The organism is Sphingopyxis sp. LARHCG72, from assembly GCF_052871675.1.
Genome location: NZ_JBIXJU010000008.1, coordinates 1 through 108997 on the forward strand (window position 1 = coordinate 1; position 108997 = coordinate 108997).

The 108997-nt window shown below is 65.9% G+C and carries 116 protein-coding genes and 1 tRNA gene (1 of these 117 cut by a window edge); 54 read left to right on the plus strand and 63 right to left on the minus strand.

Annotated features, from left to right (window positions below; translation table 11 throughout):
* Positions 1-59: 59 nt before the first annotated feature.
* From ACIPPQ_RS16985 to ACIPPQ_RS17015, 7 genes are all read right to left on the minus strand, one after another.
* Complete coding sequence (locus ACIPPQ_RS16985; RefSeq protein WP_446545251.1) at positions 60-800, minus strand: IS110 family transposase; 741 nt, start codon at positions 798-800, stop codon at positions 60-62.
* A 353-nt stretch (positions 801-1153) separates the two neighbouring features.
* The gene (locus tag ACIPPQ_RS16990; RefSeq protein WP_446545252.1) at positions 1154-1780 is read right to left on the minus strand and encodes a hypothetical protein; all 627 of its coding nucleotides are present in this window, start codon (positions 1778-1780) and stop codon (positions 1154-1156) included.
* 166 nt (positions 1781-1946) lie between these two features.
* On the minus strand, positions 1947-3770 hold the full coding sequence (lepA, locus tag ACIPPQ_RS16995) for a translation elongation factor 4 (RefSeq protein ID WP_446545253.1): 1824 nt from the start codon (positions 3768-3770) through the stop codon (positions 1947-1949).
* Positions 3771-3815: 45 nt separating this feature from the next.
* Positions 3816-4700 (minus strand): transposase, encoded by an 885-nt coding sequence (locus tag ACIPPQ_RS17000; RefSeq protein WP_446545254.1) that lies wholly within the window; start codon positions 4698-4700, stop codon positions 3816-3818.
* Complete coding sequence (locus ACIPPQ_RS17005) at positions 4688-5851, minus strand: HEAT repeat domain-containing protein (protein ID WP_446545255.1); 1164 nt, start codon at positions 5849-5851, stop codon at positions 4688-4690. Before ACIPPQ_RS17005 ends, ACIPPQ_RS17000 begins: the two co-directional genes overlap by 13 nt.
* Before the next feature lie 52 nt (positions 5852-5903).
* Entirely contained in the window at positions 5904-6287 is a 384-nt protein-coding gene (locus tag ACIPPQ_RS17010) for a hypothetical protein (RefSeq protein ID WP_446545256.1), read from the minus strand.
* Between the two features lie 278 nt (positions 6288-6565).
* Positions 6566-7336, minus strand: coding sequence for a phosphoadenosine phosphosulfate reductase domain-containing protein (locus ACIPPQ_RS17015; protein ID WP_446545257.1), 771 nt, complete (start codon positions 7334-7336; stop codon positions 6566-6568).
* Positions 7337-7591: 255 nt separating this feature from the next.
* Between ACIPPQ_RS17015 and ACIPPQ_RS17020 the strand changes: the two genes are divergently transcribed.
* On the plus strand, positions 7592-8542 hold the full coding sequence (locus ACIPPQ_RS17020; protein WP_446545258.1) for a YVTN family beta-propeller repeat protein: 951 nt from the start codon (positions 7592-7594) through the stop codon (positions 8540-8542).
* Here ACIPPQ_RS17020 and ACIPPQ_RS17025 read toward each other — a convergent pair.
* Genes ACIPPQ_RS17025 through argH form a run of 5 tightly spaced genes read right to left on the minus strand, consistent with a single transcriptional unit; the run spans position 8539 to position 12628 of the window.
* The gene (locus ACIPPQ_RS17025) at positions 8539-8907 is read right to left on the minus strand and encodes a hypothetical protein (RefSeq protein ID WP_446545259.1); all 369 of its coding nucleotides are present in this window, start codon (positions 8905-8907) and stop codon (positions 8539-8541) included. The genes ACIPPQ_RS17020 and ACIPPQ_RS17025 overlap by 4 nt on opposite strands.
* 39 nt (positions 8908-8946) lie before the next feature.
* Entirely contained in the window at positions 8947-9714 is a 768-nt protein-coding gene (locus ACIPPQ_RS17030) for an NAD(P)-dependent oxidoreductase (protein ID WP_446545260.1), read from the minus strand.
* A gap of 2 nt (positions 9715-9716) precedes the next feature.
* Positions 9717-10982 carry a diaminopimelate decarboxylase gene (lysA, locus tag ACIPPQ_RS17035; RefSeq protein WP_446545261.1) on the minus strand — a complete coding sequence of 422 codons (1266 nt, stop codon included), beginning with the start codon at positions 10980-10982 and terminating at the stop codon, positions 9717-9719.
* 18 nt (positions 10983-11000) lie between these two features.
* On the minus strand, positions 11001-11252 hold the full coding sequence (locus ACIPPQ_RS17040) for a hypothetical protein (protein WP_446545262.1): 252 nt from the start codon (positions 11250-11252) through the stop codon (positions 11001-11003).
* Positions 11252-12628, minus strand: a complete 1377-nt coding sequence (argH, locus tag ACIPPQ_RS17045; protein WP_446545448.1) for an argininosuccinate lyase — start codon at positions 12626-12628, stop codon at positions 11252-11254. The genes ACIPPQ_RS17040 and argH overlap by 1 nt, the downstream gene beginning before the upstream one ends.
* Between argH and ACIPPQ_RS17050 the strand changes: the two genes are divergently transcribed.
* Complete coding sequence (locus tag ACIPPQ_RS17050; protein ID WP_446545263.1) at positions 12627-13250, plus strand: TlpA family protein disulfide reductase; 624 nt, start codon at positions 12627-12629, stop codon at positions 13248-13250. The two genes, argH and ACIPPQ_RS17050, sit on opposite strands and share 2 nt — an antisense overlap.
* Before the next feature lie 78 nt (positions 13251-13328).
* On the opposite strand, the gene ACIPPQ_RS17055 is transcribed toward ACIPPQ_RS17050, so the two are convergent.
* From ACIPPQ_RS17055 to zwf, 11 genes are all read right to left on the minus strand, one after another.
* Positions 13329-13667 carry a hypothetical protein gene (locus ACIPPQ_RS17055; RefSeq protein ID WP_446545264.1) on the minus strand — a complete coding sequence of 113 codons (339 nt, stop codon included), beginning with the start codon at positions 13665-13667 and terminating at the stop codon, positions 13329-13331.
* 112 nt (positions 13668-13779) lie between these two features.
* Entirely contained in the window at positions 13780-14781 is a 1002-nt protein-coding gene (locus tag ACIPPQ_RS17060; RefSeq protein WP_446545265.1) for an NAD(P)H-dependent glycerol-3-phosphate dehydrogenase, read from the minus strand.
* Positions 14782-14821: 40 nt separating this feature from the next.
* The gene (locus tag ACIPPQ_RS17065; protein WP_446545266.1) at positions 14822-15754 is read right to left on the minus strand and encodes an alpha/beta fold hydrolase; all 933 of its coding nucleotides are present in this window, start codon (positions 15752-15754) and stop codon (positions 14822-14824) included.
* Positions 15751-16611 carry an alpha/beta hydrolase gene (locus ACIPPQ_RS17070; protein WP_446545267.1) on the minus strand — a complete coding sequence of 287 codons (861 nt, stop codon included), beginning with the start codon at positions 16609-16611 and terminating at the stop codon, positions 15751-15753. The genes ACIPPQ_RS17065 and ACIPPQ_RS17070 overlap by 4 nt, the downstream gene beginning before the upstream one ends.
* A 2-nt stretch (positions 16612-16613) precedes the next feature.
* The gene (locus ACIPPQ_RS17075) at positions 16614-18062 is read right to left on the minus strand and encodes a DUF3336 domain-containing protein (protein WP_446545268.1); all 1449 of its coding nucleotides are present in this window, start codon (positions 18060-18062) and stop codon (positions 16614-16616) included.
* Positions 18063-18086: 24 nt separating this feature from the next.
* Positions 18087-19643: a wax ester/triacylglycerol synthase family O-acyltransferase gene (locus tag ACIPPQ_RS17080; RefSeq protein ID WP_446545269.1), complete on the minus strand. Its 1557-nt coding sequence runs from the start codon at positions 19641-19643 to the stop codon at positions 18087-18089.
* Positions 19644-21983, minus strand: coding sequence for a glycerol-3-phosphate 1-O-acyltransferase (locus ACIPPQ_RS17085; protein WP_446545270.1), 2340 nt, complete (start codon positions 21981-21983; stop codon positions 19644-19646). It lies immediately after the preceding gene.
* 3 nt (positions 21984-21986) lie between these two features.
* Complete coding sequence (locus tag ACIPPQ_RS17090) at positions 21987-23585, minus strand: HAD-IB family hydrolase (protein ID WP_446545271.1); 1599 nt, start codon at positions 23583-23585, stop codon at positions 21987-21989.
* A gap of 87 nt (positions 23586-23672) precedes the next feature.
* Positions 23673-24293: a bifunctional 4-hydroxy-2-oxoglutarate aldolase/2-dehydro-3-deoxy-phosphogluconate aldolase gene (eda, locus tag ACIPPQ_RS17095; protein ID WP_446545272.1), complete on the minus strand. Its 621-nt coding sequence runs from the start codon at positions 24291-24293 to the stop codon at positions 23673-23675.
* 54 nt (positions 24294-24347) lie between these two features.
* Positions 24348-26189 carry a phosphogluconate dehydratase gene (edd, locus tag ACIPPQ_RS17100; protein ID WP_446545273.1) on the minus strand — a complete coding sequence of 614 codons (1842 nt, stop codon included), beginning with the start codon at positions 26187-26189 and terminating at the stop codon, positions 24348-24350.
* Complete coding sequence (gene zwf / locus ACIPPQ_RS17105) at positions 26182-27585, minus strand: glucose-6-phosphate dehydrogenase (protein ID WP_446545449.1); 1404 nt, start codon at positions 27583-27585, stop codon at positions 26182-26184. The genes edd and zwf overlap by 8 nt, the downstream gene beginning before the upstream one ends.
* Before the next feature lie 188 nt (positions 27586-27773).
* Here zwf and glpD point away from each other — a divergent pair, with 188 nt between their 5' ends.
* A complete protein-coding gene (glpD, locus tag ACIPPQ_RS17110; RefSeq protein ID WP_446545274.1) occupies positions 27774-29324 on the plus strand; it encodes a glycerol-3-phosphate dehydrogenase in 1551 nt (516 codons plus the stop codon).
* A 56-nt stretch (positions 29325-29380) separates the two neighbouring features.
* Positions 29381-29947, plus strand: coding sequence for a DUF1579 domain-containing protein (locus ACIPPQ_RS17115; RefSeq protein WP_446545275.1), 567 nt, complete (start codon positions 29381-29383; stop codon positions 29945-29947).
* Between the two features lie 5 nt (positions 29948-29952).
* Here ACIPPQ_RS17115 and ACIPPQ_RS17120 read toward each other — a convergent pair whose 3' ends face one another.
* Positions 29953-30690, minus strand: coding sequence for an SDR family oxidoreductase (locus ACIPPQ_RS17120; protein WP_446545276.1), 738 nt, complete (start codon positions 30688-30690; stop codon positions 29953-29955).
* A 93-nt stretch (positions 30691-30783) separates the two neighbouring features.
* Here ACIPPQ_RS17120 and ACIPPQ_RS17125 point away from each other — a divergent pair, with 93 nt between their 5' ends.
* Positions 30784-31680, plus strand: a complete 897-nt coding sequence (locus ACIPPQ_RS17125) for an AraC family transcriptional regulator (protein ID WP_446545277.1) — start codon at positions 30784-30786, stop codon at positions 31678-31680.
* Here ACIPPQ_RS17125 and ACIPPQ_RS17130 read toward each other — a convergent pair.
* Genes ACIPPQ_RS17130 through ACIPPQ_RS17140 form a run of 3 tightly spaced genes read right to left on the minus strand, consistent with a single transcriptional unit; the run spans position 31677 to position 34592 of the window.
* Complete coding sequence (locus ACIPPQ_RS17130) at positions 31677-32339, minus strand: MOSC domain-containing protein (RefSeq protein ID WP_446545278.1); 663 nt, start codon at positions 32337-32339, stop codon at positions 31677-31679. The two genes, ACIPPQ_RS17125 and ACIPPQ_RS17130, sit on opposite strands and share 4 nt — an antisense overlap.
* Before the next feature lie 40 nt (positions 32340-32379).
* Positions 32380-33543 carry an MFS transporter gene (locus ACIPPQ_RS17135; protein WP_446545279.1) on the minus strand — a complete coding sequence of 388 codons (1164 nt, stop codon included), beginning with the start codon at positions 33541-33543 and terminating at the stop codon, positions 32380-32382.
* Positions 33544-33557: 14 nt separating this feature from the next.
* On the minus strand, positions 33558-34592 hold the full coding sequence (locus tag ACIPPQ_RS17140; protein ID WP_446545280.1) for an aldo/keto reductase: 1035 nt from the start codon (positions 34590-34592) through the stop codon (positions 33558-33560).
* Positions 34593-34678: 86 nt separating this feature from the next.
* On the opposite strand from ACIPPQ_RS17140, the gene ACIPPQ_RS17145 reads away from it, so the two are divergent.
* From ACIPPQ_RS17145 to mobA, 3 genes are read left to right on the plus strand one after another with little or no spacing between them, the layout of a single operon-like run.
* Positions 34679-35593 (plus strand): LysR family transcriptional regulator, encoded by a 915-nt coding sequence (locus ACIPPQ_RS17145; RefSeq protein ID WP_446545281.1) that lies wholly within the window; start codon positions 34679-34681, stop codon positions 35591-35593.
* A 33-nt stretch (positions 35594-35626) separates the two neighbouring features.
* Positions 35627-36430, plus strand: coding sequence for a formate dehydrogenase accessory sulfurtransferase FdhD (gene fdhD / locus ACIPPQ_RS17150; protein ID WP_446545282.1), 804 nt, complete (start codon positions 35627-35629; stop codon positions 36428-36430).
* Positions 36427-36936 (plus strand): molybdenum cofactor guanylyltransferase, encoded by a 510-nt coding sequence (gene mobA, locus ACIPPQ_RS17155; RefSeq protein ID WP_446545283.1) that lies wholly within the window; start codon positions 36427-36429, stop codon positions 36934-36936. Before fdhD ends, mobA begins: the two co-directional genes overlap by 4 nt.
* On the opposite strand, the gene ACIPPQ_RS17160 is transcribed toward mobA, so the two are convergent.
* From ACIPPQ_RS17160 to ACIPPQ_RS17240, 17 genes are all read right to left on the minus strand, one after another.
* Entirely contained in the window at positions 36931-37563 is a 633-nt protein-coding gene (locus ACIPPQ_RS17160) for a DUF1345 domain-containing protein (protein WP_446545284.1), read from the minus strand. The genes mobA and ACIPPQ_RS17160 overlap by 6 nt on opposite strands.
* An 8-nt stretch (positions 37564-37571) precedes the next feature.
* Entirely contained in the window at positions 37572-39845 is a 2274-nt protein-coding gene (locus tag ACIPPQ_RS17165) for an FdhF/YdeP family oxidoreductase (protein ID WP_446545285.1), read from the minus strand.
* A 10-nt stretch (positions 39846-39855) separates the two neighbouring features.
* The gene (locus tag ACIPPQ_RS17170) at positions 39856-40611 is read right to left on the minus strand and encodes an AIM24 family protein (protein WP_446545286.1); all 756 of its coding nucleotides are present in this window, start codon (positions 40609-40611) and stop codon (positions 39856-39858) included.
* 18 nt (positions 40612-40629) lie between these two features.
* Positions 40630-41115, minus strand: coding sequence for a hypothetical protein (locus ACIPPQ_RS17175; protein WP_446545287.1), 486 nt, complete (start codon positions 41113-41115; stop codon positions 40630-40632).
* Positions 41116-41195: 80 nt separating this feature from the next.
* Entirely contained in the window at positions 41196-42242 is a 1047-nt protein-coding gene (locus ACIPPQ_RS17180) for a toxic anion resistance protein (protein WP_446545288.1), read from the minus strand.
* Positions 42243-42258: 16 nt separating this feature from the next.
* Positions 42259-43161 carry an HpcH/HpaI aldolase/citrate lyase family protein gene (locus tag ACIPPQ_RS17185; protein ID WP_446545289.1) on the minus strand — a complete coding sequence of 301 codons (903 nt, stop codon included), beginning with the start codon at positions 43159-43161 and terminating at the stop codon, positions 42259-42261.
* Positions 43158-44285, minus strand: a complete 1128-nt coding sequence (locus ACIPPQ_RS17190) for a cysteine protease StiP family protein (protein WP_446545290.1) — start codon at positions 44283-44285, stop codon at positions 43158-43160. Before ACIPPQ_RS17190 ends, ACIPPQ_RS17185 begins: the two co-directional genes overlap by 4 nt.
* Positions 44286-45026, minus strand: coding sequence for a sucrose-6-phosphate hydrolase (locus tag ACIPPQ_RS17195; protein WP_446545291.1), 741 nt, complete (start codon positions 45024-45026; stop codon positions 44286-44288). It abuts the gene before it with no gap.
* Positions 45023-46150 carry a phosphoribosyltransferase domain-containing protein gene (locus ACIPPQ_RS17200; protein WP_446545292.1) on the minus strand — a complete coding sequence of 376 codons (1128 nt, stop codon included), beginning with the start codon at positions 46148-46150 and terminating at the stop codon, positions 45023-45025. Before ACIPPQ_RS17200 ends, ACIPPQ_RS17195 begins: the two co-directional genes overlap by 4 nt.
* Before the next feature lie 110 nt (positions 46151-46260).
* Positions 46261-47394 carry a S1C family serine protease gene (locus ACIPPQ_RS17205; protein ID WP_446545293.1) on the minus strand — a complete coding sequence of 378 codons (1134 nt, stop codon included), beginning with the start codon at positions 47392-47394 and terminating at the stop codon, positions 46261-46263.
* A gap of 19 nt (positions 47395-47413) precedes the next feature.
* Positions 47414-48445, minus strand: coding sequence for an ATP-grasp domain-containing protein (locus tag ACIPPQ_RS17210; protein ID WP_446545294.1), 1032 nt, complete (start codon positions 48443-48445; stop codon positions 47414-47416).
* Positions 48446-48475: 30 nt separating this feature from the next.
* The gene (locus ACIPPQ_RS17215) at positions 48476-49057 is read right to left on the minus strand and encodes a TerD family protein (RefSeq protein ID WP_446545295.1); all 582 of its coding nucleotides are present in this window, start codon (positions 49055-49057) and stop codon (positions 48476-48478) included.
* Positions 49058-49128: 71 nt separating this feature from the next.
* A complete protein-coding gene (locus tag ACIPPQ_RS17220; RefSeq protein WP_327451531.1) occupies positions 49129-49704 on the minus strand; it encodes a TerD family protein in 576 nt (191 codons plus the stop codon).
* 69 nt (positions 49705-49773) lie between these two features.
* On the minus strand, positions 49774-50826 hold the full coding sequence (locus tag ACIPPQ_RS17225) for a DUF475 domain-containing protein (RefSeq protein ID WP_446545296.1): 1053 nt from the start codon (positions 50824-50826) through the stop codon (positions 49774-49776).
* A 41-nt stretch (positions 50827-50867) separates the two neighbouring features.
* On the minus strand, positions 50868-52064 hold the full coding sequence (locus tag ACIPPQ_RS17230; protein WP_446545297.1) for a TerD family protein: 1197 nt from the start codon (positions 52062-52064) through the stop codon (positions 50868-50870).
* Positions 52065-52130: 66 nt separating this feature from the next.
* Positions 52131-52718: a TerD family protein gene (locus ACIPPQ_RS17235; protein ID WP_327451534.1), complete on the minus strand. Its 588-nt coding sequence runs from the start codon at positions 52716-52718 to the stop codon at positions 52131-52133.
* Positions 52719-52997: 279 nt separating this feature from the next.
* Positions 52998-53074: transfer RNA gene (locus ACIPPQ_RS17240), tRNA-Arg, on the minus strand.
* Positions 53075-53144: 70 nt separating this feature from the next.
* On the opposite strand from ACIPPQ_RS17240, the gene ACIPPQ_RS17245 reads away from it, so the two are divergent.
* Positions 53145-53933, plus strand: coding sequence for a queuosine precursor transporter (locus ACIPPQ_RS17245; protein WP_446545298.1), 789 nt, complete (start codon positions 53145-53147; stop codon positions 53931-53933).
* 35 nt (positions 53934-53968) lie between these two features.
* Positions 53969-54364, plus strand: a complete 396-nt coding sequence (locus ACIPPQ_RS17250) for a hypothetical protein (RefSeq protein WP_446545299.1) — start codon at positions 53969-53971, stop codon at positions 54362-54364.
* Here ACIPPQ_RS17250 and purQ read toward each other — a convergent pair.
* Together purQ and purS are read right to left on the minus strand one after the other, a co-directional pair.
* Positions 54326-54991: a phosphoribosylformylglycinamidine synthase subunit PurQ gene (purQ, locus tag ACIPPQ_RS17255; RefSeq protein ID WP_446545300.1), complete on the minus strand. Its 666-nt coding sequence runs from the start codon at positions 54989-54991 to the stop codon at positions 54326-54328. The genes ACIPPQ_RS17250 and purQ overlap by 39 nt on opposite strands.
* 14 nt (positions 54992-55005) lie before the next feature.
* Positions 55006-55236, minus strand: a complete 231-nt coding sequence (purS, locus tag ACIPPQ_RS17260; protein WP_037513977.1) for a phosphoribosylformylglycinamidine synthase subunit PurS — start codon at positions 55234-55236, stop codon at positions 55006-55008.
* A 181-nt stretch (positions 55237-55417) separates the two neighbouring features.
* On the opposite strand from purS, the gene ACIPPQ_RS17265 reads away from it, so the two are divergent.
* The 3 genes from ACIPPQ_RS17265 to ACIPPQ_RS17275 all read left to right on the plus strand — a co-directional run bounded on the left by ACIPPQ_RS17265 (position 55418) and on the right by ACIPPQ_RS17275 (position 56819).
* The gene (locus tag ACIPPQ_RS17265) at positions 55418-55591 is read left to right on the plus strand and encodes a (2Fe-2S)-binding protein (RefSeq protein ID WP_446545450.1); all 174 of its coding nucleotides are present in this window, start codon (positions 55418-55420) and stop codon (positions 55589-55591) included.
* A 101-nt stretch (positions 55592-55692) separates the two neighbouring features.
* Positions 55693-56175, plus strand: a complete 483-nt coding sequence (bfr, locus tag ACIPPQ_RS17270; RefSeq protein WP_446545301.1) for a bacterioferritin — start codon at positions 55693-55695, stop codon at positions 56173-56175.
* A 224-nt stretch (positions 56176-56399) separates the two neighbouring features.
* Positions 56400-56819 (plus strand): addiction module antidote protein, encoded by a 420-nt coding sequence (locus ACIPPQ_RS17275; RefSeq protein ID WP_446545302.1) that lies wholly within the window; start codon positions 56400-56402, stop codon positions 56817-56819.
* A 162-nt stretch (positions 56820-56981) separates the two neighbouring features.
* On the opposite strand, the gene ACIPPQ_RS17280 is transcribed toward ACIPPQ_RS17275, so the two are convergent.
* Positions 56982-59876 (minus strand): M16 family metallopeptidase, encoded by a 2895-nt coding sequence (locus ACIPPQ_RS17280; RefSeq protein WP_446545303.1) that lies wholly within the window; start codon positions 59874-59876, stop codon positions 56982-56984.
* Positions 59877-59918: 42 nt separating this feature from the next.
* A complete protein-coding gene (locus ACIPPQ_RS17285) occupies positions 59919-61064 on the minus strand; it encodes a diguanylate cyclase domain-containing protein (RefSeq protein ID WP_446545304.1) in 1146 nt (381 codons plus the stop codon).
* A 161-nt stretch (positions 61065-61225) separates the two neighbouring features.
* Between ACIPPQ_RS17285 and ACIPPQ_RS17290 the strand changes: the two genes are divergently transcribed.
* On the plus strand, positions 61226-63220 hold the full coding sequence (locus tag ACIPPQ_RS17290; protein ID WP_446545305.1) for a lipoxygenase family protein: 1995 nt from the start codon (positions 61226-61228) through the stop codon (positions 63218-63220).
* Positions 63221-63290: 70 nt separating this feature from the next.
* Here ACIPPQ_RS17290 and purC read toward each other — a convergent pair whose 3' ends face one another.
* Positions 63291-64070, minus strand: coding sequence for a phosphoribosylaminoimidazolesuccinocarboxamide synthase (gene purC, locus ACIPPQ_RS17295; RefSeq protein ID WP_093510565.1), 780 nt, complete (start codon positions 64068-64070; stop codon positions 63291-63293).
* Positions 64071-64278: 208 nt separating this feature from the next.
* Here purC and ACIPPQ_RS17300 point away from each other — a divergent pair, with 208 nt between their 5' ends.
* The gene (locus ACIPPQ_RS17300; protein WP_446545306.1) at positions 64279-65202 is read left to right on the plus strand and encodes a crotonase/enoyl-CoA hydratase family protein; all 924 of its coding nucleotides are present in this window, start codon (positions 64279-64281) and stop codon (positions 65200-65202) included.
* A 4-nt stretch (positions 65203-65206) separates the two neighbouring features.
* Here ACIPPQ_RS17300 and ACIPPQ_RS17305 read toward each other — a convergent pair whose 3' ends face one another.
* From ACIPPQ_RS17305 to ACIPPQ_RS17315, 3 genes are read right to left on the minus strand one after another with little or no spacing between them, the layout of a single operon-like run.
* Complete coding sequence (locus ACIPPQ_RS17305; RefSeq protein WP_446545307.1) at positions 65207-65422, minus strand: hypothetical protein; 216 nt, start codon at positions 65420-65422, stop codon at positions 65207-65209.
* Between the two features lie 18 nt (positions 65423-65440).
* The gene (locus ACIPPQ_RS17310; protein ID WP_446545308.1) at positions 65441-65863 is read right to left on the minus strand and encodes an SRPBCC family protein; all 423 of its coding nucleotides are present in this window, start codon (positions 65861-65863) and stop codon (positions 65441-65443) included.
* Positions 65860-66186 (minus strand): ArsR/SmtB family transcription factor, encoded by a 327-nt coding sequence (locus ACIPPQ_RS17315; protein WP_446545309.1) that lies wholly within the window; start codon positions 66184-66186, stop codon positions 65860-65862. The genes ACIPPQ_RS17310 and ACIPPQ_RS17315 overlap by 4 nt, the downstream gene beginning before the upstream one ends.
* A 128-nt stretch (positions 66187-66314) precedes the next feature.
* Between ACIPPQ_RS17315 and ACIPPQ_RS17320 the strand changes: the two genes are divergently transcribed.
* A complete protein-coding gene (locus ACIPPQ_RS17320; protein WP_446545310.1) occupies positions 66315-66788 on the plus strand; it encodes a RidA family protein in 474 nt (157 codons plus the stop codon).
* On the opposite strand, the gene ACIPPQ_RS17325 is transcribed toward ACIPPQ_RS17320, so the two are convergent.
* Positions 66785-67219, minus strand: a complete 435-nt coding sequence (locus tag ACIPPQ_RS17325; protein ID WP_446545311.1) for an Lrp/AsnC family transcriptional regulator — start codon at positions 67217-67219, stop codon at positions 66785-66787. The two genes, ACIPPQ_RS17320 and ACIPPQ_RS17325, sit on opposite strands and share 4 nt — an antisense overlap.
* A gap of 99 nt (positions 67220-67318) precedes the next feature.
* Between ACIPPQ_RS17325 and ACIPPQ_RS17330 the strand changes: the two genes are divergently transcribed.
* Complete coding sequence (locus ACIPPQ_RS17330) at positions 67319-68215, plus strand: hypothetical protein (RefSeq protein WP_446545312.1); 897 nt, start codon at positions 67319-67321, stop codon at positions 68213-68215.
* On the opposite strand, the gene ACIPPQ_RS17335 is transcribed toward ACIPPQ_RS17330, so the two are convergent.
* Both ACIPPQ_RS17335 and ACIPPQ_RS17340 read right to left on the minus strand, forming a co-directional pair.
* The gene (locus ACIPPQ_RS17335) at positions 68200-69831 is read right to left on the minus strand and encodes an alkaline phosphatase D family protein (protein ID WP_446545313.1); all 1632 of its coding nucleotides are present in this window, start codon (positions 69829-69831) and stop codon (positions 68200-68202) included. The two genes, ACIPPQ_RS17330 and ACIPPQ_RS17335, sit on opposite strands and share 16 nt — an antisense overlap.
* A gap of 55 nt (positions 69832-69886) precedes the next feature.
* The gene (locus tag ACIPPQ_RS17340) at positions 69887-71038 is read right to left on the minus strand and encodes a DUF3667 domain-containing protein (protein ID WP_446545314.1); all 1152 of its coding nucleotides are present in this window, start codon (positions 71036-71038) and stop codon (positions 69887-69889) included.
* A gap of 78 nt (positions 71039-71116) precedes the next feature.
* Here ACIPPQ_RS17340 and ACIPPQ_RS17345 point away from each other — a divergent pair, with 78 nt between their 5' ends.
* The 9 genes from ACIPPQ_RS17345 to ACIPPQ_RS17385 all read left to right on the plus strand — a co-directional run bounded on the left by ACIPPQ_RS17345 (position 71117) and on the right by ACIPPQ_RS17385 (position 78350).
* Positions 71117-72403, plus strand: a complete 1287-nt coding sequence (locus tag ACIPPQ_RS17345) for a glutamate-5-semialdehyde dehydrogenase (RefSeq protein WP_446545315.1) — start codon at positions 71117-71119, stop codon at positions 72401-72403.
* Positions 72367-73062: a nicotinate-nucleotide adenylyltransferase gene (locus ACIPPQ_RS17350; protein ID WP_446545316.1), complete on the plus strand. Its 696-nt coding sequence runs from the start codon at positions 72367-72369 to the stop codon at positions 73060-73062. The genes ACIPPQ_RS17345 and ACIPPQ_RS17350 overlap by 37 nt, the downstream gene beginning before the upstream one ends.
* Complete coding sequence (gene rsfS, locus ACIPPQ_RS17355) at positions 73026-73457, plus strand: ribosome silencing factor (protein ID WP_446545317.1); 432 nt, start codon at positions 73026-73028, stop codon at positions 73455-73457. The genes ACIPPQ_RS17350 and rsfS overlap by 37 nt, the downstream gene beginning before the upstream one ends.
* Before the next feature lie 33 nt (positions 73458-73490).
* On the plus strand, positions 73491-73919 hold the full coding sequence (locus tag ACIPPQ_RS17360) for a 23S rRNA (pseudouridine(1915)-N(3))-methyltransferase RlmH (RefSeq protein WP_446545318.1): 429 nt from the start codon (positions 73491-73493) through the stop codon (positions 73917-73919).
* Entirely contained in the window at positions 73916-75133 is a 1218-nt protein-coding gene (locus tag ACIPPQ_RS17365; RefSeq protein ID WP_446545319.1) for a murein hydrolase activator EnvC family protein, read from the plus strand. The genes ACIPPQ_RS17360 and ACIPPQ_RS17365 overlap by 4 nt, the downstream gene beginning before the upstream one ends.
* A 133-nt stretch (positions 75134-75266) precedes the next feature.
* Entirely contained in the window at positions 75267-76664 is a 1398-nt protein-coding gene (locus ACIPPQ_RS17370; RefSeq protein ID WP_446545320.1) for a S41 family peptidase, read from the plus strand.
* A gap of 12 nt (positions 76665-76676) precedes the next feature.
* Positions 76677-77159 (plus strand): disulfide bond formation protein B, encoded by a 483-nt coding sequence (locus ACIPPQ_RS17375; protein WP_446545321.1) that lies wholly within the window; start codon positions 76677-76679, stop codon positions 77157-77159.
* Positions 77156-77671: a demethoxyubiquinone hydroxylase family protein gene (locus ACIPPQ_RS17380; protein WP_446545322.1), complete on the plus strand. Its 516-nt coding sequence runs from the start codon at positions 77156-77158 to the stop codon at positions 77669-77671. The genes ACIPPQ_RS17375 and ACIPPQ_RS17380 overlap by 4 nt, the downstream gene beginning before the upstream one ends.
* Positions 77672-77747: 76 nt before the next feature.
* Positions 77748-78350, plus strand: a complete 603-nt coding sequence (locus ACIPPQ_RS17385) for a hypothetical protein (RefSeq protein ID WP_446545323.1) — start codon at positions 77748-77750, stop codon at positions 78348-78350.
* Between the two features lie 70 nt (positions 78351-78420).
* Here the strand turns inward: ACIPPQ_RS17385 and ACIPPQ_RS17390 are convergent, their stop codons facing one another.
* The gene (locus ACIPPQ_RS17390) at positions 78421-80358 is read right to left on the minus strand and encodes a prolyl oligopeptidase family serine peptidase (RefSeq protein ID WP_446545324.1); all 1938 of its coding nucleotides are present in this window, start codon (positions 80356-80358) and stop codon (positions 78421-78423) included.
* Positions 80359-80733: 375 nt separating this feature from the next.
* On the opposite strand from ACIPPQ_RS17390, the gene ACIPPQ_RS17395 reads away from it, so the two are divergent.
* From ACIPPQ_RS17395 to rplQ, 7 genes are all read left to right on the plus strand, one after another.
* On the plus strand, positions 80734-81054 hold the full coding sequence (locus tag ACIPPQ_RS17395) for a hypothetical protein (protein WP_446545325.1): 321 nt from the start codon (positions 80734-80736) through the stop codon (positions 81052-81054).
* 48 nt (positions 81055-81102) lie between these two features.
* The gene (locus ACIPPQ_RS17400) at positions 81103-82446 is read left to right on the plus strand and encodes a TldD/PmbA family protein (protein WP_446545326.1); all 1344 of its coding nucleotides are present in this window, start codon (positions 81103-81105) and stop codon (positions 82444-82446) included.
* A gap of 4 nt (positions 82447-82450) precedes the next feature.
* Entirely contained in the window at positions 82451-83242 is a 792-nt protein-coding gene (locus tag ACIPPQ_RS17405; RefSeq protein WP_446545327.1) for an inositol monophosphatase family protein, read from the plus strand.
* A 304-nt stretch (positions 83243-83546) separates the two neighbouring features.
* Positions 83547-83915, plus strand: a complete 369-nt coding sequence (gene rpsM, locus ACIPPQ_RS17410) for a 30S ribosomal protein S13 (protein ID WP_077031818.1) — start codon at positions 83547-83549, stop codon at positions 83913-83915.
* 104 nt (positions 83916-84019) lie between these two features.
* Positions 84020-84409: a 30S ribosomal protein S11 gene (rpsK, locus tag ACIPPQ_RS17415; RefSeq protein WP_003040416.1), complete on the plus strand. Its 390-nt coding sequence runs from the start codon at positions 84020-84022 to the stop codon at positions 84407-84409.
* A 101-nt stretch (positions 84410-84510) separates the two neighbouring features.
* Complete coding sequence (locus ACIPPQ_RS17420) at positions 84511-85569, plus strand: DNA-directed RNA polymerase subunit alpha (RefSeq protein WP_058803170.1); 1059 nt, start codon at positions 84511-84513, stop codon at positions 85567-85569.
* Positions 85570-85678: 109 nt separating this feature from the next.
* Positions 85679-86101, plus strand: coding sequence for a 50S ribosomal protein L17 (gene rplQ, locus ACIPPQ_RS17425; RefSeq protein ID WP_446545328.1), 423 nt, complete (start codon positions 85679-85681; stop codon positions 86099-86101).
* A gap of 631 nt (positions 86102-86732) precedes the next feature.
* Here rplQ and ctrA read toward each other — a convergent pair.
* Positions 86733-87440 (minus strand): response regulator transcription factor CtrA, encoded by a 708-nt coding sequence (ctrA, locus tag ACIPPQ_RS17430; RefSeq protein WP_058804653.1) that lies wholly within the window; start codon positions 87438-87440, stop codon positions 86733-86735.
* Positions 87441-87636: 196 nt separating this feature from the next.
* A complete protein-coding gene (locus tag ACIPPQ_RS17435; RefSeq protein ID WP_446545329.1) occupies positions 87637-88572 on the minus strand; it encodes a LysR family transcriptional regulator in 936 nt (311 codons plus the stop codon).
* A gap of 136 nt (positions 88573-88708) precedes the next feature.
* On the opposite strand from ACIPPQ_RS17435, the gene ACIPPQ_RS17440 reads away from it, so the two are divergent.
* The 9 genes from ACIPPQ_RS17440 (at position 88709) to ACIPPQ_RS17480 (ending at position 94024) form a co-directional block, all read left to right on the plus strand.
* Positions 88709-89404, plus strand: a complete 696-nt coding sequence (locus ACIPPQ_RS17440; RefSeq protein ID WP_446545330.1) for a pirin family protein — start codon at positions 88709-88711, stop codon at positions 89402-89404.
* Between the two features lie 76 nt (positions 89405-89480).
* On the plus strand, positions 89481-90077 hold the full coding sequence (locus ACIPPQ_RS17445) for an FMN-dependent NADH-azoreductase (RefSeq protein WP_446545331.1): 597 nt from the start codon (positions 89481-89483) through the stop codon (positions 90075-90077).
* An 84-nt stretch (positions 90078-90161) separates the two neighbouring features.
* Complete coding sequence (gene wrbA / locus ACIPPQ_RS17450; RefSeq protein WP_446545332.1) at positions 90162-90764, plus strand: NAD(P)H:quinone oxidoreductase; 603 nt, start codon at positions 90162-90164, stop codon at positions 90762-90764.
* Positions 90765-90810: 46 nt separating this feature from the next.
* Entirely contained in the window at positions 90811-91563 is a 753-nt protein-coding gene (locus tag ACIPPQ_RS17455; RefSeq protein ID WP_446545333.1) for a DODA-type extradiol aromatic ring-opening family dioxygenase, read from the plus strand.
* A gap of 96 nt (positions 91564-91659) precedes the next feature.
* Positions 91660-92343 (plus strand): RluA family pseudouridine synthase, encoded by a 684-nt coding sequence (locus tag ACIPPQ_RS17460; RefSeq protein WP_446545334.1) that lies wholly within the window; start codon positions 91660-91662, stop codon positions 92341-92343.
* Positions 92336-92737, plus strand: coding sequence for an alternative ribosome rescue aminoacyl-tRNA hydrolase ArfB (gene arfB / locus ACIPPQ_RS17465; protein ID WP_446545335.1), 402 nt, complete (start codon positions 92336-92338; stop codon positions 92735-92737). The genes ACIPPQ_RS17460 and arfB overlap by 8 nt, the downstream gene beginning before the upstream one ends.
* A gap of 57 nt (positions 92738-92794) precedes the next feature.
* Entirely contained in the window at positions 92795-92968 is a 174-nt protein-coding gene (locus ACIPPQ_RS17470; RefSeq protein WP_446545336.1) for a hypothetical protein, read from the plus strand.
* 54 nt (positions 92969-93022) lie between these two features.
* Complete coding sequence (locus ACIPPQ_RS17475) at positions 93023-93613, plus strand: SOS response-associated peptidase family protein (RefSeq protein WP_446545337.1); 591 nt, start codon at positions 93023-93025, stop codon at positions 93611-93613.
* Positions 93614-93700: 87 nt separating this feature from the next.
* Positions 93701-94024 carry a PilZ domain-containing protein gene (locus ACIPPQ_RS17480; RefSeq protein ID WP_446545338.1) on the plus strand — a complete coding sequence of 108 codons (324 nt, stop codon included), beginning with the start codon at positions 93701-93703 and terminating at the stop codon, positions 94022-94024.
* 13 nt (positions 94025-94037) lie between these two features.
* On the opposite strand, the gene ACIPPQ_RS17485 is transcribed toward ACIPPQ_RS17480, so the two are convergent.
* Positions 94038-94463 carry an EVE domain-containing protein gene (locus ACIPPQ_RS17485; protein ID WP_446545339.1) on the minus strand — a complete coding sequence of 142 codons (426 nt, stop codon included), beginning with the start codon at positions 94461-94463 and terminating at the stop codon, positions 94038-94040.
* 135 nt (positions 94464-94598) lie between these two features.
* Between ACIPPQ_RS17485 and ACIPPQ_RS17490 the strand changes: the two genes are divergently transcribed.
* The 12 genes from ACIPPQ_RS17490 (at position 94599) to ACIPPQ_RS17545 (ending at position 106239) form a co-directional block, all read left to right on the plus strand.
* Positions 94599-95528, plus strand: a complete 930-nt coding sequence (locus ACIPPQ_RS17490) for an isopenicillin N synthase family dioxygenase (RefSeq protein WP_446545340.1) — start codon at positions 94599-94601, stop codon at positions 95526-95528.
* Positions 95529-95735: 207 nt separating this feature from the next.
* Positions 95736-96308, plus strand: a complete 573-nt coding sequence (locus ACIPPQ_RS17495; RefSeq protein WP_446545341.1) for a GbsR/MarR family transcriptional regulator — start codon at positions 95736-95738, stop codon at positions 96306-96308.
* Between the two features lie 12 nt (positions 96309-96320).
* On the plus strand, positions 96321-96992 hold the full coding sequence (locus ACIPPQ_RS17500; RefSeq protein WP_446545342.1) for a DUF4166 domain-containing protein: 672 nt from the start codon (positions 96321-96323) through the stop codon (positions 96990-96992).
* On the plus strand, positions 96985-97389 hold the full coding sequence (locus tag ACIPPQ_RS17505; RefSeq protein WP_446545343.1) for a thiol-disulfide oxidoreductase DCC family protein: 405 nt from the start codon (positions 96985-96987) through the stop codon (positions 97387-97389). The genes ACIPPQ_RS17500 and ACIPPQ_RS17505 overlap by 8 nt, the downstream gene beginning before the upstream one ends.
* Before the next feature lie 25 nt (positions 97390-97414).
* Entirely contained in the window at positions 97415-99070 is a 1656-nt protein-coding gene (locus ACIPPQ_RS17510; protein WP_446545344.1) for a DUF4166 domain-containing protein, read from the plus strand.
* Between the two features lie 109 nt (positions 99071-99179).
* Positions 99180-101333, plus strand: a complete 2154-nt coding sequence (locus ACIPPQ_RS17515; protein ID WP_446545345.1) for a prolyl oligopeptidase family serine peptidase — start codon at positions 99180-99182, stop codon at positions 101331-101333.
* On the plus strand, positions 101333-101830 hold the full coding sequence (locus ACIPPQ_RS17520) for a GAF domain-containing protein (protein ID WP_446545346.1): 498 nt from the start codon (positions 101333-101335) through the stop codon (positions 101828-101830). The genes ACIPPQ_RS17515 and ACIPPQ_RS17520 overlap by 1 nt, the downstream gene beginning before the upstream one ends.
* Before the next feature lie 108 nt (positions 101831-101938).
* Entirely contained in the window at positions 101939-102769 is an 831-nt protein-coding gene (locus ACIPPQ_RS17525) for a glycine zipper 2TM domain-containing protein (RefSeq protein ID WP_446545347.1), read from the plus strand.
* Positions 102770-102966: 197 nt separating this feature from the next.
* The gene (locus ACIPPQ_RS17530; RefSeq protein ID WP_446545348.1) at positions 102967-103500 is read left to right on the plus strand and encodes a hypothetical protein; all 534 of its coding nucleotides are present in this window, start codon (positions 102967-102969) and stop codon (positions 103498-103500) included.
* A 187-nt stretch (positions 103501-103687) separates the two neighbouring features.
* Positions 103688-104224 carry a hypothetical protein gene (locus ACIPPQ_RS17535; RefSeq protein WP_446545349.1) on the plus strand — a complete coding sequence of 179 codons (537 nt, stop codon included), beginning with the start codon at positions 103688-103690 and terminating at the stop codon, positions 104222-104224.
* Positions 104225-104356: 132 nt separating this feature from the next.
* Positions 104357-105679 carry a M20/M25/M40 family metallo-hydrolase gene (locus tag ACIPPQ_RS17540; RefSeq protein WP_446545451.1) on the plus strand — a complete coding sequence of 441 codons (1323 nt, stop codon included), beginning with the start codon at positions 104357-104359 and terminating at the stop codon, positions 105677-105679.
* 104 nt (positions 105680-105783) lie between these two features.
* Positions 105784-106239: a PilZ domain-containing protein gene (locus tag ACIPPQ_RS17545; RefSeq protein ID WP_327451592.1), complete on the plus strand. Its 456-nt coding sequence runs from the start codon at positions 105784-105786 to the stop codon at positions 106237-106239.
* A 16-nt stretch (positions 106240-106255) separates the two neighbouring features.
* Here ACIPPQ_RS17545 and ACIPPQ_RS17550 read toward each other — a convergent pair whose 3' ends face one another.
* From ACIPPQ_RS17550 to ACIPPQ_RS17565, 4 genes are all read right to left on the minus strand, one after another.
* Positions 106256-107089, minus strand: coding sequence for an EamA family transporter (locus tag ACIPPQ_RS17550; RefSeq protein WP_446545350.1), 834 nt, complete (start codon positions 107087-107089; stop codon positions 106256-106258).
* 105 nt (positions 107090-107194) lie between these two features.
* On the minus strand, positions 107195-107599 hold the full coding sequence (locus ACIPPQ_RS17555; RefSeq protein ID WP_446545351.1) for a ribose-phosphate pyrophosphokinase: 405 nt from the start codon (positions 107597-107599) through the stop codon (positions 107195-107197).
* Positions 107575-108393: a DUF1295 domain-containing protein gene (locus ACIPPQ_RS17560; RefSeq protein ID WP_446545352.1), complete on the minus strand. Its 819-nt coding sequence runs from the start codon at positions 108391-108393 to the stop codon at positions 107575-107577. Before ACIPPQ_RS17560 ends, ACIPPQ_RS17555 begins: the two co-directional genes overlap by 25 nt.
* A protein-coding gene (locus tag ACIPPQ_RS17565; protein WP_446545452.1) for a lysophospholipid acyltransferase family protein crosses the window boundary here: on the minus strand, positions 108390-108997 show its 3' portion. The gene runs 16 nt beyond the window's last position; the window shows 608 of its 624 coding nt (coding positions 17-624); its start codon lies off the right edge, out of view; its stop codon occupies positions 108390-108392. The genes ACIPPQ_RS17560 and ACIPPQ_RS17565 overlap by 4 nt, the downstream gene beginning before the upstream one ends.

The following is a 108997-nucleotide window of genomic DNA, read 5'->3' on the forward strand; positions in this document are numbered from 1 at the left end:
CCGGTCGGGCTACGCCCGCCCTCCGCCGCACGCAGCGCAAGGCCATCCTCAACAAACCCTCAGCATATCCTCAAAGGGGGTCCCTCTTCGACGCCGATCGGGGGTCCCTTTTGAACGCCGTTTGACAGATTGTCAATCACTGCGAGGCGCTTCCTCAGATGCTCTGCTATAACGAGCACAGGCTCGACAGTGTCAAAAAGGTCAAGACCTGCGTTGACTTTCAAGCGCTCAAGCTCTGCAATGACATTCTCGCGAAGGCGCTTCAGCGAAGTAGCCGTCCTTACATCGCCACCGTTAAGCCGAATAATGGCTTTTATGGCTGATTCGGTCGCAATGCGATTTTTCACCAGATGTTGGCGCATCACCAACTGAGAGCGTAGCATCTGGCATTGAATGCTTTTGACGCGCACCTCGGAAACAACATTTCTTCCGTGCAGCGCGATCTGAGCCAAACCACGTGCATCGTTCCGGTCAGTCTTGTTCTGCGAAATTCGAAGGAATTTGCGAGCTTGCCGAGAGTCAAACATCGCGACGGGATAGCCTTTGTCACGCAACCCTCTCACCAAGTGCGGAGAATAGGGTGAGGCTTCCAGCCCAATCAGTTGTACCGAAGACCCGGACCCGGTTCGATGGAGAAATTCTCCGATCCCGTCTGCCGAGGTGAGCACCTCCTCTTCGAGCACGGTCTGTCCAGAATCGTCTATCACACACACCGCAGAGACATCGAAGCCTATGTCGATGCCCAACCAACGCCTTTCATCGTTACGCTGCCCGATGCCCATAGTTTCGAGCTCCGCCACCATTATCTTGGCAAGGTCGCGAGCGCCTTAATAAAGGTCCGGCGTACGAAGCCCGATCCCTTGCGGGAACACTTTGACCAAGAGGCCGGGTGCAATATTCTGGACAGGATCAAGCCCTAAGATATTCCCGCACTCCGACTTCCGGTCGCCATGCGACTCGAAATCGATGCCGAGTTTACCTCAGCCGATAGCCTTGGTCATTTGAGAATTGCCGGCTGACGCTTTGACCAATCTCGAATACGTCGCCCCTCGGCCCCCGCGTTCTCACGCACAGGGTGTCAGCCGGCCGGACTCCTGTTAGCAAATTTCTGGCTTATCGTCACGCATGAATGCATCCACTTCGGATGCGAGAGCTAGGTGGCGATACCGTTCTCATTCAACGAGTTAAGCACAATGGCGTCGAAAAATATTCGCGCCTGCACCTCGCCAATCAAGCGCCCAGAAATAAAACTGCACATCATTCGCAGCATTCTAACTCTTTGCCGGTCATCCGTTATTGTAAAATTGTCATAATCGTCAGAGTTGATTCGCAGCATTTCATCAATTTGTTTGCGATCGATCTCGAACGTATGAGCAACCTGATTTCGAACGACGTTCAGGCGCTCTATAGTCGGCAAAAGCACAGGGTCATTCGCCCCCATACCCAAGAGATAAGCGAATTCGATTTTCTGCGAGAAATTGAACTTTCTCAGGCCCTTCAGCTCTACGAGGACGTTGGACAAACAGCGAATATATTGTTCAATCGATCTCTCTACTATGAGGTGAGCTTTTAAGATCGCGTATTCCAAATTTGGCGACCGTGGAAAATGTTTCTTCACTATCTCATCTAGCTCAGACGTCACGGCATCAACAATTTTGTGCCGCTCATCCACATCAACCCAAACGTCTGGCCCGCCTTTCAAGTATACACCTTCTCGGTGGTATTGATGCGCCGTATCGAAGGTCGGGCGCGCCCGCCGAGTCTGTCGAACCACAACCATCCGCGATCTCCCGAGCCGAGACTCTTAACTACCCTGCTGTCCGGTTAGCGTACTTAAGCCAGATGTCCCCATTCCTATATTCGTGTATCCGGGCGGGCAGGTCGAAGCTGCCCCGCAGCTTCGACCTGCCCACCTGCCTTCTTTCTGCTTTGATGAAAAAAGCGGATTAGGCGTCGTCGCCCATGCGGAGCGCTGCAATGAACGCTTCCTGCGGGATGTTGACGTTGCCATATTCGCGCATCCGCTTTTTGCCTTCTTTTTGTTTCTCCAGCAGCTTCTTCTTGCGGGTCGCGTCGCCGCCATAGCATTTGGCGGTCACGTCCTTGCGCAGCGCGGCGATGGTTTCGCGGGCGATCACCTTGCCGCCGATCGCGGCCTGGATCGGGATCTTGAACATGTGGCGCGGGATCAGGTCCTTGAGGCGCTCGCACATGCCGCGGCCGCGGCTTTCCGCCGAACCCCGATGCACGATCATGCTCAGCGCGTCGACCGGCTCGTTGTTGACGAGGATGCTCATCTTGACGAGGTCGCCGGCGCGGTGGCCGATCTGGTGATAATCGAAGCTCGCGTAACCGCGGCTGATGCTCTTCAGCCGGTCGTAGAAATCGAACACCACCTCGTTGAGCGGCAGTTCATAGGTGATCTGCGCGCGGCCGCCGACATAGGTGAGGTTCTTCTGCACCCCGCGGCGGTCCTGGCACAGCTTCAGGATCGGGCCGAGATAATCGTCGGGAACATAGATCACCGCCTCGATCCACGGCTCCTCGATCTCGTCGATGCGGTTGGGGTCGGGCATGTCGGCGGGGTTGTGGAGCTCGATCTCCTTCGCCGCCTCATTCTTCGTATGGCCGAGCTTGAGCTTGTAGACCACCGACGGCGCGGTGGTGATCAGGTCGAGGTCGTACTCGCGCGTCAGCCGCTCCTGGATGATTTCGAGGTGGAGCAGGCCGAGGAAGCCGCAGCGGAAGCCGAAGCCGAGCGCGGCCGAGCTTTCCATCTCGAACGAGAAGCTCGCATCGTTGAGGCGGAGCTTCTGGATGCTTTCACGGAGCTTCTCGAAGTCGTTCGCGTCGGTCGGGAACAGGCCGCAGAAGACGACCGGCTGGACTTCCTTGAACCCCGGCAGCGGCTTCGCGGCGGGCTTCTTCGCGTCGGTCACCGTGTCGCCGACACGCGCCTGTGCGACGTCCTTGATCTGCGCGGTGATGAAGCCAATCTCGCCGGGGCCGATCTCGGTCAGTTCCTCGCGCTTCGGCGTGAAGCAGCCGACGCGGTCGATCAGGTGGGTGGTGCCCGCCTGCATGAACTTGATCTGCTGGCCTTTTTTCAAGATCCCGTCGACGACGCGGACAAGGATGACGACGCCCAAATAGGGGTCGTACCAGCTGTCGACGAGCATCGCGAGCAGCGGCGCCGCGGCGTCGCCCTTCGGCGGCGGGATCTTGGTGACGATCGCCTCGAGGCATTCCTCGATCCCGATCCCCGACTTGGCGCTCGCGAGCACCGCGTCGTCGGCGGGCAGCCCGATGATATCCTCGATCTCGGCCTTCACCTTGTCGACGTCGGCCGCGGGCAGGTCGATCTTGTTGATCACCGGCACGATCTCGTGATCATGCTCGATCGACTGGTATACGTTCGCGAGCGTCTGCGCCTCGACCCCCTGCGCGGCATCGACGACGAGCAGCGCGCCCTCGCACGCGGCAAGGCTACGCGAGACCTCATAGGCGAAGTCGACGTGGCCCGGCGTATCCATCAGGTTCAGCTCATAGGTCTCGCCGTCGTGCGCCTTATATTTCAGGCGCACCGTCTGCGCCTTGATCGTGATCCCGCGCTCCTTCTCGATGTCCATATTATCAAGGACTTGCGCCGACATCTCGCGCGCGGTCAGCCCCCCGGTGAACTGGATCAGCCGGTCGGCGAGCGTGGATTTCCCGTGATCAATGTGCGCGATGATCGAAAAATTGCGGATATGGGACAAAGGCGTGGTCATGCGCGGCGCACTAGCAGGGGAATGCGCCGCTGTCAGCAGGGGAAGCTAGTGCGCCAGCCAGCGCCGGCAATCGGCACGCACCCGCGCGTCGGCGTCCGTCATGCCACGCTCAAACACGATATGGCGTTCATCACCCTCAGCCGCTGCAGCCAGCGATGCAATCGCATTCGCACGCACCCTTGGCAACGGATGCGCCTTGGCGAATTGCTCGGCGATGTCCCTCCCATTCTCCGTCAGATGCACCGCGCAGCGGAGCAGCATTTCTCCGCTGGTCAACGTCGGGCGCCTTGCGATCGTGCCGGCTTCGAGGTCGACGATATATTGGTCGCGCCAGGGGATATGGTCGCCCTCGTCCATGATTTTGAGGCTGACCGAGAGGGTTTCGGGCGGGAGCTGGCTGTGGATGTCGCGGTGGGCGCGGTAGAGCATGATCTTGCCTTCGCTGAGGCTGCTGCGCTCGATGAATTGGAGGTCGAGCGGCTCGCCGAGACGGCCGTCGACCGCTTCGGCGTCGTACTCATAATAGTCGCTGACATAGCCGGGACCGAAATAGCCCGCGGTGAGGAAGCTGAAATTATGGTCGTGCGGGACGCCGTAGGAAAAGGCGGCGGGGCCGCTCGCGGAATAGACGGCGTCGCGCGCCGAGGGCCACAGGTTCGCGCGAAGGTAAAAGCCGCGCGCGCTGCGGTGGAGGAGGAAGACTTGCGCCGAATAGCGATTGAGTTCGAGCTGGTCCGTATAGCTCGCCTTGAGCGCGGCGAGGACGCTGTCGGCGAGGAAGTCGCGGTTGCGCGCGAGCCCGGCGAGGAGCGCGGTGCACTGTGCGATGCTGCCCTCGTCGGTCAGGTCGACGCCGCTTTCGTCGAGGCGCGCGGCGACCTCGGCGAGGTCGAGCGCGGCGCTGGCGGGCGGGTCGATCAGCCGCGGCACGGACGCGGATCGCGGTTGCGGGGCGCCGATATGGGGGTGGAGGGCACCGGGCTTTTGCAAGGCCCCGGCCCTCCACCCCCCGTCCGCCCCGTCTCACCGGAAGGCAGGGAGAAGAGCGCGTGCGTCGCGGCGGCGGCGCGGCGCACCTCGGGATGCGGATCGGACGCCGCCATCGCGGCGAGCAGCGGACGCGCGGTGGCGGGATCGAGCGCGACGAGTTCGCGCATCGCGTTCCAGCGCGCGGCAAAATCCTCGGCCTTCGTCTCGGCGACAAAGAAGGGCGCGGCGTCGATGCGGCCGAACTGGCGCAGCACCGCGAGCGCCATCGCGCGAAAGCTGCTGTCGCGGCGCGACGCGCTGACATGCGTCAGGCGGCCGCTCGCGATGTCATAGGCGCGGATCGGGAGGCACGACGGCGGCTGGACGGCGAGTTCGAGGAGCAGCACGTCGCCGCAGGCGCGCGCGCAACCCTTTTCGAGCGTGAAGCTCTGGCGCGCGGTGTCGAGCAGCAATGTCTCCCCCTGCCGCAGCGCACGCGGTGCGGCGCTGCGGCAGGATGCGGCCGCGCCCGCGGTGAAGCCGCCGCCTTCTTCCGCAGCACTGACCGCGACCTCGTGCAGGCGGATCGACGCACCGCCGTCGGCGAGGATGTGGAACGCGGCGCGACCGGGGACGAAAACGGCGGCGGGAGCGGGTGCCCCTGCCGCGAGCGGGCGGAGTTGGAGCGTCAGGCGGACCGCGCCGCGGTCGGCGAGGACGAGCCCGCCCGCGCCCCCATCACCGCCCCCGACGAGCCGCAGCGGCGGACGGGCGAAGGGATCGGCCCTCAGCAGAGCGAGCGCCGCATCGATCCGGCCGTCCAGCCATTGCCTGTCCGACAGCCAGGGCAAGAGGCGCGCGATCGCGACATCCGGCGGCGCGTCGGCCAGCGCATCGATCGCGGCAAGCAGCCCGTCGGGGGCGGTATCGGCGGCCCTCCACGCGGCATCGAGGTCGCCCGCCGCCTTGAATTTGCGGTTCGCTTCGTTCGCCTCACCTTGCCAGTGAATGCGCTTTTGCTCGCTATCGAACAGCCGCTCGCGAAGGGGGCGACAAGCCGCCTCATGCTCTGCCCTCGTAATCAATCCGAGGACGTTCAACAACTTCGACATTTTGAATTCCCCGGGCGGCCTTATTAGGTGCCGCCCGTCCTCTGTTGAAAAGCTAGGCGGCAAGCGACATTGCTTCCGCGATCAAATCGTCAGGCGCAGTCCCGACCATGAACCGACCGACAAGCGGCGGAATGGCGGTCTGCACAAAATCCTTGAATGCTGATTGGTCCATCGCGGCGAATGAGATGGACCCAGGTACGAACACTTCCCTGCCCCGGCTGTCGGTCACGAACTCGCCTGTCCCGGTGGCCATCTTTGCGAAGTGCAGAGCTGCGGCTTCCGAGATATGCGGGTTGCTGTTCTCACTGACCAAGCGGAGAATGGCGAAGAACAGGCGGTGATAGCTTAATCCGCGCGCACGCTTCGGGGTGAGCGTGACGAGCTGACCCAGCTTCGTTTTCGCAAAGAAGTCCTGCGATCCGTCGTCAGCAGGCACAAACCTGTATCTCGGTCCCATCGCGCGGCGCTGTCGAAATCGGCTGCCACCCATCCAGTCGGGTATCTGAGTTAGAGGAGGTCATGAGGCACCTCGGGGGTCTTCATCGGACCACCTTTCCCCAAGAAAGGTGAGGCCCAAGGAGGCAACCATCTTGGCAGTCAGGTGGCAGCCTGTGCCACGGTCAAATGCGCGCTTCATCCTGTTGAGCGCATCATGGGCAGCGGACAGCGCGCCACCCCCTTGCAGGTCAGAGTCCGAGCGTGCAGTAGAGTTAGTCATGCTGCGATTCCTGTGATTTCGGTCAGGGGCTTGCGGCTCATCGAGAGCGTGAAGCCAAGGCGCTGCTCGGTTTCGACGTAGCGGCGGTAAAGGGTCGGGTTGAGGTGCGCGGCGGTCGTCAGGTCCGCTTGGCTCGCCATGATGCAGAAGCAGCACGACAAGCGTGTCATGCCAGCGCCATAGGCCCAGTGCGGTTGCTCGCCAGCCAGATGGATCGCGTTGAAGACCTCGCCTTCGGTCATGTCGTGGATCGGCAGCCAGTCGTACCATTCGCGACCCGCCTTGCTGTTGCCAGCGTTCAGCTTGAATGGTTCCAGTTTGGCGCGACCCGTCGATTCCTCGGCCCGCATTCCCATGCAGTTTACGACGAGACCGCCGAACTCGGGATGCGCCTTGAGATACCGGCGAATTTCGCGCTCGATGGGACCGCGCTTGAGGTCAGACGTGCATTGCCGGTTGGCAGGACTGGGGAACATGCCCCGATGCTCGACCATCTCGAACAGCGTCTTGACGGACTGGGCGAAGATCATCGGCGTTTCGCCAATGGTGTCCTCTATATGCTCGGTGACGCCCTCCCATTCGACCTCGGGCAGCACGGCATGAATGACCAGCAACTGGCGCGCCGGGATGATGGCGCGCAGCATGATGAACATTGCTTGGCTATCTTTGCCGCTGCTGTGGTTGACGACGAACAGCGCGCCGCGAGCAATGAGGTCGTGAATACCTTGCGGCACGGAATCCGAGCGCGTATTTGAATCAGTACCCATGGCGAATGTAGCCCTTCGTCGTGGTCAGGCCCGCGCTGGATTGCCGTCCAGTTGCGGGCCGATTTGGTTTTCCCGTCTCAATCCAACTGGTTGACTCTACGGGAGTCGGTTTTCCGGCTTCGCAGCCGGTTCCGCTATCGATTCCAGTAACATGATGAGAACTTATCGTAATGGACGGTGCGGTCGTTGGTCGAAGCGCGGTTGCCGCGCCGCGCGGCGCGGATAGGATGCGCATCGAAACCGGGAGACCTGTCCATGCGCCAAGCCCTTGCCGCCACCCTTTTCGCCCTGTCGTTCGCGGCTCCCGCCGCGGCCGAAACCCTGCTCGTCGGCAACAAGGGCGAGGATACGCTGAGCGTCATCTCGCTGACGTCGGGCGAGGAACTGGCGCGGCTGCCGACCGGCAAGATGCCGCACGAAATCGCGATTTCACCCGACGGCAAGCAGGCGGCGGTCGTCGCCTATGGCAGCACGACGATCGATGTGTTCGACGTCGCGCGCCGGACGAAGCTGCGCACGATCGACCTCAGCCCGAACCAGCGGCCGCACGGGCTGATATGGCTGTCCGACGGGCGGCTCGTCGCGACGACCGAAGGCAGCGAGTCGGTCGCGGTGGTTGCGCCCGATGGCAAGCTGACCTCGATCTCGACGGGGCAGAAGGGCACGCACATGATCGTCGTCGCGCCCGACAATCGCACCGCCTATACCGCCAATATCGGATCGGGGACGGTGAGCGTGCTCGACCTGAAGACGGCGAAGAAGCTGCGCGACCTGGCCGTCGGCGGCAAGCCCGAAGGGATCGCGCTGACCAAGCGCGGGCGCGAGCTGTGGGTCGGCGACCTCGACGCACCGCGCGTGTCGGTCTGGGATACGAAGACGGGCACGAAGGTCGCCGAACAGCCGGTCGACCCGGTCGCGATCCGCGTGCTTGCGAGCCCCGACGGCAAGCTGGTCGCAACGAGCAATATCGCAGCGGGGACGATCAGCCTGTTCGACGCTGCGACGCGCGCGCGGGTGAAGACCATCAAGGTGTCGGGCGAGCAGGCGAAGGGGCAGGTAACCTTGCTGTTCAGCGCCGATTCGAAGCGGCTCTATGCCGCCGAGACGGGGCATGACAAGGTTGCGGAAATCGACGTCGCGAGCGGCGCTGTGCTGCGCCGGATCACGGCGGGGAAGAATGGCGACGGGCTGGCGATCGCGCCCTAGCGGGGCACTTTACCGGTTTTGATATAGCTTTCCTGGTCGGCAGCGAACGCGCGCCGGCCGTTCGCAATATTGCCGTCAATTTCTGCGGCGGCGGCGGCTTCCGAACGGCCGCTTGCCATGGCGACCTTGATCGCCACGCGGCGGAAACGCGCTTCCTGCTCCTTGCAGCTTTTCGCAAACCCTTCCTTGAACTTGACCGGGTCCATCTTCGTCGTCATGCCCATCTGGACGCTCACGCGCAGGCATCCGGTAAAGGCGTTCGTGGCGGCTTCGAACTCGACGCGATCGCCCTCTGGAAGCTGCGCCGCGGCGGCGGTGCTCGCAGCAGCCGCGATCAGGCACCCCAATGAAATGGCACGTAACATTTTGACCTCCCGCGGCACTGTCCTCGTCTTATGCCGCTCTCAGGAGGCAAGCCATACCGAAAGCCCGGGCGGCGGGGCGGAGGGTGGCGCATCCGCGACGTGCCGAACCGCATCGGCGCGGGCGCGGTCGAGGATCGCGGCGGGGATAGCGGCCGGGTGGTAGATATGGTCAGCCTCCCCCAGCAGGCGCGCGGCGCGCAAGGTAAGCTCGTCGGGGTCAGGACTGGTCAGGTGGATCGTTTCGAGACGCGAGGGCCGGGTTGGAGCGTCGCCCGCGAGCCATATTTCGAGCTTGTCCGCAGCGTCATTGTCGAGCGGGTCGAGCACCGCGCCGCTCGCCAGCGCAGCGTCGATGACGCGGCGGCGATCGGCGGCGGCGGGCCAGCGCGCCTTCATCGCATCGCGCGCCGCATGGAGCGCCGACGCGAGCGCTCCGAGGCGCGGGGGAAGCAGCGCCTCGATCCGCTGGCGCACCGCCTTCGCAAGGCCGGCCGACGCGCCGCCGGTTCCGATGGCGATCGTGACGGGCGCGCGGTCGACGATTGCGGGGGTCGTGAAATCACACAGGTCGGGGCGATCGACGACGTTGACGAGCAGGCCGTGCGCGCGGAGCGCTTGTGCGGCAGCGCGCGCTTCAGCGTCGTCATCGAGCGCGACGAAGGCAATCGCCGCGCCCTCCTCCCACGCCGGAACGATGCGCCCGCCCGCGCGCGCGATCAGCCGCGCCTTGGCATCGGCCGCCTCCCCCTCCCCGACCAGCACGACCGTGCGGCCGCGCAGGTTGAGGAAGAGGGGCAGCTGTTCCATCGTTAGTCGATCCAGTCGGGCACGCGTTCGGCGGCCATGATCGTGCCCGCGGCGATGCGGTCGGCGACAACGGCATAGCGGTCGCCATCGACGAGCACCTCGGGAACGAGGCTGCGGCTGTTATAGGTCGACGCCATCGTCGCGCCATAGGCGCCCGCGCTGCAGAAGACCGCAAGATCACCCGGCTCGACCTTGTCGATCAGCCGGTCGCGCGCAAAGGTGTCGCCGGTTTCGCAGACCGGGCCGACGATCGACGCGGTCATCGTCTCGCCCGACGGCTTTACCGCGACGAAATCGTGCCAGGCGTCATAGAGCGCGGGCCTTGCAAGGTCGTTCATCGCCGCGTCGACGATGACGAAGGGATGCGTTGCGCCGGGCTTCACCCACAATGTTTCGGTCAGCAAAACCCCCGAATTGCCCGCGATGACGCGGCCGGGCTCGAACATCAGCGTGACGTCCCAGTCCTTGGTCACGCGCGCGACCATCGCGCCATAATCGGCTGGCGACGGCGGAATGATATTGTCGCCCGCGCGGTACGGGACGCCAAGCCCGCCGCCGAGGTCGACATGGGTGATGCTGTGCCCCGCGGCACGCAGGTCGGCGACGAGTTCGCCCACGCGCTTGAACGCCGCCTCGAACGGGGCGAGGCTGGTGAGCTGGCTGCCGATATGGACCGCGATGCCGCGCATGTTGAGCCCCGGCAGCGCCGACAGCCGGGCGAAGATTTCGGGGGCGACGTCGATGCCGACGCCGAACTTGTTCTCGGCCTTACCGGTCGAGATTTTGGCATGCGTGCCCGCGTCGACGTCGGGATTGACGCGCAGCACCGCGGGCGCGGTCATTTCCTTGGCGAGCGCGATCTCGGCCAGCGCGACGCCCTCAGGCTCATGCTCGATATTGAACTGCCCGATGCCGCGGTCGAGCCCCAGCGCGAGTTCGGCGCGTGTCTTGCCGACACCCGAAAAGACGATGTCCTCGGCCGCCATGCCCGCCGCGAGCGCACGTTCGAGCTCGCCGCCCGATACGACGTCGGCACCATAGCCCTGCCGCGCGAGCACGCGCAGCACGCCGAGGTTCGGGTTGCTCTTGATCGCAAAGGCGAGATGCTTCTTCGGCACGTCCTTCAGCCCGTCGCGAAACGCCTGCGCATGGCGTTCGAGCGTCGCGCGCGAATAGACATAGACGGGAGTGCCGATTTCCTCGGCAATGCGCGGCAAGGGAATGTCTTCGGCGTGCATCACGCCGTCACGAAGTTCAAAATGATTCATTGGTAAGAGTCCTGAAGCTCAGCCCGGAGGCGGCAAGTCGAAATCGTCGGGTTCGCGTTGTTCGGACCGTTTGAGAAGTTCGTCGCTGCGCGCTGGCCGGGCCTGCGCGTCAGGCGTCGTAAGCTCCTCCGTCGTCGGGGCGCGTGTGGCGCCAACGGGAATCACCGCAGCAGGCTGGCCTGCCACGGGCTTCAGATCTTCCTTGCTGCCGCATGCGCCGAGCAGCGCGGTTGCAGCTATACCAGTCAGGATGAGGCGCTTCGTCGCCATCAAATCGTTCCTTCGAGCGCCGCGCGGGCCGCGGCGATGGCCTGCCTTACCCGTTCCGGGGCAGTGCCGCCATAGCTGAGGCGGCTGGCGACCGATGCCTCGACCGTCAGCGCCGCGAGCACCTCGGGGGTGACCGCGGCATGGATCGCGGCAGCGTCGCCCGCGGGCAGCGCCGACAGCTCGACGCCCAGTTCCTCGGCGCGCTTGACGCACGAACCGACGACATGATGCGCTTCGCGGAACGGCAACCCCGCCTCGCGCACCAGCCAGTCGGCAAGGTCGGTCGCGGTCGAATAGCCCGACGCGGCCAGCGCGCGCATGCGGTCGGTACGGAAGGTCAGCGTTTCGATCATGCCGGTCATCGCCGCGAGCGACAGCGCGAGCGCGTCGAAGGCGCCGAAGACGGTTTCCTTGTCGTCCTGCAGATCCTTCGAATAGGTGAGCGGCAGGCCCTTCACGATCACGGCGAGCCGCTGGAAGGCGCCGAGCAGCAGCCCCGCGCGCCCGCGCACCAGCTCGGCGGCGTCGGGGTTGCGCTTTTGCGGCATGATCGAGCTGCCCGTCGACCAGGCGTCGGGCAGGCTGATGAAGCCGAAAGGCTGGCTGGCCCAGATCACGATTTCTTCGGCAAGACGCGACAGGTGGATCGCGGCGATCGACGCGGAGGCGCAGAACTCGAGCGCGAAGTCGCGGTCGGAGACGGCGTCGATGCTGTTCGCCATCGGGCGATCGAAGCCAAGCGCGGCGGCGGTCGCATGGCGATCGACCGGGAAACCCGTCCCCGCAAGCGCCGCGGCGCCGAGCGGCGATTCGTTGAGGCGGCGGCGGGCGTCGGCAAAGCGCGACCGGTCGCGGCCGAACATCTCGACATAGGCGAGCAGATGATGGCCGAGCGTCACCGGCTGCGCGACCTGCAGGTGCGTGAAGCCGGGCATGATGCTGTCCGCATGCTCGTCGGCGCGCGCGAGCAGCGCGGTCTGGATCGCCTGCAATCCCTCGTCGATCCGCTCGCAGGCGGTGCGCGTCCACAGGCGGAAATCGGTTGCGACCTGATCGTTGCGCGAGCGTGCGGTGTGGAGCCGCCCGGCGGCTTCGCCGACCAGTTCCTTCAGCCGCGATTCGACCGTCATGTGGATGTCTTCGAGGCTCAGGTCGACGGGGACGCCGTTCGCCGCGAATTCCTCGGCGATCTGGGCCAGCCCGCGATCGATCACCACGGCGTCGTCGGCGCCGATGATTCCCGCGGCGCCGAGCATCGCGGCGTGCGCGCGGCTCGCCGCGATATCTTCTTCCCACAGACGCTTGTCGATCGGGATCGAGGCGTTAATCTCTTGCATGATCGCCGCGGGTCCGCCACCGAAGCGGCCGCCCCACATGCTGTTGCTATCCGGAGTATTCGCCATCCGCCGCGTTCCAAGCCCGTATCTTGCGATCCTCGCCGTGCTTCTGGCCGGATCAATCGCGGGCTGCGATAGGGAAAAGCAGGCGGGCGGGCAAGCGGGGCAAGGCCAAGCAAATGTTTCGGCGGGCCAAGCGAAGGGCGTCGGCCATTTCCAGCACCAGGTCGACCGCAGCCAGAAGGGCAAGATGGCGCCCGCGGCCAGCTTTCGCGGTCCCGACGATGCGCCGGTTACGCTGGCGGCATTCCGGGGGCGACCGCTGCTCGTCAACCTGTGGGCGACATGGTGCGCGCCGTGCGTCGCCGAAATGCCGACGCTCGATGCGCTCGCGGCGAAAAGCGGCGATCGCATGGCGGTGATCGCGGTCGCGCAGGACCTGCAGGGCGCGGAGATTGTCGACCCGTGGTTCCAGAAGGCGGGGCTGAAGGCGCTGCAACCCTATGTCGATCCCGAAAACGGGCTGCTCGATGCCGCGAACAGCGCGCTGCCGACGAGCATATATTATGACGCCGAGGGCCGCGAAATCTGGCGCGTCGTCGGGGCGATCGACTGGCAGGGCGCAGAAGCGACGGCATTGCTCGCCGAGGCCAAGTCCTGAAAACAAGAAAGGGCGGACGCCCCATGACGCCCGCCCTTCCCTGCGACCCGGAGAGGGCTCCGGGGAACTCGGGAGAGCTTATCCGCCGACCGTCACACGGCCGCTGCGATAGCCCTTCTTGCGCATTTCCTTCACATAATCCTTGTCGGCATCGACCACCTCGGTCTCCCATTCATCCCACGCGTCCCAGCGGTCCTCGCGGTCGGTCGAATGGCGAAGGTCGCTGGTGAGCTCCTTCTCCGCCTCCAGAATGTCGGCCTTGTAATTATACCATTGCTGGTTGACGACGCCCGCGATCGGCGACGTGCGGATGTGCGGCGCCTCGAATCCCGGCGGCATCGAGCCATAGGGAACGGCGGCCACAGCGGCGGTGGCGGGGAGCGCCATGATTGCGGCTAGGGTGGTCCATTTTTTCATCGTCCATCTCCTGATTGTCCGCCCGTTCGGGGCGGTCAGGGGAGTCAACGAAGCAAGCGGCGCTTTTCTTCCCGGCTGATCGCCGAAATGGCACAGGTCGCGGCGGAATCGCTCAGCCGGGGTGCGCTTCGTCGCCAACGGCAGAGCGAAGCAGGCCGCGAAACACCTCCTGCGCGCTGCGTTTTCCCTGCGTCACGTCGTACACATCGCGCGCGATCGGCATGTCGAGACCGTGCTTTTCGGCAAGCGCAATCACCGTCGGCGCGCTCTTCACCCCCTCGGCGACCATGTTCATCCCAGCGATGATCTCGTCGATCGGGCGCCCCTTGCCGAGTTCGACCCCGACATGGCGGTTACGCGACAAGGGGCTGGTGCACGTCGCGATCAGGTCGCCCATGCCGGTGAGCCCCGCGAAAGTTTCCGCGCGCCCGCCCATCGCTACGCCGAGCCGGGTGATTTCCGAAAGCCCGCGCGTCATCAGCGCCGAGCGCGTGTTGTCGCCGGCGCCGAGCCCGTCGCCCATGCCGACCGCGATCGCGATGATATTCTTGAGCACGCCGCCCAGCTCGCAGCCAAGGAGATCGGTGTTGGTGTAGACGCGGAACAGCCCCGAATGGAACACCGGCTGGAGCGCGCGGACCACAATCTCGTCCTCCATCGACAGGACGCTTGCGGCCGCCTGTCCGGTCATGATCTCGCGCGCGAGGTTCGGCCCGGTGAGAACGCCGACGGGGTGACCCGGCAGCACCTCCTCGATCAATTCGGTCATGCGCTTGCCCGACGCCAGTTCGAGTCCCTTGGTCAGGCTGATCACCGGCACCCACGGACGAAGATGGACCTTCGCCTCCTCCAGCACCGCGCGGAAACTGTGCGACGGCACGCCCATCACGAGCACGTCGGCACCCGCGACGACTTCGGCCATGTCGTTCGTGGCGCGGAGGATCGGCGGCAGCGCGATGCCGGGCAGATATTTGCGGTTCTCGTGGTGCGTGTTGATGTCGTCCACGGTCTCGGCGTCGCGCGCCCACAATGTGATCGGCGCGTTGCGCGACACCACCGAGGCGACCGTCGTCCCCCAACTGCCCCCACCGAGCAGCCCCACTTTCAACCGCATTGGCCTCTCCCGCTATTTTCGGAAGAGACTGACGGCAGTTTCAGTGCTTGGCAAGGAAGCCCTTCATCACCGCGGCGGTTGCCTTTGGATCCTCGATCATCGGGACGTGCCCGACATGTTCGAAGATATGCGAGACGCTTCCCGCTATACCGGCTTCGAGCACCGGAACGCAGCTCACGTCGAGCAGCTGGTCATGGCGGCCCCAGATGATCAGCGTCGGCACCTTCACCTCGCCGAGCCGGTCATTGAGCGGATGGTCGCGCCCTTCGGTGGCGATCACCCAGAAAATCCTGTCGAGCTGGTCGCGATATTTGAGCGCGTCGGCATAAAAGACCGGCTTCAACCGCGCGGGGACATAGGGCGGCTTGTGAACGACCATCGCCACCAGCCGGTCGGCATCCTCGAGGTTCGCGAGGACGAGCGGATTATAGTCCTCGTTCGCCGCCTGTTTCTGGAGCTCGCTTTCGTTCGCGCCGTTGACCCCGGCATTGTCGAGCAGGGTCAGGCTGGCGAGCGCGTCGGGATAGTCGATCGCGTAGCGCAGCGCGATCCAGCCACCCATGCTGTTGCCCGCAACATGTGGGCGCGACAGACCAAGCGTATCGGCGAACGCCTTGAGCCGCGCGGTCTGCGCCTGAAGATCATAGGCAAGGTCGGGATTGCGCTCATTCTCGCCGAAGCCCGGCAGGTCGGGGGCAATGACATGATAGTCGCGCGTCAGATAGGGCGCGATCATCGACCAGTTATCCTTGTCGCCCGCAAAACCATGGACGAGCAGCAGCAGCGGTTTCGATGCGTCGCCGCCTTCGAGATAGGGCCAGATACGGCCGTCGACGGTGATTTTCTTCTGCACCATCCGGCCGCGGCGGCGGAGCAAGGCGCGTCCGAGCGCCACGAGACGGCCGGGAAAGAGGAAATACATCAGCGCGAGCGCGATCAGCGGCGCGAAAAGGAGGACGAGGAGGATTCTCATGCCGCAGCCTCGCCCTTCACATGCGCGTCGAACCAGCCGACGAGGTCATCGAGCACCGCATCGCGTTCGGGCTCGTTATAGATTTCGTGGAACAGGCCGGGATAGATTTCGAGGCGCTTGTCGGTCGACGCGACATTGGCAAACAGATAGCGCGATCCGGCGGGCGCGGTAAGGCGGTCGGCCCCGCCATGCTGGATCAGGATCGGGAGATGAATCTTTGGTGCGTCGGCCTGCGCGACCGCCATCGCATCCATGAACTCCTTGCCGAGCCGCGCGCCGATCTTGCCTTCATAGACGAGCGGGTCGGCCTGATAGGCGGCGACCACCTGCGGATCGCGGCTGACGCCGGTGGAATCGAGCGCCAACACGCCGAGGCGCGGAAAGAAGCGCGAGAGGAAGCGGCTGATCCACACGGTGAAGCGCGACGGCGGTTCGGCGGGCAGGATCGCGGGGCCCGAGAGCGCGGCCGCGACAAATGCCTGCTGGCGTTCGACAAGGAACAAAGTCGCGATCAGCCCGCCCATGCTGTGGCCGAGCAGCAGGCGCGGCGTGTCGCCATGGTTGATCTCGACGAGGGTGAGCAGCTCGGCCATGCCGTCGAGGAAAGCCGAGAAACGCGGCACATAGCCGCCTTCGCCGTCGGAAGCACCATGGCCCCAATGGTCGACGGCGTAGATGGCATAGCCCGCGTCGGTCAGCCGCTTCGCGACATAGGCGTAGCGGCCGGCATGTTCGGCATAGCCGTGCGCGAGCAGCACCACCGCGCGCGGCCGCCCTTCGGGTAGCCAGTGGGTGACATGCAGCTTCGCGCCCGCACCCGCGGATTCTGCGGGCAGGATCACCGCGCCCGCGGCCATGCTCAGCGCACCGCTTTCTGGAGCGCGGCGCTGCGGTGGCCGGGGCCGTCGTCGCCCGCCTTGTCGATCTTTGCCAAAATGGCTTCGAGCGCGCGGCTGATCGCGGTCTGGGTGCGGACCATTTCGACCTTCGGCCAGGCGGTGCGTTCGCCCGTATCGATCAACTCTTCAATATCCTCCTGCGCGAGGTCGGACAGGATCTTCGTCGGCGACCAGAATTTCGGCGGGCGGATGATGTTGATGTCGCCGGTATATTCCTGGTTGATCACCGATCGCGCCATGTTGGCGAGGCTGTTGAGCGGCGGGATCAGCTCGAGCGGCTTCTGGAAGATCACCATATTGGCGTTGAGCCACGCCTTGAAGGTCGTCATCGACGCGTGCTGGATCGCCTCGATCGGCGCCATCTGCTTGCGCGTGTCGGTCGCGAAGGGCAGCGCGATCGGGTTCGCCTGGCTGACGATATGATGGTTCACCCCGTAAAGGCGTTCGAGCCGCTTGGTCGGGATATCGTGCGTCACCGACCCGTCGACCCAGCGCCGGTCGGGCTGGTACGGAACGCGCGCGCCGCTGTCGTCGCGCGCCATCAGCATTACCGGCGGGAACACGCCGGGCACCGCGCACGACGCGAGCACCGCTTCGCGGATCAGCACATTGGGCGCGGTGATCGCGTTGAGCAGGCGGCCGTTCTGGTGCTTTTCCGCCGGCGCGACCGAGATGTTGAGGTGACGGCCGCTGACCTCATAGGCTTCCTGAAAGGTCAGGTCGGGGATCAGGTCGGCGAGGCGCTCGCGCACCTCGTCGGGCGCGAGACGCCTTTGTTCGGGATCACGCGCGGGGTTGGCGAGGCGCTCGCTTTCGAAGAAGGCGCCGATGTCGGCGTTCTTGCGCGTGCACACGACCGCCGCGACGATCGACCCGCCGCTTGCGCCCGACATGATCGCGGGCAGCACGCCTTCTTCCCACAAGGCCTTCACGACGCCGATGTGGAAGAAAAGAAAGCTGCCCGATCCCGAGAGCAGCAGCGCCGAACGGCCGTAGCAATGTTGCGCACGGCGGAAGAAGTCGCGCTTTTCCTCACGGCTGATGCTGCGCGCCGCGGCGATCTTGTCGAGCGACGCGACAACCTCGGCGACATAATCCTCGACCAGCTTCTTGGTGCCGAAACGCGCCTTTTGATACAGCCGTTCGTGCCCCATACCGTCGATGTTGCCGTGGATGCCTTCGTTCAAAACGAAGAGCAGCCCCTTGACGTCGCCCGCCGCCGACAGCTTGCGCAGCTTTTCGAGCCGCGCGCGGATCGCCTTATAGTCGAAATGCTTGCTTTCGTCGGCGTCGCGCCAAGCCTGCAGACCCGACTTTTTGTCATGTTCGCGCGCCGCTTTGGACCATGCGGCATAGTCGGGCGCGGTCACGAGATCGCGGTCGGCGCTGAGCGTCGGGGTGAATAGCATTCGGTAGTCCTGCGAGAGCATGGTTTATTTTTTCGGATTCTTGCCGGTTGCGTTCGCTTTAGCAACCGGTTTCACCCTGTCCTTCGCAGCAGGTTTCGAGACAGTTTTCGGTTTCGGCTTCGGCTTTGCCGGGAGTTTCGGCTTTGCCGTAGCGGCTTTGGGCTTCTCGGGCCTGGGAACCGCCGCCATGAGGTCGGCGAAACTTTCGTCGATACATTCGCGAAAAAAGGCGATGTCGGGCATGATCGATCGCTCGCCGATGATCGAAAAGGCGATCCGGCCGTTGTAACTCGGCGTCGCGACGAACAGCCCCATATTGTTCGCGAGCGGCGCCATGCCGTGCTGTTGCACAAGCTGCGCGCCCGCCAGATAGAGCGGCACCTGCGCCCCCGGCACGTTCGAGATGAAGAGGTTCGTGCCGCGCACCGCGAAACGCTCGCTGGTGACGAGCCGCGCGACCGCCGCCATCGTCGCGCCGGGTATATGCTGCGACAGGTCGGTCATGATCCGCGCGCTGACGCCTGCTTTGGCTTCCTTTGCCTCGACCGTATAATCGCGGACCGCCGCGAGCCGTTCGAGCGGGTCGGCGATGTCGGTGCGGATCGGCACGCTCATCGCCGACACCTGATTTCCCGGCTTCGACGCCTTGCCGCCCTTCCCGCGCAGATTGATCGGTGCAACCGCGACAAGGCTGTCCTGCGGCAGCTCCTTGTGTTTCTGGAGATATTTGCGCAGCGCGCCGCCGACGGTCGTCAGCACGACATCATTGACCGTCGCGCCGGGCACCTTCTTGCGGATTTCGGCCACGTCAGCCAGCGCGACCGTCGTCGCGTCGAACATCTTGTGCGGGCCGACGGGCACATTGAAGCGCGTTTCAGGAACGCCCGCGGTCATGCCGCCCTCGGAAATCGATTTGCGCGCCGACGAAATGATCGCGGGCGACATCTTCATCAGCGCGTTCATGAACTTGACCGGCGACTGCATCGACGCCGACCAGGCGCGCGACAATGTTTCGGCGCTCGACGGCGCCTTGCCCAACTCCTCGACCGGCGGCGGCTCGGCGATCGCGGGCGTGCCCTTTGCATCGATGTCGCTCATCGCGATGAAGGCGTGCGCGCCCGATGCGCCGTCGACCGCGGCGTGGTGGACGCGGTGCAGCATCGCGAAACTGCCCTTCGGGATGCCCGGAATGCGGTCGAGCCCCTCGATGATATAGATGTCCCAGAGCGGACGGTTCATATCCATCGGCTTCGAGAACCAGCGCGCGACGGCGATACAGAATTGCCGCCAGTCGCCGGGCTCGGGCAAGCGAGCGTGGCTCATATGCGCCTCGATATCGAAATGCTCGTCCTCGACCCAATAGGGATGGTCCATGTCGAACGGCAGGCGGTGGAGGCGGCGCTTGAACAAGGGCGAGGTATCGACGCGGCTTTCGACGTGGCGGATGATATCCTTGAAGCGCACGAAGCCGCCCGGCGCGGTCGAGGGGTCGTAGATATAGACGCCCATGATGTGCGTGAGGTTGTTCGCGGTCTGCGTATAGAGGAACTGGGCGTCCTGCGCGCTGAGCTGTTTGAGCATCTATCCTCCTGAACCCGGCAAACGGTCGGCAAGCGCGACCGTCGACAGCCGCATCGTTTCCATGACGTTGGCAAGGCCGCGCAGTTCCATCAGCAGCGCGCGGCGCGCAGCGAGGTTCACCGGGGTCGCCTCGTCGGTGAGCCCCATGTGGCGCATCAGCGACAATCCATTGGCGAAGAGCAATTTGCCGATCGCCGCCTCGCTGCTGATCCGGCGGAGCAGATACGCCTGCCTCCCTTCGGCCAGCGCGGCATCGAGCAGCGCCTGTTCGTCGACGACATCGCCCGGCTTGGCGCGCGCGAGCTGCCCGGCGACGACCGAATAGGCCTCGGCAAAGGGCAGCAGGATCGCATGACCGACGACCGGCTGGCAGCGGCGAAGGAGCTGCGCGATGCCGCGATCGCCGCTCGCGAGCCGACGGTCCCATACGGGATCGATGCGCGCGAGTTCGGCCTCGATCGCGGCGCGGTGCTCGTCACGCGGCGGATAGAAAAATTCGAACTTGAACAGGTCGCGCAGGCGATCGATCTTCGCCCAGAAAGCCGCGGTCGCATCGCCGCTGTCGCCATCGCGCAATTCAAAGAACGCAAGCTCGATCATCGCGCGGTCAAGGAAATGATGCGCGATGATGTTGCGATAATAACTCGCCATCGGATGCTTGGCGGGGTCGATCGAATAGACATTCTCGCTGCCCGCTTCGTAGCGCGTCAGCAGTCCGCTCTCGACGAGCGTGTCGACGGTCGCCGATAGCGCGCCATCGTCGCCGCTTTCGAGCTCGCTGCTGAGGCGGATATCGCGCGCCCGCGCCCAGTCGGTCACCGCGCCGATCGCGCCGAGCAGTTCGGCCGACGTCGCCCCGCGCGGCGCCATGCCGAGCAGGATCAGGCACATGACCGAGGTGACGGTCAGCGGGGTGACGCGGTTCGCCTCGACCGCGACCGCGAAGGCAATTGTTTCGAGCGCGCGCTTGTCGTCGGGACCGGGTGCCTCACCGATCACGACCGGGTTGCCGATATCGAGCCGGATGCGTCCCGACGGCGCCTTCAGGCTCTTCATATAGCCGAGAAACCACGAGAGGCTTTCGGGCTTCTTGTTCCGGCCGGTCTGTTCGGCGGCATATTCCTCGACGTCGCGGATCAGGTCGAAACTGGTGACGAAGGGGACGAAATGCACATCCTTCGTCCCCGTCGCGTGGGCGGCGTCGAGGACATATTTCATCAGCCCATATTTGGGCGGCATCAGCTTGCCGAGCCGCGAGCGGGTACCCTCGAACGCCCAGCTCAAGGGGAAACGCTTCGCGAGCAGCCACGCGATATAGTGACGCAGCACGAGCTTGTAGACCGGCTGGTCCTGGAAGCTGCGCCGGATGAAGATCATCCCCGAGCGGCGGAAGAATTCGCCCATCACCGCGAAGTCGAGATTGGCGCCGCCGAAGCTGTGCAACATCGGCAGGTCGTTTTCATAAGTCAGCCGGCTCGGCGTCGCGCCGTCGATATAGGTCTTGTGCGTGAAAAGGATCGCGGTGGGATGTTCACGCAATATGTTGCGTAGCCTCGCAAGCTCGGCGGCATCGACCTCCATCTCGGGCGCGTAACCGCCGAACATCATCCGGTCGAGACGTGCGCGAAGATCGAGAAAAAGCGCCGACGGCCGCGCGATGACCTCCTTCATCAACGGCCGGGCTTCACGAAAGAGATCGGCGACGGGGCGGCCGGTCGCTTCGGACAGTTCGGCGAGTGCGGCGCGGAATTTGGGGCTGGTGCGCAGGCCATCGGCGACGAAGCGCGGGACTTTGTAGCGGGTACCCCGGATGCCGCGTTCGGCGACGTCGAGCGCGAGCCCCGCCTGCCGCGCAACAAAGCCTGCGAATTCGGGGCTGTCGGTCCCCTCGCCGTCGCCGCCGCCGGTCTGGCGGCAGAAGCGGTCGCGCAGCGCATCGAGCGTCGCCGCTTCGCCGACCAGTATCTGGGCGCGGCGCCGGTCGCGGAGCAGGATCAACCGCGAGCGGAGCGGCCCGGGATGGCGTGGATCTCCGAAGAGGATGTGGCGGAATTTGAGCGCGCGGTCGCGCTCGAAACCCGGGATGCGCCACGCGACGCGCAACGGCACGACCTGCCGCGACGGCGATCCGTCGAGCCGCGCGCGCAGCATGTCGAGCGGCAGCGCATGATCGTCGTCCTCGATCGCAAGGCTCGCCCATTGCGGCTCGTTGTCGCTCGATGTCGCATGCACCCAGTCGAGCAGCAGCCGCCGCTCGACCCCGTTGCGCGCGTCGATGATATAGAGCCGGTCGGCCGCGTCCTCCGTCACGATCGGGGTGCGGGACGTTCCGTCGGCCACCGCTTAGCCAGTCTTTCCCTTGGCCGCCGCGGTTTTTTTGGCGGGGGCCTTTTTCTTCGCGGCGGGCTTTTTCGTGGCCGCCTTTTTGGGCTTGGCCTTTTCGGCCTTGGCTGCGGGCGGCGCGGCTTCGGGCGTTGGCTCTTTCGCTACCGATTCCGCCACGCTTTCCTCGGGCTGGCCGAGCGTGCGCAGGAACATGTTCCGCACATCGCGGACATGCGCGTTTATCGTCCGCGGGCTCCATTTCGATGTGTCGACGGGTGGCAGCACGGTGACGCGCACCGTCGCGGGGCGCATCACGAACTCGTTCTTCGGCGCGACGTCGGTGGCGTTATGGATCACGATCGGGACGATCGGCACCCCCGCCTGCATCGCCAGATGGAACGCCCCCTTCTTGAAGGGTTCGAGCTTCGGCGTCAGGCTGCGCGTGCCTTCGGGCGAGATGCAGATCGACTTGCCCTCGACCTTGATCGCGTCGACGAGCGGCTCCATCGCCTTGATCGCGCTCTTGCCGTCGGCGCGGTCGACGAAGACCGTGCCGCCCCATTCCATCAGCTTGCCGAGGATGGGAATATCCTTGATCTCTTTCTTGCCCACCCCGCCCATGTCGCGGCGGATGAGCTTGGCGAGGATCATCACGTCCGCCTTGCTCTGGTGGTTGAAGATAAAGACGCACGGACGCGCGGACCAGAGATTCTTCTCGTCCTCGACCTCGAGCTCAACCCCGGTGATCGCGGTCGCGAAATCGCCGAACAGCCCGATCGAGAAATTCGCCGCCTCGCGCTGCGAACGCGTCAGCGCCCAGATCGGGAGGCCCGCAGCGAAGGCGCCGACGAGCGAACCGGTCGCATAGATGGTGCGCGTGTAGTCGACCCACGACGGCGTGCCTCGGCTCGCGAAACGCTGCACCGGCCAGCCATTTTCCTCGGCGATCGCCTTCAGTTTCAGGTTCGGGTTGAGCGGGCGCGGCTTGCCGACGCGTTCGAGCAGTTCGATATCGTCGTCGCTGTCCGAATAGAAAAAGCTCTGATCGAGATCGAGGCCATATTCGGCGGCGAGTTCCTCGGCCGCGAGCACCTTGCCCTCGCCGAAGCACAGCGGGCGGATGATCTCGCCGGTAAAGACGCCATCCTCGATTTCATAGGCCGAGCATTTGATATCCTCGATGCCGAGGTCGCGCGCGGTGGGCTCGATCTGGTAGATCGTCGCCGACGAGATGATCGCGACGCGGTGCCCCTTCGCCTGATGCGCCTCGATGATCGCGCGCGTCTCCGGGTAAATCTTGCGCGCGATATGCTTTTTGTAAAGCTCTTCGCCGAACTCGATGAAACTGTCCTCGTCGACGCCCTTCATGAATTTTGCGGCGCCCGACATCAGCCCCGAAAAGCCGATGGTGCCGAGGCTGTGCTGCGCAATAACCTGCGCGGTCTCGGCGATCTCCTCGACCGACATTTCGCGGCGCTGGAATTTCTCGCGCAGCATCGCGGTCGCCGAATAGCCCGAGATGATCGTTCCGTCGAAATCGAAGAGTGCGGCGATATGCGGTCCGGGTTCGGACGCCAGGACTTCTTCCAAATGCGGCTGCGGTCTCGGCACGCACATCTCCCACCAAGCGGCTATATTGCCGCCTTTCCCTGCACGATGGCAGTAAAGATGACGTTTATCAATGCGCCCAATTCGCCGTCCCGGTTAGGACGCGAGCGCAGCCGCCTCACGCGCCAGGGCTTCGATCCGCGCAGGGTCGAGCGGACCCGATGGCACGACCCAGCTGCCTCCGACGCACAGCACCGGGTCGAGCGCGAGCCATTCGGGCGCGGTGGCTGCGCTGATCCCGCCGGTGGGGCAGAAATTGATCCCGCCGAACGGACCGGTCAGCGCCTTCAGCGCCGCGACGCCGCCGCTCGTCGCGGCAGGGAAGAATTTGAAGCTGTCGAGCCCGATATCGAGCCCCGCCATGATGTTCGTCGCGTTGGCGACGCCGGGCAGGAAAGGAACGCCCGCGGTAATCGCCGCCTGCCCGAGGCTGTCGGTCAAGCCGGGCGAAACGATGAATTCGCTGCCCGCGTCGAGCGCGTCCCCCAGCATCCGGGGATTGAGCACGGTGCCGGCGCCGACCACCGCGCCGGGAACCTTCTTCATCGCCCGGATCGCGTCGAGCGCGGCGGGGGTGCGCATCGTCACTTCGAGCACCTTGAGCCCGCCGGCGACGAGCGCCTCGGCCATCGGCACCGCATCCTCGACGCGGTCGATGACGATCACCGGGATGACCGGCGCCAAACGCATGATCTGCTCGATACCGCTGTCGGACATTCTCTACTCCATTCGAAATTTGCATAGTCTGCCCGCGGGGCAAACGGATCGGGTTCAGATAACTGTTTCCATCGCGGCGAGGACCGCCGACCCGCCCTTTTCGGCTTCGTCGGCATGATGGCGGAACAGTGCGAACAGTTCGCGGCCCACGCCGACCGCGGGCGGCGGCGGAACGGCCGGACTCCGTGCGGTCCAGACATCGGGGTCGACGAGCGCGAGCACTTCGCCCTTGCGCGCACAGACGCGAACGATGTCGCCATCGACAAGGAAGGCAAGCGGGCCGCTGACTCCGTCGGTGCCGGGCAGCGCTTCGGGCGACAAATGGATCACCGCGGGCACCTTGCCGCTAGCGCCCGACATGCGGCCGTCGGTGAGCAGCGCGACGCGGAAACCGCGATCCTGCAGCACACCGAGCGCCGGCGTCAGCTTGTGGAGTTCGGGCATGCCGTTGGCGCGCGGCCCCTGGAAGCGGACGACGACGATCACGTCGCGTTCGAGTTCGCCCGCCTTGAACGCCGCCAGCACCGCATCCTGCGTGTCGAAGATCCGGCACGGCGCCTCGATCGTCAAGCGATCCTCGGCGACCGCGCTGGTCTTGATGATCGCGCGGCCAAGGTTGCCCGCGAGCAGGCGCATCCCGCCGTCGGGAGAGAAAGGCGTCGCAACCGGGCGCAGCATCGTGTCGTCGCGGCTCGTTTCGGGCGCCGCCTGCCAGTGGAGTTCGTCGTCCACGAGCACGGGTTCCGACGCATAGTCCGCCATCGTCCCGCCGACCGTCAGCACGTCGCCGTGCAGCAGCCCGGCACCCAGCAACTCGCGCACGACATAGCCGATGCCGCCCGCGGCGTGGAAATTGTTCACATCGCCCGCGCCGTTCGGATAGACGCGCGCCAGCAACGGCACCGCGTGGCTCAGCTCGTCGAAATCCTGCCAGTCGATGACGATCCCCGCCGCGCGCGCGATCGCGGGCAGGTGGATCGCATGGTTCGTCGAGCCGCCGGTGGCGAGCAGCCCGATAGCGGCGTTGACGATCGCCTTCTCGTCGATGCAGCGCGACAGCGGACGATAATCGTCACCGTCCCAGCCGATCGCAGCAACGCGATGCGCCGCGGCGCGCGTCAGTTCCTGCCGCAGCTTCGTACCGGGGTTGGCGAAGGCGCTGCCGGGGATGTGCAGCCCCATCAGTTCCATCATCATCTGGTTCGAATTCGCGGTGCCATAGAAGGTGCAGGTGCCCGCACCATGATAGGAGGCCGCCTCGGCCTCGAGCAGTTCTTCGCGGGTGGCCTTGCCCTCGGCATAGAGCTGGCGGACGCGCTGCTTTTCCTTGTTCGCGAGGCCCGAGGGCATCGGCCCCGCGGGAACGAGAATCTGCGGCAGGTGGCCGAAACGCAGCGCGCCGATCAGCAGGCCGGGGACGATCTTGTCACAGATACCGAGGTGCAACGCACCTTCGAACATCGCGTGGCTGAGCGCGATCACCGTGCCCTGCGCGATATTGTCGCGGCTGAACAGCGACAGGTCCATGCCCGCCTGCCCCTGCGTCACCCCGTCGCACATCGCGGGGACTCCGCCCGCGACCTGCGCGGTAGCGCCCACTTCGCGCGCGAAGAGTTTGATCTGCTCGGGATAGCGGCCATAGGGCTGATGCGCCGAGAGCATGTCGTTGTACGCGGTGACGATGCCGATGTTCATCGCGCCGCCGGTGCGGATTACGGCCTTGTCGTCGCCCGCGGCGGCGAAACCGTGCGCGAGATTGCCGCACGACAGGTTGCCGCGGTTGGTGCCGGCGTCGCGCTGGCGCTCCATCAGGTCGAGATAGGCGGCGCGGCGCGGCGCGCTGCGTTCGATGATACGGTCGGTAACCTTGGCGATTACGGGGTTCAGATCAGTCATGCCAGCTCGCTCCGTCGCGCTCGATCAGCGCGATTGCGCTCGACGGGCCCCAGCTTCCCGCAGTGTAATTCTGAGGCGCCATATCGACTTCGGCCCAGGCGTCGCGGATTGAATCGATCCACTGCCACTGCGCCTCGACCTCGTCGCGGCGCACGAACAAAGTCTGATCGCCCTCGATGAAGTCGAGCAGCAGGCGCTCGTAGGCGATGCGCCGCCGCTCGCCGGCAAAGCTGTGCGAGAGCGAGACGTCCATCGTCACCTCTTTGAGCTTCACCCCGTCGCGGTCGAGCCCCGGCTGCTTCGCCATCACCTTGACCCGGATATTTTCCTCGGGCTGCAGGTTGATGATCATGCTGTTCGCATCGAGCTTGCCTGCGCCGACCCGCGCGAAAATATTGTGCGGCACCGGCTTGAACTGGATCAGCACTTCGGATTTGCGCTCGGGCATCCGCTTGCCGGTGCGGAGGTAAAAGGGCACGCCCTTCCAGCGCCAATTGTCGATATAGGCCTTCAGCGCCACGAAGGTTTCGGTGTTCGACGGGTTGCCGAGTTCCTCGGCATAACCCGCGACCGCGCCGCCGTTGACCGCGCCGCTGGTATACTGGCCCTTGACGCTGTGCGCTTTCACATCCTCGGCGGTCATGCGGCGCAGCGATCGCAGCAGCTTGACCTTTTCGTCGCGCACCGCGGTCGACGAGACGCTCGACGGCGGCTCCATCGCGATGATCGCGAGCAATTGCAGCATATGGTTCTGCACCATGTCCTTCAGCGCACCGACCCCGTCATAATAGGAAACACGGCCTTCGAGCCCGACGGTTTCAGCGACGGTGATCTGGACATGGTCGATCGCCTGCGCGTTCCACAGCGGTTCGAAGAGCATGTTGGCAAAGCGCAGCGCGAGCAGGTTCTGGACCGTTTCCTTGCCCAGATAATGGTCGATGCGGAAGACGCGGTCCTCGGCAAAGGCATCGCCGACCTGCGCGTTGACGTCGCGCGACGAGGCAAGGTCGTGGCCGATCGGCTTTTCCATCGCGATGCGGCATTCGGCGCAGGCGATCCCGGCCGCCTTCAACCCTTGCGCGATCGGGCCGAACATCGACGGCGGGGTCGAAAGATAGACGCCGATCGGACGCCGCATCCGTTCGCCGAGCAACACCGCGAGATCGTCATAACCCGTGCCGGCGCCCGCATCGATCGCGCAATAATCGATGCGGTCGAGGAACGCCGCGACCCCGGCCTCGTCGATGCGGTCGGCGGGCAGATGCTCGGCCAGCGCCGCGCGCACCTGCGACTGGAACGCCGCGCGGTCCATTGTCGACCGCCCCGACCCGATGATCGTCAGCGCATCGGCGAGCAACCCGTCGAGGTGGAGATTGTAGAGCGAGGGAAAGAGCATGCGCTGCGCAAGGTCGCCCGTTGCGCCGAACAGCACCAGTGTTTCGACTTTCACGCTCACGCTCGTCCCCTTGGATATCCGTGGTCAGAAGTGGAGGATGCGTCGCACGAATGCAACGCGCATACGTAAGCCGCATACGATGTCTTGCCATTGGCAAGCGTAGCCGACTTGGCTTAGGAAACCGCACGATGAACGACGCCCCTCCGCCCTATGATGTCATCGTCGTCGGCGGCGGCGTCAACGGCGCGGGGATCGCGCGCGACGCCGCCGGACGCGGCGCACGCGTCCTGCTGCTCGAGGCGGGCGACTTGGCGCAAGGCACCTCGTCGAAGTCGACCAAGCTGATCCACGGCGGGCTGCGCTACCTCGAACATTATGAATTCGGGCTCGTGCGCGAGGCATTGAAGGAACGTGAAATATTGTGGGGCATCGCGCCGCACATCATCCGCCCGCTGCGTTTCGTCCTGCCCTATCGCGACGGGCTGCGTCCGCGCTGGCTGCTCCGCCTCGGCCTCTTCCTCTATGACCATATCGGCGGCCGCAAGAAGCTGCCCGCGACGCGCTCGATCGACCTCAGGCGTCACACCGCGGGCGCGGCGCTCCAGCCACAATATCTCCGCGGCTTCGAATATTCGGACGGCTGGGTCGACGACGCGCGGCTCGTCGCGCTCAACGCGCGCGACGCCGCGGATCGGGGCGCGCGGGTCCGCACGCGCACGCACGCCGAAATGCTGCGCTGCGAGGACGGACTGTGGATCGTCGACGCGCGCGACGATCAGGGCCAGCATTATCGTTTCGCCGGGCGCAGCGTCGTGAATGCGGCGGGGCCGGCGGTGCTCGACCTGCTGAAACGCGCCGATGCCGAACCCGATCACCAGATGCGGCTGGTGCGCGGATCGCATATCGTCGTGCACCGGCTTTTCGAGCACGACTATGCCTATTTCTTCCAGCTTCCCGACGGCCGCATCTTCTTCGCCATTCCCTACGAACGCGACTTCACGCTCATCGGGACGACCGATCAGGATCATGACGGCCCGGCGAGCGAGGCGAAGGCGAGCGACGAGGAAATCGCCTATCTGTGCGAAGGCGCGAGCCTCTATTTCCGCACCCCCGTCACCCCCGCCGATGTCGTGTGGACCTATTCGGGCGTCCGGCCGCTGATCGAGGACGGGTCGGGAAAGCCCGAGGCCGCGACGCGCGGATATCGCATCGACCTCGACATGGAAGAAGGCGCCCCCCTGCTCACCATCTATGGCGGCAAGATCACCAGCTACCGCCATGTCGCCGAAGCCGCGGTCGACGAGCTGGCGGACCATATCCCCGCGCTTTCGGGCAAGCACTGGACCGCGAAGGCACCGCTGCCCGGCGGCGACTTCCCGGTTACCGGCGTCGCCGCGCTCAAGGCCGAATATAAGCTCGCCCACCCCTTCCTGACCGCCGCGACGGTCGACCGGATCGTCCGCGCCTATGGCACCGATGCGCGGCGCTGGCTGGGCGACGCGACCGGATGGGACGCGCTCGGCGGCGAAATCGCGCACGGGCTGAGCGTCGCCGAACTGCGCTGGATGGTGACGCACGAATGGGCGCGCCAACCCGACGACATCCTCTGGCGGCGAAGCAAGCTGGGGCTGTATTTTACCCCAGAAGAGGCCGCTCGCCTCGCCGAACACACCGAGCGGCTGGTTGCCGAAGCGCGGCTGGCCGATCCGGAATTTTTCGAAGGCCGGATAAATAACTGACAAAGATTGTCAGGTAGCCCCGGCTAGGCCGGTCTCCTACGCAAAGGAGACTATCGATGATCGGCACGAATATGACACGCCGCAGCGCGCTGGAGATCGCCCTCGCCGGCGGCGTCGCCGCACTGGCGGGATCGGCGGCGAGCGCGGCAAGCCCGCCGGCCGCCAGCGGTGACTGGCAATTCCTCGCCGGCCGCTGGCACGTCCGCCACCGCAAGCTTCGCGAGCGGCTCGTCGGCAGCAACGACTGGATGGAGTTCGACGGTAGCTGCGAAAACTGGCCGATCCTCGGCGGCGCGGCGAATGTCGACGACAATATCTTCCACACGCCGGACGAGACCTATCGCGGCGTCGGGCTACGCGCCTATGATCCCGCGACAAAGCAATGGGCGATCTGGTGGCTCGATTCGCGCGCGACCGACCGGCTCGACGTGCCGGTGCGCGGGACATTCAGGGACGGCGTCGGCACCTTCCTTGCCGAAGACAGCTGGAAGGGCACGCCGGTGACCGTGCGCTTCCGCTGGTCGGATATCACGCCGCGGTCGGCCAAATGGGAACAGGCCTTTTCGACCGACGGCGGTGCGACGTGGGAGGTCAATTGGGTGATGCACTTCACCCGCGCCTGACCGCGTCAGGCAGCGAGCACCAGCGCATCGGCCCCGGCAGGGAAATGGGACCGGCCGCTCCGGTCGTGCACCGCCTGCCACACCGCGGCCGCGACCTCGGCCTCGGTGGTGAACAGCGCGGGTTCGGCCATGCCGGCGAGAATCGGGGCGGCATAAACTGCATAGGGTTCGGGCAGCACATCTTCGAGGCGGATGTCGGTGTTGCTCGCAAAGGCGGTCGTCGGACCATAGCCGGGTTCGACGAGCTTCACCGCGACGCCGAGCGGGGCGAGTTCGTGCGCGAGGCTGCCGGTGAAGCCCTGGATCGCGGTCTTGCTGCCCGTATAGGCGGCGGCCAGCGGGAAAGAGGCCAGTGTTGCCGACGAGGTGACGTTGACGATCGTCCCCGAACCGCGCCGGCGCATCTGCGGGATTACCGCCTGCGTCATCGCGATCGTGCCGAGTGTATTGGTGGCATAAACGTCGCGGATCTTCTGCATCGGCGAATGTTCGAGCGCGCCGAACAGGCCGATACCGGCGTTGTTCACGAGGACATCGACCGGTCCGGCGCGTTCGAGCGCGAGCGCGATGCTGTCGGGGTCGGTGATGTCGAGCGAGAGGAGGTGGAGGCGGTCGGCAGGGGTCAAAGGTGCCGCGGCAGGATTGCGCATGGTCGCGATGACATTCCAGCCGCGCGCGTGGAAATGACGCGCTGTTTCAAGGCCATAGCCCGACGAGCAGCCGGTGATGAGGATGGTTTTCATGGGTTTTCCTTTCGTGGGTGATGAAAGGAGCCTAGACGGCGAATTCCGGACTATCTATAATCTGAAATCCATATTTCATTCGAGATAGTCCATATGACCGATCCCTTGTCCGACCTGATCGCGCTGCTGCGCCCGCGCACGGTGTTTGCGAAAGCGATCAGCGGCGCCGGACGCTGGGCGGTGCGCTATGGCGATTTCGGGCACCCCGGCTTTTGCACGGTGATCAAAGGACGCTGCCGCCTGTCGGTGGGCGGCGCCGATCCGTTGACGATCGAAGCAGGCGACTTTGTCTTCCTGCCCGCGACGCCGGGCTTTACGATGGCAGGGTTCGAGCCCGCCGAGCCGGTCTTCATCGATCCGCACGTGGCGGCGGACCTGACCGGCGAGGTGCGCCACGGCCGGCAGGAGGGCGCGCCCGATGTGACGATGCTCGGCGGCTATTTCGTCTTTGAATCGCCCGACGCCGCGCTGCTCGTTTCGCAGCTTCCCGCGCTCATCCATCTGCGCGGTGCCGAGCGGCTGGCGACGCTGGTGCGGCTGGTGCGCGAGGAGGCGGGCGAAGAGCGGCCGGGATGCGACCTGATCCTGTCGCGGCTGGTCGAGGTGCTGATCGTCGAGGCGCTGCGCTCGGTCGAGGGCGACGATGCGCCGCCGGGGCTGCTGCGCGGCCTAAGCGATCCGCGACTGGCGGCGGCGATCCGCCAGATCCACGGGGCGCCCGCGCGGCCGTGGACGGTCGCCGCGCTCGCCAAGGAAGCGGCACTGTCGCGATCGGCCTTTTTCGACCGTTTTACGCGGACCGTGGGTGTGCCGCCGATGGAATATCTGCAGGGCTGGCGGATGAGCATCGCCAAGGATTTGCTGCGTCGTCGCGCGAGCAAGCTCGACGAGATTGCGGCGCGCGTCGGCTATGGATCAGCGAGCGCGTTCAGCACCGCCTTTACCCGCCATGTCGGCCTGCCGCCGAAGCGTTTTGCGATGACCGCCTAATCGGCGCCGAACTGTTCGGCGAGCTTGGCGCGGCGGACCTTCCATGTTTCGGCGAGGATGGGCACCTCGCGCAGCGCGCGAAGGTCGGCGGGGCGATCCTTCGCCTCGCCGCCGATCAGCAGACCGAAGAGTGATGCGAGCGGCCAGTCGGGATATGGCCGTTCGACGAGGGCGAGATCGTCGCCCGCTCCCACCACACCCGGTTCGAGCACGCGATAATACCAACCCGTCCGCCGCGTCTTCACGACCTGCGCCATCACGCCCTTGGTCCCGAAGCGATGGTCGAGCTTCCAGCACGGCTGGCGCGCCTGGCTCACCTCGACGAGCGCCGTGCCGAGCCGGAAGCGGTCGCCGAGGAAGACGCTGTCCTCGTCGAGACCCGCCGTCGAGATATTCTCGCCGAAGGCACCGGGCGCATCGAGCAGCGGCGCATCGCCCAAATACCCCCGCCACCAGTCATAATGATCGGCGGGATAATGGTGGATCGCCTTGTCGATCCCGCCATGGACGGTGCGGTCGGCCTGCTCGTCGCCCGCAAGCCCCATCGCGCCGACCGCGACCGCGTCCGCCACCGGCAGCTTGCCGATGGCGCTCGGCTCATCGTCGCCGCGGAACGGACGCGCCTTACCCGTCAGGACAGCAAGAATCTCGGCGTTCATGGCAATGATTGCATAGGCCCGGCCGCCGAAATGGCAATCGTCAGGCTTGCGCTAACGCCGGAGATTTCCGCGTCCGCGATGCGAGTACGATCGCGAGACCTGCGACCGCCATCGCCGCGCCGGCAATCGACACCGCCGGATAACCGAGGCCGAGGCCGATCACGCCGCCGCCGACCGCAGCGCCGATCGCATTGCCGAGGTTGAACGCACCGATATTGACCGCCGAGGCGAGGTTGGGCGCATCGGATGCCGCCTCCATCACGCGCATCTGGAGCGGCGGGACGATGGCGAAGGTCGCGACGCCCCACAGGAAGATCGTGATCGCCGCGGCGACGGGCGAATACATCGTGACCGCGAACAGGATCAGCATCGCCGCAAGCCCGCTGAGCGAGACGATCAAGGTGCGGTCGATCGAGCGGTCGGCGAAGATGCCGCCCAGCCAGTTGCCGGCGGTGAGGCCGAGACCGTAGATCACCAGCATCGCGGTCACGAACAGGGTCCCCGCCCCCGTCGCGTCGGTGAGGATCGGTGCGATATAGGTGAAGACGGTGAACATCGCCGCCGATCCGATCGCGGTCAGCGCCAATGCGACCAGCACCTCGCGGCGCTTCAGCACGCCCAGTTCGGCGAGCATGTTGCCGCCCTCGGCACGCGGGATATCGGGGAGCGCGAAACGGAGCGCGACCATCGTGAAGAGGCCCCAGATCGCGATGACGCCAAACGCGGTGCGCCAGCCGAAGGTCTCGCCGATCCATGGCGCGAGCGGCACGCCGATGACATTGGCGAGCGTCAGTCCCATGAACATCGCCGCGACGGCGCTCGCGCGTTTTTCGGGCGCAACGAGACTCGCCGCAACGACCGAGCCGACGCCGAAGAAGGCGCCGTGGTTCAATGAGGTGATCACGCGCGCGATCATCAAGGTCGTGTAATCGCCCGCGATCGCCGACAGGAAATTGCCGAGCGTGAAGATCGCAATCAGGCCGATCAGCAAGGTCCGCCGGTTCATCCTTGCGGTGGTGAGCGTCATCAGCGGCGCGCCGAGCATCACGCCGAGCGCATAGGCCGAGACGAGCAGCCCGGCGGCGGGGATCGAAACCCCCAGCCCCTCGGCCATGTCGGGAAGCAGCCCCATCGGGGCGAATTCGGTGATGCCGATGCCAAAGGCGCCCGTCGCGAGCGCGAGCAGCGGAAAGTTGATTTTCATGGGAGAGAATCCTGTCAGACGAGCGGCGGGTTCAGCCGGGCGAACCCCGCCTGTTGCCGGTAGGGGGTGTGCGGATAGGGCGGCAGGACGTCGCTCGCGGCGTCGAGCGCGGCGATCTGCTCGGCGGTCAGCGCCCAGCCAACCGCGCCGAGATTCTGGCGGAGCTGCTCCTCGTTCCGCGCGCCGATGATCACCGACGATACCGTCGGGCGCTGGAGCAGCCAGTTGATCGCGACCTGCGGCACCGTCTTGCCGGTTTCGGCAGCGATCAGTTCGAGCGCATCGATCACGCGGTACAGCAGCTCGTCGGCAACGGGCGGGGCGAACTGTTCGGTCTCATGCAGGCGGCTGCCTGCCGGAACCGGGCGATCGCGCCCGATCTTGCCGGTGAGGCGCCCCCAGCCGAGCGGGCTCCACACGAGCGCGCCGACGCCCTGGTCAGCGGCCAGCGGCATCAGGTCGGCCTCATAGGCGCGCCCGATCAGCGAATAATAGACCTGGTGCGCGACGAGGCGCGAGGTGCCGAGCCGGTCGGCGGTCGCCTGCGCCTTCATCAGTTGCCAGCCGGGATAGTTGGAGACACCGGCGTAGCGCAGCTTGCCCGCCGCGATCAGCGTGTCGAGCGTGCCCATCAGTTCGTCGACCGGGGTCGAGGCGTCGAAAGCGTGGAGCTGGAGCAGGTCGATATGGTCGGTGCCGAGCCGCCGCAGCGAAGCCTCGACCGCGCCGATCAGCCGGCTGCGCGAGGCGCCCCAGTCCCGCGGACCGTCGCCCATCGGCAGCCCGGTCTTGGTCGAGATCAGCACCGCGTCGCGGCGGCCCTTGATCGCTTCGCCCAAAATCTCCTCGGACGCGCCGTTCGAATAGACGTCGGCGGTGTCGAACAAGGTGACCCCCGCGTCGAGGCTGATGTCGATCAAGCGCCGCGCCTCGGCAGCGTCGCTCGTGCCCCACGCGCTGAACAACGGCCCCTGCCCACCGAAGGTCCCGGTGCCGAAGCTCAAGGCCGGAACGCGAAGCCCCGACGATCCCAATTGACGATATTCCATGATCCACCCTTTCGGTTGCGTTGGAAGCATAGATGGACTCCGCACTCCAGCCGGAGTAGCGCCAGCACAGGCGAAGGATTTTTGAAATGAACGCAAAGATGGATGGCGGCGGCGATCGCGCGCGATCGATGGAAGTGTTCGCCGCAACCGTCGCGGAGGGCAGTTTTTCGGCCGCCGGCCGCTGCCTCGGCCTGACCCCGTCGGCGGTCAGCCGCACGATCGACCGGATCGAGGCGCGGCTGGGCGTCCGCCTGCTGCTGCGTTCGACCCGCGCGCTGACGCTGACCCCCGAGGGCGAGGCCTATCTGCGCGCGGCGCGGCGCATCCTCGCCGACCTCGGCGATGCCGAGCAGGCGATCGCCGATCAGGGCGCCCCGCGCGGGCGGCTGCGCATCAGCGCGGCGCAGGCGCACGGTCGGCTGACGATCGTGCCGCTGATCGGCGAGTTCGTGAAGCTCTATCCGCACATCCTCGTAGACATCAGCCTTGCCGACCGGCTCGTCGATATCGCGGCGGGACAGGCCGACGTCGCGATCCGCTTCGGCCCGCTCGCCGACAGCCCGCTGACCGCGCGCAAGCTCGGCGAGAGCCGCCGCGTGATCGTCGCCGCGCCCGCCTATCTGGCCGCGCACGGAACGCCGCGCCGCCCCGAGGACCTGCACGACCATAACTGCCTGAACTTCAATTTCCGCCGCGCCGAGCCGGTCTGGCCGTTCCGCGACGGGACGCGCGACTATGCATTGTCGGTGCAGGGCAATATCGAGGCGAATAATGGCGAAACACTGGGGCAGCTCGCCGCGGCGGGGGTCGGCATCGCGCGCGTCGGCGCGTTCAGCATCGCCGACCAGATCGAAAGCGGCGCGCTCGTCCCCATCCTAGAAGCCTATAATCCGGGCGATATCGAAGCGATCCACGCGGTGTTCGCGGGCGGCGCGAACACGCCGGCGCGGGTGCGGGTGTTCGTCGACTTTCTTGCCGAACGGCTCGGCCGGGCGACCTGAGACAAGCGGGCCGGGATCGGCTAGGACATCGGCATGAATCGCGCGACGATCGATCTTCCCGTCCGCCGGCTCGGTCTCGCTGACCCCGGCGACGAAGCGCTGACCCGCAGCATCGCGGTCGAGGCGCCGGTTTCGGTCGAAGTCGGCGGCATCGCTTATGCAGTGATGATGGCGACCCCCGCCGACTTGGAGGATTATGCCCTCGGCTTTGCGCTGGGCGAGGGGCTGGTCGAGACGCCGGACCAGATCGGGCGCGTCGATGTGCATCCGATCGAGGGCGGTTGGGCGCTGCGCATCTGGTTGCCGCCCGAGCGCAACGCGATTGCACTGGACCGCGCGCGAAAGCGGGTGAGCGAGAGTAGCTGCGGGCTGTGCGGGATCGAGAATATCGAGGAAGTGCTGCGCCCCCTGCCCGCCGTCACCGCGCGGATCGCGACCGACCGCGGCGCCATCGCGGCGGCATTGGCTGCACTGCCCGACCATCAGCCGCTCGGCCGCGCGACGGGCGCGGTCCATGCCGCGGCTTTTTGTTCCCCCGCCGGCGATATCCGGCTCGCCCGCGAAGATGTCGGGCGGCACAATGCGCTCGACAAATTGATCGGCGCGCTGGCGCGTGCGGGGCTCGACCCCGCGACCGGCTTTGTCCTGCTGTCGGCGCGGTGCAGTTACGAGCTCGTCGAAAAGACCGTGCGTGCGGGGTGCCCGATGCTCGTCACCATCTCGGCGCCGACCAGCCTTGCGGCGGAGCGCGCGGCCGCAGCAGGGCTGACGCTCGTCGCGCTGGCGCGGCACGATGCGGCGCTGATCGTCAGCGATCCGCACGGAATGATCGCATGAGGACGCTCGGCGCGGTGCTTGCGGGCGGGCGGTCGAGCCGCTTCGGGTCGGACAAGGCGCTCGCGATGCTGGGCGGGCGAACGTTACTCGATCATGCGTCGGCGGCGCTCCGCCCGTATTGCGATGCGCTGGTCGTCGTCGGCCGGGGCGAGATCGCCGACTGGCCGCGCGCCGACATGGGGCCGCTCGGGGGGATTGCGGGGGCGCTCCTCCATGCCGCCGACGCGGGCTTCGATCGGGTGCTGACCGCACCGGTCGATTGCGTCCGCCTGCCGGGTGATTTGCGGGGACTGCTTGAGCCCGCGCCCGCGTTTCTGGAAACGCAGCCGGTGATCGGGCTGTGGCCGGTCGCGGCGTTGGGCGACTTGCAGGCGATGCTGGAAGATGCGGGCGACCTTGCGGTGAAAGCTTTCGCCCGGCGGATCGGCGCGCGCGGCGTGGCGAGTGACTTCGTGCCGCCGAACGTCAACAGCGCGGCCGACCTCGACCGCCTGACGGGACTATGACCCGCCGATGGCATTCACGGTGAACGCCAAAATGCCCATGTTGAAGATAAACGCCGCCATGCAGTGGCCGAGCACGACGCGGCGCATATGCGGACCCGATATGGTGACGTCGGAGGTCTGGAAGGTCATGCCGAGCGTGAAGGCGAAATAGAGGAAATCCCAGTAACCGGGCTCGTGCACCCCCGGAACCTCGATCCCGCGCTGATCGCGCCCGCCCTTCTGCAGATAATAGAGATGCGCATAGTGGAGCGTGAACACCATGTTCGCGAACAGCCAGGCGAGCGCGAGCGTCGCGATGATCAATATCACGTCGCAGCGATCGAGCTTGCCGGGGCTGGCTATCAGCGTGCCGACCGCGAACAGGATGACGAGCGACAGCAGCACCGAAATCGCGAGCAGGCCGAGGCGGTTCGCATCATTGTCCGCGGCGCGGCGGCGCATCTGCATGGCGTCGGCACGGAACAGCGGCATGACCGTGCAGAGGAAGACGAAGGCGGCAACGTCGAAACCGACGAGAAACGCCGCGCGCGGATCGATCCCTGCGGCGATCGATGCGGCCAGCGCGCCGGCCAGCACGAGCGGGAAGATCAGGAAACGAACGGGTGCGATATGCTTGCCGACGGCCATCGGCGTCGTCAGCCCGCGACCGCGACGACGCGCACGGGGATCGACTTCGCCGCGGGGCAGCCGCTGACCTTGTCATAGTAAGCGAGCGGCAGCAGCGGATTGAGTTCGGGGTAATAGCCCGCGACCGAACCGCGCGACATCGGATAGTCGAGGATCGTGAGCCCGTCGACGCGCCGCGCAATGCCGTCGGCGCCAATCGTTTCGAGCGCGGCCTTCGCCCCCGCCTCCAGCCCGCGCGCCGCGATATCGTCGGCATTCATGAACAGGATCATGCGGTCGTTATACACGCCGCGGTAGCGATCATTGTAGCTGTAGATCGTCGTGTTGAACTGGTCGTGCGAACGCACCGTGGCGAGCCGTAGCATGTCGGGATCTTCGACCGGCGCGTTGACCGCGAGGCCGGGGAGGACGAGGAAGTTCGCCTTCCCGTTCGAGGTCGCCCAGACGCGGCGGCGCGGCGGGATGTCAAGGTGAAAGCCGAGCGGCGCCTTGATGCGCTCCGCAAAGCCTTCGTAGAGCGCGGGATAGACTGCGGCGATCCTGTCGCGGATCAGGCCGTAATCGTCGATGTAGCGCGCCCAGTCGACCTTGCTCTCTGGCAATGTCGCCATCGCGATGCGGCAGACGATCTCGGTCTCGGGCATCAGGTCGGCGCTCGCGGGGTCGAGCACGCCGCGCGAGGCGGTGACGTTCGACATCGAATCCTCGATCGTGACGAACTGCTCGCCCTTCGCGGTTTCGATGCGTTCGGAACGCGCGACGACAGGGAGGATCAGCGCATCCTTGCCGTGGACGAGGTGGCCGCGGTTGAGCTTGGTCGCGATGCCGACGGTCAAGTCGAGCTTTCGCATGGCATCATAGGAACGGTCGGTATCGGGTACAGCGCGGACGAAATTGCCGCCGAGGCCGATGAAGACTTTCGCGGTACCCGCCAGCATCGCCTCGACCGATTCAACCGCATGATGCCCGTGGCCGCGCGGCGGTTCGAAACCGAAGACGTCGCGCACCCGGTCGAGGTAGGCCTGTGTCGGTTTTTCGTCGATGCCGACCGTGCGGTCGCCCTGCACGTTCGAATGGCCGCGGATCGGCGAGATACCCGCGCCGGGCTTGCCGTAATTGCCCTTGAGGAGAAGCAGGTTCGCGATCTGCTGGACGAGCTGCGATCCCTGCTGATGCTGGGTGACGCCCATGCCGTAGCAGATGATCGTCGCGTTCGAGCGGATATAGATTTCGGCGCAGCGGCGAATCTGTGCCTCGTCGATGCCCGACGCGGCGACGAGGTCGGGCCAGTTCTGTGCAGCAATATCGACCTTCAGCGCCTCGACGCCGGACGTATGTTCGGCGATGAAGGCGTGGTCGAGTATCGCCTCGCCCGCCGCCTCGCGCTCGAACAGGACCTTCATCATGCCCTTGAGCAGCGCGAGGTCGCCGCCGACCCGGATATGCACGAATTCGCTGGTGATATCGGTCGAGCCGAAGGTCGCCATCTGGACGATATCCTGTGGCTCGGTGAACTGGATCAGCGCGCGCTCGGGCATCGGGTTGACCGCGACGATCGGCACCCCGCGCTTGCGCGCCTCGACGAGCGGGGTCATCATCCGCGGCGCGTTGGTCCCGGCATTATGCCCGATCAGGAAGATCGCCTCGGCATGTTCGAAATCGCCCAGGATCACCGTGCCCTTGCCGACGCCGATCGACGGCGGCAGCCCGCGGCTCGTCGGTTCGTGGCACATGTTCGAACAATCGGGGAAATTGTTCGTGCCAAATTCGCGCACGAAGATCGAATAGAGGAAGGCCGTCTCGTTCGCCGTGCGACCCGAGGTATAGAATTCGGCCTGGTCCGGGCTTTCGAGCGCGCGCAGGTGCCCGCCGATCAGCGCGAAGGCATCCTCCCAGCTCACCGGCACATAATGGTCGGTCGCGGCGTCGTAGCGCATCGGTTCGGTCAGCCGGCCCTGCATTTCGAGCCAATAGTCCGACTGTTCCATCAGGTCGGTCACGCTGTGCTGCGCAAAGAATTCGCGCGTCACGCGGAACTTCGTCGCCTCGTGCGCGAGCGCCTTCGCGCCATTTTCGCAGAATTCCAGCTTCTTGGTACAGGTCGCGTCGGGAAAGGCGCAGCTCGGGCATTTGAAACCGCCCGGCTGGTTCATCGACAGGAGCGCGCGCGATCCCTTGGTGACGACGCTCTGTTCGAGCAGGACCTTCGCGGTCGCCGCCGCGGCACCCCAGCCGCCCGCAGGGCTGTTGTAGGTCCGGTACCGGGGTTTTTCGTTCGCCATCGCTCTTCGGCTAGCTGACCTTTGCGGTCGGCATGAGCCATGCCGACCCTCTGCCGTTCAGCTTATACACGAAACCTTCGCCGCTACGCAGCGCATTGCGCAGCCCCTTCACCAGCGGGCCGATCGACACGTTCAGTTCGGCGGAGAACATCAGCATATAGTCGCCGTCGACGGTGAGCTCCTTGCTGCCGTCGAGCTCGACGATATCGATCTCTTCGACCGGGACCGGCGCCTCGACCGCGAAAACGCCCGCGCCCGCCATCTTCGGCTGCACGAGGCCGTTGCCACCGAGCACCCCGGCGACCGTGTTGTGGCGATGCGTGGTCAGCGCGATCCCCGACGAGCAGGCATAAAAGGCCTTGTCGTCGAGCAGCAGCGCGTCGCCGTCGATCGCGCCGATGATGAAGTTGCGCCGCCCGGGCTCGGTCCAGATCGTCCCATGCCCCGAAAATTTCGTCGCAAAGGCCGATTCGCCCGTGCCCGCCGACGCGAGCGCGCGGCTCAGGAATCCGCGATCCTCATGCTGCTGGACCGTCGATTCGATCTTGCCGTGCATATATTGAAGCGCGCCGGGCTCGAGCAGGATCGCGCCGCCGGTCAGCGTGATGCAGAGCTGGAAGATATCGGTGGCTTCGGCGATATAGTGGAACCCGCCCTCGGCGGTCGGGATGCCGCGGGTGATCAGCCGCTTTTCGACGAAGCGGTATTTTTCGATCCGCACCCCGGCAGCCTCGACGCTTTCTTCCAGCCTGCGAAACTCGCTCATCCAAAAACCCCTGTCCTGTTACCTGAACGGATTATCGTCGTCCGAATAGCGTTCGTTGATGAATTGCATATTGTTCGTGAAGGCGTTGATGTCGTGCTGCGCGAGGTCGCGCAGCATCGCGTCGACGCGCTCCTGGAGCCGGTCGAGGCTCGCGCCGAGCAGGAAGCTCGCCGATTTTCCTGTCTTGCGAAAAATCTCGCCGCGGTGACTCGCGGGGACGTCGATATAGCTCTGGACGAGCTGCGGCAGGTGGACGTCGCGCATCTGGCCGGTGTCGACGCGGCTGAAACTCGGCACCTGTTCGCGCTCCATCGCCTTTTCGACCGCCTCGATCGATTCGAGGATATGGGCGATCTTGGCCTGCGCGCTGTCGGGAATCCGGTCGTCCTTATAGTCGAAGGCCTTCGGTGGCGGCGGCGCGGCCGGCGGCGGCGCGGCGCGCTCATTCTCCTGCGCTGCCCCCTCCCCGCCGAAAAGGCGGCCGAGCCGTCGAAGCATGCTCATACCGTTCCTGTTCCCACCTCTTCAACAATCGCCATCCCTTCCATAGCCTTGCACCACCGGCTTTCCAAGAACAGCGCGAACTAAAGCGAACCGAGCGCCGACTGTTGCTGGCTGTCGAGCGCGTCGACCGACGCCGCGACGTCGGCGATCGCCGACCGCAGCGCCGCGACCTGCTGCGACGCCTCGGCGCTGTCGAGCGCGACGCGCGCATTACCGCGCGCCGAGGCGCCGCTCGCGCCTTCGCTCAATGCAGCGGCCGCGGTCGTGACCCCGCCGATGCGGTCGAGGACGATGCGCTGGTTGGCGAGCGTCTGCGCGGCAACGATCGCGGTCTGGAGCGCCGCAACCGTGGTCGCCGAAGCCCGGTCGATCCCCTTCACCAGTTCGAGATTGTTGGTCAGCACGATGCCGAGCATCGCGTAGCTCTGCTGCGACACCGCCATCTGGGTGAGCAGGTCGCCGTGCCGCTGGCGCACCTCGAACAAGGCGGTCGAGCGGAGGCGTCCGGCCTTCGCCGGGTCGCTCGCGTCGAGCTGCCCCGCGAGCCGCTCGAACCGTTCGTCGAGGCTCGCGCACATGCCGATCGCCTCGGCAAGGCTCGCCAGCATCGGCCAGACCGTCTTGCGATAGGCGGTGACCGCAATATTGTCCCGAAGCAGCGTGTCGCGGCTCGTCGCCATCGTCGACAGCGCGGTTTCGATTTCGCCCTCGGCATCGCGATAGCGATCGAAATAGCTCGCCAGCGCATCGCCGCGCGCGAACAGCCCGAGGAATTTGCGCGGTTTCAGCAATTCGTCGCCGGCGCCGGGGTTGAGCCGTTCGAGCACCGCGCGGAGGCGCGCGAGTTGCGCATGGACCGCCGACACCGCATCCTCGCGGCTACCGCCGCGCGCCATCGCCAGCCGCGCCTGATCGGACAGCGCCCGCACCTCGTCGGCGCCGATCGTGGAAATCCGGCCGGCCATGCGGTCGAATTCGGGGCTTTGCGTCTCGATCGCGACGAAGGCGCCCGCATATTCGCGGGCGACCGCCTTGATCCGCGCCGCAGTCGCCTCGCTGAGCGCGAACTCGTCCGTTGCGGGTGCCGGGCCGCCCGGCGCCGGCGGCTCGAGTTCCAGCCCGTTCATCGAAGCGGCCCTGCGATCATGCGACCTTGATGCCCGATTGCTGGTCGGGCCCGGTGACGCCGTGCGTCTGCGCGCGCTTGACGACCATCCCCGCCCAGGGGGCATGTGTCGCGGGTTCGCACATGCTGCCGTTGCGCCCGAACACCGCGGGCGCCTCATGGCTCAATATCGCGCGCGCCTCGGCCATTTCCTGGACGTCGGGGCGATAGACCGAATGGATGATCGCGATCTGGTCGGGGTGGATCGCCGTCTTGGTCAGCAGGCCGTGCTCGATGTCCTGCTCGACCTCGCGGCGCAGCACGTCGGGCGAGTTGAAATGCTCGAAGACCGGGGCGGCGACCGAAAAGCCGTTCGGGATGAAGGTGCCGGCAATGTCGCGAATGACGCTGCCCAAAGGGCCGTCATAGGCGGTGCGGTACCGCGACCGGCGGATGCCGAGCAGCCCGAGGATGTCGTTCCCGCCGATACGCACCGCCGACACGCGTTCGGCATAGGGTTTGAGCTGGTCGCAGAGGCGCGCGAGCGCCATCCGGTCGAACGCGTCCTCGCCCTCGATCGTCGGCATGATGCGATGCTCCTCGTGCATCAGCGCGGTGAGCCACACGGGCAGCGACTGCGTCGTCACCTTGGGCAGCACGAAGCCGTCGATCCGGTCGATGCCCTTCATCTTCAGCAATTGGGTGAGCATCCGGAAATCGCGCGGCCGGACATAGACCGACAGCGTCGGCGCCTTGGCGACCAGCGCCTTGAGCAGCGCCGCCAGATCGTCGAGCGCCGCGTCGACCTGATCGTCGCGGACCGAATCCTCGAGGCACACGACCATCGAGCGCAGATCGTCGATCGCGCCATAGGCCATGGTCCGCGCCGCAGGGTTTGTCGCCGGCACGTACAGGGTGGCACCCAGCTCGACTGCGTTCATTGCTGGTCTCCTCCCAGATCCTTGATAATGGTCATCGCCCGATAGCTCCGCAAGTTTCTTTCCACGACCGGCACGCCCGCGGCGGCGGCCAGCAACTCGATGTGCGCGATGTCGGGATCGCCGCGCCGCTGGACATAGACCCGGTCGGGAACGCGGCGCAGGATGGCGCGCGTTGCCTCGGCGATCCCCGGCTTGATGCGATTGCGATCGCGAACCCCGCATTCGGCGGCGACTTCGGCGATCGTCTCCTCCGCCGCGACCCGTATTTCGGCCGCCCTTGCGGCGGACCATGGCGGGGTTTCAGGTTGCCAGTCGCCCGCGCCATCGATCGCCTCGATATAGGCCCGGCTGAGGTCGCTCGGCGCATGGTCGGTCATGGCGAGGCACGCGTGGAAATCGCCGGGGCCGACGAGGGCGTCGCTCAGCACCGAGCGGCTGACGAGCCCCGAAACGATGCCGTTCAGAAGCCCGCCGGGGATGACATAATCGTCGAAGGTCGCGGCAAGGTCGGCGCATCCGGCGGGGTCGGCGACCACAGCGAGGAACGGCGCGAAGTCGCTCGCCCCCGACGCGAGCGCGCGGTCGAGTTCGCCGCGGATCGCGCCCTTGCCGGTCCAGCCGTCGACGAACAGCGCGTTCGCGGTGCCATGCCGCTGCGCGATATAGGCGAGCGCATTTTCGTCGATACCGCGGCCGCGGATGATGCTGACCGAATAATGCCAGGTTTCGATCCCGATCCGGCGCAGCGCGCGTTTCAGCAGGATGCCGATCGGGGTCCCGGCGCGCGCGAGCGAGACGATGACACAATTCGACGCGCTTTGCGGCCGTTCGGCGATCGCGCGCGCGAGGCGCTCGACATCGTGGCGGACGCGCGCCGCATTCGCCGCGAGCGCCATGTCGTAGAGGCGCAGATAGCGCGCGTCGGGCAGCGGCTCGGCCGACAGCATCTCCGAATAATGGCGCGCGCCCGACTGGATCAGGCGTTCCTTTTCGGCGATGTCGGTCGGCTCGATCCGCGCCGGATTGAGCAGGAAGATGACATCGTCGGGGTCGTAGGATCCTGAAAAAGTCCAGTTTCCGTCGCCGTCGCGATACGCTTCTCCGATGTGCGCTGACGTCGCCATTCAGTCGATCCAGCCATTGCCAAGGGCGATATGCGACCAGAGCTGGGTGCGCGTGGGCACTGCCGCGAAATCGCAAAGGTCCATGAAGCCGACGTCGGACACGCTGTCGCCGATCCCGATGATTGGCTGGTCGGGCCGCGCGGCACGAATGTGGTCGATCATGTAACGCGCGGCGTGGCGCTTGCTGAGCCAGGGCGGCAGATAGGCGAGATTGTTGCCGTTGCGGTGACAGCGCCAGCCGGCCGGCACCTGCGGCGCGAGTTCCTGCTCGAGCACCGCCAGCTCGTCCGCATCATGCGCGTTGCTCTTCACGACGATATAGAGCGTCAGGCCGTTTTCCTCGACCGCCCAGTGGCGAAAACGTTCGGTGCACAGCGAATCGGTGAGCGCGCGATAGACCTCGCCGACGGGCGCGGCGCGGCGCGATTCGGCTTCGAGGCGGTCGTGCCACACGCGATCGAGCGCGCCGTCGCCGTCCAATATGCAGCCGCCGTTGGAACAGATCGCGGGCGCCTGCCCGATCGTCACGCGCGCAAGCACGTCGCGTCCGCGCGCGGTCACCGGAATGACCGTCCCCGTTTCGAGCCAGCGCAGGAAATGCTGCTGCATTGGCGTCGCGAAGCCGCTGGGGCTGCCGTCGAGCAGGCTGCTCATCTGCCGCAAGCCCTGTTGTCCCGGCGGGCATTTGGGCAAGGTCTGGAACAGCGTGTCGTCGAGGTCGGTGAGGATGACGGGATTCACCGGCTTTCCTCCGCCGCATAGCGGCACGCGACGACATCGACGGGCACCGACGATCCGAGCGCCGCCAGCGCGGCCCGTGCCTCCGCCTGCTGGTCGGCGGGCACTTCGGTGACGATCACCACGCGGTCGGGCGCATGGCCGAGAATGTTATAGAGGAAACAGGGCGCGCCGCTGCCATAGCTGTCGTTGAAGATCGACTTGCTCGCCATCGCGCCGCCGAGCAGCGCCGGGCTGCGCGTGATGCACTGGACCGCGGCGATGCCGCCCTGACGTTCGATTTCCTCGGCGACGAGCAGCGCTTCATAGCTGTGCTCGCCCTCGCCGAGCACCAGCACACGTTCGCCGGGTACGGCCGCGACCGCCGCGCGCTGTGCGCTTTCGGGATGCAGCAGGCCGGTCCGGCTGTTCATCCCCGCATCGGGCGCGGCGCCCGGCGCATTGCTGCCCGCCGCCAGTTCGGCGGGCGGCGCCGAGGCCGCCGCCGACCAGCGCATCCGGCCGCCGACAATCGCGCGCGCGGCCGCCGGACGCGGCATAGCATCGAGGTAGCTTCCATCGCTCCAGTCGGTGATGCAGCAGGTCTCGATCCGTTCGAGCTGCGGCATCGCGTCGAGCAGCGCGGTCGCCGCGGCGACGAAGGTCGCGCCGGTCGAACATTCGTCGTCGACGATCACCAGCGAGCGCGCCGCGGCGACCATCGCGCGGATCGCGGGATCGGCGACCTGGACGAGGTGCGAGGTCGCGTGGCTATGCCCTTCCTCGAAGCGCGCGACGACCTCCGCCCCCGCAACGCGCTGCCGCGAGGATTGCAGATAGACCGCCCCGGCGCCGGGATGCCGCGCCTGCCATGCGGCGAAACAGCCCTGTCCCAGCGCCGTCGCGGTTTCCGCCATGCCGAGAAAAACGATCGGCCCGGGCAGATCGCTTCCTACCCGCGCGGCGAGCCCGTCCATCGCCCTGCGCATGTCCGCGGGCCGCGCGGGCAAATGGCGGCCGAGCACGCGCGAGACGATCAGGAAACCGCGGCGCGGATTGGCGCGCGCCGCGACGTCGCAAAAGGCGTCGATATCGACGTCGCCATCGACGAACAGGTCCAGCGTGCCGGTCGACAGTTCCACCGTCATGGCCGGCGCCGCGTGCGTAACGTGCATAAACTAACTCATGTCCAAGGGAGGATCGACGACAGCGAACGACGGGACGGTTCGCGGCGACGTCGATATGTGCGGGCGCGCTTTTAGGCGCTGACGATTATGCTGACAACCGAATCACGCAGCCGCTGCACGACGTTGCGCCGGTTGTTGTCGGTCGACATCGGCACCGGGGTTCCTTCGACCCCCGACGCTGCCAGCATTTCGTGCACCAGGCTGACCTTGATGCCGAAATTGACATTCTCGCTGATCGCCCCGCGGTCGCGCAGATTGCCATGCGCGAGCGACGAGGAGGTGATCCCGACGAGGTTGCCATATTCGTCGAGGATCGCGCCGCCCGACGAGCCCGACCCGATCGGCGCGGTAAACTGGAAGCGCGCGACATCGCCTTCCCAGCCCTTCAGCCCCGAAACATTGCCCGTCGACACCTTGAGGTCGGCGCCGAGCAGGTCCATCAACGGGTAACCCGCGGCGAGCACCGCTTCGCCCAGCCAGATCGCGGCTCTGTTGCGCAGCGGCAACGACGTACCCTGTACCTCGCCCTGCAGGATCGCGAGGTCGTGCAGCGGATCGACCGCGAGCATCGTCAGCGCCTGCTTGCCGCGGCCGAGCCTGAAATCGTTGCCGCCCTCGATGACATGCGCGTTGGTGACGACGATGCCGGGCGCGACGAGGACACCGCTGCCCGAACCGAGCGAGGTTCCGGGCGGGGCGCTCCGGCGCTCGCCGCGCTCGCCGCCCTCCCAGCGTTCGCGGCCGCCGTCGGCCTGGCTGCGCCCCGGGATCGCGTCGACGCGGAAATTGCGCGCGCGCGCGAAGGCCTCGATGCCGAAGGTATAGCCTTCGTTGGCGACCTTCACCCGTCGTCCGCCGTCGCGCATATAGGCTTCGGCGATGATCACCGCCGCGAGCTGGTCGAAAGGCTTGGGAAAATCATAGCTGGCGCCGCCGAAATCGACGGTGACCGGATAGCAGTCGTTGACGAACCCGCCGGTCCGGTCGTCGGAGATATAAAGCAATATCTCGGCCTGTTCGCCGAGGTCTGCCATCGTCGAGAGACGCCATTCGCCCGCCGCGCCGCCGCGTTCGAGCGGCTGGAACTGCCCCTCGCGCGAGACGGCGACGACGGTGATGCGATCGGCGTTACGCCCGCCGATCCGGATCGTGCAGGCATCGTTGGTGCCGACGGAAAGACGTTCGCCCGGCTGCGTGCTCTTCATCGCCATCCCCCTTCCGCCGTCACGCCGCGACCGGCTGGACGACAGTTGAAAATGCCACTTCGGTGTCGATCGTCGAGCGGTCGATCGTGTCTGCCGACAGCCGCCCGGTCAGCAGCCCCGCCCAGTCGGCGACCAGCCGGCACCCGACCTGATCGGCATAGACGACGCCGCCCGCCGGGCGCGCGTTGATTTCGAGCAGCTTCCACGTCCCGTCGACCGCGCGGCGGAACTGCGCATTCACGAGGCCATGCAGCGCGAAGCGTTCGACGATCGCCGCGACGACGGGTTCGAGGGCGTGGCGCGTGCCGATATGCTGGCGGCTCGTCCCGAGCTTGGTGCGCGCGGCATATTTCAGCAGCCGACCTTCGTCGGCCAATATGTCGAACGAGATTTCGGGGCCGGGAAGATAGGCCATTGCGACGATCTCGTCGATCGGGCCGTGCCGTTCCTGTTCGCGCAGCGCCGCCAGATAATGATCGGGACGAATCCGGCGCCGCTCGGAATCCTGGAGATGCGCCATCGGCGACACGTCCATCAGGCGCCAGAAGCCGAGGCCGTTGACGCCCTGACGCGGCTTGACGCACGGCCCCGCCTCGTCGCCGTCATCGGCACCGGGCCAGTCGGCGAGCAACGCGGCAAGCTCGTCGCCCGTCCCCACCCGATAGGTCGGAAGATGATAATCCTCGCCCGCGAGCGCCGCCGCGAAGGCATATTTGTCGTCGAGCAATTCGAGCGTCGGCACGTCCGCGGGCAGGTGGACGCGACACGGCAGGTCGGCGGCGGCGATCAGCTTGCGCCGCCGGGTGGGGATGAAGATGTCGATCGCATGGCGGTCGATCGTCTCGCGCACCCAGCCGAGATAGGCATCGGGATCGCCCGCCGCGTCATCCGCGCCGCCGTCGATCCATGTCGCGGTCGGCCCCGGATAATGCGCGCTCATCGGCGAGACGCTGACATAGACTTCGAGCGACGGGTCGGCACCGCGCATCAGCCCCGCGATCGGGGCGAGCGAAAATCCGCGATTGAACCAGATCCGCACCGGCTGCGTCATCGCCGAACGATCATGACACCCGGCGCGCCATTAACCGAGATTGACGCCGAGGCTGCCCGCGAGACCCGACAGGCCGCTGGCCCAGCCTTCACCGATCGCCTTGACCTTGATGTCGCCCTGAGGGCCGCGATAGAGTTCGACGAAGATCAGCGAGGTGTTGGTGCTGCCGTCTTCCGAAAGGTCGTAGCGCGCGAGTTCCTTGCCGTCGGCGTCGTTGAGCACGCGCGCGTAGGCGTTCGAAACCGATCCGAAATTCTGGCGGCGCTCCTGCCCTTCGTGGATCGTGACCGCGACAACCACCTTCTTCACATCGCCGCCGAGCCGGCCGAAGTCGACCTTGATCGTCTCGTCGTCGCCCGCGCCATCGCCGGTGCGGTTATCGCCGCCATAAACGACCGATCCGTCGGGCGATGCCTTGTTGTTATAGAAGATGAAATGCGCGTCGCTCAGCACCTTGTCATTGCTTCCGACGACGAACGCCGACGCGTCGAGGTCGAACGCCGCGCCGTCGGTCTGGCGCACGTCCCAGCCCAGCCCCACCGTCACCGACGACAGGCCGGGCGCTTCCTTGCTCAGCGAAACATTGCCGCCCTTGCTCAATGACACTGCCATGTCCGCTCCCTTTCCAAATGCCGCGGCTTCGGTCCCGGCCAGGATGCCGGGCCGAAGCCGCTATCTTCAAATCAACCGATGTTGACACCAAAGTGGGTCGCGAGCGGGCCGAGCCCGCCCTTGAAGCCCTGACCCACCGCGCGGAATTTCCACTCGCCGGCATTGCGATAGACTTCACCGAGGATCATCGCGGTTTCGACCGATGCATCTTCGGACAGGTCGTAGCGGACGATTTCGGTCCCGGTCTTGGCGTCGACGATGCGGATGAAGGCGTTCGACACCTGACCGAAGCTCTGCCCGCGCGATTCGCCGTCGTGGATGGTCACCGCAACGGCGACCTTTTCGACCTCGGCCGGGGTCTTCGACAGCACGATCTTGATCTGCTCGTCGTCGCCGTCGCCTTCGCCGGTGCGGTTGTCGCCCTGATGGATCACGGCGCCGCCGACATCCTTGTTGTTATAGAAACAGAAATCGCCGTCCGAACGCACCTTGCCGTCGCCCTTCAGCAGGAACGCCGACGCGTCGAGGTCGAAATCCTGCCCGTCGGTCGCGCGGACGTCCCAGCCGAGGCCGACGATGATCTCGTCGAGCCCGGGCGATTCCTTCGACAGGCTGACGTTGCCGCCCTTGGAGAGTGAGATTGCCATCGAATTTATCCTTTCTGATTCCGATCGGGTGCGCCCGGATCACCGGGCCACCGTCACGCTGGGGTTGTTTCAGGCCGCGGCGGCTTCGCCCTCGCCGCCCGGATTGGCCTTGTTCCACCGCACCGAGGACCAGAAGGCGATGCCGATCAGCACCGCGCCGATCAGGCCGGTGATCACTTCCGGGATATGCTGGAAGGTGTTGATGTACATGATCACCGCGAGCGCGAGGATGGCGTAGAAGGCGCCATGCTCAAGGTAGCGATACTCGGACATCGTCCCCTTGCGCACCAGGAAGATCGTCATCGAACGCACGAACATCGCGCCGATGCCGAGGCCGATGGCGATGATGATCAGGTTGTTGGTGAGCGCGAAGGCGCCGATCACGCCGTCGAACGAGAAGCTGGCGTCGAGCACTTCGAGATAGAGGAAGGCGCCGAAGCCGGCCTTTGCCACCTGACCCGTCGTCGGCGTCGGGGGTTCGAGCACATGGTTGACGATCTCGACGACGATGAAGGTCAAAAGGCCGCCGATCGCCGCGATGATGAAGGTCAGCGCATCGGCGTCGGACAACATCGTCGAGGTCAGCCAGGTACCGAGCAGCACCAGCCCGATCGCCACCGCATCGATATCGGCGACTTTCGCCAGCGGCCGCTCGATCGCGCCGATCCAGTCGACCTCCTTGTCGGAGTCGAAGAAATATTTGAGGCCGACCATGCCGAGGAAGGCGCCGCCGAAGCCCATCAGCCCGATATGCGCGTCGCTGACGATCGCCTGATATTGTTTGGGCTCGTTAAGCGCGAGCTTGAACGCCTCGATCGGGCCGAGGCCGGCCGCGACCATCACGATCACGAGCGGGAACACGATGCGCATCCCGAAGACCGCGATCGCGATGCCCCAGGTGAGGAAGCGTTGCTGCCACACCGGGTCCATGTCCTTGAGCACCGAGGCGTTGACCGCGGCGTTGTCGAACGACAGCGACACTTCGAGCACCGACAGCACGACGCAGATCCAGACGATCCCGAGCACGCCGTCGATCGTTCCGGTGAGTTCCCAGCCGTACCAGGCCCCCAATGCGAGCGCGACCACCGAAAAGAGCAGTGAGCCGCCAAAATGTTTCAACATCTACCTATGTCCCCTTGCCGCCCCTTGCGGCGCCTTGATCGTCAATCTTTCGATCCCGCCGCCCAGCGCAGGAAGATCCCGACGTCGTCGGCATATTCCTTCTGGTCGCGGTAATAACGCATGTGACGCTGCATGCGCAGGCTGCCACCTTCATTCTCGAGAAGCGCTATACCGCAAAGCCGGCAATTGTCGCGCCCTTCGTCGAGGCGCACCTCGATCTCGGGCTGGCCGGGAACGGTCATCCGCACCACGCCGTCGGTCTTGGTCCAGTTCGGCACCCCGTCATAGATGAGCGCGAACACCGCGATGCGCTTGATCTGGTCGAAATAGCGCCCGTTGACGCGGATCGTCTCGCCCGCCGACACGGCGCCGGTGCGGTCGTCGCCCGACAGCTGGATGAACGGTTCGCGCTCATAGTCGCCGAACGAACGTCCGAGCGCCTGGATCACGCCCTTGTAACCGTCCTGCAATTCGAACAGCACGCCAAGGTCGAGGTCGATATTCTTCGCGCCGCCGCCGAAGAAGCCGCGCTTCTGCTCGGCCTGGCTCCAGTTGAGGTTGAGTATGATCTCGCCGAACGTCGCGCCCGTTTTCTTGAGGCTGACGCTCGGGCTCGATTTTTCGAGGGTGATCTTCTTGAGGCTGACCGGCGCCGACGGGGCCGGAGCGGGCGCAGGGGCCGGAGCCGGTGCGGGCGTCGGCGCGGGGGCTGGAGCCGGCGTCGGAGCGGGGGCCGGTGCGTCCGCGACCTCGCCCCCGAAATGCCCGATCAGGCTCGCGAGCCCCCCGGCGAAGCCCGCGGCGATCGTGCCGCATTTCCAGCCCGAACTGTGGCGATACAGCTCGACCATCATCACCGCTTTCTCGTCGGTGAGATGCTCGGCGACGTTGAATTCGGCCTTGCCGCCGTCGATCGACACCAGCAGCGGCCGCGCCTCGGCGATCGGGCGGCTGTCGTGCGTCGCGGTAAAGACGATGCGGTCGATACTCGCGGGCAGCGCGTCGAGGTCGAGCGCGAACACCGCCTTGTCCGCCGAAGCCGTCAGGCCGATCGCGCCTTCGGGCGAACGCGGGTTGGAGAAGAGCACGACATAGCGGTCGTCGCCGATCTTGCGCGCGGCATCGAGCCCGAAGGCGGCGATGTCGACCCCGGCCATCCCGAAGGATACCGCCACCTCGCAGCGCCCGCCGATCCCAAGATCGGTCAGGCCGCGTTTTTCACCCTTTTGCAGCTGCATGCATATTCCCCACTGGCTTCGCGGCCGTCAGGGCCGCGAAGGGTCGCCGATTGTTCGAAAAAAGGATCAGATCAGGCGCCGCGACTGGTCGACCAGCTGCTGGACGTGCACGCCCGCGGCACGCTCGCCGATCGCCTTGTACACCCATTCGCCGCCGCTGCGCTTCAGCGACGCGAGGATCAGCCCGGTGTAGGAGCCGCTTTCGCTGATGTCGTAGCGCGCGAGTTCGCGGTTGGTCGACAGGTCGATGACACGGCCGAAGGCATTGGCGACCTTGTCGAAGGTCTGGCCGCGGAAGCTGGTCACCGTCAGCACCAGCGTTTCGACATTCGCGGGCAGGCGCGTCAGGTCGACCGAGATCGTCTCGTCGTCGCCGTCGCCTTCGCCGGTCAGATTGTCGCCGCTGTGGCGGATCGACCCGTCATCGCTGGTCAGTTTCTGGAACCACACCGTGTCGACGACATTGCCCGCCGCGTCGAACACGAGGCACGATGCGTCGAGGTCGATGTCGGCATTGCCGCCCGACAGCTTCGCAAAGAATCCGGTTGCCTGGACCATGTCCCAGCCCACGCCCAGCGCGATCCGCGTCAACCCGCCTGCACCGGCCTCCTTGGCCAGGCTGACACTCGAATTCTTGTTCAGCGAAATAGCCACGAGCTTCATCCTCCTCCGACGATCATGAAATATGCCGTAACTGATATAAATTGGTCGGCAGCCTGTCCATATCTTTGCATTCGGGTTTCATAAGAAAAAATGAATGAAATAATTCTGCAATTCAAACCCTTAGAATAGTATGTTTGTAAACCGGCGATGGATGACAGGACCGGCGCGTTTCCGGGCCACCCGCTGGCGCGGTCTCTTCGATTAACGAAGCTATTCGTGGCGGATAGGGCGCGGCGCACCGCAACGGAACCACGCTTTCTAAGGAAGTGTTGGCGCGCCCGGCAGGATTCGAACCTGCGACCACCCGCTTAGAAGGCGGGTGCTCTATCCAGCTGAGCTACGGGCGCGCAGCGCATTTGCGTCGCGGCGCGAATAGCGCGGTTTGCGTAGGCTGCAAAGCAGGTTAAGCAGCGGTCGATGTCCGATTCCGCCCCGCCCCCTGCCAAACCCGCCCCCGTCAGCGCGGCAAATATCCATCATTTTCGTTATTATGACCTTGTCATGGCGGCATTTGTCGCGGTCCTGCTGCTCAGCAACATCATCGGCGCGTCGAAATTGTCGACGGTCGGCAGCCTGACTTTCGGCGCCGGCATCCTGTTCTTTCCGATCAGCTATGTCATCGGCGACGTGCTGACCGAAGTCTATGGCTATGCCCGCGCCCGCCGCGTGATCTGGGCCGGGTTCGGGGCGCTGCTGTTCATGGCGGTGATGAGCTGGGTCGTGCTCGCGATGCCGCCCGCGCAGGACTGGTGGTGCGGCGGCGCCGACACGCTGACGCTGAAGGAGGGCGCTGCGACCGGCACCGGCGCGGTATGCCAGGCAAGCTATGAAAGCGTGTTCGGCAGCGCGTGGCGGATCGTCGTCGCCTCGATGGCCGCCTTCTGGGCCGGCGAGTTCGTGAACTCCTATGTCCTCGCGCGGATGAAGCTCGCAACCGGCGGGCGCTTCCTGTGGATGCGCACGATCGGGTCGACGATCGTCGGACAGGGCGTCGACAGCCTGATCTTTTACCCCATCGCCTTCCTCGGCATCTGGGAAACCGAGCAGGTGCTGCTGGTCCTCACGACGAACTGGGCGATGAAGGTCGCGTGGGAAGCCGCGCTGACGCCCGCAACCTATGTGGTGGTGGGGGCGTTGAAGCGCCGCGAAGGCGTCGACGTGTTCGACGAAGGCACCGACTTCAACCCGTTCGGCGCCAAGGTATAGGGTCTGTACTAGATTACCCCGGGAACTGGATTTTTATGACGTTGCTTGAAATTGCCTCGCTGTTCGAGGCGCGCAAGGTGTCGGTCATCGAAGCGACGGGCCTCGATAAGGACGCGCTGCACATCTATTTCGGACTGACCCTGTTCCTCGTGGTCCGCTTCCTGTGGCGCAGGCGCGGCGGATGGGTGATCGCGTGGCTGGCGGTGCTCGCCATGGCGTGCGGCGGCGAATGGCTCGACCTCAACGCCGAAATCAGCCGGTCGTCGATCCAGCCCGACGCGGCGCACTGGCACGATATCTGGAACACGATGTTCTGGCCGACGGTGCTGCTGCTCGTCGGACGCTGGTTGCAGCCGCGGCCGGACACGCCAGCCGAGCCCGCCGAAGCGATGTCAGGCGAGTACGCCGAGCGCCGCCTCGAACAGGCGTAGCCCGTCGGTTCCGCCGTGCGCGCGGTCGATCGCGCGTTCGGGGTGCGGCATCATGCCGAGCACATTGCCCGCGTCATTGAGTACGCCGGCGATGTCGCGCGCCGACCCGTTGACCGCATCGGCATAACGGAACGCGACGCGCCCCTCGCCCTCGATCCGGTCGAGCGTTTCGGCGTCGGCGAAATAATTGCCGTCATGATGCGCGACGGGAATATCGATCCGCTCGCCCGCGTTGTAGCTGGCGGTGAACAGCGACTGGCTGTTCTCGACCGTCAGCGGCACAGTGCGGCACACGAAATTGAGCCCCGCATTGCGCATCAGCGCGCCGGGCAGCAGCTGCGCCTCGGTCAGCACCTGGAAACCGTTGCACACGCCGAGCACCGGAACGCCGCGGCCCGCGGCATCGGAGACCGCGCGCAGGATCGGCGACCGCGCCGCCATCGCGCCCGAGCGGAGGTAATCGCCATAGGAGAAGCCGCCGGGGAGCGCGATGAAGTCGACGCCATCGGGCAGCTCGGTTTCGCGGTGCCACACCATCGCGGGGGCGCGGCCGGTTACCGTTTCGAGCGCGACCGCCATGTCGCGGTCGCAGTTCGAACCCGGAAAGACGATGACGGCGGTCTTCATGGCAGCGGCTCCCCTTACGGACGTTCGATGCGGTAGTTTTCGATCACCGTGTTGGCGAGCAGCTTCGCGCACATGGCGTCGAGGTCGGCATCGCTCGTGCCATCGGCGACATCGAGCTCGATGAACCGGCCGGCGCGGACGTCCGCGACGCCGCCGAAACCCAGCCCTTCGAGCGCATGATGGATCGCTTTGCCCTGCGGGTCGAGGACCCCCGGCTTGAGCGTCACATAGACATTCACTTTCATGGGGCGGGCCTTTGCAAGATGGGTGCGGGGAAGATGGGCGCGCCTATGCCCGCGAATCACTTTTCGGGCAAGGCTGGCCGCGCGAAAAATATGGCTGTTCGGATTGCGAACCAGTCGCATCTTTCCTGTTGCGAATCTCTCGCACTATCCCTACATCGGCCTTGTTGAGAAGGATTCGCACATGGTCGTCTGTGTCTGCAACGCAATAAGGGAAAGCCAGCTGCGCGATGTCGCGCGGAGCGGCCAATTGCGGTGCGCCAAGGCCGCCTATGCGCAACTGGGTCGCAAACCCAAGTGCGGACAGTGCCTGTCATTCGCTCGCAATATCATCAGCGACGTCGCCGCGACCGCCTGATTTTTCTTGGTTTTCTGCCATTTTTGACCTTGGCCTGATGGGACTGGGGCGCGTATAATGCGCCCACTCCATTCCAAGACAAAAATGACAGGACAGACACCATGAAGGGCGACGAAAAAGTCATCGACTTCCTCAACGAGGCACTCAAGAACGAGCTGACCGCGATCAACCAGTACTGGCTGCACTATCGCATGCTCGACAATTGGGGCGTCGCGCGCCTCGCGCATTTCGAGCGCGAAGAGTCGATCGACGAGATGAAGCACGCCGACAAGCTGGCCGACCGCATCCTCTTCCTCGGCGGCCTCCCCAATTTCCAGCTGCTCGGCCGCCTGCGCGTCGGCGAAACCGTCGAAGAGATCCTCAAGGCCGATCTTGCGATCGAGGAAGAAGCGATCCCGCTGCTCCGCGACGCGATCGCGCATTGTGAAAGCGTCCGCGACTATGTCAGCCGCGACCTCTTTTCCGACATCCTCGAAAGCGAGGAGCATCATGTCGACGAGCTCGAAAAGCAGTTCGAGATGATCGAGCGCATGGGCATCGAAAATTATATCCAGCTCCAGTCGAAGCCCGTGAGCGACGACTGAAAGTGATTCGACGGCGCGGGGTCACGTCCACACCCTAAACCGTTGATAAGAGAGGCGCTTTCGGGCGCCTCTTTTTTCGCTTGTATTTGCGAATAATTCTCAATAGCAAGGTGGAGCAGTCCCCTCCTGCCGGCCGCTGCAACTTCCAGTTGCGCTCAAAGCGGCCGGCATCTTTTTCCCAAAAGAAGGACAGAAGGACTGCGCGGGCCGGGAGAAAACACCTCATGCAAAGCAGCGAGCTGATCCGCCGATTGACCGAGCAGCCGCTGGTGCGCGACCTGTCGGTCGAGGCCGCGCAGGCCGTCCTCGCGCTGCGTTACTGCATCCTCTGCCGCCGCAGCGAGCGCGATCCGATGCCCGAACTCGAACGGCGCTGGGGCAATATCCTCGCCGCGCGGCGCTATCGGCTGGTGGTCGAGGCGATCGGCCATGTCTGGCCCGAACCCTTCGCCGTCGCCCCGCCCTGCTGCCCGCGCGTCAGCTTCGACGAGGCGCTGCTCGCCGCGATCGTCGGCGCCGCGTCGCGCCGCGACCGCGTGCAGTTCGACTGGCTGACCGCCGAAATGCTCGGCGGCGATGCGCGCGAGATGCTGTTCGTCGCGCTGGAAAATTTCATCCGCGCGCGGGCGCCGGGGCGGGTTTGACGGTCACATAGCTGTTCCAGGGACAGGAGCGGTTGCCGCTCGCCCTCTTTCGTCATCGCGGACTTGATCCGGGATCCGTCGCCGCACCATCGTCATGACCCCCGGATCAAGTCCGGGTGACGATGATGGATAGGTCCGCAACCCGCTGCTAGCGCCCGCCCGCTACTTCCCCGCCTTGTCGCTCACCGCCTTGATCACCAGCGCGTTGTCGTCGACCAGATAGCGTTTCGCGAGCGCCTGCAACTGGGCCGGTGTCGCGGCTTCGACCTCGCCGATGCCCTTGCGGCTGCGGTCGAGGCGGTCGGCGTGGCTCGTCGCTTCGGCGACATAGTTGAGCCAATAGCTGTTCTCGCGCCGCGACTTCACCATCGCCTCGACGAGCGGCTTGCGCGCGCGGTCGATCAGGTCGGCGTCGACTGGCTTTTCGCGCAATTCCTTTGCGATGGCAAAGATGGCGGCGCGCGTCGTCGCGAGGTCCTTATGGTCGACATTGCTCGCCGCGAAAACATGGCCATAGCCGGGGAATTCGTCGGACAGGCTCGCCGCCGCGCCGGGGCTGTAGCTTTCGCCGAGCTTTTCGCGCAGCTCCTCGGTCAGCATCAGCTGCATCACGCGCGCGAGCAGGTTGAGCCGCATCGCTTCGCCCAGGTCGCTGTCGTCGCGCGCCGGCCAATAGACGCGAAGCTCCGCCTGTTCGGCGGGCCCCTTGTGGATCAGCGTCCGCTCGCTGCGGTCGGTCGCGAACTGGCGAACGCGCGCATCGGTGCGCGGGTCGAACGCGGCGCGGCGCTCGGGAAGCGCGCCGAAGGTCGCCGCGATCGCGTCGATCGCGGCCTGTTCGCCGATATCGCCGACGACACCGACCTCGATCGCGCCATGCGCGAAGCTGTCGGCGACGACGGGTTTGAGCTGCGCCCAGTCGAGCGTCATCATCTTGTCGAGCGGCGGCGTCTGCGAGCGCGGATCATTGTTCGCGAGGATGCCGCCCGCGTCGCGACCGAGCACCGCCGCCGGGGTCGCGTCGTTCGCCGCATATTGCTGCGGCAGCACGCGGCGGATCAACGCGAGGCCGTCGGGGCGGTAGCCGGGATGCGTCAGGAACGCCGCCATCAGCTTCGCCTGGAGCCCGAAATCCTCGGGCGAGGTCAGCGCGCTGCCGCCGAAGGTATCGGTGCCCATGCCGAAACCGGGGCTGACCGTCTTGCCCGCAAGCACCGAGCGCAGTTCGTCGACGCTGTGCGCCTCGAGTCCGCCCAGCATGATCGAACTCGCGAGCGAAACCTTCGTCGGGTCGTCGCGCGTCGCGAGCAGGCTGCCGCCGTCGACGCGCAGCGACAGCATGACCTTGTCCTTCTGGAAATCGGTGGTCTTGATGTTGAGCATCACATTATTGGCAAAACGGATCCGGCGGATGCCAAGGTCGTCGACGCGTTCGTCGCTGACGATTTTGCCCGGCGTACCGAAATTATCATAGGCGAAGGCCGCGTTAGCCGCCTCGGTCGGCGCCGCGACCGCGACCTCGGTCGACGCACGCAGCGCCGCGAGGATCGCGCCGGTGCCGCCGTCGATCGGCTTTTTTGCCGACACGCGCGCGAGCGGCGGGCTCAGGCCCTGCATACGCGCCCGGAAGGCGGCGGTGACCGCGGCGGCGGTCAGCGACGGCGCGGCCGCCTCGAACAGTGCCTGCGAGGTTTCGGGACGAACGACGACGAAATCGCCCTCGGCGGCGCCGATCAGCGTGTCGGCCAGCGCATCGCTGCGCCGCGTCGTCACGCCCGCGACGGCGTTCTTGAGCGCGGTACGCCGGTTCGCAAGCTGTTCGTCGACTTCGGCCTGCGTGAAGCCGTGCTGGACCGCGCGGCGCTGTTCCTGTTCGGCGAGTGCGAGCGCGTCCTTCCACGCGCCTTCTTTCGCGACGACACCGACGGTGACCTGGTCGAATGTCTTCCAGCCCTCGGCATCGCTGAAATAGCCGGTGAGGATCGGCGAATCCTCGTTGAGCGCAATCTTCGCGAGCCGGCGGCTGACGATCGCCTCGCCGATATCCTCGGCCAGCTTGCGCGCGCGCTTTGCCTTGGTGTCGGGATCGAGCGTCCACGGCTTGAAGGCCGCGATCGTCACCGAATCCTGGATCGCGGGATCGATGAAATCGTCGGCGGCCGCCGCGCGCTTGTAGTCGACATTGCCGATATCGGGATCGGCACCCGCCGGTCCGCGGCCCTTCCAGTCCGAAAAGCGCGCCTTGATCTTCGCCTCGACCGCCGCGGGGTCGAAATCGCCGACCATCACCAAGGTCGCGCGTTCGGGGCGGTAGTAACGGTCGTACAGGTCGCGCAGCCGCGCAGCGGGCGCAGTCTTGATCACCTCTTCGGTGCCGACCGGGATGCGGTTCGCGACCGTCATCCCCTTCATCTGGAAATCGAGCTGGTCGATCAGGTTGCGCAGCTGATAGGTGTCGCGCGCCCGGCGTTCGGACAGGATGATCCCGCGCTCACGATCGACCGCGGCGGGATCGATCGTGAGTTCGCTCCCCGTCTCGCGCATCAACATCAGTCCGGTGTCGATCAGATCGTCCGACGCATTGGGCAGGTCGAGCTTGTAGATCGTCTCGTCGAACCCGGTCGATGCGTTGGTGTCGGCACCGAAGGCGAGGCCCTTGCGTTCGAGCAGCTTGATCATCTCGCCCTCGGGAACGCCCTTCGACCCGTTGAACGCCATATGTTCGAGGAAGTGCGCAAGCCCGCGCTGATCCTCGGCCTCTGCAAAGCTTCCGACCGCGAAACGCATGCGCAGTACGACGCTGTCCTTCGGCGTGCTGTTCTTCAGCAGCGCATATTTCATCCCGTTGGGGAGTACGCCGAAGACGATGTTCGAATCGACCGGCACGTCGCTGGGCGCAAAATTCCACGCCTTGGCGGCTTCGCTCTGCGGGTTGACCGCCGCGGGCGCCGCGGCCTTGGCAGGTGCTTCCTTCGCGTAGACCGGGGCGGTGCTGGCGATGAGGAAGACGAGGGGCGACAGCGCGGTCGAAGCACGCCGGACAAGGGATTTGGTCATGGCGAAGATGTGACCGCAGCCCCGCAGCCGGTCAAGCCATGGTTACGCGACGCGGCCGACGCTTTCGACGGACGACATGGGGCCGCGACCGGCAGCCTTGGCGGCATAAAGCGCGCGGTCGGCGACCTCGAGCAGCTTGCGCGCGCTGTCGCCATGTTCGGGCCAGAAGGCGGTTCCGATCCCCGCGCCGACGCCGATCGCCTGCCCGCCGATACGATAGGGTGCGGCGAGCGCGGCGAGGATATGGTCGGCGAGCGCGGTTTCGAGCAACGGCGATCCGGCGGGCACGAGGATCGCAAACTCGTCGCCCCCCTGCCTTGCGACGACCGCGTGGTCGCCGCATGCGCGGCGCAACCGTTCGGCGAGCTCGCACAACACGCCATCGCCGATCGCATGGCCATGCTGGTCGTTGATCGGCTTGAACCCGTTGAGGTCGAGCAGCGCGATCGCGAAGGGACTGGTGTCGTCGGCCTTCGCAATTTCTTCGTCGAGCCGCATGTCGAACGCGCGGCGATTGGCGACGCCGGTGAGCGGGTCGGTGTGCGCGAGGTCGCGCATCTGATGCTGGAGTTCGAGCAGGTCGATCAGCTGGTCATGCTGCTGCAGGATCATGCGCAGAAGGAAGATCGTCGCGACGACAAGGCTGGTTCCCGCAGCGATTTCGGGCGCGATCCCCGACGTCAGCATCAGGAACGAGATCGGCACGAGCCCGATGAGCAGGTTGACGAAGGTCGCAAAGCGGATCGACGACAGGCAATAGGCGGTCGCGAGCGAACCCATCGCCATGACCATTGCGTAATAGCTGTGCGTTTCGGGGGGCGCCGCGAGCCAGTTCATCACCGTCCAGCTGCTGCACATCGCGCCGGTCGTGCCCGACAGCCAGGTCGATTCGGCGATCATCCGCCGCGCGCGGCGCACGCTCATCCGCCGCCCGCGATTGTGCATCAGCACGGCGAAACCAAGGACGCCGATGATCGCGAGCGCCACCGGAAAGCCGATGCGGACGACGGGATGGACGGTGTCGACCCCCGCATAGATCGCGGTCGGCGTCGTCGCGGCCAGCATCAGGAAGAGCATCGGGGTCAGCGTTTCGATGCGATTGGCGCGCAGCAACGCGACATCGTCCCGAATCGCATCCGGAATCGGCGGAAAGAACCGCGTGCGCAGCCAGTGATAGACCCCCGTCATAGGGCCGGGATAGCAAGCGCGAGTAAAGCAGGGGTTAAGGATCGAAACCTCGTCTTATCACATACCTAGGCGGTGCAGCCCGCATAGATGACTTGCGAAATATTAACCATGTCCAGCGACAAGCGGCGCCAAATTTTTCCGCGCCCGACAGGAGCCACACCATGTCCTATCCGATGCCGCCGCTGACCTCGCCCACCACCGCGCCCGCCGTCCCGATGCCGGCAAGCGATCCGACCTTGCCGCAGGACGATACGCCCGCGCAGCAGGCGGCGCGCATCGCGCAGCTCGCGGCAACGCAGGCGATCTATACGTGGACGACCGAGGTCCCGACGCTGCCCGGCGTGCCGCTCGCGACCAGCGTGCCGAAGAATGACGAGCCGACGATCGCGTGGTTCGCGATCCTGATCGGCGTCGGGATCGACATCGTGCGCAACGCGCTGACGGTGAAGCTCGGCGGGGTGGATAAGGGCGAACTCGACACCCCGCGCGCCGATTATGAAGCCGCGCTCGCCGAATGCGATGCGATCGAAGCCTCGACGGCGAAGATCGCGACCGAGCATGGCGTCCACAGCGGCGGCAATATTTTCGAGCGGCTGATCGGCGATGTCGAAAATGCCGTCGCCGCCGCCGAACGCGACGCGCATGTCGCGCTGCTCCAGGGCTATAAGGACCGCCTCGAAGAGCTGATGAAGGTCGACGAGGAAGAGGTTGCCGGACTCGGCAGCAAGACCCCGCGCAGCGTCGAGGCCTATCGCGCGCTGTTCGCGACGCTGCCGGTACCGGGAATATCCTATACCTTCCAGGACGACAGCGAATTTGCCCGGCTGCGCGTGCAGGGACCGAACAATATGCTGATCGCCGCGGTCGGCGACGCGCTGCCCGCCAATTTCCCGCTGAGCGCCGCCAAATATAGCGCGGTCGTCAACGGCGACACGCTCGGCGCCGCGCTCGCCGACGGACGCCTCTTCCTGCTCGATTACAAGCCGCTCGAAATACTCGACCCGGGCACCTACGGCGGCCTCGCCAAATATGCCTGGCAACCGATGGCGCTGTTCGCGATCCCGCCGGGCGGATCGTCGCTGGTTCCCGTCGCGATCCAGTGCGGGCAGGACCCGATCGATTATGCGATCTTCACCCACTCCCCTGTCGCCGACAAGCAATGGGGATGGGAAATGGCGAAGTTCGTCGTCGCGGTCGCCGACGGCAATTATCACGAACTCTTCACCCACCTCGCGCGCACGCATCTCGTGATCGAGGCCTTCGCCGTCGCAACGCACCGCCACCTCGCCGAGGTGCACCCGATCTGGGCGCTGCTCTTGCCCCATTTCGAAGGCACCTTGTTCATCAACGAACAGGCGGCGACGTCGCTGATCGCCGCGAACGGCCCGATCGACCATATTTTCGCGGGCACGATCAATTCGAGCCAGCTCGCCGCGGTCGACGCGCGGCTCGCGTTCGACTTTTACGGCAAGATGCCGCGCGCCGACTTCGCTGCGCGCGGCGTCGGCGTCGATTCGGCGCTCGAAGATTATCCGTACCGCGACGACGCGCTGCTCGTGTGGGACGCGATCCACGAATGGGCGCGCCAATATGTCGACCTTTATTATGCGCACGACGCCGACGTCGCCGCCGATACCGAGCTCACTGCGTGGGCCGCGTGCCTCGCCGGCGAAGCGAAGATCAAGGGTTTCGGTCCGATCGCGACGCGGGGACAGCTTGCCGAAATCTGCACGATGGTGATGTTCACCGCGAGCGCGCAGCACGCGGCGGTCAACTTCCCGCAAAAGGACATCATGGCGTTCGCGCCCGCGATCACCGGCGCGGGCTGGCAGGCGGCGCCGAACGGGCAACGCGGGCACGACAAGGCGGGCTGGCTCACGATGATGCCGCCGATGGCGCTCGCGCTCGAACAGCTCAATGTGCTCGAACTATTGGGATCGGTGCATTACCGGCCGCTCGGCGATTACCGCAGCAATGCCTTTCCATACCCGACGTGGTTCCAGGACCCGCGCGTGACCGCGGCCGAAGGCCCGCTCGCCTGGTTCCAGGCGGCGCTCAAGGGCGTCGAGGCGGAGATCGCCGCGCGCAATAGCGAACGGATGCAGCCTTACCCGTACCTGCAGCCGAGTTTGATCCCGACGAGCATCAATATCTGAAGCACAAATAAGAACCCCGGCAAAAGCCGGGATTCCTGTATTGCGCTGGCTGGTCCGGCTTACGCCCGGATCAGCTCCCTTTTTTCTTCCGGTGGCTTTCGAGGTCGAGCACGGCATTTTCGCTGCCCTCGGGGAGCAGGCCGAGGCGGCGCGCGACTTCCTGATAGGCTTCGACTTCGCCGCCGAGATCGCGGCGGAAGCGGTCCTTGTCGAGCTTCTCGTTCGTCGTCATGTCCCACAGGCGGCAGCCATCGGGGCTGATCTCGTCGGCGAGGATGATGCGGCTAAAGTCGCCCTCGTAAAGGCGGCCGAACTCGAGCTTGAAGTCGACGAGGCGGATGCCGACGGCGGCGAACATGCCCGACATGAAGTCGTTGATGCGGATCGCCATGTCCTGGATGTCGTGAAGCTCGTCCTGGCTGCACCAGTTGAAGCAGGCGATATGCTCTTCGGCGACGAGCGGATCGCCGAGCGCGTCGTCCTTGTAGCAATATTCGATCAAGGTGCGGGGAAGCTGCGTCCCCTCCTCGATGCCGAGGCGCTTCGACAGCGTGCCCGCGGCGACGTTGCGCACGATCACCTCGATCGGCACGATCTCGACCTGGCGGATCAGCTGCTCGCGCATGTTGAGGCGGCGGATGAAATGCGTCGGCACGCCGATGTTGCCGAGCAGCGTGAAGACATGCTCCGAAATCCGGTTGTTGAGCACGCCCTTGCCGCTGATCGTGCCCTTTTTCTGCGCGTTGAACGCGGTCGCGTCGTCCTTGAAATACTGGATCAAGGTGCCCGGTTCGGGGCCTTCGTACAGGATCTTCGCTTTGCCTTCGTAGATCTGGCGGCGACGGGACATGGCGTTCAAACTTTCTGCCGGAACCAAATGAATGACCCCGGCAAAGCGACTCAGCAGGAGGCGCGCCGCCGGGGCGATGGGGCGCCTATAGCGACAAAGGGCGGGCGCGTCATCCCCGGCATGACACCCTTTGCCTTACGTTTACGTAAAGTGCTTGCGTTGGACGTCGTCGCTTGCAACGCTGGGCCGAAACCAAGGAGAGAGATGGATGAGCTTCGACCAGATTCGCCTCGACAAGCATGAGGGCATCGCGCTGCTGACGCTGCACCGGCCCGACCGGATGAACGCCTTTACCACCGAGATGATGCTCGAAATCGTCGCCGCGCTCGACGAATGCGACGCCGACGACGGCGTGCGTGCGGTGATCTTCACCGGATCGGGCGACCGCGCCTATTGCGCCGGCGCCGACCTCGGTCAGGGCGCCGCGACCTTCGATTACGACAAGCGCACCGACAAGGCGGCGACTTTGCCCGAAGGCATATCGGCAAGCCCCGTCGCCGCCGACGGCACGATCGACTGGTCCCACCCGCTGATCCGCGATTCGGGCGGGCGCGTGTCGATGCGCATCTTCGACTGCAAGAAGCCGGTGCTCGGCGCGATCAACGGCGCCGCGGTCGGCATCGGCGCCACGATGACGCTGTCGATGGACGCGCGCCTCGCGAGCGAGACCGCGCGCTACGGCTTCGTATTCGCGCGGCGCGGGATCGTCCCCGAAGCGGCGTCGAGCTGGTTCCTGCCGCGCCTCGTCGGCATCCAGAATGCGGTCGACTGGTGCTATTCGGGACGGCTGATCGACGCCGCGGAAGCGCATGAAAAGGGCCTCGTCCAGTCGGTCCACGCCCCCGGCGAGCTCGTCGATGCCGCGATTGCCAAGGCGCGCGAGCTGACCGACCACAGCGCGCCGGTGTCGGTCGCGCTCACCCGCCATATGCTGTGGCGAATGCTCGGCGCGCCGCACCCGATGAGCGCGCACCGCTGGGACAGCCGCGCGATCTTCGCGCGCGGCCGCAGCGCCGACGCGGCCGAGGGTGTGTCGAGCTTCCTCGAAAAGCGCCCCGCGAACTTCACCGTCAGCGTCGCGAACGACTATCCTTGGTTCGCCGAGTTCGAGGACACGCCGCCCTACGGCTGAGCGTTCAGCCCGCCGCGCCGCCGCGCTTCCTGAAATACGGCCTGAAGAACATATAAAGGCCCGAGAATATCAGCAGGAAAAGCGGCGGCAGCGGCAGGTAATAGACCCACTCGGCAGGCTCCTGCCCGAGGCCGAGCGTCACGAAGATCGCGAGCACGATCGCCGAGAAGAGGATCGATACCCAGCGGTGAAACTGCCGGATCCACAAGCTCCAGTTCATAATCTTCTCCCTGTTTGATCAATCGAGCCCGGCCACGACCTTCTCGAGATTTTCGAGGTGAATCTTCCAGCCCCCCTTGGCACCGCCGAAGGCCTGCTTCTGGTCGGGGCGGAAGCCGACCTGTTCCATGCGGAGAAGCGTTCCCTCGGGTGTCGCCTCGAGCGTGAAAGTGACGGTGCTTTCCAGCGCATAGGCGGGATCGTCGTGCGCATGGTTCCATGTGTAGGACAGCGTCCGGCCGGGCTCGACCTCGAGGATCTCGCAATCGACATGGCCCCAGTCGCCGCGGAGCTGGAAACGATGGCCAAGGTCGAGCCCGAAGTCATTCTTCATCAGCCACTCCTCGATCAGGTGCTGCGTCGTCAGCGCGCGCCAGATCTTTTCAGGCGAATGCGGGATTTCGCGCTCCACGGTCACGCTGCGCACGTCATTGCCGGTCATTGATCCATCCTTTTGAGCAAATCTTCGAGATCGTCGAACCGCGCTTCCCAGAAGCGGTTCATGCGCCCCGTCCAGTCGACGAGGGGCGCGAGCGCGCGTTGCTGCGCGCTATAATGCGTCTGGCGCCCCTGATGCCGGTCGAGCACCAGCCCCGCCTGCTTGAGAATGCCGAGATGCTTCGACACCGCGGGCTGCGAAATGCCCGCGCCCGCGGTGAGCGCACCCACGGTCTGCTCGCCGTCGAGGCAGAGCCGCTCGAACAGCGCGCGCCGGCTGGGGTCGGCAAGCGCCTTGAAGAGAAGGTCGGGCGAAGGCTGTGTCATAATTCATAACTCACTGGCTATGAGTTTCTCATAGCCATATGGTTATGAGTGTCAAGCGCCGCCGTTATGCGGGGAGCGCCGCCCATCGGACGCTGGAGCGCGCGCTCGCTTTCGCCTTAGATGGGACGGTGAACCCGCCCCGCGTGCCCCTGCTCCATCCCTCGCGCCGCATCGTTTGCGCCGGGGTGCTGGCGGGACTGGCCGTCCCGTCCTCCGGAATAGCAAGGCCCGCCATGCCCAACCGCGCGATCAACCCCACCGGCGTTTCCTATGCGCAGGCGCATCTTGTCGAAGCGCCGACGCGCTGGCTGTTCGTGAGCGGCCAGATTCCGGTCGACGAGAAGGATGCGGTGCCGGCAGGTTTCGAGGAGCAGTGCCGGCTCGTCTGGCGCAATATCGAGGCACAGCTCAAGGCGGGCGGCATGGCCCTGCAGGACCTGGTCAAGGTCACCGTCTTCCTGTCGGACCGGCAATATCGCGAGGCGAACTACCGGGTGCGGCACGAGGTGCTGGGCGGCCATTCGCCCGCGCTGACGATCATCATCGCGGACATTTACGACGCGGCCTGGCTGCTCGAAATCGAAGCGATCGCCGCCGCCTAGCGGTCCTTGTCGCGCTTCAGGATCAGCGCCGTCGTCACATCCTCGACCCCCGCTATCAGCGCGATTCGGTCGCGCGCGGCATTGAGCTTCGCCGCGTCGGCCGCCTCGATCTCGACGAGCAGGTCGATCTCGCCGCTCAGCGAATAGCAGCGCGCGACTTCGGCCATGCCGGTCACCGCCGCGACGATATCGGGCGAAGGCGTTCGCGCGAGCCGCAGTTGCAGGATCGCGGCGATCGCGCCCTCGTCGACGATGCGCGCGTGATAGCCGCCGATCGTGCCCGCCACTTCCAGCTTCGTCAGCCGCTCGCGCACCGAGCTGCGCGCGAGGCCCACGGTCGCGGCGATCGTCTTCAGCGGCAGGCGGGCGTTGCCGCGCAGCATCGCCACGATTTGCCGGTCGATCGCGTCCATATCCTCTCCCGCCGCCATTATGGCGCCTCCGCCGCCTATCGGGCGGTAGCCAACCGCCTGCAGCCCCGGCAAAAAACCGGCCGCGCTTCTGCTAGCGTCTTGCCGGAGAGAAAGTCCATGACCTTTGCCGACCGCGCGCCCGCGCTTCTCTGCCTCGCGATGCTCGCGGGATGCACCGCCGCCGCAGACACGCCCACGTCAATTGTCGCCACATTATGGACCCCGGCCGCCATCTCGGGACCCGGCTACGAATCCTCGCCGACCTTCGCCCCCGACGGACAGACGATGGTCTATCTCGCCGCCGACAAGGATTTCCGGAATTATCGCCTGATGCAATCGCGCTGCGAAAATGGCGTGTGGGGCAAGCCCGTGCCGCCGTCCTTCGCGATGCCGTTACCGGTGATCGAGGCCGACCCGTTCATTACTCCCGACGGCCAGCGGCTCTACTATATCTCGTCGCGCCACGCGTCCGCGAAGGAGGATTTCGACATCTGGTATGTCGAGCGCACCATCGATGGCGGGTGGGGCGAACCGCAGCGCCTGCCCGCGCCCGTCAATTCGCCCGCTGCCGAACTCCTGCCGCGCACCGACGCCGACGGCCGACTCTATTTCGGTTCAAGCCGCGAAGGCAGTGCTGGCGGCGGCGACATTTATGTCGCGACCGAAGCCCGGCCGGGCGAATGGACCGTCGCCAACCTCGGCCCGCCGGTGAGCGGAGGCGGTTACGAGTATGAGGCCGAGATTTCGCGCGACGGCAAGACGATGATCACCGTGTCCGACCGCGGTGACCGCTCGCACCTCTACCGCTATCGCCGCGAAGGAGACCGCTGGGTCGAGGTCGGGCGCATCCCCGCCGATCCCGCGCAGTTCCAGGTCGGCCCGCTGCTGTCTCCGACGGGCGACCGCCTGATCTTCGCGCAGCGGCACGGCGACCGGTCGGGCGAGATGTTCCTGATCGACCTGGTGTCCGATCCCGACCGGTCGTGGCCTCCGATCTGTCAGGCGGCGTCGTAGGCGCGGCGGCCGCGCTGCGCGGTGAGGCTGTGTGTGTCCCGGATCGCGGGCGTGCGCGACCGGATCGTTTCCATATTGTGCCAGTTCGCGGTCACGCGGTCGCGCGCCAGCTGCACGGTCACATAGCCGCGGTCCGCGGTGTTCGCCCATTTGAGCTGCGGCGACGCCGCGCGCAGCGCCGATACCCGCGCCGCGTCCGAAATGCCGCGCGTATAGGCCTCGTACCCCGGCGACGTAACGCTGTGTCCCGCAATCTCGATGCCGGCGGGACGGCCATCGTGCGTCAGGTCGAACGCCCAGGCATTGTGGCTGTCGCCCGACAGGGTGACGAGATCGGCGTCGGCGCGCTGCGCCGCGGCGAGCAGGCGGTCGCGCGCCGCCGGATAGCCATCCCAGCTGTCCATGTTGAGCGGCAGCCCCGCCTTGGCCGCGAGCTGCGACACCTCGACGCGGCGTTTCACATAATCGGGCTGGTCGGCGCCGAACCAGCCCCGCGATTCGGGCGGGGTGAACAGCGACCCCATCACGATCTGCTGCGCGCAGACCTGCCAGCGCGTTCCCGCCTTCACCGATTGGGCAAAGCCGTCGAACAGCCAGCTTTCCTGGCTGGCGCCCATCAATTGCCGCGCCGGATCGCGATATCCGGTCTCGGCGAATTGCCTGAGCGTGGCGGCGGCATCTCCCTTCCCCTTCAATATCTCGCCGAGGTCGAAGACCTTGTCGCGCGCGGTGATCCGCGTTTCGGGAAGGAAGATCGTCGCGAGGTCGCCCGCCTGATAATGGCGCCAGCGCGTGTCCGCGACGGGCATCCATTCGCCGTGCACCCGCTCGGCCGCCGCCTCGCGAACGCGCCATTCGCCTTCGCCCTCATTGTGATTCTGGGCGCCGCCCTTCCACACGTCGTTCGCGAATTCATGGTCATCCCACTGCGCGATCACGGGAAAGAGCTGGTGCAGCCGCTGGAGATCGGGGTCGCTGCGATAGGCGGCGTAGCGCAGGCGATAATCGGCAAGGCTCACCATTTCGTGCGTCGGCTGGATATCGCGGCCGGGAAGCCTGTCCTTGAGCGACGGATAGTCGCCGACGCCATATTCATAGAGATAGTCGCCGACGTGCGCGACTAGGTCGATGTCGTTCCGCGCCGCGGCATGGGCATAGGCGTTGAACCAGCCGAACGGCAGGTTCGAGCAGGAAAAGAGCGCGATGGTGAAGGCGCTCGTCGGCCCGGCGGGCAATGTGCGCGTGCGGCCGGTGACCGACTTCGTCCCGTCGGGCGCGACGAAGCGATAGAAATACCAGCGGCCGGGTTCGAGCCCGTCGACGATGATCTTTGCCGTATGATCGCGTTCGCCGCTGGCCGTGACGCTGCCGCCACCGGCGATCCGCGCAAAGTCGGTGCTTTCGGACAATTCGGCCGTCAGCAGCGTGTCGTTCGCCGCGGCATAGCGCGTCCAGAGCAGCACCGAATTCGCGCCCGGCTCGCCGCTTGCGACGCCGTGGGTAAAGCCCTGCGCCATCATCGCGCGCGCCGCGCCGGGCAGCGACAGCGCAGCCAGCCCCGCGGTGCCGAGCTTCATCAGCAGGCGCCGGTCCATTTCGCCCCAAAGCTCGTGCATCGCATGTCCTCCCGCGTTGCCGGGACCATGCCCGCGCCGTGTTACAGTCTTGCGCCTATCCACTCATCCCGAGCGCGAGCAGCAGCAACATGAAGCCGATCACTGCAAACTGGCAAAAGAAAAAGAGGAGGATCATGCGCACAAGCGAGCCAAAGCCCGACGAGCGATAGGCGCCGCGCAGCTGCCGATACATGTGAAGCGGCACATAGAGCAGCGCAAAGAAAGTCGCGAGATCTCCGATAACCGTCAGGTTGAGCAAACGCACAACTACGAACAACAGCAACATGAAGCTGATCGAATAGGTCACGAAGACGAAATGGTCGTAGGTGTGAAAGCGGCGGCTGAACGGAAAGAGCAGCCACATGAAGGGCAGCGACAGCGGAATCAGCGCCCAAGCGAATTTATAGGCGTTCGCCTGTAGCTTGTAGAAGACGAGTTGCGGGTTCGCGAACGCCTTTTCGAGACCATGGTCGATGAAGGCTACACCGGTATCGATCTTGTTGCGCGCGATAAAATCGGTGCTTGTCTTCACCTGCTCGGCTGGATCATCGAGGACCGGCGGCCCGGCCGCGCGATCTGCGGCCCTTTCCTCCTTGCTCCGGCTGCGCGCAACGCCGAGATATTCCGCGCTTTTTTGCAATGTTTCGCGTTCAGCCTGCAATTCCTGCCGTTTCGCGACGGGCAGGCCCTTTTTCGCCAGCTCGGTATCGATCCGGTCGACCTCGCGCTGCATGCTGTCGGTGATCGCGGTGGTGCGCGTCTGTTCTGCAAGCGCCTTGTCTAGCCCCAAGCCGTCGTTCACCCCGGACGCAAAATCGCCGCTGCCGACGATGGCGAGCACCGCATAGGTCAGGAAAACCGCGAACAGGAACAGCGCGAGCGGCGAGATGAAGCGCGCGCGCTCGCCATGGATATAGCGCCGCGTCAGGTCGCCCGGCCGCCAGCTCAGCAAGGGCAAAGTGTTCCAGATCTTGCCTTCGAAATGGAAGATCGCGTGGACAAGGTCATGCCCGATCGCGCCGAAGCTGCGGTGCACGTCGGCGCGCTGGCCGCAATAATGGCAATGCGAGCCCGCGAGCACGGTGCCGCAATTGAGGCAGCGCGCGCCGGCGCGCGCCGCGCCCGTTTCGCCGTGCCGCGGCTCGACCGCATGTCCTGCCAAACCGGCGGTCACCGCCGCCCCGATGCCTTCGATGTCCCCGCTCATGGCGCCCTGCCTAGAGAGGTGCGGGGAGCGGCGCAACGGGACTTTCGCCCCCCGAGCAAAGCGTGATAGGGCGGCGCCATGAACGCCGAAGCCCTCTCCGCCCCGCCGATGCCCGGCGACGCCGCCGCCCTGATCGCCGACATGGGCGCGCACGCGCGCGCCGCGGCAAAGCGGCTCGCGCTGACCCCGACGGCAGACAAGGCCGCGGCGCTGCGCGCGGCGGCGGCACAGATTCGTGCACGCGCGGCCGACATTCTCGCCGCCAATGCCGAAGATATGGCAGCGGGTCAGAAGAACGGCCTGTCTGGCGCGATGCTCGACCGGCTGCGGCTCGACGAAGATCGGCTCGCCGGAATCGCCGATGCGATCGACGATGTCGCCGCGCTGCCCGATCCGTCGGGTGCCGAGATCGACCGCGTGACGCGCCCCAACGGGCTGGTGCTGAGCCGCGTGCGCGTGCCGCTCGGCGTCGTCGGCATCATCTACGAAAGCCGGCCGAATGTGACCGCCGACGCGGCGGCGCTGGGCCTCATGTCGGGCAATGCGGTGATCCTGCGCGGCGGCAGCGAGGCGGTGCATTCGAACCGCGCGATCCACGCGGCGTTCGCGGCGGGATTGATCGAGGCCGGGCTGCCCGCCGAAGCGGTGCAGCTCGTGCCGACGCAGGACCGCGCCGCGGTCGGCGCGATGCTCCGCGCGCAGGGGCTGATCGACATCATCATCCCGCGCGGCGGCAAGGGCCTCGTCGCGCGCGTACAGGACGAGGCGCGCGTGCCCGTGCTCGCGCACCTCGACGGCATCAACCACCTCTATATCGACGGCGCCGCCGACCCCGCAAAAGCCGTCGAACTCGCGGTCAACGCCAAGATGCGGCGCACCGGCGTCTGCGGCGCGACCGAGACGATCCTGATCGACCGCGCCTACCCCGCGCCGCTCGCCATCGTCGACGCGCTGGTCGCGTCGGGATGCGAAGTGCGCGGCGACAAGGGCGTCGCAGCGCTCAGCCCGCATGTCGAACCCGCGAGCAGCGGCGACTGGGACTGCGAATATCTCGACGCGATCGTGTCGATCGCGATGGTCGACGGCCTCGCGGGCGCGCTCGCCCATATCGACGCGCATTCGAGCAAGCACACCGACGCGATCGTCACCGAGGACGCCTCGACCGCCGAGCGCTTCCTTTCAGGCGTCGACAGCGCGATCGTCATGCACAATGCTTCCACACAATTCGCCGACGGCGGCGAATTCGGCCTTGGCGCCGAAATCGGCATCGCGACAGGCCGCCTCCACGCGCGCGGCCCCGTCGCGCTCGAAGGGCTCACCACCTATAAATGGCTGGTGCGCGGTACGGGACAGGTCCGGCCCTGACACGCCGGATCCCCACCGGCCTCCTCGGCGGCAGCTTCAACCCCGCGCATGGCGGGCATCGCGCGATCAGCCTCAATGCGATCGAGGCGCTGGGGCTCGACGAACTGTGGTGGCTCGTCTCGCCGGGCAATCCGCTCAAACCCAAGGCCGGCATGGCGTCGCTTCCCGCGCGGCTCGGCTCGGCGCAGCGGGTGGCGCGGCGCTCGCCCATCCGCGCCACTTCTATCGAGGCCGAACTGGGCACGCGCTACACGATCGACACGCTCAAAAAGCTCGTCCGCCGCTATCCCGACCGCCAGTTCATCTGGATCATGGGTGCCGACAATCTGGTCCAATTGCCCCAGTGGCGCGACTGGCGGGGGATCGCGCGATTGATGCCGATTGCGGTTGTCGCGCGTCCGGGCTATAACGACCGTGCCCATGCAAGACGTGCGATGGGATGGCTGCGGCGATTTGTCCGGCCCGCAGACCAGAAGAAGCATTGGACAGACTGGAGACCGCCCGCCCTCGTGTTCCTGCGATTTTCGCCCGATGTGCGATCCGCAACTGCGATACGGCAGGCCAACCCCCGCTGGTTCGAACGCTATGAAGGCCGCGCCCTGCGCGACCCGCTGACGCGTTCATGGCTGGTGGAACCGAACAGGAAAGGACGCATTTGATCTCCGCCACCCAGGGGGCCGCCTCCGGCGCCGCACCCGCCAATGACAGCGTGGAAGCGCTCCACGCGCTGATCCTCCACCAGCTGGACGAGGACCAGGCCCAGGAAACCATCTCCATCCCGCTTGCCGGCAAGAGCAGCATCGCCGACCATATGGTGATCGCGAGCGGCCGTTCGACGCGCCATGTTTCGGCCATCGCCGAAAAACTGGCGCAGCGGATCAAGCAGGAAGCTGGCCGCAGCGTTCGCGTCGAAGGGCTTCCCAATGCCGATTGGGTGCTGCTCGATGCCGGCGACGTCATCGTCCACCTGTTCCGTCCCGAGGTCCGTAGCTTCTACAACCTCGAACGCATGTGGTCGTTCGGCGACGCCCCGCCGGTTACCGTGGCAAATTGACGTCCGCCCCGCCACCCGGCTAGGCGGACGCTCATGTTGCTGCACATCATCGCGCGCGGGCGCATCGGGCGCGGGCCCGAGGCCGAGCTGGTCGAGCGCTATATGAAGCGCGTGACCTGGGCGCAGAAGATTTCGGAACTTCCCGATACCGGCGGGCGCCTGCCTGCCGCGGCAGAGAATAGCCGCACGATCCTGCTCGACGAAGGCGGCGACCAGATGTCGTCGCTCGAATTTGCCCGATTGCTGGAAAAATGGCGCGATGGCGGGGTACGCGAGGCGCGCTTCTGCCTCGGCGCCGCAGACGGCTTCACGCCCGAAGAACGCGAGGGCGCCGACAAGGTCATCGCCTTCGGCCGCGCGACCTGGCCGCACCTGATGGCGCGCGCGATGCTCGCCGAGCAATTGTGGCGCGCGACAAGCATCGTCGCCGGCCACCCCTATCACCGCGAGGGCCGCCAGTGAGGCGCGCGTTCGTCGCCCTCGCCTTCGCGGCGGCTTTTGCCGGCGGCGCGCTGGCGCTGGCGCAAAGCGACATCTTCGACCCGCAGGCGATCGCCGCACGCGAGCGCGCGCAGTTGATCGATGCCAAACAGCAGTCGGCGGCGGCGATGGCGCGCAGCGCCTTGCTCGAAAAACAGGCGGTAGCCGCGAGCAGCGAAGCCGACCGGCTGCAAAAGCGCAGCGCAGCGCTCGCCGCGCGCATCCAGTCAGCCGAGGCCGATATCAGCGCCGGCGAAGCACGCGTCGCGCTCGTCAGCCGCCGCCTCTCGGCGCAGCGCGCGCAGCTTGCCCGCCAGCAACAACCCTTGCTCGAACTCGCCGCCTCGCTCCAGCAACTGAGTCGCCAGCCGCCGGTCAGCGTGCTCGCGCAGCCCGGATCGCTGTCCGACATGGTGCACGCGCGCGCGGTGATCGACGCCGCGATGCCGGTGATCGAGCGCCGCACCGCCGGCGTCCGCCGCGAGCTGGCCCTGCTCGACACGACGCGGCGCCATCAGGCGGTGGCGCTGAAAGCGCTCTCGTCGAGCAAGGCGCAGCTCGCCGGGCGCCGCGACGCCCTGACCCGGCTCGAAAATGAAGGGCGGCTGCGTTCGCGCGAGCTGATGAGCAGCGCGCAGCTCGAAGCCGACCGCGCCTTGGGGCTCGGCGAAAAGGCGCGCGATATCGTCGAGCTGATGGACAGCCTCGAAGCCGACGGCGCGGTGCGCGCCGAACTCGCGCAGCTCGCCGGGCCGTTGCCGCGCCCGCGCAATCCCCAAGGCAGCGTGACCGCGGCCGCCGCGCCCCCCGCCGCCGCCGAAGCCGAACTCGCGCGCGGCGCATACCGCCTGCCCGTCGTCGGCCGCATCGTCGCGGGGCTTGGCGAGGTCAATGAAAGCGGCGTGCGATCGCGCGGCGTCACGATCGCAGCGCGTCCCGGCGGACAGGTTGTCGCGCCCGCGCCCGGCCGCGTCGGCTTTGCGGGCGATTATCGCGGCTATGGCAAGATCGTGATCATCGACCATGGCGGCGGCTGGGTCTCGCTGCTCACCGGAATGATCGCGCTGTCGGTCGGGGTCGGCGACACGCTCGACGCCGGCGCGCCGGTCGGCCGCGCAGGATCGGACGACAGCCGTATCACCGTCGAACTGCGCCGCGCCGGGCATCCGGTCGACATCGTCGCGATGATCGGCTGATCCGGCGGTTAATCGCCCATTATGGCGCCGTCGTGTATCGCGATGCGCCGCTTGACGCCCGCAGATTTGCGTAGGAGGATGGCGCGCCGGGGATTATAAGGCGCGCTTGCTCTCGCCTGAGTGAAAGATGCAGATGACCGACTCGACCAGAATCGCCCCTTCCCCGAAGCGCCGCTTTGCCTTGTGGCAGGGCGCGGCCGCGCTCTCGACACTCGCGCTCGTCCCGCTCGCCACCGGTGCGATGGCGACCGTCGATTCGAAGACGCAGGAAGAAATTTCGCGCTTCATGGACGTCTATCTCGAAGTGAAGTCGAACTATGTCGAACCCGTCGACGATTCGAAGCTGATCGAAGGCGCGATCAACGGCATGCTCGCCAGCCTCGACCCGCATTCGGGCTATCTCGACGCACGCGGCTTTTCGAACCTGCGCACGCAGACCGATGGCGAATATGGCGGGCTCGGCCTCTCGGTCACGATGGAGGACGGCGTGGTCAAGGTGATCGCGCCGACCGCCGACACCCCGGCCGACAAGGCGGGGATCAAGGCGGGCGACTATATCACCCACATCAACAAGGAACTCATCTTCGGGATGACGCTCGACGAGGCGGTCGAACAGATGCGTGGGCGTCCCGGCACCAAGATCGACATCACCGTCGTCCGCGAAGGGCAGGACAAGCCGATTGAACTGTCGCTGACGCGCGAGATCATCGACCTGAAGCCCGTGAAATGGGAAGTGTCGGGCGACGTCGGCGTGCTGACGGTCACCAGCTTCTCCGCCGACGCGACCACCGACCTCAAGGCCGCGATGATGGCGGTCGAAAAATCGCTCGGCAAGAAACCGCGCGGCTGGATCCTCGACCTCCGCTCAAACCCCGGCGGGCTGCTCGACGAAGCCGTCGGGATCAGCGACCTGTTCCTCGAACGCGGCGAGATCGTGTCGCAGCGCGGCCGCAAGAAGGGCGATATCGAACGCTATTTCGCCGAACCCGGCGACCTTGCCGGCGGCGCCCCGATTGTCGTGCTGATCGACGCCGGATCGGCCTCGGCCTCCGAAATCGTCGCTGGCGCACTGCAGGACCAGCACCGCGCGGTCGTGATGGGCGAACGCAGCTTCGGCAAGGGATCGGTGCAGACCGTCCTTCCGCTGACCGACACCACCGCGCTGCGCCTCACCACCGCGCGTTATTACACGCCGTCGGGCCGCAGCGTGCAGGAAGGCGGGATCGAGCCGGATATCCGCGTGCCGCAGCTGTCCGACCCCGATTATGCAGCACGGCCGAAATTCCGCGAAAGCGACCTGCGCCGTCACCTCGTCAACGAGAAGAAGGTCGACAACGGCCTGCTCGAAAAGGACGAAAAGGCCGATCCGCGCTTCACCGCGACGGCCGCCGACCTGAAGGCCAAGGGCATCGAGGACTTCCAGCTCCATTATGCGTTGCAGACGATCGGCCGCATCGGCCCCGTCACACCGCGCATGGCGCAGGGCGGCAAGCCGCCGGCCAAGCCCGCCAAGCCGACCGCGCGCAACTAAGGGGCTCGGGGCATGTTGAACTCGCGGCTTTCCGCGCCCGTCGTCGCGTTCCTGGCGCCGCTTCTGCTCTATGGCGGCGCGCTCGTCTCGCAATATGGCTTCGGGCTGCACCCGTGCGAGATGTGTTACTGGCAGCGCTGGCCGCATCAGGCGGCGATCGTGCTCGCGCTGCTCGCACTGCTGCTCCGCCGCAATGACAAGGCGATGCGCGCGCTTACCCTGCTCGCCGCCATCGGAATCGCGATCAGCGGTGCAATCGGCGTCTTCCACGCCGGGGTCGAATATGGCTTCTGGGAAGGCATTACGACCTGCGCGACCGGCGCCGCCGGCCCCGTATCGCTCGATTCGATCATGAATGCGCCGCTGATCCGCTGCGACACCGCACAATGGACGCTTTTCGGCATCTCGCTTGCGGGTTTCAACGCGATCTTCTCGCTTGGCGCCGCCGCACTTGTCTTGACCTTGCTGCGCCGGAAGACCACATCGGCGGTATGACGAACAAGCGCACCGCATCGATGATCCGCGTCGACCAGGCGGGCGAATATGGCGCCACGCGCATCTATGCCGGCCAGCTCGCGGTGATGGGCGACCGCCATCCGATGGCGCGCGAGATCGCGCATATGGCCGAACAGGAAGAGCGGCACCGCAAATTCTTCGACGACATGATCGCGAAGCGCGGCGTGCGCCCGACCGCGCTCCAGCCCGTCTGGAAGGTCGCGGGCTTCGCCCTCGGCGCGGTGACAGCGGCGATGGGGCCGCGCGCCGCGATGGCGTGCACCGCCGCCGTCGAGACCGAGATCGATCGCCATTACCGGCACCAGCTTGACGAACTGGGCGACAGCGACCCGGAACTCAGCGCCGCGGTCGACGAGTTTCGCGCCGAAGAGCTGGAGCACAAGGAAGCCGCGCTGGCGGCCGGCGCCGAAAGCGCGCCCGGCTATCCGGTCCTCAGCTTCGCGATCCGCGCCGGTTGCCGTGCAGCCATCGCGCTGTCGAAACGTATCTGATAGAATAGCGCTCGCCGTTCACGACGGGTGCAGACAGGGGCTGCCAAGCCGCCTGAAACGACAAAGGAAGATCCAGATGACCCGCCTCCCCCTGTTCGCGCTGATCCTCGCCGGTAGCGCCGCCGCCATGCCCGCCGCGGCGCAGCAGTCGGTGGACGCCGAAAAGATCAACCAGGTCATCGTCTATGGCAACGACAAGTGCGAACAGTCGAGCCCCGACGAAATCGTCGTCTGTAACCGCCTGCCCGAAACCGAGCGCTACCGCGTCCCGCCGATGCTGCGCGGTAACCCGCTCGATGTGCGCAACGAAGCGTGGGCGAACAAGGTCGTCGCGCTCGAACGCGTTGGCCGCTTCGGCACTGACAGCTGTTCGCCGACCGGCCTTGGCGGCTTCACCGGCTGCACGCAGGCGCTGGTCGCCGGCGCGAAGGCCGAACGCAAGGCGGCCGACAAGACCGACTGGCAGGCGATGATCGCCGACGAGCGCGCCAAACGCATCGCGGGTATCGACGCCGCAGCGGACGAAGTCGAAGCCGCGGTGGTCGCCGAGGAACGCGCACTTGCCGAACGGCAGAAAGCGGCCGAGGAGCTCGAGCGCCAGGCGAGCGGTCAGGCGCCCGCCCCCGCGGCGCCCCACGAGTCCGACGCGGCCGACCTGCCGGTTCCGCCGAAGAACTGACCCGGCGTTCCGGCGCGCGGTCGCGCGCGCAATTCCCGCCCCGCTATCCGGTGCGGGATGACGCGCCCCGTCAGTTCAGCAAATAGGTCTGCCAGAACAGCAGCGACGACCAGAATGTGTAGTCCACATTCTCCTTCTTGCCCCACTGGTGCCCCTCGTTCGTCGCCACCAGGTGCCAGGCGGTGCCGCCGCCCTTGCGCACCGCGGCGACGACCTGGTCCGCCTCGGACGCGGGCACGCGCGGATCGTTGGCGCCGGTGACGACAAACAGCGGCTTGCGGATGTCGGCGACGCGCGTGAGCGGCGAGATTTCCTTGAGCTTTCGTCGCTGCGCCGGATCGCGCTCGTCGCCATATTCGACGCGGCGCAGGTCGCGGCGATATTCCTGCGTATTCTCGAGGAAGGTCACGAAGTCGGAGATGGCGACGACGCACAGGTTCGCGCGCAGCTTGGCGGCGAAATGCGTTGCGGCGGCGTAGCACATATAGCCGCCATAGCTGCGCCCGGTCAGGCCGAAGCGCGACGCGTCGAGCTGTGGATCCTTGGCGAGGGTGTCGAGGAACACCCCCATGTCCTTGACGCTGTCCTCACGCTTGAACGGACCGTTGTCGAGCCCGACGAAGCGCTTGCCGTAACCGGTCGAGCCGCGGACGTTCGGATAGAAATAGGCGACCCCCAGCTCGTTGACGATATAGTTGGTGCTGCCCAGATATTCGGGGCGCCACTGGCTTTCGGGCCCGCCGTGGACGTGCATGATCAGCGGCCGTTTGCCCGGAAATTTCGCAGGGTCGGGACGATAGAGGAAGCCCGACATCGCGGTGCCGTCGAAGCTCTTGATGCTGACCAGCTCGGGTTCGACGTTGCGCGCGATATCGAGCCCGCCGGTCTCGCTCTTTGTCCAGCGCGTTACGGCGAGCGTTTCGGGGTCGATGCTATAGGCGTCGGCCGCGCTGCGCGCCGACGTGAAACCGATGCCGATGGCGCCCCACGGTGCGATGTCTATATGCCCGATGACGCCCGCAGGGAGCGCATCGACCGTACGCGCGCGACCGCTCGCGATGTCGAGTACGCGCAGCCTGCTCACGCCCGCTTCGTTGACCGCATAGGCGATGAAGCGTCCGTCGCCCGAAATATCGAATGCCTCGACATCCCATTTTTCTGCGGGCCCGCGCGGGGTGAACTTGCCGGTCGCGGGATCGAGCGTGCCGAGGCGCTGGACGTCGCTGCCGTCATCGCTCGCCACCCAGATCGCGCCGTCGGGCGCGAAGGAAGCGCCGCTGAAGGCAATCTTCTTCGCATGATCGCCGATCGGCGTCATCTTCCCGCTCGTAAGGTCGAGGCGGAACAGGTCGGTCTTTTCGACCGACGCCGAACGCGTGACGAGAAGCCAGCTCTTGTCGGGCGCGAAGGCGGCGACCGACCAGCCGTTGCTATCCACTTGCCCCACCAGCCGCGCCGATGCGGGATCGCGCGGGTCCATGATATAGATATCATTGTCGCGGCCGTTACGGCGGGTCGAGGTGAAGGCGATAAGGCTGCCGTCCTTGCTCCACGCGTCGAACGAATTGCGGCTCTTGCCGTCGGTCAGCATCGCCAGCCGGCCGTCCTTCATCGCGAAGATCTGGTAAAATTCGCTGCCGCCGATGTCCTTTTCGACCAGCATCAGGTCGCCGGCCCCGGGCGACCAGCGCCCGTGCGATACCGGTTCGGCCTCGAAGGTCAGCTGCTCGCGCGCGCCGAGCGGGTGCGCAACGCGGTGAAGCTGCGCCGTATTGCCGAACCGCGTCGCGATCAGCATCGACCGGTCGGCGGGGTTCCAGCCGACGAAGGCCGCGGTGCGATATTCGAGATAGGGCCGGGTCGCCGCCGCCAGCGCCGCGGGGACCGCGGGCACGCCGTTGGCGACAAGCGCGGCGGGTTTCGGTTCGACGGCAGACGCGTCTCCCTCGGCCGCCAGCGCGGGTGCCAAGGGCAAGACAATTGCGGCCAGAACGGCGAGTTGACGCATGAGTGATTTCCCCGGTTTCCTGAAATGGACGAATCTGGCCTAGACGCTACCGCCGTCCGCCCCGGAAGCAAGTCGACCAACCGTCCGTCCGCCTCGACGATTGACCGCAATTATGAGCCGGCAACGCGACGAATATGGCCGTTCTTGCAGCAATTTCGCGGCCTGACGCGATTTGGTTGCGAATCCGCGCCGAGTTGAGTGCAAAAATTAACGAATCGCTGGCAACCTGTCTTGACTTGGGAATTTTTGGGGCAAAACGTGCGGTTCTGGGAATCGCCAGCCTAAGGGGGCTGTAACATGGCATCAGCATTCGGACCGCGCCTGTGGAGGCGCACGGCAGTCAGCGTGCCGCCGGCACGGAGTCTCGGCCGCCGAATGACATGGCATGCCGCCGCCGCCCTCCTTGCTTTTGCAGCGCTCCAGATCTGGCTTGTCATGAGTGCGGTCGCCGCCGGGGCGCCGTCCGCCTTCATCGTCGTCGCGCTGATCATGCTTCTGGCACTCGCACTTCCCGTCGCGCGTTCGACCGAGCGCCGCTGGTATCACCTCAGCCGCCAGGCGCTTGCGAGCTGGGGCCTCCACGCCCGTTTCCGCCGCGACGTCCGCCGCCTGTGGGTCGCCGCGCTGACGCTGCCCTTCCTGTGGATCAGCGGTGCAGTGGCTGCATCCGACGCGATCGCGGCGATCATCCGCTAATCGGACTTAGATTTTGACGCTTTGCTCTGCGCCGGTTAGGGCGCGGACATGCTGACCGTTTCCGAAGCCCTCGACCGCGCACAGATGATGTGCGACGCCGCGACCAAGGCCGGCGCCGACGCCGCCGACGCACTCTATTATTGCAACGCCGCGACCTCGGTCTCGATGCGGCTCGGCGCGCTCGAGGATGTCGAGCGGTCCGAGGGGCAGGATATTTCGCTCCGCGTCTTCGTCGGCCAGCGCAGCGCCAGCGTGTCGACCGCCGACATGGATGCGGGCGAACTCGCCAAGCTGGTCGAACGCTGCGTCGCGATGGCGCGCGAAGCCCCCGAGGATCCCTATGCCGGCCTCGCCCCCGAAGAGTTGCTGTTCAAGGGCGCCATTCCCGACTTCGATCTCGACGACGGCAGCGAAGCCGATCCGCAGGCACTGCGCGAGGCCGCGCTGGCGGCCGAGGAGGCCGCGCGCGCCATCGACGGCGTCACCAACAGCGAAGGCGGCAGCGCGAGCCACAGCCGCACGCGTTTCGCGCTCGCGACCAGCCACGGCTTTGCCGGCGGTTACGGGTCGAGCGGCCACAGCCTGTCGGCGAGCGTCATCGCCGGCGAAGGCGCAAACATGCAGCGCGACTATGGCTGGCACAGCGCGCACCATCTGGCAGACCTCGAAAGCGCCGCCGACATCGGCCACCGCGCCGGCACGCGTGCCGTCGCGCGGCTGAACCCGGGCAAGGCGCCGAACGGCAAGCTGCCCGTGCTGCTCGACCCGCGCGTCAGCGGCGGCATCGTCGGCCATCTGCTCGGCGCGATCGCGGGCCCTGCGATCGCGCGCGGGACGAGCTTCCTGCTCGGCAAGGAAGATCTGGCGCTGTTCGACAGCAGCATCGTCATCCGCGACGAACCCCACCGCCCGCGCGGACTGCGCAGCCGCGCCTTCGACGGCGAAGGACTGCCCACCGCGGCGCGCAATCTGGTCGAGGGCGGCAAGATCACCGGCTGGCTGCTCGACACCGCCTCGGCGAAGCAGCTCGGCCTGACCCCGACCGGTCACGCCAGCCGCGGCGGCGGTGCTTCGGGGGTGGGTGCGAGCAACCTGAACCTTGCGCCGGGCAGCGTGACGCCCGCCGCGCTGATGGAGGGCATCGCCGACGGGGTCTATATCACCGAGCTGATCGGCCAGGGCGTCAATCCGGTGACGGGCGACTACAGCCGCGGCGCATCGGGGTTCCTGATCAAGGACGGCGCACTCGCCGGGCCGATCGCCGAATTCACGATCGCGGGCAATCTGATCGACATGTTCGCCGCGCTGGTCCCCGCGAACGATCTCGAATTCCGGCACGGCACCAACGCGCCGACCTTGCGCATCGACGGCATGACCGTCGCGTCGAGCTGAGCCCTTGCCGGGCCGCAACCTCGAAGCCGTAATCGCCGCGACCCGCGAGGTCGGCGACATGGCGATGGCGCGCTGGCGCGGCGAGGGGCGGCCGGTCGATGTCTGGCACAAGTCGCACGACAACCCGGTCAGCGACGTCGACCTCGCGGTCGATGCGCGACTGAAGGCGGTGCTCGGCGCGATGGTGCCCGAGGCAGGATGGCTGTCCGAAGAGACCGCCGACAATGAAGACCGCCTGTCGTGCCGCGCGATGTGGTGCGTCGACCCGATCGATGGCACGCGCGATTTCATCCGCGGCCGTCCGGGCTGGTGCGTGTCGGTCGCGCTCGTCATCGACGGCACCCCCGAACTCGGGGTGCTTTATGCCCCCGCGCTCGACGAATTGTGGGTCGCGCAAAAGGGCAAGGGCGCGACGCTCAACGGCGAGAGCCTGCGCGCGAGCCGGCGGATGATCTTCGACGGATCGCGCGTCCCCGCCGACAGCCTGCCCAAGATCGACCGCGACCTGATCATGGTGACCAAGCCGAACAGCATCGCGCTGCGCATGGCGCTCGTCGCCGACGACCGCGCCGATCTGGTCGCGACCTTGCGCTGGGGCTTCGAGTGGGACGTCGCCGCGGCGGCGCTGATCGCCAGCGAGGCCGGCGCGACCGTCACCGATGCCTTTGGCGACCCGTTGAAGTTCAACACGCCGCGCGCGCAAGCCTTCGGCGTCATCGCCTGCGCCCCCGGAATCCACCGGGCCGTCGTCGCCCGCTTGCATGATCGCGCCGTCGCTCTTACATCCACGGAGTGAAGCGGCACCAGCCCGCTCCCCCACCCGGCCTCCCATAGGCTACTATCGTCGGGGAGGCCGGGTGGGGGAGCGGGCTGGTGCCGCTCGTTTCAGCGTAGCTGAAACCGTATCGAACGCGGCGCAAACCACCGCACTTCGCTTGACAATCGAGGCGACTCACCTTAGTTGCGCGAGCATTCCGACAGCCTGACCGGACGGCGAAGCGCCTGTGTGCGCATCGTGGTCCGTTTTTTGCGTTGGAAAATCAGACGCTTTGAGATGGGGCCGATTGCCACGGGCCCTGTGGAGCAGGAGAAAGTACCCCATGGCACGTATCGCGGGCGTCAATTTGCCCACCAACAAGCGCGTAATCATCGCGCTCACCTACATCCACGGCATCGGTCGCAAGACTGCAGTCGACATCGCCGACAAGCTGGGCATCGACCACACGCGTCGCGTTCAGGACCTTTCGGACGCCGAAATCCTGCAGATCCGCGAAACGCTCGACGCCGACCACACGGTCGAGGGTGACCTTCGCCGCACCACGGCGATGAACATCAAGCGCCTGATGGACCTCGCCTGCTATCGCGGCCTGCGTCATCGCAAGGGCCTTCCGGTCCGCGGCCAGCGCACGCACACCAATGCGCGCACCCGCAAGGGCAAGGCCAAGCCGATCGCCGGCAAGAAGAAGTAAGGTCGAGCGCGTCCTCCCGGGTGCGCTTCCTTGTTTCTTTCCCCTGCCGGGGCAGCGGCGCACCGCCCGCCACCGGCCATTCAGGATTAGGTTAGGAATATATCATGGCTCGTGAACCGCAGCGTCTTCGTCGGCGCGAACGCAAGAACATCTCGTCGGGCGTCGCCCACGTCAACGCGACCTTCAACAACACGATGATCACCATCACCGACGCACAGGGCAACGCCATTGCCTGGTCGAGCGCCGGCATGATGGGCTTCAAGGGAAGCCGCAAGTCGACCCCGTACGCGGCGCAGGTTTGCGCCGAAGACGCCGGCAAGAAGGCCGCCGAACATGGCGTCCGCACGCTGGAAGTCGAAGTCAAGGGTCCCGGCGCCGGTCGTGAATCGGCCCTGCGCGCCCTGCAGGCGGTCGGTTTCCACATCACGTCGATCCGCGACGTGACGCCGATCCCGCACAATGGCGTCCGCCCGGCCAAGCGCCGCCGCGTCTGACGTCTCTTCGGGCGCGCCCCGCCGGGGCGCCGCCCGCATAAAATCCTCGCTGGACGCGGCAGTCGACCCCTGCCCGTCCCGCCCAAAGCAAAGGGAAGTCTATGACTGTCAATATCCGGAACTGGCAGGAATTGAAGAAGCCCAGCAACCTGGAAATCAAGGCTGGCAGCGACGGCAAGCGCAAGGCGACCTTCGTCGCCGAACCGCTCGAGCGCGGCTTCGGCCTGACGCTTGGCAACGCGCTGCGCCGCGTGCTGCTCTCGTCGCTCCAGGGTGCGGCTATCACGTCGATCAAGATCGAGAACGTGCTCCACGAATTCTCGAGCCTTGCCGGCGTGCGTGAAGACGTCACCGACATCGTCCTCAACGTGAAGCAGATCGCGCTCAAGATGGAAGGCGAAGGCCCGAAGCGGCTCCAGCTTTCGGCGACCGGTCCCGCGACCGTGAAGGCCGGCGACATCATGGTGTCGGGCGACATCAAGGTGATGAACCCGAACCACGTCATCTGCCACCTCGACGACGGTGCGACGCTGAACATGGAACTCGTTGCCGACACCGGCAAGGGCTATGTCCCCGCGACCGCCAACCGTCCGGTCGACGCGCCGATCGGCCTGATCCCGGTCGACTCGCTCTACTCGCCCGTGCGCCAGGTCGCCTACAAGGTCGACAATGCCCGCATCGGTCAGGAACTGGACTATGACAAGCTGAACCTGACCGTCGAAACCGACGGCACGGTGACCCCGGAAGACGCCGTCGCTTACGCCGCGCGCATCCTCCAGGACCAGCTCCAGGTCTTCGTCCACTTCGAAGAAGCGATGAACGACAGCGGCCTCATCGGCATGGCGGCTTCGCCGACCACCGCCGATGAATCGGACGTCAACCAGCTCAACCGCTTCCTTCTCAAGAAGGTCGACGAGCTCGAACTGTCGGTCCGTTCGGCGAACTGCCTCAAGAACGACAACATCATCTACATCGGTGACCTCGTTCAGAAGACCGAAGCCGAAATGCTTCGCACGCCGAACTTCGGCCGCAAGTCCTTGAATGAAATCAAGGAAGTGCTGTCGTCGATGGGCCTGCGCCTCGGCATGGACATCCCCGGCTGGCCGCCGGAGAACATCGAAGAAATGGCCAAGAAGCTCGAACAGGAACTTCTCGGCTGATCCTGCGCCCCGGCTTCGGCCGGGGCTCACAACGGGAAGGGGTCGGCCCGCACATCGACCTGGCTTGGGGTACCTTGAACGGCCCCTCTGACAAACGAAGGAATGGATTATGCGTCATAAATCGGGTGGCCGGAAGCTGCAGCGCACGAGCGCGCACCGCACGGCAATGTTCCGCAACATGTCGGCTTCGCTCATCAAGCATGAGCAGATCACGACGACCGTCGCCAAGGCGAAGGAACTGCGTCCCTACATCGAAAAGCTTGTCACGCTCGCCAAGCGCGGTGGCCTTGCCAACCGTCGCCTCGCGATGAGCCGCCTGATGGACGATGCGCAGCTCGTGAAGCTGTTCGACGTTCTCGCCGAGCGCTACAAGGACCGCAACGGCGGCTACACCCGCGTCATCAAGGCCGGTATCCGCGCCTCGGACGCCGCGCCGATCGCGATCATCGAATTCGTCGACCGCGACGTCGAGGCCAAGGGCCAGGATTCGGGTCCCGTCGAACAATATGACGAGGCACTGGAAGAAGCATAAGCTTCACCTCCTTGCACACAGATCAGGGGCGGCGTCCGCAAGGACTGCCGCCCTTTTTCATGCGCGGGAGTGGGGGGAGCGGTCGGTCGCTCACCCTCTTTCGTCATCCCGGACTTGATCCGGGATCCATAGCTGCACCGAAGTCATGGACCCCGGATCAAGTCCGCGCTGACGATGATGAAGAGGTCCGAAATCGGTCGTTTGGGGAAGTTGAACCCAATCGTCAGTGGACGATCGAAATGGGGTGGTGAGCGGATGTTGGCTTTCAGTCCGAAGGCGCGGGTTTTGGCGTGCCGTTTGGGAAACGCCATCCTTTGCCGATCTCCTGCCGAATATAATCGGCTGACGGCTGCCATCCGAGATCAGCCTCGGTCTTTCCAATACATCCCCAGCAATCGCCTCCGGAGTCTCCCGACATAGGATCGCTGTCGACATTGAGTGGGCGGGCGCAGAGAGTGCATTTTTCCAACGTTCGCTACTCCACCCAATCCAATCGATGCCGTCTACAAGTAGATATCATTTGCCGAAACGTCCGCAATCGGTCGGCAGCTGCCATTTCGCGCAAAAGAAAACCGGCGCGGATCGCTCCGCGCCGGGTTCCCTCGGTTAGCTCGTCAGAAAGGGCGCAGCGTCAGGCGACGCGGCGCACCTCATTGCCTTCGTCGTCGATGTCGCGAAGGACATAACCGCGGCCCCAGACCGTCTCGATGTAATTTTCGCCGCCGCAAGCCAGCGCGAGCTTCTTGCGCAGCTTGCAGATGAAGACGTCGATGATCTTCAGTTCGGGCTCGTCCATCCCGCCGTAAAGGTGGTTCAGGAACATTTCCTTGGTGAGCGTCGTGCCCTTGCGCAGGCTGAGCAGCTCGAGCATCTGATATTCCTTGCCGGTCAGATGCACGCGCGTCGTGTCGACCTCGACCGTCTTGGTATCGAGGTTGACCGCCAGCTTGCCCGTCTTGATGACGCTCTGGCTGTGGCCCTTCGACCGGCGGACAACCGCATGGATGCGGGCGACCAGCTCGTCGCGGTGGAACGGCTTGGTGACATAATCGTCGGCGCCGAAGCCGAACGAGCGCACCTTCGAATCCATTTCCGAAATGCCCGACAGGATCAGCACCGGCGTCTGCACCTTGGCGGTGCGGAGCTTTTTCAGCACGTCATAGCCGTGCATGTCGGGCAGGTTCAGGTCGAGCAGGATGATGTCGTAATCATAGAGCTTACCCAGGTCCAAGCCTTCCTCACCGAGATCGGTGGTATAGACATTGAAGCCCTCGGTCGTGAGCATCGTGTCGATCGCTTTCGCGGTCGTCGGCTCGTCCTCGATCAGCAGTACGCGCATTGGGCACCCCTTGACTGTTTCCCACGATAATCCCGCGAACCGGCCGCATGACCATCAAGGATGTCACCGACCAACCCCCGTTGCAGGACTGCCGGAACATTAACCATGAAACCAATGAAGGGAAAAGGTTAATTTTGACTTAACCCGCGGAAATCCACGAGTCGCGGCCTATTTGCAACAGTGCCGCGGCGGCGCCCTATCCTTTATGCAGCGCGAGATATTGCTCGTGCGCGCCGGTGCACGAGATTTTCAGCGTGTCGACGAGATGATCCGAAAGCGCCTTCACGCGCGCCGGGCGCAGCCGCGACGGCGGCGACAACAGGTGCAGATGCGCCTGCGGCATCGACCAGTCGGTGAGGATCGGCACCACCGCCCCCGACGCCAGTTCGCCCGCGGCGATGAAGTCGGGCAGCACCGCGATCCCGCCCCCCGCGGCGACCAGCGGCACCGCGATGTCGCCATTGTTCGCGAACAGCGGCCCCGTCGGCAGCACCGTGACCTCTTCGCCCTTGCGATGGAAATGCAGCGGCATCGCCCGCTGGCGGTGGCCGTAACCGATCAGCCGGTGCCCCGACAGTTCGAGCGGATGTTTCGGCGTACCATGCTTTTCCAGATAGGCGGGGCTGGCGATCACCGACGCCGCGACCGGCGCAATCGTGCGCGCGAGCAGGCTCGAGTCCGCCAGCGGCGCGATGCGCAGCGTCAGGTCGATCCCGTCGGCCACCGGATCGTTGCGCGCATCGCTCAGCAGCACCTCGATCTCGACCGCGGGATGGCGTTCGAGGAACACCGCGAGCGGCGGCCCGAGCACCTTGATCCCGAAGCTCATCGGCGCCCCGAGGCGGATCGGCCCCGCGAGGTCGACGCGGTCGCCGCGCGCCGCCTCGGTCGCAGCGGTCGCCGCCGCGACCATCGCGCGCGCCTCGTCGAGCAGGCCGGCCCCGGCGGTCGACACGGTCACGACGCGCGAGCTGCGGTGGAGCAATGTGATGCCGAGCGATGCCTCGAGCCGCGTCACAGCCTTTGACACGCTCGCTTTCGACAGGCCAAGCGACGCCGCCGCAGCGGTGAAGCTGCCGCCCTCCGCCACGGCGACGAAACAGGCCCAGCCTTCATAATCGGGAAGCGCCACGCAATACCTCTCAATTGGAAACGATGGTTTTCCATCTACGCTATTTTAGAAACGATCCAAATGCCTATTTTGTCCTCAACGAACGACGCCGCCGGACACAAGGATCCGGACCGGCGACGAAAGAAAGGACAAGGCCATGATCGACATTCGCAAATTCGACACGCTGGGCCACGCCAACCATGGCTGGCTCGACGCCCGCCACCATTTCTCCTTCGCGAACTATTATGACGAAGGCCGTATGGGCTGGGGCGCGCTCCGCGTCTGGAACGACGACGCCATCGCGGCGCAGGCGGGTTTCCCCCCGCACCCGCATCGCGACATGGAAATCATCACCTATGTCCGCACCGGCGCGATCACGCACCGCGACAGCATGGGCAACACCGGCCGCACTGCGGCGGGCGACGTCCAGGTGATGAGCGCCGGCACGGGCGTGACGCACAGCGAGTTCAACCTCGAGGATGAGGAAACGACGCTGTTCCAGATCTGGATCATGCCCGACCGTGACGGCGGCAATCCCGGCTGGGGCGCGCGCCAGTTCCCACAGGCCGACCGGTCGGGCCAGTTCGTGACGCTGGCGAGCGGGATCGAGGGCGATGATGCCCTGCCGATCCGCGCCAATGCCCGCGTCGCGGCGGCAACGGTGAACGCCGGTGAAAGCGTCTCCTACGACCTCGAAGCCGGACGCCACGCTTACCTCGTCGCCGCCAAGGGCCGTATCCGTGTCAACGGCAAGGACGCCGACCCCCGCGACGGCATCGCGCTCCGCGATGTCGGAACGATCGAGGTCGAAGCCGTCGATGACGCCGAACTGGTGCTCGTCGACAGTCTCTGACGAGCCCCCGGGCCGCCGCCCTCCCCCTCCCCCCGGCGGCGGCCCACCCCCTTTTCGAAATCGAAGGAACCGCAAGATGAGCCAGATTCTCCGCATCGATGCCAGCGCCCGCAATACGGGCTCGACTACCCGCCTGCTCGCCGACCAACTCGAAGGCCGCCTCGTCGAGCAAAGCTACGGCGCCACCGTCACCCGCCGCGACCTCAATGTGACGCCGCCGGCCTTCCTGACCGAAAACTGGGTCGGCGCCAATTTCACCGACGAGGCCGAACGCAGCGACGAACAGAAAGCGCTGCTCGCCGGTTCGGAAGAATTGATCGCCGAACTCGAAGCCGCCGACACGATCATCATCACCGCGCCCATCTATAATTTCGCGATCCCCGCGACGTTGAAGGCATGGGTCGACCAGGTGGCGCGTGCGCGCCGCACCTTCCGCTACACCGAAGGCGGCCCCGAAGGCCTGCTCAAGGGTAAGCGCGCCTATATCGTCTTCGCCTCGGGCGGCGTGCCGCTCGGCAGCCAGGTCGATTTCGCGAGCGGTTATCTCAAACATGTGCTCGGCTTCATCGGCATCACCGACGTCACCATCGTCGCCGCCGACGGTCACCAGATGGACGGCGATGCGATCGCGCGGGCCACAACGGCGATCGAAGGGCTGAAACAGGCCGCCTGACCCCCTCGGGCCGCCGCCTCCCTCCCCCTCCCCGGCGGCGGCCCACCCCCTATTCCCGGTTCAATCCACGAAAGGACAGTTACGATGGCAAAGGTTCTGGTGCTCTATTATTCGAGTTACGGTCATATCGAACAGATGGCCGACGCCGTCGCCGAAGGCGCGCGCGCCGCGGGCGCCGACGTCGACATCCGCCGCGTCGCTGAAACTGCTCCCGCAGCGGTGGTGCAGGCGGCGGGTTTCAAGACCGACACCGCGCATCCGCTGCTGAGCGACCCCAACGAGCTCGCAAACTATGACGCGATCGTCGTCGGCACCCCGACGCGCTTCGGCCGTATGGCGAGCCAGATGGCGAGCTTCTGGGATACCGCCGGCGGCGTGTGGGCGCAGGGCAAGCTCAATGGCAAGGTCGGCGCCGCCTTCACCTCGACCGGATCGCAGCATGGCGGCCAGGAAACGACGCTCTTCTCGGTCCTCACCAACCTCATCCACTTCGGCATGACGATCGTCGGGCTCGACTATGGCTTTGCTGGCCAGATGGGGGTCGACGAGGTCAAGGGCGGCGCGCCCTATGGCGCGACGACGATCGCCGGCGCCGACGGATCGCGTCAGCCGGGCGAAGCCGACCTTGGCGGTGCCCGCTACCTCGGCGAGCGCGTTGCGCGCACCGCCGCGAAGCTGATTGCCTGAACCGATGCGCCGTCTCCCGAGCCTTTTCCTTTCGCACGGCTCGCCGATGATGGCGCTCGAGCCCAGCCCGGCGCGGACCTTCCTCGCCGGGCTGGGTGCCCAACTGCCGCGTCCGCGCGCGATCCTCGTCGTGTCGGCGCATCATGACGCGGCCTTCGAAGGAGGGCGGGCGACGGTGACCGCGTCGCCCGCGCCGCCGACGATCCACGATTTCGGCGGCTTCCCCGAAGAGCTGTTCGCGATGCGCTATCCGGCGCCGGGCGATCCGGCGCTCGCGAACCGGGTCGTCGAGCTGCTCGCGGGCCACGGCCTTGACGTCACCGCCGATGCGACCCGCGGCCTCGACCATGGCGCGTGGGTGCCGCTGTCGCTGATCTACGCAGAGGCCGACATCCCCGTCGTCCAGCTCTCGATCGCATCGAACGCCTCGCCCGAATGGCATTATTCACTCGGTCAGGCGCTCGCGCCGCTGCGCGACGAAGGCGTGCTGATCATCGGATCGGGCAGCATCACGCATAACCTGCGCGCCTATTTCACGACGCGCCCGCCGATCGACGCGCCCGCGTGGGTCAGCGATTTCACCGACTGGATCGCCGACCGCATGACAGCGAGTGCCGTCGACGATATCCTCCACAGCGTCGAACGCGCGCCGCACGGCCGCGACAATCATCCGACGCCCGATCATATATTGCCGCTGTTCGTCGCGATGGGCGCGGGCGGCACGCCGCTTCAGGCCGAACGCCTGCACGCGAGCACGACCTATGCCGTGCTGGCTATGGACGTTTACGCTTTCGACTGAGCCATGGGCCGCGCGTTTTCGTTGAGGGCCTGATCACGGCATCGGGAAAAGCGCGAGGCGCTTCCCCCTCAACCGATCAGGCCCTATAGCGCCGCCATGCTCCTTTCAGATCGTGTCCTTTTCCTCGATGGCGAGGCCCTTGTCATCGACAAGCCCGCCGGCCTTCCGGTCGACGCCCCGCGCGACGGCAGCCTCAGCCTCGAGAACCATCTCGACCTGCTGCGCTTCGGCTTCAAGCGCTGGCCGCTTCCTGTCCACCGGCTCGATCGCGACACCTCGGGTTGCCTGCTCCTCGCGCGCAATCCCAAGGCGCACGGCCGCTTCACCCGCGCGTTCGAAAGCCGCGAGGTCGAGAAGCAATATCTCGCGATCGTCGATGGCGTGCCCGACAGCGATGGCGGCACGATCGACCTGCCGCTCGCCAAGGTGTCGACCGCCGAAGAGGGCTGGCGCATGGTCGGCGATCCCAAAGGCAAGCCCTCGGTCTCGCATTGGGAGAAGCTCGCGGTCGTCGACGGCCGCAGCCTGCTCCGCTTCCGTCCCGAAACCGGCCGCACCCACCAGCTGCGCGTCCACGCACTCGAAGGCCTCGGCTTCGCGCTGGTCGGCGATCCCGTCTACGGCCGCGGCGGCACGAAAACGCGCACGCTCCTTCATGCCGAAAGGCTAGTCGTAAAACGTGACGTCAAGCCGTCGATAATTGCCGAAGCACCCTTCCCCGATGCCTTCGTCGCGCTCGGCTTCGCCGCGCCGGAGGGAGCGGCTCCGACGCGTGGCTGATATCCCCGAAAGCGCGATAGCCGAGAAATTCCTCGCGGGGTCGGGTCCGGGCGGCCAGAATGTGAACAAGGTCGCGACGGCGTGCCAGCTTCGCGTCGATGTTTTCGCGCTGGGGCTCGCGCCCGACGCCTATCGCCGCCTCAAGACGCTGGCGGGAAGCAAGATGACCACCGCAGGCGAACTCGTCATCCTCGCGCGCAGCTTTCGCACACAGGAGGCAAACCGCGCCGACGCGCGCGCGCGGCTGAACGAGCTGGTCGACGCCGCGCTGGTGCGCCCCGAACGCCGCATCAAGACGAAGCCGAGCAAGGCGGCCAAGGCCCGCCGCATCGATAGCAAGAAAGCGCGCAGCACGGTCAAGGCGGGCCGCGGACGCGTGCGCGGCACAGAGTAAACGGCATTTTTACGATCTTCCCCTAGGGCTATCCGCAACCAGCAAGCGGAGCCGCATATGAGTGAAATTCTTCGATCGGTCCTGATGGGGCTCGGCTGCCTCAGCATCCTCGGATTCGTCGGTTGCAGCATGATGGGGGCCGGGGTGATCGTCGCGGCCGACCGCGCCGCCGACGAAATCCGCGCCGACAACGCCCGCGACAACGGCGAAAAATCGCCCTGGGACAAATAGTCTCCGTCAGTTGGTCCGATTGACAGCCGCTGCGCGCATCGCGACCGTGGCGCGATGACCAGCCTTTATCGTCTCGACGCCTCCGCAGGCACGATCGCCGCGGCTTTCGATGCCGATGCAGGCGATGATCCGTGGACCGGCGACTATGTCGCGCCGGGCCGCCCCGCGCCGGTCATCGTCAGCGACGGGCGCTCCGGGTCACGGCGTTTCCTGCGTCCCCGGCTGTGGGGCGTCCCCCCGCCGCCGCAGGGTGACCGACCGGTCACCGCGGTCCGCAACCTCGAAAGCCCGTTCTGGATCGGCACGCTGCGCCATGCCGAACTGCGCTGCCTCGTCCCCGTGACCGCCTTTTCCTATTGGTCGGGCGCCGCCGGCGCGCGGCGCCAGCACTGGTTCTCGGTGCCGTCGCAGCGCGTCTTCGCCTTCGCCGGCATCCTGCGGCAGGGCGAGGACTGGCCGTGCTTTGCCATCGTCACGACCGAACCGAACCGGCTGCTCGCGCATCATCAGCCGAAGGTCATGCCGGTGATCCTGCATCCCGGGGATCATGCCACCTGGCTCGGCGGCGAATGGCGCGCCGCGGTCGCGCTCGCAGCACCCTTCCCAAGCCAGTCGATGGCGGTCGGCGAGGCTCCGCCGGTATAGGCGAATTTCACCATATTGCTTCACTTTGGGGTAACCAGTGAAACCCTAAAAGCGGCCGATCAAGCAACAAGCATCGGGACCAAATCCGTGTTGGGGAATCGCAGCATCGAAGCCAGGAAGGCGCCAACGTCGGCGCGCCGTGCCGAACGCGCGCCGGTCAAGGCCCGCGCGCGCTACCGCGAACCGGGGCTGAACCCCTTCGATGTCGAGCTGTTCGACCTGTCGTCGACCGGCTTTCGCATGGTGACCTTTTTTCGGCCGCAGCTCGGCAAGCATATCTGGGTGAACCTGCCCGGCCTGCAGCCCCTCGAAGCGATCGTCCGCCGGGCCGACGGCAATAACTACGGTTGCGAGTTCGTCTATCCGCTCCACCCGTCGGTGGCGACGCATCTGCAGGCAAAGCTGCGCTGACTGCCGCCGGGGCTCAGCCCGCGGGCTTCTCCGACTTCTTCAGGATATGCTTCCATTCGGCGGGCGTCACGCGCCCGACCGACAGCCGCGACTGGCGGATCAGGTCCATATCCGCGAGTGCCGGGTCGGCCTTGATCGCCGCCAGCGTCACCGGATGCTCCAGCGCGCGCACCGGGGCGACGCGCACGATGACCCAGGGCGAGCCCTCTTCGGCGGTCGGGTCGGGCGAAGCCGTCTCGGTGATCTCCATGATCCCGACGCATTCCTTGCCGATATTGCTGTGATAAAAGAGCGCTTCGTCGCCGACCTTCATCGCCATCAGGTTGAGCTTTGCGGTGTGATTGCGCACCCCGTCCCACATCCCCGTGCCGTCCTTGACGAGCTGCTCCCACGCATAGGCGTCGGGTTCGGATTTCATCAGCCAATATTGCTTTGCCATGGCCGGGGGCTTAGCCGAGCGGCGCGCGGGACGAAACCGCCTTTTTCCCTTTTACCGCAGCCGCGCAGCGCCTAAATCGCGACTCATGACGCGCCTCCCACGGGCGCCGCCCCTTATCAAATGGACTGATCTTTCATGACCGCTGCCGTTCCCGTCATTTCCATGTCGCTCCCCGCCGACCAGTTCGCAAAGGACTTCGGGGCGTCGTTCGAACGCTTCGGCTTCGCGATGATCACCGACCATGGCATCGACCCCGCCCTGATCGACGAAGCCTGGGACAAGGCCAAGGCCTTTTTCGCACTGCCCGAAGAAACCAAGCGCGCGTACCATATCTCGGGCGGCGGCGGCGCACGCGGCTATACGCCGTTCGGGACCGAGATTGCCAAGGGCGCGAAGGAGGTCGACCTCAAGGAATTCTGGCACGTCGGCCGCGACCTGCCCGCGGGCCACCGCCTCGCCGCGCAGCAGCCGAACAATGTCTGGCCTGCCGAGGTCGAAGGCTTCCGCACCGCTTACGACAAGCTCTTCGCCGAATTCGACCGCGTCGGCGGCCGCCTGCTTTCGGGGATCGCGCGCTATCTCGGCCTCGCCCCCGATTTCTTCGACGACACCGTCGCCGACGGCAACAGCGTGATGCGCCTGCTCCATTACCCGCCGGTCGAGGCCCCCGCGAAGGGCATCCGCGCCGAAGCGCATGAGGATATCAACACGATCACGCTGCTGCTCGGCGCCGAAGAGGCCGGCCTCGAAATCCTCGACAAGGACGGAAGCTGGCTTCCGGTGTCGCCGCCGCCGGGCGCGATGGCGGTCAATGTCGGCGACATGCTCCAGCGGCTAACGAACAACAAGCTGCCTTCGACGACGCACCGCGTGCGCAACCCCGACGAAGGCCGCGCGAGCGTCGCGCGCTATTCGATGCCCTTCTTCCTGCACTTCCGTTCGGACTATCCGATCGAGACGCTCGAAAGCTGTATCGACGCGTCGCACCCCAACCTCTACCCGACGCCGATCACCGCCGACGACTATCTGCAGGAACGGCTGCGCGAGATCGGCCTGAAGAAATAGGGCCGGCGTCGGTCCGGGCCGGCCGCGATAGCTATCGCTCGTTACCCTCTTGCGTCATCCCGGACCTGATCCGGGATCCATAGCCGCGCCATCGTCGTGGACCCCGGATCACGTCCGGGGTGACGATGCGGGAGAGGTTCGCAATCAGTCAAATGCCGCCGCCCGCCAACGCTTGACTTACAATCCGTTATATCCGATATTTCTGTTATGACAGAAATATCGGAACATGATTCAAACCTGTCTCCGGCCGCGACCGAGTTCATCCTCCATTGGGGCAATCTCGGCGGGCAGTGGGGCGTCAACCGGTCAGTGGCGCAAATCCATGCGCTGCTGTTCGTGTCCGACCGCCCGCTCCACGCCGAAGAGATCGCCGACCGCCTCGGCCTCGCGCGTTCCAACGTGTCCAACTCGATCAAGGAATTGCTCGGCTGGCGCCTGATCGAACGCGTCCCCCTGCTCGGCGACCGGCGCGACCATTTCACCGCCGAAAAGGATATCTGGGAGATGGTCACGCGGATCGCCGCGGGCCGCAAGGCGCGCGAGGTTGATCCCGCCGAGGCGGCGCTGAAAGCCTGCGTCGCGCGCGCGGCGACCGACCCCGGCCTCAGCGCCGACGCGAAGGCGCGGCTCGCCGACATGCTCGATTTCGTGACGACGATGAGCCGCTGGCACGACGAGATGCTGAACGTCCCCAAACCGGCGTTGATGCGGCTGATCAAGCTGGGCGCCGGGGTGACGAAGCTGATCAACTGGCGCCCCGGCAAGGGCCGGGAGGCATAGGAGGAAATGGCGATGTGGGGCGGAGCAAAACGCGAAACCGATCTCACAGCGCCCGCGCCGCGAGCGCCTGCGGACGACCCGCTTTATGACTATCGCTTTCGCCGGCTGGTCCCGCGCGCCGCGTGGGACGCATTGCCCGACGACGTACGCCGCCGCTTCTCCAAGCGGTTGGCCGGGCCGGTCGCCGCGACCTATAGCGGCGAAATCGTCTGGACGCGGCTTTCCGCGTCCGGCTGGCTGCTCGCCCAACTCTGCCGCCTGATCGGCGCCCCGCTGCCTCTAACCTCCGGCGGCCCCGCCCCCGCGATCGTCGCGGTGTGCGAAGACCGCGCCGGCGGCGGCCAATATTGGACGCGGCTCTATGGACGCGCGCGCGGATATCCGCAGCTGATCCGCAGCGCCAAAAGCTTCGCCGGGCCGACGGGGCTCGAGGAGCATATCGGTGGCGGTTTCGGCATGGCGCTGATCGTCCGGGCGGAGGCCGACGCGCTGGTTTTCGCTTCCGACCATTATTTCTGGCAGTTCGGGCGTCGCCGTTTTCGTCTTCCCCGCTGGCTGGCGCCGGGATCGACGGTGGTGACGCACCAGCATCTGGGTGCGGGCTATTTCGCCTTCGACCTCAAGGTCACGCACCCCCGCTTCGGCGAACTCGTCAACCAGCATGCGCTGTTTCGCGATGCCTGACCCCGGCGGCCCGATCATCCTGTTCGACGCCGAATGCGTGCTCTGCTCGGCGAATGCGCAGTTCGTGCTGCGCCACGACAAGCGCGCCCGGTTCCGCCTCGCGTCGATCCAGGGACCGGCGGGCGCCGCGATGTGCCGGGCGCACGGGCTCGATCCGCACGACCCGACGAGCATCCTTATGATCGATGGCGCACGCGTTCGGCGCGACAGCGATGCGGTGCTGTCGATCTACGAAGAACTGGGCTGGCCATGGCGGCTCTTCGCCGCGCTGCGCCTCGTCCCGGCCTTCCTCCGCGATCCGGTCTATCGGTGGATCGCGCGGCATCGCTACCGGCTGTTCGGAAAGCGCGCGACCTGCTGGGTGGCGCCGCCCGAATATCGGGACCGCATCCTGTGACCAGCAAAGGCATCGAACTCTCCCCATGAAGATATTGATTCTCGGCGGCTATGGCGTGTTCGGCGGCCGCCTCGCCGAACTGCTCGCCGATCTTCCCGGCCTCGACCTGTTCATCTGCGGCCGCGACCTTGCGCGCGCGGAGGGTTTTTGCACGGCGTATCGCGGCGCGGCGCGCGTGCACCCACACGCGCTCGACCGCCGCGCGATCACCGAGGGGCTCGAACGCCTGCGGCCCGACCTTGTCGTCGATGCATCGGGGCCCTTCCAGGATTATGGCGCCGGACGCTATCATGTCGTCGAGGCGTGTCTCGCGGCGGGCGTCGACTATCTCGACTTTGCCGACGGCGCCGATTTCGTCTCCGGCATCGACCGCTTCGATGACCGGGCAAAGGCGGCGGGGCTGTTCGTCCTGTCGGGGGTCAGCAGCTTTCCCGCGCTGACCGGCGCGGTGCTGCGCGAAATGGCGAAAACGATGGACATTCGCAGCGTCGAGGGCGGGATCGCGCCATCGCCCTTCGCGGGCATCGGTCTCAACGTCATGCGCGCGGTCGTCGGCTATGCGGGCGCCCCGGTCAAGCTGCGACGCGGCGGCCGTGACACCCACGGCATCGGGCTCGCCGAAAGCCTGCGCTTCACCGTCGCGGTCCCCGGCCGCCTGCCGCTCCGGAACATTCATTTCTCGCTGGTCGACGTGCCCGATCTTCAGCTCATTCCCCGCGGCTGGCCCGCCATCACCGATATCTGGATGGGCGCGGGGCCGGTGCCCGAGATATTGCACCGCATCCTGAACCTGCTCGCAAAGGCGCGCGCAGCGCTCCGCCTCCCCTCGCTCGAACCCTTTTCGCGTCTCTTCTACGCCGTGCTCAACCGGATGCGTTTCGGCGAGCATCGCGGCGGCATGTTCATCCGCGCGCGCGGACTGGCCGACGGCCAGCCGGTCGAGCGCAGCTGGCACCTGCTGGCCGAGGGCGACGACGGCCCCTATATCCCGTCGATGGCGATCGAGGCGATCGTGCGCAAACTTGTCGCGGGCGAGCGTCCCGCGCCGGGCGCGCGGTCGAGCGTCGATGCGCTGACCCTCGCCGACTATGCCGCGCTGTTCGACGGGCGATCGATCCATATGGGCTTTCGCAGCGAGGCGCACGAAGTCCCGCTCTACCCGGGAATCCTCGGCGACGCGTTCGATACGCTGCCGCCCGCGCTCCGCGTATTGCATGGAAGCGCCGCCGAACGCCGATGGCACGGCCATGCCGAAGTGCGCCGCGGCACCGGGCTGCTCGCGCGCCTCGCCGCGGCGATCGTCGGCTTTCCGAAAACCGCCGCGCGCGTACCGATCAGCGTCGCCTTCACCCCCGGAAAGGACGGCGAGCGCTGGACGCGCGATTTCGGCGGCCGGCGCTTTTCTTCGCACCAGTCGCGCGGCACCGGGAAGAATGATTATCTGCTCGTCGAACGCTTCGGCCCGCTTCGCTTCGCGATGGCGCTCGTCGCCGAAGACGGTCGCCTGTATCTCGTCCCGCGCCGGTGGTCGGCGTTCGGCGTACCTATGCCGCGCTTCCTGATGCCCTATGGCACCAGTTTCGAAAGTGAAGTCGACGGCAAATTCTGCTTCGACGTCGATATCTCGATGCCTTTTGTCGGCCTGATCGTCGGCTATCGCGGGGCACTCGAGCCGGGGTGACAGGGCGCGATCAAATCGCCCGCCGTCGCCTCAATCCGCTTGCCCCCGCCTTTGCCATCCTTACATACAGGCGCACGATAATTTCCCCAGACGATGAGGTCGCCTTGCCATGTCCCGTAAAACCCTGTCCGCCCCGCTGGCGCTTGCCTTGCTGATGACGGCCCCGACAGCAGCGCAGGCGGCCGACGCGGCCGCGGCATCGGCAGCGAAGCTCGCCTATCCCGACACCGCGCGCGGCGACACGGTCGACCCGCAGTTCGGCGTCGACGTCGCCGATCCCTATCGCTGGCTGGAGGACGATGTCCGCGTCAATCCGAAGGTCGCCGACTGGGTCGCGGCGCAGAACAAGGTCACCGACAGCTATCTCGAAACGCTGCCCGGCCGCGACAGCTTCAAGAAGCGGATGACCGAACTCTATAATTACGAGCGCTTCGGCCTGCCGACCAAGGCGGGAAGCCGCTATTTCTATTCGCGCAACGACGGGCTCCAGCCGCAGTCGGTGCTCTATGTCCGCGAGGGGCTGAAGGGCGAAGGCCGCGTGCTGATCGACCCCAATCTCTGGGCAAAGGACGGCGCAACCGCGCTCGGCGAGTGGAACCCGTCGGAGGACGGCAAGCATCTCCTCTATTCGGTGCAGGACGGCGGCACCGACTGGCGCATCGTCCGCGTCAAGGACGTCGCAACGGGCAAGGACCTTTCCGACGAGGTCCGCTGGGTCAAATTCTCGGCGCTCGACTGGGCGAAGGACGGCAGCGGCTTTTATTATTCGCGCTTCCCCGAACCGAAAGAAGGCGAAGCCTTCCAGTCGCTCAACGAAAATCACAGCGTCTATTTCCACAAACTCGGCACCGCGCAGAGCGCCGACGTGCTGATCCACGCGACCCCCGACAAGCCCAAGCTCAACAATGCCGCGGTCGTCACCGACGACGGGCAATATCTGCTCGTCGTCTCGTCCGAAGGGACCGACGAACGCTATGGTCTGACGCTCCATCCGCTCGGCAAACCCGGCGCGAAGCCGATCACCCTTGTCGACGATTATGCGAACAACTGGGAATATGTGACCAACGAGGGTCCGCGCTTCACCTTCCTCACCAACAAGGGGGCGCCCCGCGCGCGAATCGTCTCGATGGACATCCGGAAACCCGCGGCGCTGACCCAGCTTGTCGGCGAGAATGAAGCGACGCTCGTCGGCGCGTCGCGCGTCGGCAATCGCCTGATCCTCTCCTACCTTGGCGATGCGAAGTCGGAGGCGCGGATGGTCGCGCTCGACGGCAAGCCCGTCGCCAATATCAAGCTCGCCGACATCGGCGCCGCGTCGGGCTTCGGCGGCAAGTCGAGCGACCCCGAAACCTTCTACAGCTTCTCGAGCTATGCGCGGCCGACGACGATCTACCGCTTCGACACCACGACCGGAAAGAGCGAGATTTTCGCCGAGCCCAGGCTGACCTTCAAACCCGCCGACTTCTCGGTCGAACAGCGCTTCTACAAATCGAAAGACGGCACAGAGGTGCCGATGTTCGTCGTGATGAAAAAGGGCCTCGACCGCAGCAAGGGATCGCCGACATTGCTCTACGGCTATGGCGGCTTCAACGTGTCGATGACGCCGGGCTTTTCGCCGACCAAGCTCGCGTGGGTCGACAAGGGCGGCGTGCTGGCGATTGCGAACCTGCGCGGCGGGGGCGAATATGGGAAGGCGTGGCACGACGCCGGCCGCCTCGACAAGAAACAGAATGTCTTCGACGACTTCATCGCAGCGGGCGAATATCTGATCGCCGAAGGCATCGCGGGCAAGGGGCAGGTCGCGATCGAGGGCGGGTCGAACGGCGGCCTGCTCGTCGGCGCGGTGACCAACCAGCGCCCCGACCTGTTCGCCGCGGCGCTGCCCGCGGTCGGCGTGATGGACATGCTGCGCTTCGACCGCTTCACCGCGGGCCGCTATTGGGTCGACGATTATGGCTATCCGTCGAAGGAAGGCGATTTCCGGAACCTCCTCGCTTACTCGCCGTACCACAATATCAAGGACGGCGCCGCCTATCCCGCGGTGCTGGTGACGACCGCCGACACCGACGACCGCGTCGTCCCGGGGCACAGTTTCAAATATACTGCCGCGCTCCAGCATGCGAAGGCGGGCGACAAGCCGCATCTGATCCGCGTCGAAACCCGCGCCGGCCACGGGAGCGGCAAGCCGACCGACAAGATCATCGCCGAAGCGGCCGATAAATACGCCTTCGCGGCGAAGTGGACCGGGCTGAGCGTCGAATAATGTCCACCGCCCTTTCCTTCTCCGCGACCGATCCTGCCGAACGCTGGGCCGAGGCAGGCGACGCCGCCGCCGCGCTGGTCGCGGGCGAGCCCGACGGCATTGCCAATATGGCGAATGTCGCAGCGCTGATCTGGCAGGCGATCCCCGACCTCAACTGGGCAGGCTTTTATCGCTTCGACGGGCAGGAACTGGTGCTCGGCCCGTTCCAGGGCAAGGCGGCGTGCATCCGCATTCCGCTCGACAAGGGCGTATGCGGGGCCGCCGCGCGCCTCCGCGCGACCCAGCGTGTCGACGATGTCCATGCCTTTCCCGGCCACATCGCGTGCGACGCCGACAGCCGCAGCGAGCTCGTCGTGCCGGTGATCGCGAACGACCGCCTCGTCGGGGTGCTCGACCTCGACAGCCCGCGCCCCGGGCGCTTCACCGCCGACGACCAGGCGGGCGCCGAGGCGCTCGTCGCGCGCATCGCGGCGGCGCTCGCACCCGCGACCTCCTGACCCAAAATGGGACGGGATTCGCAGGGTTAACGGATTCGCGAAAAGGCGCCGATTTTGCTAACAAGCTGTTAACCAATCGGTTCAGGCCGAGGGAACAGGGAGCTTGTCATGCGCACGTTGGTTTTGTTGGGGGTGGCCGCAGGGTCGTTGTTGCTGGCGGGCCATGCGCGCGCCGAACAGTCGTCGCTCGACTATGGCAATCCGGACGATCCCGATGCCCGCGTCTATACCGGCTATCCCGACCGCGTGCCGAGCGAAGTCGAATATCGCCGCGTCTCGGGCTATGACGCCGAGGGGCGCTGGACCGGCACCTGGGACGGCACCTACGAGACGTCCGACGGCCGCCGTTACGAGGGCCGTTATGAAGGCACGGTCGAGGGCCACGGCGCCGGCTATCCGCCGCCGCCCGCTTATGATCCTTATTATCGCGGCGGGTACGACCCGCGTTACGACGCCGAAATGGAACGCCGCTGTGGCCGGGGGGGCACAGTGGGCGGCGCGGTTGTCGGCGGGCTCGTGGGGGGCATCGCCGGCAACCGCATTGCCGGACGCGGCGATCGCACCGCGGGCACGCTGATCGGCGGCGGGCTCGGCGCACTGGCGGGCAGCGCGATCGGCAGCGCCGCCGACAAGAAGAAATGCGACGAATGGTGGTCGAGCCGCAGCGCCCGTTATCAGGGTGGTCCCTATCAGGGCGGCCATTATCAGGGCGGCTATTACCCCGGCGGCTATGCGACGACCTACCAGCACGGCTACGGCTACGGTTATGGCTATTACACACCCGGTGTCGTTGTGACGACGATCATCAACGGCGCGCCGGTGGTGACCGAAACGGTCGAAACGAGCACGCGCACCTATTATGAAAATGTGCCGGTGCGGAAACGCTATGTCGCGAAAAAGAAGTGGAAGCCGCGGCCCAAGCCGCGCTGCGCCTGCTGAGATCCACCCGAAACAGGTCTGGTCATCTGTATCTGGTTCCGCGGCCCGCCATCCACTCGATGGCGGGCCGTTTCCATATCATCCGCTCGGCTCGCCGCGCGCCGGCAACGGTTCAGCGGCGCGAAAGCATCGAAGGCGTAGGGCGATGACATTGCAGGCCGGACCGTCCGGGGCCTGCCGAAGGGGAGTTTTCCTCGATGCGTAAATTGACCAGCCTCACCACCGCGGCGGCGATCGTCCTGACCTCGGTCGGCCTCAGCGCCGTCCCCGCCGAAGCGCGCGGGCGCCATCATGGCGGCTGGGGTTATCGCGACCGCGACAATATCAGCACCGGCGACGTGCTCGGCGGTCTGTTGATCATCGGCACGATCGCCGCGATCGCCAGCGCAGCGAGCAAGGACAAGCGCGAACGCGCGCCCGATTACCGCTATGACCCGCCGTATCGCGCCGACGAGCGGCAGGACGTACCGCGTTACGAACCCGATACGCAAAATGATACGACCCGCGGCGCCTATGGCCGCGGCGAAGCCGAAGCGCGCGCCGCCGACGCGTGCAGCTGGGCCGTCGAGGGCGAGATGGGCGACGACGCCCACGTCGACAGCATCACCGGCACCGAGGCCAACAACGGCGGCTGGTACGTCACCGGCACCGCTTCGCGCCTCGGCGGCGAAATGCGCAGCTTCGGCTGCAGCTATCGGGGCGGCCGCGTCGTCGACGTCAGTTTCGGCTGACCACATCCCCGATACCGGTCAAAGGCCTTCCGCCCTGTGGCGGGGGGCCTTTTCCTTTATGAACGCCAGCAAAACCAAGGCTGAACGCCAGATAAGCGCCGGGTTCAGCACCGCGTCACCGCCGAATCTGTAAACCATATCCAACAGGCCGCGGATATGCCGCCTGCGCTATTGAGGAGACCGAACCATGGCTATCAAGACCAACCTGACCAAGGCCGCAATTGGTGCGGCCACCGCCGGCGCGATGCTGATGAGCGCCGCCCCCGCTGCGGCGCGCGACCGCCACGATCGCGACGGGATCAGCGCAGGCGAAATCATCGCCGGCGCCGTCGTGATCGGCGGCCTCGCCGCGATCCTGTCGAGCGGCGACAACGACCGTTACGATCGCTACGATCGCCGTTACGACGATCGCTATGGCGGCCGCTACGATGATGCGCGTTACGGCTATGGCTATGACTATAACCGCTATGGCAACAGCCGCAGCGCGGTCAGCCAGTGCGTCAACTCGGTCGAACGCGGCAGCCGCCGTTATGGCCGCACCGACGTCACCGAAGTGACGAGCATCGACCGCAAGCGCGACGGTTACCGCGTCAAGGGCCGTGTCGTCGTCCGCGACGGTTACGGCAACCGCTGGGGCCGCGGCGGCTATTACGACAAGGGCAAGTTCACTTGCGAGATCCGTTATGGCCGCGTCCAGGACATCCGCTTCTCGGGCCTCGGCTAACATAGCTGCCGGATCCCGATCGGCCCGCCCGTGCTCCGGCACGTGGCGGGCCTTTTGTTGCGGTGGCGTTGTTTTCCGCGTCACCGCTACCCGCCTTGCATCGGCGTCCCCCACACCGCATGAAGCGGCATGATCAAACCCACGCTGCTCGCCGCCCTGCTGCTCTCGGCACCCGCCCCGGCCTTCGCGAAGGACGAAACCCCCGCCGCCGATCCGGCCCGGCTGAAAGCCTCGGTCGAGAAGCTGGTGTCGTTCGGAACCCGCCACACCTTGTCATCGGCGACAGATCCGAAACGCGGCATCGGCGCCGCGCGCAACTGGGGCGCCGCTGAATTCGAGCGTATATCGAAAGCCTGCGGCGGCTGCCTGAAGGTGACCCGCATCGCCGACCGTTTCGAAGGGCCGCGCGCGCCCGCCGGGGTGATCGTCGAAAACGTCCTCGCGATCCAGCCGGGGAGCGGCGACCCGGCGCATGTCATCATGATCGCCGGCCATATCGACAGCCGCGTCACCGACCCGATGAATTTCACCGACGATGCACCAGGCGCGAACGACGATGCGTCGGGCACGGCGCTGGTGATCGAGGCCGCGCGGCTGCTGTCGAAGCAGAAGCATCGCGCGACGATCGTCTACGCGCTGCTGTCAGGCGAGGAACAGGGTTTGTGGGGCGGCAAGCTGCTCGCCAAACATGCCAAGGACCAGAATTGGCAGGTCGCGGCGATGCTCAACAACGACATCGTCGGCGGCACGCACGGCACCGATGGCACGATCGTCGACAATCGGGTGCGCGTGTTCAGCGAGGGTATCCGCGCGTCCGAAGATCTGGCCGCACAGCTCGCGCGGCGCGGGATCGGTGGCGAGGATGACGGCCCGTCGCGCGCGCTGGCGAAAGCAGCGATTCGCGCGGGGCAAAACAACCCCGCGATCGGGCTCGAAGTCCTAGCGGTGCGCCGCCCCGACCGCTTCCGCCGCGGCGGCGATCACCTGCCCTCGCTCGAACTTGGTTATCCGGCGATCCGCTTCACCGTCGGGATCGAGGATTATGATCACCAGCATCAGGATCTACGCACCGAAAACGGCCGCAAATATGGCGATACCGTCGACGAGATGGACTTTCCCTATCTGGCTCGGGTGACCGCGCTCAACGTCGCGCTCGCCCGCGAGCTCGCCGATGCGCCCCCCGCGCCCGCCAGCGTCAGCATCGACGGCGCGGTCAGCTCTAACACCAATGTGACTTGGGCACCGGTCAAGGACGCGGCCGCCTACCGGATTTACTGGCGGCGGGCAGACCGGAACGACTGGACCGACAGCCAGCTCGTCCCGGCCGATAAGGCCGCCGCCGGACGGACGCTGGCCGGCGTTGTTGTCGACGATCATTTCTTTGGTGTTTCAACACTGTCGGCGAACGGCAGCGAAAGCATCGTCACGTTCGGCGGCCTGCCGCCCGCGAAATAATTACCGAAGACGCTATACGAAAATTTACCTTCCTCCTTTACGCGTGACGAGGGACCAAAATGATCGGCCGACGTGGGGGTCGGGCGGGAAAAAATGAGTCGCGCATGTCCAGTCCCGAGGCTTCCCCGGCCTCATCCGTTCCTCCCGACAAGCGCCAGCCGCGACAGTCGCGCCTGGTAAAGGGCGCGCTTGCCTGCGCGCGTCTGGGGCAATTCGACGTGACGATCCGCAACGTGTCCGAAACGGGGATCGGGGGACAGGCGCCCGCCGCGCTCAACATCGGCGAACGCATTACCATATTCCTGCCGGGTCACGATCCGATGCTCGGCACCGTCCGCTGGGTCGTCGATAAACGATTCGGCATCGAGACCGACCGCGCGATCGACACGAGCTTGCTCCGCGCCGCATATGGCGGCGGCATATCCCCGGCGCACGCAGTCGCCGACGGGTTCGAGATCATCAAGCCGCCCACCGCGCCCGCGCGCCGTCCGGGGCTCGTCCTCGGCGCCGCGCAGCCCGGGCATTTCGGCCGCAGCGTGTGGATGAGCAAGCGCGAGTAAGCGGCGACGCCGTCCCTTAGCCGGCCGAGAGGCAGACGACGCCCGCCGTGATCACGAGCGCGCCAAGGGCTTTGTGCAGCGTCATCCGTTCGCGAAGCACGAATGTCCCGATCAGCGCGGCGAATAATATGCTTGTTTCGCGGATCGCCGAAACGCCGCCCATCGTGGTCCGGCTCATCGCCCAGACCGCGATGCAATAACCCAATGTGCCCAATATCCCCGCGCCGACGACCAGCATTCCCTCTTTCCCGCGCGGCAGGCGGGGCGTCCGCCGCCGGATGATGACGAAGGATAGCGGGATGAGTATCCCCGCCACGACGGCCTGCCAGGCGGCGTAGCTCGTCGCACCTTCCGACAGGCGGACGCCGAGCCCGTCGACGACCATATAGCTCGCGATAAAAACCCCCGTCGCCAGGGCAGCGGCGGTCGACTTGTGATCGGGGCGGTTGCTGCCGAGCGCGAGCAGGATGATGCCCGCCGATACGCAGGCGATCCCCGCAAGCCCCGCGGTGTTCGGTAGCTCGCCCGCAAGCAAGGCCGCGCCCAGCGTAACGAGCAGCGGCGCGCTCCCGCGCGCAATCGGATAGACCGCCGACAGGTCGCCATCGCGATAGGCGCGGACGAGGAACAGGCTGTATCCGATCTGGAGCGAGGCGGAGAGGATGAGATAGGGCCAGCTCGCGGCGGCAGGCACGCCCAAAGCTAGCGCAAAGGGCAAGGCCGCGATCGCCCCGACCAAACAAATGATCGCCAACGACCAGAATCGATCCTCGCCGTTCCGGACGATCGCATTCCAGATCGCGTGGATGAGCGCGGACGCGAGAAGAAGACCGATGACTAGGGGCGACATTTCGGTCTTTCGATGGTCGGTGCGGCGCGGGTTCCGGGTCTTTGCGCGGCATCGCCCCGGATAACAATCATCAATTTTCGGCGACGCGCCCGAAATCGATAACCGCTAGCGCGCTTCCCAATAATCGAACGCCAGTTCCTGCTGCTCGCGGATAAAGCGCGCCGCCGCCGCGCCTTCCCACGGCCCGTCATAACCAAGCAGCAACGCCGTGCCGCCGACCCACCAGCCCTGCCCCGGCAGCCGATCGCTTTCGCGCACGACCAGCACCGCCAGATCGGGCTCGCCGTCGATTGCGCAGAGCCGGTCGACCTCGCCCAGCGTCTTGCACAGCGCGCGCATCTTTGGCCGCGTGAAGCGGAAACCGAGGTCGCCGAGCAGTTCGGAGTAGCTGACGCTGCGCCCTTCGCGCGCCGCTTCGGTCAGGATCGCACGGATGCGCGGCGCATCGCCCAGCGCGCCGACGTCGGCGGCGACCTCCGCTCCGCCTAAACCCCGGTCTTTGGCGGCCATGGGATGAATCCGGAGGTACGCGCGACATAGTCGGCATATTGGGGCCGCGTCTTGTGCAGCCCCTTTTCGAGCAGTGCCTTGCCCGACCATCGGGTGAGCGTGAAGGTCAGAAACACCGGCCCGATCACGCTCGCCAGCGCCGGCGCCCAGCCGAGGTCGAGCACGACGAGCCAGAGGCCCCACCAGGTCAGCGCGTCGCCGAAATAATTGGGATGGCGCGTATAACGCCACAGGCCGGTATCGAGCACCTTGCCGCGGTTTGCAGGGTCCTTGCGAAAACGGTCGAGCTGCGCATCACCGATGCTCTCGAACGCGATGCCGGCCAGCGCCGCCGCCGCACCGATCCAGCCGATAGCGCCCACGCTCGCCTCCGGGTCGCTCGCGCTCGCCCATATGCCGATCTGTGCGGGCAGGCAGGTGATGAACAGCAGCGGCGCCTGCGTCAGGAAGACCGTGAGCAGCGCGGCCTTCGCCCAGCCCCACTTTCGTGCCTCCATCGTGTGCGCGAGGATTTTCCTGTAGCGCGGATCCTCACCATGGCTCGCCCAGCGGATCGTCAGGTGGATCGCGAGCCGCAGCCCCCACAGTGTCGTGAGGCCGAGCAGCAGCTTCGCGTGGGGTGCCTCGACGCCGACCTGCCACACCGTGCCCCACGCCAGCAGCACCATGCCGAACGCCCAGAAGGCGTCGATGAACGATACGTCGCGGATGACGACCGAAATGCCCCACAGGATCAGGATCACGCCGATCAATCCGGCGAAATTGGTCGCAAGCAGCAAGATGGCGTCACTCATGCGCGCATGTCCGGTCCTTCGTCGGTGCCGACAATATCGTCGATCGAGCGCGCCTGGCGCTCGGGGAATCGGGCGGTATGGTTCTTATATACGTCAAATACCTTCATCATGTCGGCGCGAAAGTCGCCGGTGGGCCAGATCAGCGGGCCAAGCCCGCCGGTCTTTGTGCCATAATCCATGAAACCGACGACCAGCGGCACCCTTGCCGCCATCGCGATCTGATAAAAGCCGGTGCGCCATTTTGCCGCCTTTCCGCGCGTGCCTTCGGGCGCGACGGTCAGCATGAATTCGGCGCGGCGCGCGAATTCGTCAACCATCTGCTGCACGACATTGCCGCCGCCGCGGCGATCGACTGGAACCCCGCCCATCTGACGGATGAAGCCGCCAAGCGGCCAGCGGAACAGCGACAGCTTCGCCATGAAAAAGGGCCGGATCCTTAGGTCGGCGGTCAGCCCGAGGAAATTGACGAAATCCCAGTTGCTCGTATGCGGCGCCGCGATCAGGATGAAGCGCCGCGGTTCGGGCACTTCACCCACCGCTTTCCATCCGCGCATCCGGTACAGCGCCAGCAACAGGCGGCGCACCACACGCGCCACCAGCCCCG

Coding starts and splice junctions, on each gene's coding strand:
- mobA (WP_446545283.1), top strand. CDS start 36,427: ATGAGGACGCTCGGCGCGGTGCTTGCGGGCGGGCGGTCGAGCCGCTTC.
- purC (WP_093510565.1), bottom strand. CDS start 64,070: ATGTCCCGTCGCCGCCAGATCTACGAAGGCAAAGCGAAGATCCTGTAC.
- ACIPPQ_RS17125 (WP_446545277.1), top strand. CDS start 30,784: ATGACCGATCCCTTGTCCGACCTGATCGCGCTGCTGCGCCCGCGCACG.
- ACIPPQ_RS17165 (WP_446545285.1), bottom strand. CDS start 39,845: ATGGCGAACGAAAAACCCCGGTACCGGACCTACAACAGCCCTGCGGGC.
- ACIPPQ_RS17185 (WP_446545289.1), bottom strand. CDS start 43,161: ATGAACGCAGTCGAGCTGGGTGCCACCCTGTACGTGCCGGCGACAAAC.
- ACIPPQ_RS17215 (WP_446545295.1), bottom strand. CDS start 49,057: ATGGCAGTGTCATTGAGCAAGGGCGGCAATGTTTCGCTGAGCAAGGAA.
- wrbA (WP_446545332.1), top strand. CDS start 90,162: ATGGCAAAGGTTCTGGTGCTCTATTATTCGAGTTACGGTCATATCGAA.
- ACIPPQ_RS17205 (WP_446545293.1), bottom strand. CDS start 47,394: ATGAAGAGCACGCAGCCGGGCGAACGTCTTTCCGTCGGCACCAACGAT.
- ACIPPQ_RS17500 (WP_446545342.1), top strand. CDS start 96,321: ATGTGGGGCGGAGCAAAACGCGAAACCGATCTCACAGCGCCCGCGCCG.
- ACIPPQ_RS17535 (WP_446545349.1), top strand. CDS start 103,688: ATGGCTATCAAGACCAACCTGACCAAGGCCGCAATTGGTGCGGCCACC.
- ACIPPQ_RS17420 (WP_058803170.1), top strand. CDS start 84,511: ATGACTGTCAATATCCGGAACTGGCAGGAATTGAAGAAGCCCAGCAAC.
- ACIPPQ_RS17020 (WP_446545258.1), top strand. CDS start 7,592: ATGCGCCAAGCCCTTGCCGCCACCCTTTTCGCCCTGTCGTTCGCGGCT.
- ACIPPQ_RS17335 (WP_446545313.1), bottom strand. CDS start 69,831: ATGCACGAGCTTTGGGGCGAAATGGACCGGCGCCTGCTGATGAAGCTC.
- ACIPPQ_RS17340 (WP_446545314.1), bottom strand. CDS start 71,038: ATGAGCGGGGACATCGAAGGCATCGGGGCGGCGGTGACCGCCGGTTTG.
- rpsK (WP_003040416.1), top strand. CDS start 84,020: ATGGCTCGTGAACCGCAGCGTCTTCGTCGGCGCGAACGCAAGAACATC.
- ACIPPQ_RS17550 (WP_446545350.1), bottom strand. CDS start 107,089: ATGTCGCCCCTAGTCATCGGTCTTCTTCTCGCGTCCGCGCTCATCCAC.
- ACIPPQ_RS17140 (WP_446545280.1), bottom strand. CDS start 34,592: ATGGAATATCGTCAATTGGGATCGTCGGGGCTTCGCGTTCCGGCCTTG.
- rplQ (WP_446545328.1), top strand. CDS start 85,679: ATGCGTCATAAATCGGGTGGCCGGAAGCTGCAGCGCACGAGCGCGCAC.
- ACIPPQ_RS17170 (WP_446545286.1), bottom strand. CDS start 40,611: ATGAGCGAGTTTCGCAGGCTGGAAGAAAGCGTCGAGGCTGCCGGGGTG.
- ACIPPQ_RS17225 (WP_446545296.1), bottom strand. CDS start 50,826: ATGTTGAAACATTTTGGCGGCTCACTGCTCTTTTCGGTGGTCGCGCTC.
- ACIPPQ_RS17485 (WP_446545339.1), bottom strand. CDS start 94,463: ATGGCAAAGCAATATTGGCTGATGAAATCCGAACCCGACGCCTATGCG.
- ACIPPQ_RS17380 (WP_446545322.1), top strand. CDS start 77,156: ATGACGAACAAGCGCACCGCATCGATGATCCGCGTCGACCAGGCGGGC.
- ACIPPQ_RS17525 (WP_446545347.1), top strand. CDS start 101,939: ATGCGCACGTTGGTTTTGTTGGGGGTGGCCGCAGGGTCGTTGTTGCTG.
- ACIPPQ_RS17160 (WP_446545284.1), bottom strand. CDS start 37,563: ATGGCCGTCGGCAAGCATATCGCACCCGTTCGTTTCCTGATCTTCCCG.
- rpsM (WP_077031818.1), top strand. CDS start 83,547: ATGGCACGTATCGCGGGCGTCAATTTGCCCACCAACAAGCGCGTAATC.
- purQ (WP_446545300.1), bottom strand. CDS start 54,991: ATGAAGACCGCCGTCATCGTCTTTCCGGGTTCGAACTGCGACCGCGAC.
- ACIPPQ_RS17455 (WP_446545333.1), top strand. CDS start 90,811: ATGATGGCGCTCGAGCCCAGCCCGGCGCGGACCTTCCTCGCCGGGCTG.
- ACIPPQ_RS17210 (WP_446545294.1), bottom strand. CDS start 48,445: ATGACGCAGCCGGTGCGGATCTGGTTCAATCGCGGATTTTCGCTCGCC.
- ACIPPQ_RS17080 (WP_446545269.1), bottom strand. CDS start 19,643: ATGCTCAAACAGCTCAGCGCGCAGGACGCCCAGTTCCTCTATACGCAG.
- ACIPPQ_RS17300 (WP_446545306.1), top strand. CDS start 64,279: ATGAGCTTCGACCAGATTCGCCTCGACAAGCATGAGGGCATCGCGCTG.
- ACIPPQ_RS17220 (WP_327451531.1), bottom strand. CDS start 49,704: ATGGCAATCTCACTCTCCAAGGGCGGCAACGTCAGCCTGTCGAAGGAA.
- ACIPPQ_RS17115 (WP_446545275.1), top strand. CDS start 29,381: ATGATCGGCACGAATATGACACGCCGCAGCGCGCTGGAGATCGCCCTC.
- fdhD (WP_446545282.1), top strand. CDS start 35,627: ATGAATCGCGCGACGATCGATCTTCCCGTCCGCCGGCTCGGTCTCGCT.
- ACIPPQ_RS17495 (WP_446545341.1), top strand. CDS start 95,736: ATGACAGAAATATCGGAACATGATTCAAACCTGTCTCCGGCCGCGACC.
- ACIPPQ_RS17545 (WP_327451592.1), top strand. CDS start 105,784: ATGTCCAGTCCCGAGGCTTCCCCGGCCTCATCCGTTCCTCCCGACAAG.
- ACIPPQ_RS17280 (WP_446545303.1), bottom strand. CDS start 59,876: ATGACCAAATCCCTTGTCCGGCGTGCTTCGACCGCGCTGTCGCCCCTC.
- ACIPPQ_RS17510 (WP_446545344.1), top strand. CDS start 97,415: ATGAAGATATTGATTCTCGGCGGCTATGGCGTGTTCGGCGGCCGCCTC.
- ACIPPQ_RS17290 (WP_446545305.1), top strand. CDS start 61,226: ATGTCCTATCCGATGCCGCCGCTGACCTCGCCCACCACCGCGCCCGCC.
- ACIPPQ_RS17070 (WP_446545267.1), bottom strand. CDS start 16,611: ATGGCCGCGGGCGCGGTGATCCTGCCCGCAGAATCCGCGGGTGCGGGC.
- ACIPPQ_RS17390 (WP_446545324.1), bottom strand. CDS start 80,358: ATGCGTCAACTCGCCGTTCTGGCCGCAATTGTCTTGCCCTTGGCACCC.
- ACIPPQ_RS17360 (WP_446545318.1), top strand. CDS start 73,491: ATGTTGCTGCACATCATCGCGCGCGGGCGCATCGGGCGCGGGCCCGAG.
- ACIPPQ_RS17310 (WP_446545308.1), bottom strand. CDS start 65,863: ATGACCGGCAATGACGTGCGCAGCGTGACCGTGGAGCGCGAAATCCCG.
- ctrA (WP_058804653.1), bottom strand. CDS start 87,440: ATGCGCGTACTGCTGATCGAGGACGAGCCGACGACCGCGAAAGCGATC.
- ACIPPQ_RS17315 (WP_446545309.1), bottom strand. CDS start 66,186: ATGACACAGCCTTCGCCCGACCTTCTCTTCAAGGCGCTTGCCGACCCC.
- ACIPPQ_RS17530 (WP_446545348.1), top strand. CDS start 102,967: ATGCGTAAATTGACCAGCCTCACCACCGCGGCGGCGATCGTCCTGACC.
- ACIPPQ_RS17050 (WP_446545263.1), top strand. CDS start 12,627: ATGCTGTTGCTATCCGGAGTATTCGCCATCCGCCGCGTTCCAAGCCCG.
- ACIPPQ_RS17460 (WP_446545334.1), top strand. CDS start 91,660: ATGCTCCTTTCAGATCGTGTCCTTTTCCTCGATGGCGAGGCCCTTGTC.
- ACIPPQ_RS17440 (WP_446545330.1), top strand. CDS start 88,709: ATGATCGACATTCGCAAATTCGACACGCTGGGCCACGCCAACCATGGC.
- ACIPPQ_RS17560 (WP_446545352.1), bottom strand. CDS start 108,393: ATGAGTGACGCCATCTTGCTGCTTGCGACCAATTTCGCCGGATTGATC.
- ACIPPQ_RS17515 (WP_446545345.1), top strand. CDS start 99,180: ATGTCCCGTAAAACCCTGTCCGCCCCGCTGGCGCTTGCCTTGCTGATG.
- ACIPPQ_RS17470 (WP_446545336.1), top strand. CDS start 92,795: ATGAGTGAAATTCTTCGATCGGTCCTGATGGGGCTCGGCTGCCTCAGC.
- ACIPPQ_RS17030 (WP_446545260.1), bottom strand. CDS start 9,714: ATGGAACAGCTGCCCCTCTTCCTCAACCTGCGCGGCCGCACGGTCGTG.
- ACIPPQ_RS17130 (WP_446545278.1), bottom strand. CDS start 32,339: ATGAACGCCGAGATTCTTGCTGTCCTGACGGGTAAGGCGCGTCCGTTC.
- ACIPPQ_RS17285 (WP_446545304.1), bottom strand. CDS start 61,064: ATGACGGGGGTCTATCACTGGCTGCGCACGCGGTTCTTTCCGCCGATT.
- ACIPPQ_RS17375 (WP_446545321.1), top strand. CDS start 76,677: ATGTTGAACTCGCGGCTTTCCGCGCCCGTCGTCGCGTTCCTGGCGCCG.
- ACIPPQ_RS17345 (WP_446545315.1), top strand. CDS start 71,117: ATGAACGCCGAAGCCCTCTCCGCCCCGCCGATGCCCGGCGACGCCGCC.
- glpD (WP_446545274.1), top strand. CDS start 27,774: ATGAACGACGCCCCTCCGCCCTATGATGTCATCGTCGTCGGCGGCGGC.
- eda (WP_446545272.1), bottom strand. CDS start 24,293: ATGTCCGACAGCGGTATCGAGCAGATCATGCGTTTGGCGCCGGTCATC.
- ACIPPQ_RS17015 (WP_446545257.1), bottom strand. CDS start 7,336: ATGGGTACTGATTCAAATACGCGCTCGGATTCCGTGCCGCAAGGTATT.
- ACIPPQ_RS17040 (WP_446545262.1), bottom strand. CDS start 11,252: ATGGCGACGAAGCGCCTCATCCTGACTGGTATAGCTGCAACCGCGCTG.
- ACIPPQ_RS17230 (WP_446545297.1), bottom strand. CDS start 52,064: ATGCAGCTGCAAAAGGGTGAAAAACGCGGCCTGACCGATCTTGGGATC.
- ACIPPQ_RS17395 (WP_446545325.1), top strand. CDS start 80,734: ATGACATGGCATGCCGCCGCCGCCCTCCTTGCTTTTGCAGCGCTCCAG.
- ACIPPQ_RS17025 (WP_446545259.1), bottom strand. CDS start 8,907: ATGTTACGTGCCATTTCATTGGGGTGCCTGATCGCGGCTGCTGCGAGC.
- ACIPPQ_RS17055 (WP_446545264.1), bottom strand. CDS start 13,667: ATGAAAAAATGGACCACCCTAGCCGCAATCATGGCGCTCCCCGCCACC.
- ACIPPQ_RS17385 (WP_446545323.1), top strand. CDS start 77,748: ATGACCCGCCTCCCCCTGTTCGCGCTGATCCTCGCCGGTAGCGCCGCC.
- ACIPPQ_RS17075 (WP_446545268.1), bottom strand. CDS start 18,062: ATGCTATTCACCCCGACGCTCAGCGCCGACCGCGATCTCGTGACCGCG.
- ACIPPQ_RS17135 (WP_446545279.1), bottom strand. CDS start 33,543: ATGAAAATCAACTTTCCGCTGCTCGCGCTCGCGACGGGCGCCTTTGGC.
- ACIPPQ_RS17175 (WP_446545287.1), bottom strand. CDS start 41,115: ATGAGCATGCTTCGACGGCTCGGCCGCCTTTTCGGCGGGGAGGGGGCA.
- ACIPPQ_RS17490 (WP_446545340.1), top strand. CDS start 94,599: ATGACCGCTGCCGTTCCCGTCATTTCCATGTCGCTCCCCGCCGACCAG.
- ACIPPQ_RS17120 (WP_446545276.1), bottom strand. CDS start 30,690: ATGAAAACCATCCTCATCACCGGCTGCTCGTCGGGCTATGGCCTTGAA.
- ACIPPQ_RS17250 (WP_446545299.1), top strand. CDS start 53,969: ATGACGTTGCTTGAAATTGCCTCGCTGTTCGAGGCGCGCAAGGTGTCG.
- ACIPPQ_RS16990 (WP_446545252.1), bottom strand. CDS start 1,780: ATGGTTGTGGTTCGACAGACTCGGCGGGCGCGCCCGACCTTCGATACG.
- ACIPPQ_RS17065 (WP_446545266.1), bottom strand. CDS start 15,754: ATGAGAATCCTCCTCGTCCTCCTTTTCGCGCCGCTGATCGCGCTCGCG.
- lysA (WP_446545261.1), bottom strand. CDS start 10,982: ATGAATCATTTTGAACTTCGTGACGGCGTGATGCACGCCGAAGACATT.
- ACIPPQ_RS17555 (WP_446545351.1), bottom strand. CDS start 107,599: ATGGCCGCCAAAGACCGGGGTTTAGGCGGAGCGGAGGTCGCCGCCGAC.
- ACIPPQ_RS17350 (WP_446545316.1), top strand. CDS start 72,367: ATGGCTGGTGCGCGGTACGGGACAGGTCCGGCCCTGACACGCCGGATC.
- ACIPPQ_RS17475 (WP_446545337.1), top strand. CDS start 93,023: ATGACCAGCCTTTATCGTCTCGACGCCTCCGCAGGCACGATCGCCGCG.
- ACIPPQ_RS17275 (WP_446545302.1), top strand. CDS start 56,400: ATGCAAAGCAGCGAGCTGATCCGCCGATTGACCGAGCAGCCGCTGGTG.
- ACIPPQ_RS17180 (WP_446545288.1), bottom strand. CDS start 42,242: ATGAACGGGCTGGAACTCGAGCCGCCGGCGCCGGGCGGCCCGGCACCC.
- ACIPPQ_RS17005 (WP_446545255.1), bottom strand. CDS start 5,851: ATGTCGAAGTTGTTGAACGTCCTCGGATTGATTACGAGGGCAGAGCAT.
- ACIPPQ_RS17190 (WP_446545290.1), bottom strand. CDS start 44,285: ATGGCGACGTCAGCGCACATCGGAGAAGCGTATCGCGACGGCGACGGA.
- rsfS (WP_446545317.1), top strand. CDS start 73,026: ATGGCTGGTGGAACCGAACAGGAAAGGACGCATTTGATCTCCGCCACC.
- ACIPPQ_RS17245 (WP_446545298.1), top strand. CDS start 53,145: ATGTCCGATTCCGCCCCGCCCCCTGCCAAACCCGCCCCCGTCAGCGCG.
- ACIPPQ_RS17305 (WP_446545307.1), bottom strand. CDS start 65,422: ATGAACTGGAGCTTGTGGATCCGGCAGTTTCACCGCTGGGTATCGATC.
- ACIPPQ_RS17370 (WP_446545320.1), top strand. CDS start 75,267: ATGACCGACTCGACCAGAATCGCCCCTTCCCCGAAGCGCCGCTTTGCC.
- ACIPPQ_RS17400 (WP_446545326.1), top strand. CDS start 81,103: ATGCTGACCGTTTCCGAAGCCCTCGACCGCGCACAGATGATGTGCGAC.
- ACIPPQ_RS17325 (WP_446545311.1), bottom strand. CDS start 67,219: ATGGCGGCGGGAGAGGATATGGACGCGATCGACCGGCAAATCGTGGCG.
- bfr (WP_446545301.1), top strand. CDS start 55,693: ATGAAGGGCGACGAAAAAGTCATCGACTTCCTCAACGAGGCACTCAAG.
- purS (WP_037513977.1), bottom strand. CDS start 55,236: ATGAAAGTGAATGTCTATGTGACGCTCAAGCCGGGGGTCCTCGACCCG.
- ACIPPQ_RS17090 (WP_446545271.1), bottom strand. CDS start 23,585: ATGTGCGTGCCGAGACCGCAGCCGCATTTGGAAGAAGTCCTGGCGTCC.
- argH (WP_446545448.1), bottom strand. CDS start 12,628: ATGTGGGGCGGCCGCTTCGGTGGCGGACCCGCGGCGATCATGCAAGAG.
- ACIPPQ_RS17060 (WP_446545265.1), bottom strand. CDS start 14,781: ATGCGGTTGAAAGTGGGGCTGCTCGGTGGGGGCAGTTGGGGGACGACG.
- ACIPPQ_RS17445 (WP_446545331.1), top strand. CDS start 89,481: ATGAGCCAGATTCTCCGCATCGATGCCAGCGCCCGCAATACGGGCTCG.
- zwf (WP_446545449.1), bottom strand. CDS start 27,585: ATGCTCTTTCCCTCGCTCTACAATCTCCACCTCGACGGGTTGCTCGCC.
- ACIPPQ_RS17505 (WP_446545343.1), top strand. CDS start 96,985: ATGCCTGACCCCGGCGGCCCGATCATCCTGTTCGACGCCGAATGCGTG.
- lepA (WP_446545253.1), bottom strand. CDS start 3,770: ATGACCACGCCTTTGTCCCATATCCGCAATTTTTCGATCATCGCGCAC.
- ACIPPQ_RS17330 (WP_446545312.1), top strand. CDS start 67,319: ATGACCTTTGCCGACCGCGCGCCCGCGCTTCTCTGCCTCGCGATGCTC.
- ACIPPQ_RS17520 (WP_446545346.1), top strand. CDS start 101,333: ATGTCCACCGCCCTTTCCTTCTCCGCGACCGATCCTGCCGAACGCTGG.
- ACIPPQ_RS17145 (WP_446545281.1), top strand. CDS start 34,679: ATGAACGCAAAGATGGATGGCGGCGGCGATCGCGCGCGATCGATGGAA.
- ACIPPQ_RS17200 (WP_446545292.1), bottom strand. CDS start 46,150: ATGACGGTGGAACTGTCGACCGGCACGCTGGACCTGTTCGTCGATGGC.
- ACIPPQ_RS17265 (WP_446545450.1), top strand. CDS start 55,418: ATGGTCGTCTGTGTCTGCAACGCAATAAGGGAAAGCCAGCTGCGCGAT.
- edd (WP_446545273.1), bottom strand. CDS start 26,189: ATGACTGATCTGAACCCCGTAATCGCCAAGGTTACCGACCGTATCATC.